Consider the following 114,219-nt stretch of genomic DNA (forward strand, 5'->3'; position numbering starts at 1 on the left):
GATTATCCCCGCAGCCGATACAGATCGTTTGTTCTCATTCGGGCCTGCTTGATCCCCGGATGAAATTTTTTCAGCAGCCTTTTCCTCGCTGGTTAATCACGGCAGCGGAAAAAGTGGTGGCATGGGAAAATCGGGGTTTATTTGAGCTTGTCTTAGTCTGCGGCGATTGGAAGGCTATTTTTAGTCAATTTACCGCCCTAGGTATCAAAAAACTGGCGATTCTGGGAGGAGGTGAATTAATTGCCTCTCTTTTAGCTGAAGATTTAATCGATGAAATCTATCTAACCATTTGTCCTTTGCTGTTAGGAGGCAATAAAGCGGCAACTCCCCTGGGAGGAACTGGATTTCTGGCAGATTCTGCCAGAAAATTACGACTTTTGAGCGTGGAAACCGTGGAAGCAGAAATTTTCCTACATTATTCCCTTGAACGAGATTGCCACAAATCTCAAAACTAGATTACCTTAAATAGGGTCTGCTGAAAAAGTTTGTTGGTGGCGGCAGGGTGTGGGGTGTAGGGTGTAGGGTGTAGGGTTTTACCGATTTTGAGGTAGTCAGTTACCTAATTTTCAGGGAAAAAGTCCCGGAATTTTACCCCTAATCACTCCCAGTCCGGTACTTTTTGATTGACAAAAAGTCTAAAAGTCTTACCCAACAAGGGTTTTAGATTTATTCAGCAAACCTTAAATAAAAAGGTTGACTTATCTTGTCCCATGGTAGAACAGCTTAAACCTCAATATTCTGTCGCTTGGATTGATAAAATGAGTGAGATTTCCCAACAAAAATGGGATGCTCTCGCTCAACCCCTAACTACTCCCTTTCTAGAGTGGCAATGGTTACATAATATCGAAACTTCTGGCAGCGCCACGGGACGCACTGGGTGGCAACCTGCTCATCTCACAGTTTGGCGCGGTACTGAGTTAATTGCCGCCGCTCCTTTGTATATTAAAAGTCATAGTTACGGTGAATTTGTCTTTGACCACCAATGGGCAGATCTTTCCCATCGTTTGGGGATTAGGTACTATCCGAAACTATTAGGAATGACCCCTTTTACTCCGGCGGTAGGTTATCGTTTTTTAATTGCTCCGGGGGAAAATGAACTGGAAATTACTGCTTTAATGATAGCGGCTATTGATCATTTTTGTGATCAAAATAATCTGTCGGGTTGTCATTTTCTTTTTGTGGATCCCCAATGGCGAATTTTAATGGAAAATTTGGGCTTTACTCCCTGGTTACACCATAGTTATATCTGGAATAACAAGGGTTTTCAAAGTTTTGAAGATTATCTGACGGTTTTTAATGCTAATCAACGCCGCAATATTAAACGGGAACGGAAAGCGGTGACTAATGCGGGGTTAATTATTAAAACTCTGGCTGCCGAAGAAATTCCCCATCATTTATTCCCGTTAATTTATCGGTTTTATAGCAGTACCTGTGATAAATTTTACTGGGGAAGTAAATATCTGACACAGAAATTTTTTGAACAATTATATCCGAATTATCGTCAGCGAGTGGTTTTGATTACTGCCTACCAAAATGAAAAGGATACTAAACCGGTGGGTTTATCTTTTTGTATTCGCAAAGATACTAATCTTTATGGTCGTTACTGGGGCAGTTTTCAAGAGTATGACTGTTTACATTTTGAAGCTTGTTACTATCAACCGATCGATTGGGCAATTAGTCAAGGTATTACCATGTTTGACCCGGGTGCGGGAGGACAACATAAAAAAAGACGGGGTTTTCCTGCCACTGCTAATCATAGTTTACACCGTTTTTATCATGGCAAAATGACTCAAATTCTCCGCAACTATATCCAGGAAATCAATCAAATGGAACAGGAAGAAATTGATGCAATCAATCAAGATTTACCCTTTTCTAAGAGAGAAATTGAGTTGAACGAGTAATTTAGATAGGGTTTGTCCCTATTAGTGCAATCAACTATGAATACGAGGTTCCGGGTGCAGAGTAGTGAGAATTTCACTTTCGATCGCCGCTAGGGTTTCTAAACGTTGCTCGATCACTGTCCGTTCAAAATAATCCGCTGCTAATAGCCAATAAATACCATAATGACGCGCTTCGGAAGCCATTAAACCGCGATAAAATTTGCCTAAATCGGGATCGGGACAATATTCTGCCAATAAACCTAATCTTTCGTGGGAACGCGCCTCAATTAAAGCTGATATTAACAGAGAATCCAAAAGGCGATCGGGTTCTTGGTGACGAATCTGGGCCTTCAATTTAGCACCATAGGGGGGAGAATTTAAGGGAGCGAGGGGAATTCCCCATTTATCTAACCATTGATTGACCTGTTCAAAATGTTCTAATTCCTCTTGTGCGATCGCCGTTAATTTCCGCACGAGGGAAGCGTAGGAAGGATAACGAAACATGAGATTTAATGCCACTCCTGCCGCTTTTCGCTCACAATGGGAATGATCGAGCAGAATAATCCCTAAATTATTAATTGCCTGTTCTATCCAATCCTCAGAGGTGGCACTGACTAATAAATTAATCTTTCCCATCGTCGCTGATTCCAATTTGCTGCATCTTTCACCCTAACCCAAAAAGTCGAACAACACCAGTCAAAAACTAAGGACACGGCTTCTGTGATAGCCTAGATGATTGGTGAAGCATAAACACGGCCAATCAATCAGATGGATTTTTTACTTGAAGTCGGTACAGAAGAACTACCCGCAGATTTTGTCGATAGCGCGATCGCACAATTGCAGGAAAGAGTTAGCAAGAGTTTAGAGACGGAATCTCTGGACGCTACTGCTATTCAAGTTTACGGAACCCCGCGCCGTTTGGCCGTGTTAATCACAGGATTACCGAGGGAGCAAGAAGCTCGCAGCGAGGAGATCAAAGGACCGCCAGTTAGTGCAGCCTACAAAAATGGCCAAATTACCCCCGCTGGTGAGGGTTTTGCTCGAAAACAGGGAGTTAGCACCGACGCTTTCTCCATTCGTGCCACAGACAAAGGAGAATTTGTCTATATTGAAAAAACGATTCCGGGTCGTCAAACAGCCGAGATTTTAACTGAATTAATTCCCCAATGGATTACCCGTTTGGAAGGAAGACGTTTTATGCGTTGGGGAGATGGAGACTTAAGATTTCCCCGGCCAATTCGTTGGTTATTAACTTTAGTGGATGGGGAAGTTTTGCCCCTAGAATTAATTAATGGCTCTACCACTTTAACCAGCGATCGCTTAACTTTTGGTCATCGCATTCTACACCCGCAATCCTTAGCCATTAGTCATCCCCAAGCATATTTAACCAGTTTGCGCTCGATTTTTGTGGAAGCGGATCCGCAAGTGCGTCAACAGATAATTACCGATCAGATTACCACCCTAGCCAAAAAGCTGGAGGGAGTGGCAGAAATTCCCGCAGATTTATTAGCAGAAGTGACTAACTTAGTCGAATATCCCACGGCAATTGTCGGCAAATTTGACGATGAATTTCTGGAATTACCCCCAGAAGTAATTATTACTGTGATGGTGACACATCAGCGTTATTTCCCGGTGAAAACTCCCCAGGGTTTGTCACCCTATTTCATCACTATTTCTAATGGCGATCCCCAGAAATCTGAGATTATCTCCGCAGGAAATGAAAGGGTTATCCGCGCACGGTTAGCCGATGCCAGATTTTTCTATACTGCCGATTGTGATGAACCCTTAGATAGTTTTCTTCCCCAACTGGAAACCGTCACTTTCCAAGAAGAATTGGGAACCATGCGCGATAAAGTCGATCGGATTATGGAAATTGCCCAGATGATCGTCGAACAGTTAAATCTCGATGAACAAAGTCGCAGTGATATAGAGTCCACTGCCATGCTTTGTAAAGCGGATTTAGTTACCCAAATGGTTTATGAATTCCCCGAATTACAGGGAATAATGGCCGAAAAATATGCTTTAATTAGTGGTGAATCGGCTGTAGTTGCCCGGGGCATTTTTGAACATTATCTGCCTCGCAATTCTGGGGATATACTCCCGGAAACAATCACCGGTCAAGTGGTGGGAATTGCCGATCGATTAGATACTTTAGTCGGTATTTTTGGACTGGGAATGCTACCCACTGGTTCCTCAGATCCCTTCGCTCTCCGTCGGGCTGCCAATGCAATAATTAGTATTATCTGGTCAGCCGATTTTAATATCAATCTTTTGGCATTAATTGAGCAGATAGCTCAGGATTTTGTCACCAGTCATCCCGATAAACCCAACCCAGTCAATCTGATTAAAGATTTCTTTTTACAACGTCTGCAAACTCTCTTAATTGATGATTTGAGGATAGATTATGATCTCGTTAATGCAGTTTTAGGGGAAAACGATCCAGAGTATAAGTCTCGCGCTTTAGAAAATTTATTAGATACCCGTGAACGCGCTCGCTTTTTATCCCAAATTCGTCAGGATGGTCAGTTAGCCAACATCTATGAAACCGTCAATCGCTCGACCCGTTTAGCACAAAAAGGAGATTTAGATACAACTACCCTAGAAACCAAAGGAATCATCGATAGGGAGTTATTTGAACAATCCTCCGAACCAGCATTTTGTGACGCTTTAATTGCCCTAATTCCCGAAACTATCAGCGCAAGAGAGCAAAGAGATTATCAGCGTCTCGTCACTGCTTTAACAGCAATTTCTCCCCTGGTGGCTGACTTTTTTGATGGCGAAAATAGTGTGTTAGTCATGGCCGAAAAAGAATCTGTCCGTCGCAATCGTTTAAATCTGTTGGGTTTACTGCGAAATCACGCCCGAGTTCTAGCAGATTTTGGCGCAATTGTCAAGGGATAATTCAGTTATCAGTGATCAGTTATCAGTTATCAGTTATCAGATTTGAGTTTTCAGTTCACTGATTACTGTTCACTCAAAACACTTCATAATTCATAATTCATAATTCATAATTCATAATTCATAATTCATAATTCATAATTCCCCACTGATAACTGAAATGGCCGATTTTGAACTACAGCAACAGGTCAAAAGATTACATCGACTGACGGTATGGGGTCGTTGGTTATTTGTGTTGGGTTGTTGGTTAGTGATTGGTTCGGCGAGTTTATGGGTTTTATGGGATGATATAGCCTTAATGCGGCAATATTTTACTTGGACAGCCCTTAGATACGCTTTAGCTTTCAATTACTGGCCTTCTATCGGTCTAGCCTTTTGTCTTGCCATTACAGGAGCCGTGTTAGTCTGGCAAAGTCGCAACATTATTTTAGGACTTTCCCCGAGAGAAAAACTGCGCTTAGAGCAACGGGTGCAGAAAATTCAGGCCAAAGGGCCGGGTCATCCCCTCTGGCGCTGGATCTTAAAAAGCAGGGAAAAAGACTTACAATGATAAGGCTTTGCTGAAAGCTGACGGCTAGAACCCACACTAGATATAATTCTTTACGCAACAACTCTTGACTTTTGAATCCACTTATGACCGTGACTCCCCAAGCTCCTCCGAAAACTCGCCGCGTGGTTTTTCCCTTCACCGCTATTGTCGGCCAGGAAGAAATGAAATTATCCCTAATGCTCAACGTCATCGACCCCAAAATTGGCGGGGTGATGATTATGGGAGATCGAGGTACGGGAAAATCGACCACAATTAGGGCTTTAGCCGACCTTTTACCAGAAATTGACGTAGTTGCTAACGATCCCTTTAATTCTGACCCCAATGATCCCGATTTAATGAGCGATGAGGTGCGGCAAAGGGTGGACGAGGCCATTCCCTTGACCATTGCCAAGAAAAAAGTCACTATGGTAGATTTGCCCCTCGGTGCGACGGAGGATCGGGTCTGTGGCACGATTGACATCGAAAAGGCTTTATCAGAAGGGGTAAAAGCTTTTGAACCCGGTTTGCTGGCCAAAGCTAACCGCGGCATTCTCTATGTGGATGAAGTCAATTTACTTGACGATCACCTCGTCGATGTGCTATTAGATTCGGCCGCTAGTGGTTGGAATACGGTGGAACGGGAAGGAATTTCCATCCGTCACCCGGCCCGGTTTGTTTTGGTGGGATCGGGCAACCCAGAAGAGGGAGAATTGCGCCCACAACTGCTCGATCGCTTCGGAATGCACGCCGAGATTCACACCGTCAAAGAACCACCTCTACGGGTCAAAATCGTGGAACAGCGTGCGGAATTTGATGGCAATCCTCTCTCGTTTTTAGAGAAATATAACTTAGAACAGGAAGAACTGCAAAGAAAGCTCGTGGAGGCCCAAAATCTTTTGCCTTCCGTGGAGCTTGATTATGAGCTGCGGGTGAAAATTTCCGAGGTTTGTTCCGAGTTGGACGTAGATGGATTGCGCGGCGATATCGTTACCAATCGCGCCGCTAAAGCTCTGGCCGCTTTGGAAGGACGGACCACTGTGACGGTAGATGATATCCGTCGGGTAATTGTTCTCTGTTTACGTCACCGTTTGCGGAAAGATCCGCTAGAATCGATCGATTCTGGTTATAAAGTCTTGAAAGCTTTTAATCGCGTCTTTGGATTAGAGGAAAATTCCTAAATCTAATTCACCCTCTCTGCGAAGAGAGGGTTTTTTAATAGTCAAAAGTGATGAAAGCATTATTTTGACCTCTGACTGGGAGAATTTTAATCGCTTTTTTCCTTTTACTTAGATATTACAGCGTTTGTGTTAAAGATCAAGTATGATCTGACAGGGCATCGTCTCGGAGTATCCCGACTCCCCAAAAGGAAAACTTCGTATCTGACCATTAAGATAACTGCTAAGTACCTAAGCAAAATTAATTACACATATCTAACCACCTCTTGCCTCTTGCCTTTTGCCTTTTGCCTTTTGCCTATCTTCCCTAGGAAATTTATTTTACACGACTACTTATATGTCTCGTCCTGTTGTTTATTTTGCCGTTACTAATCATGGTTTTGGCCATGCCGTCCGCAGTGCTTCAGTAGTAGCTAATATTATTGAACTTAATCCCGAAATTTTGCCGATATTAGTCACCACGGCCCCGCGCTGGTTATTAGATTCCTATATATCCGGAGAATATATTCAAAGACCCCGAGGGTTTGATGTGGGGGTAATCCAATCGGATAGTTTAACGATGGATAAATTAGCTACTAAAGAAAAATTAGAACAAATAATTGCTCAATCAAGGGCAATTATTGCCAGTGAAGTTAATTTTATTAAAACTAATCGTGTGGGTTTAGTTGTGGCCGATTTACCGCCTTTAGCGGCACTAATTGCCAAAAGTGCGGGGCTTCCTTGTTGGATGATTGGTAACTTTGGCTGGGATTTTATCTATCGTGATTGGGGTGAAGAATTTGCCAGTATTAGTGATTGGATCAGTCGTTGTTATAATCAATGTGATCGCTTATTTAAACTGCCTTTAGCAGAAGCGATGACAGCATTTCCTCACATTACAGAAGCAAATTTAACCGGGGGTACACCCCGCTACAGTGAAGAACAATTGCGACAGGAGTTTAAGCTAAATGCCCCTAAAGAAAAAACTATTTTATTGAGTTTTGGGGGGTTAGGATTAGAAGCAATTCCATATAATAACCTCGCCAGTTTTCCCGATTGGCAATTTATCACTTTTGAAAAAAACGCGCCCGAATTGCCCAATTTAGTCCGCTTACAGGATAAACTAGATCGGAGCTATCGTCCCGTGGATTTTATGCCCCTGTGCGATCGAATTATTTCCAAACCGGGATATAGTACCTTTGCCGAGGCTTTAAAATTAGAGGTGCCGATTGTTTCCCTAATTCGAGAAGGTTTCGCCGAATCAGCGATTTTATTGGCTGGAATCCAAGATTATAGTTATCATCAAATCATTAGCAGTGAAGAATTTTTTCAAGGTAATTGGGACTTTTTACGCCAAGCCCCCCAACCGCCACGATTAAAGGTTAAACTGCCTAAAGATGGTGCAGAATCGATAGCGAGAGCTATCGTAGAATACTTTGAGAGGTAATAGTAATGATTAACTTAGCCAATTTAACCTCTGATTATTAAGTAGGTAGGCATTAAAAATTATCAGACACCCCCCTTATCAAGGGGGGATTAAGGGTAGGGGCAGGGTAGCTCAGAGGCAAAATCCATCTTCAATTTAATTATAACTACTTAGGGTCTGCTGAAAAAGTTTTTCCTGGGGGTAGGAGTCAGGAGTCTCCGAGTCAGTAGCCGGTCGTTTCAGGCTTTGTTGCCCTTGTTTTTTGTATCAAGCAATGTACTACAAGAAGGATAATGCAAGGTTTGTGAAAGTCCCAATCCTATTTTCGCAGCATGAACATCGGACTTTAACAGGTCAAAAGCTTTATTTTAAAAGGGTTTTACCATTATTCAGCAGACCCTACTTACTGAAGTTAATTTCCTCCAAATTTTTGCGGCTCTCTTGTCTTTTTTGTGATAGGTTTTAGCGCTCGAATTTGTCTTCCTCTCTCTGTCCTTTGTACCTTTGTGGTTTATCCCCAAGAGAGCCTTTTTCCAGTCTATCCCTTCGGTGAGAAAAATAAGAGCGGAAACCACAGTTGATGAAGAATATCTTCATTAATCCGACGCACGGCTAACCATTCCAACATATTAGAACGATGGCAGGTGGCCACTGCGATCGCACTGATATCATTTTCTTCTGCTGCCGTCAAAACTTCTAATACAGGTGTTCCTGATCGCACTTGGCTCTTTACTTGCAAACCGAGTTTTTCTAGTCGCGCTTGCACCGCTTCTAATTCCCGACGAGCATCATTAAAACGGTATTCGGTGACACCGGGATCGCGACTGATATTTTCTACTACCCGGAGGAGAAGACATTGCTCAAAAGAGCCGGGGGCGCGGATTTGAGCGTATTTTTCTATCTGTTCAATTAGATAAATTGCGTCGGGACTGCCATCGTAGGGAATTAATAAATGTTTCCAGAGATGCTGACAGCGCAGGGCCAATTCATCGCGAGTATAAACTGATAATAATTGCGGTCGGAAAATCAGCAGCGGAATATCGGTCATACCTGCGATCGCTAAACTGGTACTACCGAATAATTTTTCTTGGACAGCACCGCGCATGGGATTTCCCATCAAAATCACGTCAATAGAGTGATTAGCGAGGATTTCCCGCACGGCATCCACGGGACGACGGTTAGAGATTTCGACAATAACTGTCATACCGTCGGGAATATTTGCTAAAGCTGGAGATAATTTTTCTTTGGCCGCGTCAATTTTTGCTTGATCTACGGCAGCTAGGGTGGGTTGTTCCCAAACCGGAATACTGTGGAGGAAGATAACTTGTTTTAAGCCGCTCAGGGCTAAGTGTGGCACACAATGGACAAGACGATGGAGACCATCGAAAAGATCTGTACAGATCAAAGCGCGCTCGAACATAAATTAACCCCCAGCAGTTCGGTTATTCTTCCCTAAGAATAGCTAAAAAGGTGAAGAAATGCGCCCCGCATCCCTAGCTCGTTTCCGGAGAAACCCAGCCGGAGAAAGAGGTCGCCCGAAGGGGTGAAATGAGTTACTGGGGGGCCCAGGGATTAGAATCTAGACCCCACTGGTGTTTGAGAAAAGCTTTGTACATATTTTCTCTGACCATCATTTGTTCGTAGAGCTTGATCAGGAAGTCCTGCGCTTGCTCCTGACTCATTTTTTCTACCTGAGTCTGAAAAGAACGAATGTTGAACTGTTGTTCTAAGGAAAGTTCGATCGGTTGAGACATGGTGTTCCTCCTCAATGAAGACAGTGGTTGATCACAAGCGAGATGGGTGATTGGTATCACCTCTTTTCTTTAACTAATGTAACAAATACTTGACAAAGTGTCAATGTATCTGTAGAGAGGGTTTTGCTTTCTCCCTCCTGTTAGCTAGGATACCCCGCCGCCAAAAGCAAAGAAGCATATAATGATACATTTAGCAAGAGTTTTCATAAAATTTTGCTTACTGTGAACAAATACTTAAGTAGTTATACTTAGGCAGCTCAGAGCGAGAGAAAATATTTGACAAATTGTGGAAACATTCTGTAATAATCGAAAAGAGCGACATAAATCGGGTAAGTTGAATGGTTAGGCCTGTTAAAAGCTAAAAACGTAACCCCTAGATTCCGTCCCTCTCGTTGAAATCGTTAAGGATAGTCAAAATTGACGGCCACAGCCGCTATCGTGCAGAAACTACAAGCTTATCGCTGGGAAATATCTTCCTTAGCTCTGTTTGCCTTAAAAAAATCAGCATACAGGCACGGAATGTCGCACAAGTTTTTACATCACCCTATACTTGGAGGAATCCATCATGTCCGTTCGTCTATACGTTGGTAATTTGCCCAAAGAATCCGTCGAGCGCGAAAAATTACAGGCGCTTTTTGCCGATGAAGGGGATACGATCACCACTAAAGTCATCAAAGATCGCAAAACCGGCAAATGTCGCGGTTTTGCCTTCGTTACCGTCCCTAGCGATGAACTAGCTGACCAGTTTATCGAAAAATACAACGGTCAATCCTTCATGGAAAACCCGATCAAAATCGAGAAAGCTCTCCCCCGCAGCAAGGGAGGTAAAGAAGAAGGAGAAGAAGCAGACGGACCGGAGGCCAGCGTAGAAACCCCGGAAAAAGTCGAAAGACCGACTCCGAAACCGACGACGGCGGCACCGCGCAAATCCAGTGGTGGTGGTGGCGGCGGCGGCAAAAAACGCAAGGCTGAACGGGGTGGCAATAATGCCCCGAAAGTTACCAGCGATGGTGACGCTTTACAGCCAGATCCCCGTTGGGCCAATGAATTGGCTAAACTCAAGGAAATGTTAGCAGCTCAGGCCACTAATCCCTAATTCCATTGACAAGAGGGCAAGGGATAGCCGATAACTAAGAGGTTCAAAACATCGCTTTTAGGAGTGTGCATCATGACAGCAATCGATCCGGTCATTCTTATGAAACAGGAGGTCGGTAAGGCCGCCGCTAATCTAGTTCAATCTAATTCGGTCGTGGGATTGGGAACTGGTTCAACGACGGCCTACGCGATCGAATATCTCGGTGCTAGACTGCAAAGCGGGGAAATCAGCAATATTGTCGGGGTTCCTACTTCTTTTCAAGCGCAGGTTTTGGCCCGGAAGTACGGAATTCCCCTCACTACCCTCGATGTCATCGTGAAGATGGATATCGCCATCGATGGGGCCGATGAGGTGGATCCCCAGAAAAATCTGATTAAAGGCGGCGGTGCTGCCCATACTCAGGAGAAAATTGTCGATAGTCTCGCCGATATTTTTGTCGTGGTGGTGGATGGCAATAAGCTGGTGGATAAGTTGGGATCGACTTTTCTTTTGCCGGTGGAAGTGTTACCCATGGCCATGACTCCGGTAATGCGGAAATTAGAGGCCCTCGGTGGTAAACCTTCCCTGCGCATGGGGGTGAAAAAAGCCGGCCCCGTGGTCACAGATCAAGGCAATTTAGTTATCGATGTTAAATTTGATAGTATCGATGATCCGGCTGATTTGGAAAGAACTATTAATAATATGCCGGGGGTTTTAGAAAATGGTTTATTCGTCGGGGTTGCTGATCTGATTCTCGTCGGTGAAATTATCGACGGTAAGCCGGTAGTGCGCGAAATTAAGTAGGCTTAATTATTCTGAAGCTAATAGTGAAACAGGCCTGCCGCCTGTTTTATTAAGTAGTTAGGTGTTAAAAACTATCAGATACCCCCCTTAATAAGGGTAGGGCTATTTCATTCTCAAGAAAAAAGGAGAAATACGGCGAGAAACGAAATTTTAGCGACCTAAAGACAATAATTGGGAGATGCTGATTAAGCTTTTCACCATCGACAATGTACCTCGTGCGAACAGGAAACGCTATAGTCAAGCTAGTTTTTGGAAAATGACGATCAAATATAGTCTGAAAAAATTAACTTTTGATTCAGCTTTTCGAGAATTTATTGAGTCACAAATTCAGAGCAATGATTAGCAAATTCTACCCCTTAATTTACTACATTTTTAACGAGTAGCGCAATTGCCTTTTCAGCATTTTAGTAGATATGTAGGGGGTAAGTTCGGTTATATTGCCGGCTCTTCTGGTTTCTGTAACGCCGCTAGAACCACTGAGAACAGAGGACATCACTTTTGTGCAATTCCTGTGAAAGGTTGAATAAAACTATCCACACCGACAAAGGAGGTGAGGGGCGACCAGTTTAAAATATCCTCTAAAATTGATTGATAGCCCTGGACATTGGGATGAAGTCCATCTTCCATTAATCTTTCTTGGCACCACAGATCACCCCGGTCCATCCAGAGATCAAATAAATCGAGATAGGGAATATTTTGCTCTAGACAAGCTTGTTTAGTGGTTTCCTTAAAACTATACTGATCGCCATGGTTGAAGTAAAAGCAATCTAAAAAGGGCATTTTCCGCTCATCCACGGGAATCATACCTATAAACAAAACCGGGCAAAGAGAACGGGCCCGGCCGAGTAAATGTTCGATTTGAGTTTGAAAAAGATCGTGATCGGTATAAGTACGACCATCGGGCCGGCCTAAACGGGCTGTATCATTAACACCGACGGAGAGAAGAATCAGGTCGGGGAGACGATTGCGAATTTCCCCCCTGAGACGAAATTCCTGTTCTAAACGTTCGGACACTTGTACCACTCGATCGCCGCGAATCCCCAAATTATACAGGGCATGACCGGCACTTTCCATCCACAAACGACGTAGGCGCTCGGCCCAACCGCCACCCACGGGGTCGCCATAGCCATACACAAGGCTATCACCTAAAGCGACGATTTTGAGGGGATGGGTCATGATTAGGGCTTTGTCTTTAGTAGGTAAACGAGAAAGAGTTTGCATGATCGCTCGATCGAATCGGTTGTCCTTTACACTTATAAACGAATTTGGTTAAACTGTCCGTGTATTATACTACATTAAAAATTTTTTCCTGCCAGTTAACTTATCTGATATCAGCCAGGTGCTGACACCGACCAGTATAAAACAGCCCGATGATCATTCCTTCCCTCCGAGTGATTTTCGGGCTAAATCTACTATAAAATTTATGGTTAAAACCTAGATAACTTGATGACTACTCGTTTACGACGTGCGGTTCAAGACCGAGAATTTTTGATTACAGCCGAGATTACTCCCCCGAAAGGGGGGAATGCCAGTCATATGCTAGAAATGGCCCTCTGGCTAAAAAATCGCGTTCATGCAGCTAATATTACCGATGGCAGTCGCGCCGTAGTGCGAATGTCCTCTCTGGCGGCCTCCGCTATTCTCTATCAACACGACATCGAACCCATCTGTCAAATGGCCTGTCGCGATCGCAATGTGATCGGATTACAAGCAGATCTAATGGGCGCTCATGCCTTGGGATTGAGAAATATACTAGCTTTAACCGGAGATCCCGTCAAAGCAGGAGATCACCCCCAGGCTAGAGCAGTTTTTGACCTAGAATCGGTACGTTTGTTAAAATTAATCGATAAATTAAATAAAGGTTTTGACTTTAACGATAAATCTTTACCCGATGGACCCCTAGAACTTTTTGCCGGGGCTGCCGTCGATGTGCAGTCAAAAAGTAAGTCTGGTCTTCAACGCCGTTTTGAGCGTAAAATCGAAGCGGGAGCGCAGTTTTTTCAAAGTCAATTAGTTACAGATTTCGAGTGTCTTGATAAGTTCATGCAGCAGGTGGCCTCGCTGGCCGATAAACCGATTCTAGCGGGGATTTTTCTGTTAAAATCAGCTAAAAACGCCGTATTTTTAAATAAAAATGTGCCGGGGGTACAAATTCCCGACCATATCATTCAAAGACTCGCCGATGCAGCCCATCCCCTCGAAGAAGGCATCAAAATCGCCGCCGAACAAATAAAATTAGCCCAGCAGTTATGTCAAGGTGTCCACATCATGGCGATTAAACGGGAGGATTTAGTCCCAAAAATTCTCGACGTGGCCGGTATCCCGCCAGTACATAACTGAGATGAAAAGTCAATAGTTTTTAGAAAAAATTAACTTTCATTTTGACTAGCGGTCTTTTGACAAGAATTCTACCCCTAACCTAGGATGGTAAGGCTCAAAGCATCTTCGGGGTTAAACATGGATTCCAATCTAGGTCAAGAAAAAGAGAATAGTTGTGGTAATTCCGGACGAAAATGGTTGTCGATCGGTATTGCCCCCACTGGTATAATTTCTATTGGCATTGTTCCCATGGGCGTTATTTCCATCGGTATTGTTCCTATGGGAATAGTTTCCATTGGAACCGTGGCCATGGGGACAATTGCGGCCGGTTTTGTTTCCATGGGACTTTTCAGTATTGGTAGCGTTGGGATGGGATTAAATAACGGCCATTTTTCCAATCTTAATTCTCCCCCTGCTGAATCTCCCCATAAACATCATCAGCATTAAAATCAAGATTTGACTAGCAATCATGAATTATTCCATCCGTGCTGCCGTTGCTACCGATGTCAAGGCTATTTTTGACTTAATTGTTGCCTTAGCAGCCTATCAAGAACTCAGCCATTTAATGACAGGAAATAGTCAAGCTTTAGGGGATCATTTATTTGGAGAAAAACCCTACATCGAAGCATTGGTCGCGGAAGTAGAGGGTAGAATAGTCGGTTTTGCCCTATTTTTTGCTAACTATTCCACCTTTATAACTAAACCGGGGATTTACCTGGAAGATATCTTCGTTTTACCCGATTATCGTAGTCAAGGTATCGGGAAAGCTTTACTAATGGCTGTGGCTAAAATTGCCGTCGCTAGGGATGCAGGACTTTTAGAATGGACTGTCTTAGAGTGGAATCAACTGGCGATCGATTTTTATGGAAAAATGGGGGCTAAGGTCTTCAAAGAGTGGCAAATTTGTCGTCTCACCGGGACTGCTTTAACCGAATTGGGTAATAGCGATCAATAAGTCAGACCCGATGAAAAAATTTTCACCCCCACAGATGAAAGAGGTTTCTTTCCCTACACCCCACACCCTACACCCCACACCCTACACCCCACACCCCACACCCTCTTTCAAGTCAGACCCTTTGTCGAGCCTGGAACTTTGTGATCGATCGAGACTCCTTGCTATACTATACCTCTGACACTGGCTTTCCTCATTGGTGCAGAATGCAACCCACAGACTCGAATAAATTTACCGAACAAGCTTGGGATTCGATCGTTAAATCGCAAGAAATTGCGCGACGCTTTAAAAATCAGACCTTAGAGGTGGAACACGTTATTATTGCCCTCCTAGAGCAGAATAACGGTCTAGCCACCCGGATTTTACAAAAAGCTAATATAGAAATTCCGCGACTGCAACAACAGCTAGAAGTCTTCACCAACCGACAGCCGAAAGTGGCCATCGTCGATCAATTATATCTAGGTCGTGGTCTCGATCTGCTGCTCGATCGAGCGGAAGCATCCCGGGAAAGTTGGCAAGATAAATTTATCTCCGTCGAACATCTTCTCGTCGGTTTTGCCGAAGATGAAAGGGTTGGCCGGAAATGTTTACGCACTTTCAATCTTGACCCCCAAGATTTAGAATTAGCCATCAAAGCTATTCGCGGTACTCAAAAGGTTACTGAACCCAATCAAGAGGAAAAATACGAAGCTTTAGATAAATATGGCCGGGATTTAACAGCAGCGGCCAAAGAAGGCAAATTAGACCCGGTTATCGGTCGTGATGAAGAAATTCGACGGGTGGTACAAGTCCTCTCGCGACGGTCGAAAAATAACCCGGTTTTAATCGGTGAACCGGGGGTAGGAAAAACCGCTATCGCTGAAGGATTGGCCCAAAGGATTGTTAACGGAGATGTTCCCGAATCTTTGAAAAATCGTCAGTTAATTTCCCTCGATATGGGAAGTTTAATCGCTGGGGCAAAATATCGAGGAGAATTCGAGGAAAGATTGCGGTCAGTCATGAAAGAAGTTACCCAATCAGAAGGGCGAATTATTCTCTTTATCGATGAACTACATACCGTCGTCGGTGCGGGTTCTAGGGAAGGGGGATCCATGGATGCAGGCAACCTATTAAAACCTATGTTAGCTCGGGGAGAATTGCGCTGTATTGGGGCGACAACTTTGGATGAATATCGCAATCATATTGAAAAAGATCCCCCTTTAGAAAGACGTTTTCAACAGGTTTATATTAAGGAACCTTCCGTGGAGGATACTATCTCGATTCTCCGGGGTTTAAAAGAACGTTATGAGGTGCATCATGGGGTGACAATTACCGATTCGGCCCTAGTGGCAGCAGCTACCTTATCCCATCGTTATATTAGCGATCGTTTTTTACCGGATAAAGCGATCGATTTAGTTGATGAAGCGGCGGCAAAATTAGAGGTAGAAAGTACCACTAAACCTGCCGATTTGGAAATGATAGATCGTCGCTTAATGCAGTTACGGATGGAAAAATTCTCCTTAGAAAAAGAGGAGAAAAAAGATCGAGCTTTTCAAGAGCGTTTAGAAAGAATTATCGAAGAAATTGAGGAATTAGAAAGTAAACAAAAGCCTCTTGCTGACCAATGGCAAACGGAAAAACATATCGCCGAGGAAATTAAATTATTGCGAGAGGAAGAAGAACAATTGCGCCTACAGGTGGAACAGGCGGAACGTGCTTATGATCTCAATAAAGCAGCCCAATTAAAGTATGGCAAACTAGAAATTTTACAAGGGGAATTAGAAGTAAAAGAAAAAGAGCTAGAAACTATTCAAGCGGCAGGTTCGACCCTGTTAAGACAACAGGTAACTGATGCCGATATCGCCGAAATAGTTGCCCGGTGGACAGGAATTCCCGTCAATCGTTTAATGGAATCGGAACGACAAAAATTATTAGAATTAGAGTCTCATTTACAGAAAAAAGTGGTCGGACAAAATGAAGCGGTCACGGCAGTAGCAGCGGCGATTCGACGCGCACGCGCAGGAATGAAAGATCCCTCCCGTCCGATTGGTTCATTTCTATTTATGGGACCCACAGGAGTGGGTAAAACCGAGTTAGCGCGGGCCTTGGCGGGGTTACTGTTCGACTCCGAGGAAGCCATGGTTCGCATCGATATGTCGGAATACATGGAAAAACACGCGGTTTCGCGGTTAATCGGCGCTCCTCCGGGTTATGTGGGTTACGAGGAAGGGGGACAACTATCGGAAGCGGTGCGTCGTCGTCCCTATTCTGTGGTTTTATTGGATGAAGTGGAGAAGGCCCATCGGGATGTTTTTAACATTTTATTACAAGTGCTTGACGATGGGCGCATTACCGACTCTCAGGGGCGAGTGGTGGATTTTCGGAATACGATTATCGTCATGACCAGTAATATTGGCAGTGACCATATTTTAAATGTTTCCGAAGATGCCGATTATGAGGAGATGCGGAAACGGGTTTTAACAGCTTTGCGGAGTCATTTTCGTCCCGAATTTTTGAATCGTATCGACGATTTAATTATTTTCCATACCCTGAAAAAAGAAGAATTGCGTTATATTGTTCGTCTGCAATTACAGCGTCTGGAAAGATTATTAGGAGAACAAAAAATCAATCTAGAATTAACTACGGCTGCAGAAAATCATATCGTTACTGTTGGTTACGATCCCACCTACGGTGCGCGACCTTTAAAACGTGCTATCCAACGGGAGTTAGAGAATCCTTTAGCCACAAAAATTCTCGAACAAGCTTTTATGGAAGGGGATACGGTGGTAATTGATTGTCTAGATGAGGTGTTAAGTTTTAGCAAAAAGGAGCTAGAAAAGGAAGGGCAAACATTAGAATTAGCTGTGGTTAACCTCAGTTCAGATTAAAACCAGATAGGGGATATATTCCCCCTCTGAGTTTACCGTAACCCCCGCCTATCGGCACCCCCCTTATCAAGGGGGGCAGGGGGGATCGAACCTAAAATCCATTTTTAATTTAATTATAACCAGCTATTTATAACTATGAGTTAGGGATAGGTGTAGCAGCTTATTAAAAGTTGCCAAACATTAATCCAGTGAAGGAGAATTATAATTAGTCAGGAGAATTTATTCTCAATTATAAAAATTGAGAGAGTTTGTGCTGCTTAAATAAAGAGGTTTTGACAACCAAATTCAAGCATATCTAAAGAGTTTTGAGTTAAAAGTTAAACTTCTGGTTTTCATTCAGAACAAATATATTAATTAACTATTTTTTTTGGGAAAATTAGTTAACCGAATCTTATAACATATAATTAATTTGCAAGAATTCTAATGTGCTGCACTGGATGGCAATTCTGCTGCGCTCCATTGCAGCTGTTAAGCTTTGTTGTTAGATCGACAGCTTAACACGGGTTACTTGTACTCTATGCTAAAATCTGAACGCTACGATCTAACTTATTTATCTTCTGTCAGAGGAGGAGAGTTAGAATAGAGAGAAAATTCCTCAAAACGAGACTTGGTATATGGTTAAGCCAATTAAAGGTTCGCTGCTATGAAATTCCGTCAATTGATGCGGGCAACAGAAAATAAATACAATCGGCTGCTGGCAAATCTGCTCTCGCTCTACATTATTTACCCGTTTTTAGTATATCTACCCCTGGGAGATTGGCTGATTTTCTTTTTCTTCTCCCTCTCCCTGATCATCGCTGTTTATCAGATCGATCGCAGTAAATTGGCTTTAAGATTTAATATCGGTCTGTTTTTGATTGCCCTCCTCCTGCGAGCATTCAGCACGATTATCCCTATTTATAGCGATTTCAACCGTTGGTTCGAGCTATCTAGTACATTAATTTCTCTAGCTTTTGTTAGTTTATGTGTGTACTCGATTTTACTAGAATTAATTCTCGCCGAACAGGTCACATCTGATATCATCAAAGGGGGAATTTGTGTCTATTTTCTCTTGGGATTTTTCTGGGCATCCGCTTATAATATCGTCCAGATTTTCGAACCCGATTCCTTTAGCTCCGCCGCTAAAACCGTCAACCAGGCGGATCTACTTCATTTCAGCTTTACTACCCTGGCTACGGTTGGCTACGGTGATATAGTTCCTACCAGTAAAATCGCTAGAGTTTTAGCCAATTTAGAAGGAATGACTGGAGTTCTCTATCCCGCCGTTTTTATCGCTCGTTTAGTCAGTTTACACAATGGTCGTTAACCAAAACAATCGATCACCTTGGGGGAATATTAGATGATTATGCGTCGCTTTATCCCGATTCTTTCTTTGCTTTTGCCTTGGGTCACTGCTGCGGCAGTCTTGGCGGAAATCCCCACTCTGGCCCAGGAAATCCGCCCAAAAACGGCGGAACAAGTGATCGAGCAACTCTGTGCTAATTTAACCAAACAGCGATCGTTCACCGTCAAGATGGATGTCACCTATGACGATATACTCGACTCAGGGGCGAAAGTTCAGTACAGTGCCTATCAAAACATCTGGGTAGAGAAACCCAATCGCCTGCGCTCGGACTACACTGGGGATGAACGAGTTACCCGCTTTTTTTACGATGGTAAAACCTTCACCCTTGCGGATCTGGAACGGGATCTATACGTCACGAAACCAGCACCGAATACTCTAGATGAAGCCTTAGACCAAGTAGAACAAAGGTACGGGATCAGCATTCCCATGTCAAATCTGGCAGCGAACGATCCCTGTGCAGAGCTAATGGCCGATGTCAAGCAAATTATTTTTATCGGCAACGACATGGTCAACCGCGAACCGATGTATCACCTGCTGCTGATCGGTAGCGATCGCGATTATCAAATCTGGGTCACGCAGGATGCCACCCCCCTAATGAGAAAAGCGATTATCACCTATAAAACTCTACCCGGTTCACCCCAGTACACGGCAATATTATCCGATTGGAATTTTAATCCCAGTACCTCCGCCGATACTTTCACTTTCCAACCGGGATCAGAGTCGATCCCTATCGAACTTCTACCCCCTAGGGATAATCAATCCCAGCAGTAAACCCTGTTCATAAAATGCGATCGCTTGTCGGTATTCCCCTAAATCAGCGTTTTGATATACTTTGAATATCTAACGAATTCGAGGTGGGATCATGAAGTCGCAGATTCGACGCTGGGGTAATTCTTTAGCGATTCGGATTCCCAAGTACGCGGTGGAGGCACTAAACCTCAATCCCAATGACGTTGTTGAATGTTCTGTGGAAAACGGAAAGCTAGTAATTGAGCTAATTCAAGCCTTGCCTGAGTTAAGCCTAGAAGAACTACTGGCTGGGGTTGTTGAATCACCGGAGCCGGAAGTGGATTGGGGACGACCGATGGGAGAGGAGGTTTGGTGACATACATTCCAGAACGTGGAGATTTCCTGCGGTTGAGCTTCGACCCACAGATTGGGCATGAGCAAATGGGTAATCGTCCAGCACTGGTGGTAAGCCATATTGATTTTAATCGCAAGATTGGTTTTGCCTTTGTCTGTCCGGTCAGCAATACGCAACGCCAGAACCCTTTCTACGTCAAGATTCCAGATGGAGAGGCAGTGACAGGAGTTATCATGGTAGATCAACTGCGATCGTTGGACTTCCGAGGGAGAAAAGCGAGCTTTATCGGCAAGTGTCCAGAACGGTTGCTCCAGGATGTTCTCAGAAGAATTAAGCCGATTCTTTTCTAATCGGGACATTAGGGACTTGCGTGGGAATAATATCCCAGCCAGAAAATCGCTCTGTAGAAGAGTCAGACCAGCCAGATGGCATATTATCAAAGCGCAAGTCCCTTAGCTGCGGAGGCTGTCGAAGGCTCTCCCCCTACTTAGAGTGATCAGCAAACCTGATCGATCGGAGGGCGCAAGCTTTGCGCCCCTACAGTAACGGATTTTATGCACAATGTAGGGGCGAACTGCGTTCGCCCAAAAGGTAGATTATCAAAGCGCAAGTCTCTTATCAAAAGCCTTACTCTATCCGAACGCAACCCAGATTTATCATAGAAAATGTTCCCGCCAGAGTTTGTGTAGAAACAGGAGAGCGTTTTTTTGCACCAGAAACCGTCGAACGCTTGCAGAAAATAATCTGGGAAGATAAGCAGCCAAGGCGAATAAAAAAATCAAGGAGTCCGGGCCATGAAAAGATCTTTATGTCAAAACTTATGTGTTCTTGCCGCCCTCCTTTTGGGTACAAGTTTACTGATCACGGATTATGTGGACGCTCGCGGTGGCGGTGGCGGTGGTCGTAGCGGTGGCGGTGGTGGAGCTTCCCCACGGGTTAACCGCAGTAGTGATCTGCAAAACCGAGGGAATTTTAGTAATCGTTCCCAACCCTCTAGAGATTTTTCTGGAAGACAGGGGGAACGGCAAACCAGTCAACAAAACCGCCAAGGGGAACGCACGGAAAGACAGGGGGAAAGACAAACCAGTCAACAAAACCGTCAAGGGGAACGCACGGAAAGACAGGGGGAACGGCAAACCAGTCAACAAAACCGTCAAGGGGAACGTAGCGAAAGACAGGGGGAACGGCAGAACGAACGCACCGAAAGAACCGATACCCGTCAAGGGGAACGCACCGAAAGACAGGGGGAACGGCAGCAGCAGGTTAGCGATCGCCAACAGAACCGTCAGAACTTTATTGACGATAATCGCAACGGTTACTGGCGTGGTGGCGGTTGGTACGGTGGCGGTTATTACGTCCCCCCGGGTTGGGGTTGGGTGGGTTTGACCACCGGCTTAGTCATCGGTTCAGCGATCGCTACTCTCCCCCCCTACTACAATACCGTCTATGTGGGTTCTACTTCCTACATTTACTCGGACGGCATCTATCTTCAACCTAGCGGCAGTTCCTACACGGTGGTGGCCCCGCCAATCGGCGCAATTGTCACCTATATCCCAGACGGCTGCACCACAATTACGGCTGACAATACGCTTTATTACAATTGCAGCGGTATTTACTATCGGCCTCTGTTTGAGAATGGTTCCACGGTTTATCAGGTGGTTCGCTTCTAATCAATTTCTTCTTCATCAATAATTGCCGATCGATCTAATAATAATAAATCTCGCAGGCGATCGGTATCTAATTCTGTTAACCAATTTTCCCCAGCATCTACGGTTTGTTCCGCTAATTGTTTCTTGCTTTCGATCATCTCATTAATGCGTTCCTCTAGGGTTCCCGTACAGATGAATTTATGTACCTGAACATTGCGTTTTTGTCCGATGCGGAAAGCGCGATCGGTGGCCTGATTTTCTACGGCTGGATTCCACCAACGATCGATATGAAAAACGTGATTAGCGCGGGTTAAATTTAATCCTGTTCCCCCCGCTTTCAGGGAGAGAATAAAAATCTTTGGTCCTTGGGGATCATTTTGAAAGCGCTCGATCATTTCTACCCGATCTTTTGTTTTGGTAGAACCGGAGAGAAATAATATTTCCTCGGCTAATTTTTTCTGGAGATGGGTTTGTAGGAGTTTTCCCCACTCGGCAAATTGTGTAAAAATTAAAGCTCGATCGCCTTCTGCTATCACTTCCTCTACCATGGCTTCTAAGCGTAATAATTTTCCCGATCTTTGACTGGTTTCTAAACTATTTTCTTTCAAAAAATGACCAGGATGATTACAAATTTGTTTTAGTTGCATTAGCAAGGTTAAAATTAATCCATGTTTCTGAATTCCTTGAGTTTCTTCAATTTTCTGGAGGGTTTTCTCGACTAATTGTTGATAAAGTTGTCCCTGTTCTTTCGATAAACCACAAAAAATATTCATTTCCTGTTTTTCTGGTAAATCTTCAATAATAGTTTTATCGGTTTTTAATCTCCGTAAAATAAAAGGACGGACAAGGGAACGTAAATTATGCAGGGATTCTTGATCGCCGTATTTTTCAATGGGAAGGGCAAAACGACGCTGAAAAAAGGCTTGAGTTCCTAAAAAATTGGGATTGAGAAAATCCAAAATTGACCATAATTCCGTCAGGCGATTTTCTACGGGAGTTCCCGTTAAGGCAATCCGAAATCCTGCGGGTATTTTTCGCACTGCTTGGGATTGTTTAGCCGTAGAATTTTTGATATTTTGAGCCTCATCTAAAACTAAACCTTGCCATTGTACTGCTTCCAAAGTGGACAGATCGCGATAGATTAAAGGATAACTGGTAATAACAACCGATTTATTTTTTACCTCTTGAGCAAAAGCTTGACCTTTTAATCTTTTTTCGCCATGATGCACAAAAACCCCCAGGGTGGGAGCGAATTTTCTTAACTCATGTTCCCAGTTATTAACCACAGAAGTGGGAGCCACCACTAACACGGGATTAACTAACATATCCTCTTCTTTTAATGCTAGTAAAAAAGCGATTAATTGCGGGGTTTTTCCTAAACCCATATCATCGGCTAAACAAGCACCTAAACCCCACTTTTCTAGGAAAGCTAACCAACTAACTCCCTTGATTTGATAGGGACGTAATTCCCCCCGAAATTCCCGCGGTGGGTTGATTAATTGAATCCCTTGATTGTTATTTAAATTATCAATTAATTCCTTTAATGCTCCCTCCGCTTGAAAATTAACTACCGGCAGTTTAGCAATTAGATTATTATCTCCTGAACTCAAGCGCAGGGCATCCTCTACCGAGAGATTAAGGGGAGTAATGGTATTATTTAAAATTGCCTGAGCTGCTTTAACATCCGTAGGTTGTAGGATTAACCATTTGCCCCCCACTTCCACCACTGGCGATTTTTTCTCTAATAACTTATCAAAATCTTTTTTCGATATTTCCTGTTCCCCTACCACTAATTTAAGCTGAAAGTTTAATAAACTGGTTAAACTTAATCTTTCTCCTTTTTTGGGAGTTACACTGGCAGCAATCTTAATTCCTAATCTTTGTTCATTACTACCAGCAGTTAAACCCGTTGGCAAAATTACCCCTAATCCCTGATCTTGCAATTGCCAAGCGATCGAGCGAATAAACTGATAAACTTCGATCGAATCAAGAGAACATTCCTCCGGGTGTCTTTGCTCTAAACTAATTCTAATCGGTTCGTACAATCGCGATGCTAATCCTAATCCTTTTAAGAGAATTTCCTGGGGATTATTGACAACTCTTTGATAACTATGATAACTTTCTTTCCCCTCTAACCAAATCAACTTGGCACTAATGAGAAATTCGGGATCATCTAACGCTTGTAAATAATAGGTTAGTTTCCACGCTGTCCCTAATCTGGGAGGTTGTAAAGATAAACAGACACGGTATTGATTCTCGATTAATTGGCGATTATTGCCATTAACTAAACTTTCTTGGATAGGAAACACCCAGTTATTATAAGCATTTTCTAGACGCTGTAAATTCTTGGCTTCTAAAGCAATGTCATGATGATCACCGCTTAAAGATTGTAGCCAGGGTTTTACCATCAATGAGGGGGAAATATTAACACTACTATCTATCTTTTGTCGCAAACGAGCATCGACAATATTTTTTAAGCAATCGAGAATAATTGTTTGTGGTTCGCTATTTTCTTGATAGGCAAGACAAACCGGGGGGATGGTTTGGATAAACTTAGCTAAACGAGTGCGATCGATGGTACTATCTAGCAGGGGATACCAGCAACTTTCACCCTGATTTATTCCCGCTAAAAATTTCCCCCTTGCTAATAAATCTAAACTCCAACGGTGCAAATACAGCCAAAATCGTAGATCATTGCCGATAAATTCGGCCTTAGCTAGGGGTAATTTCTCCCATAACTGTATTATCATCCCCGCAGAAAAAGTTAATCCCGATACCTGCCATGGTTGCCAAGACAAGGATTTAGCTGTGGGTTCGAGAATTTGCCCCGACAGCAGCGGTAAAAAATATTTTTTCCTTGGGGGGGAATAACTAGGCAAACTGAGCTTGATTGATTCTGGAGAATAGCGGTCAAGCTGAGGAGAAAATTTCTGGATAAATTGGGCTAATGCCCCAGATTCTAGACAAAAAGGATGATTTTCCTTTGTTTCACTTAATTCCTTCCCTTGCCACTGTTCACCCCAAAGAAAAAAAACACTATCCTGCGAACCAATCAGCCAATTACCGTGTAGAGTAGTCATTATAAAATAGGGAAATTCCTCTAAAAAACCTGCTGTTGAAAAGGTAACAAATCTCGATTTTGTCGCTTCTTCTGACCTTAAGAGCCTCTAATCTCCTATTTTAGTGGACAAGGGCTGATTTCTCAAGCAGAATCTAGTTCAGCGATTAGCCCCGATCGCATGGTTATTATCAATAATAATAACTAGAGTTATTTTTAAACTATGTACAAATCGATCGCCCTAACCCTCCTCCTCAGTCTTCCCCTGAACTTGTCCCTAGTTGGTTATGGGGAAGATTTAAACCATCTACAGCAATTATTATCCACCCGACAATGTCCCCAATGTGATCTGAGCGGTTCGGGGTTAGTGCAATCGAATCTAACTGGGGCAAAATTAAATGGGGCCAATCTCGTCGGTGCTAATCTTAGTCAAGCTAATTTAAGTGGAGCGGATCTGAGTGGTGCTAATTTAACTGGAGCCTCTCTTTTTGGTGCTAATCTGACTGGAGCGAACTTGAGCGGGGCAATCTTGACGGGTGCGGATTTAAGAGGCGCTTATCTCAACAATGCTAACCTTGACAACACCAAACTAGACACTGCATACGTGCAGGGTGCGGTGGGAATTCCCAGTAGTGCCGGTACTCCTGAACTATTCTACGGTCTAGGGATGGTGGAAGGAAAACAGGGACGCACCAGCGCCGCTATAGAAAATTTTAATAAGGCCTTGACAATCAACTCGGAATATGCTCCAGCTTATCTGGCCCGGGCCATGGCTCACTATCGTCTGGGACAAAATGCTCTAGCGGCCCAGGACGCTCAAATGGCTTCGACTCTCTTTGAACGACAAGGCAATACCCCCGGTTACGAAGCGGCAGAGAATTTTATTAAAGGCATGGAAATCGCCCTAAAACCGCGAGAACAAGGTGGTGGCAACGCTCAATTAGACCAAATGGTGCAGGGGATTGGTTCTCTGCTCCTACAGTTTGTTTTACCCGCTTTGGGACTGTTTTAGTCCTCGTCCGCTGGCTCTTCTAAATGTTCCGAGACCGCGTAATAAAGGTCAAGAACATGATGATCGGCAAGACGATAAAAGACTCTCCGTCCCTGTTTTTGGTATTTAACTAATCTTAAGGCTCTTAGGGTTCTTAACTGGTGGGATACGGCCGATTCACTCATCCCTAAGTCGTCGGCTAAGTCACAAACACATAATTCTTGTTTGGCTAAAAGCGACAGAATTCTTAGGCGGTTGGCATCCCCCAAAAGGCTGAAAAATTCGGCCATTTTTTGGGCTTTTTCGATTTCTAATCCCTGCAAGTGCTGGAATTTCGCCTCTTGGTGATGGGATTCCCCACAAACCGGTGCTATTTTCTCTAGGGCCATATTTTTTCCTGATCGGTTATTAAGGGAAAGTTGAGAAAGGGAGGTATCGATCAAATCTTCCATGCCGATACTTGTCCCCTTCTCCCCAATAACTAAATTTAAACGCAACCACAGCCCTGGTGTCCACAGCCTTTCTCGTTCTCGTTAACGTGACCATTGGCACAAGCTTGGGAACAGTAGTATTGATCGTTTTCTTTGATAGCATCGGCGATCGATACTACACACAAACAGGGTTTACAAGCACATTTCATCATGGTGACAGCGATCATGGTTACTACCTCTGAACTTCTTTACTGACTTTAGTATAACATCTGAACAGATGTTCATGGATTGAATAAAGTTAAATTTTTCTAAAACTCAGACGGGTGGGAAGTTCTCCTTGATCAGTGATCAGATGGGAGTTTTCAGTTTGCATATAGAGCTTTTCAGGTTACTGAGGTATCGACAAGTTTTGCCAACCAAGAGTTTAAGCCCCTTGCCCATGCCTCATTCTGATGAAAACTGCTATATATAGTCTAAGGTAGAAAAAAGTTAAATACTGACTAAACCGCCCAATCATAACAACTGAGCCGACAAATTCTGATGTTATTAGCATTAAAACAACTAACTGTTACCCCAGGCGATCGCCTGTTGTTAACTTCACTCACTTGGCAAGATTATGAAACAATTCTTGACGAATTGGGAGATCGACGGTCAATTCGTCTATCTTATAGTCAGGGAACTTTAGAAGCAATGACTCCTCTTTTTATTCATGAAAACACCAAAGTTTTAATCGGGGATTTGGTTAAAGTTCTTCTGGATGAATTAGAGTTAGACTATGAACCCGCTGGATCGACAACCTTTAAAAATCATAAAATGGATCAAGGAATAGAACCAGATGAGTCTTTTTATATCGAAAATTGTCATGCTATTCGGGGAAAAACGCGCCTTGATTTGGCGATTGATCCCCCTCCCGATTTAGCAATTGAGATTGATATTACTAAGCGAACCCGATTTAATAATTATGAGCGATTGGGTGTTCCTGAATTGTGGCGATATAATGGAGAGAGACTAGAAATCAATGTTTTGCAAGGATCAGAATACGTTGAATCTTGCCAAAGCCGACTATTTCCTCAATTTAATCTAATAGAAAAAATTCCAGGAACGCTACAAAATAGTCAAAAAATCGGTAGTGCCATGGCATTAAAACAATTCCGAATTTGGGTCAAGCAAACGCTTAATCCCTGAACTCAAATGAACAACGAAGTCAGGGAACTGAGGTTTCCTACTGTCTTTTTACTGCTCACTGATTACTGTTTTTAGACGCAGAACGGCCTACCAACGATCGCCAGCATCGTAAATTGTTAAACGTCCGACTCCTAGAGCTAATCCGGGAGAATTGTCTCCGGGGGGATAAGCAGTAATTCCAAACTGATAGACACCACCATAATCGGGATTTCGTACTGGTTTCAGACCGATGGAAACGGTATTACCGGGGGGGACAGGAGGATCAAAAATGACCGTAATCGTCTGAGTATTGGGGTCAAAAGTAGTGGATTTTAGGGTTAATTTTTCGCCTCGCTGATTGCGATCGCCAAGAAAAGCAAAAGTTTGATCGAGAAGAAAAGCAATAGTTTGAATATTAGGCTGCTGTTGTATAGTTACTTTGCCCAAGGGCGCCCCGAGAGACGGCGGCAGAGCGATGGTAAGATAGTATTTTGCACCCCAAGCACGCACGGATTGGAAAGTAGCGAAGAAATTAACCAGAGTGGGAGAACTCTCAAAAAATACTCTGCCATCGGGAAATTGTCCTGCGAGAGACACAGAAGCATCAAAAGCGAGTATAGCAATCAAAGCGAGTTTAGATAGACTTTCAGTCTGTTTTAAAGGCAAAAAGGGAATCTTCAAGGTAAAAGCTACTATAAAATATTGATTGTCAAGGAGAATTATAGCAAATTCACTTAACCCTCAGCCGCTGCCATTATCAGTGATCAGTGATCAGTGATCAGTTATCAGTTATCAGTTGTTTTCTCCCCACTCTCCCACCCCCAATACTTAACCCCCAACTTGCAATGTATCTCGAACACCTGCACCTTCACAGTTTTAGAAATTATGCCGAACAGTTGCTAAAATTCGAGTCCAAAAAAACAATATTATTGGGCAATAATGCTCAGGGAAAATCCAATTTACTAGAAGCGATCGAACTTTTGGCCACTCTCAAGAGCCATCGAGTCAGCAAGGATCGGGATCTAGTGCTAGAATCGGACTCGGAGGCGAGAATTTTTGCTAGGGTTAATCGTCTTTATGGAGCATCAGAATTAAGTTTAATTCTCCGTTCTTCCGGTCGTCGCACCGTGATCCGTGACCGTCAACCCCTGCGCCGTCATCTCGATTTTTTGGGCGTGATTAATGCGGTACAATTTTCTAGTCTCGATCTGGATTTAGTGCGCGGTGGTCCGGAAGCTCGCCGAGATTGGTTAGATACTTTATTAATTCAATTAGAACCCCTATACGTTCATATTTTACAGCAATATAATCAGGTTTTACGACAAAGGAACGCTCTTTTAAAAGAGATTCGTAAACAGGAATTAGAGGGAAAAGTTTATGCGGATTTATCCCAACTAAAACTCTGGGATTTACAATTAGCAGAAACTGGTTCAAGAGTTACGAGAAGAAGGGCGCGAGTCCTGCAAAGATTAATTCCTTTAGCTCAAAAATGGCACGAAAGTATTAGCGGAAAAACTGAATATCTAGAATTACAATATATTCCCAATGTGCCTTGGGTAGAAGATGATGTCAATGGGGTACAAACGGCTTTTTTAGATAAAATTGAAACCCGTCGTTTGGCCGAGAAACAGCTAGGGACATCGGTAGTCGGTCCGCACCGGGATGAAGTGGATTTTTTAATTAACCAAAACCCCGCTAAATCCTACGGTTCCCAAGGACAACAAAGAACCTTAGTTTTAGCCTTGAAATTAGCGGAATTACAGTTACTAGAGCAGATTATCGGGGAACCTCCCCTACTACTCCTCGATGATGTTTTAGCGGAATTAGATATCGAACGACAAAATCAATTATTAGATGCGATCGAAGACCGTTTTCAAACCTTAATTACCACCACTCATCTCAGTTCTTTTGAGTCTCGCTGGTTGCAATCTTCCCAGATATTTTCTGTCAAAAAGGGACATATTTTTTATTAGTCTATAGCCTCTCTTTGTTTGTCTCTTTGCTAACGATATACACCCATAATTTTATCCCCCCTTAATAAGGGTAGGGCTATTTCATTCTCAAGAAAAAAGGAGAAATAAGGCGAGAAACGAAATTTTAGCGACCTAAAGACAATAATTGGGAGATGCTGTGCTGATTGTGGTCAATTCCCTTTGTTAAAGAATCATAACCCTCTAACCTGTACAAGGTTAAAACCGGGAGCATCTCACCTTTGTAACCCCTAAATCAGGTTTTATGTCAAGCTATTTTGAAAGCCTTGCTAGAAACCAGTTTTAGGGACAAGTATAATTACTCACTTGCATAAATGAGATGCTCCCAAGAAATAAGAAATCGGCGCTCGGCAAGGGTTAGTATGAAAATGGGATCACTTATTTAGATTTCAGATGGTATATGGTAAAATTTGCATAATTCAGTAAGATTAGTATTATCCTATATTATTTCAACTCAACTTCCTATGAGTAACAAATCTACGATTAAATTGCTGATCGCTTTTAACGATCCTAACCTGGAGCCTGAAGAACGCGACGAACAGGCCCAAGTATTATTAACAGAACTAGAACAGGCAGATGAAGTTGAATCGGTTAAACGTATTCTTGATCCCAATCCCCCTGAAGGTAATAAGTCGTTGGGCGGTTTTTTGGGTGGAATGTTAATGACCGAAGTTAACCCCGCTAATGGGAAAAAGTTGTTAGGGTTTCTGGGCGATCGCCTGGGAGGTAAACCGATAGAATTGTCGGTAGAGGCCAATGGTCGCAAGTTGACGGTTAAAGCTCACAGTCGAGAAGAATTGGAAATGGCTATTAAAGCGGCTCAAGACTTTATCTCAGGTTAAAGAAGGTATTATGGCAAAATTTGCTTTGTTAATTGGTGTGAGCGAGTATTCCGCAGGATTGCGTTCAATTTCTAGCGCGACTCAAGACATTGAAGCAATGCGCCGAGTATTAGAGCATCCAGACATGGGAGCCTTTGATCAGGTTACAGTTTTGCCTAACCCAGACAAAGGGAGCATGGAAAAAGCAGTTGAGGATTTATTTGCTAATCGACAGAAAGATGATTTGGTGCTTTTATATTTTTCTGGACATGGTCTTAAAGATCAAAAGGCTAGATTTTTTCTAAGTACAAGAGACACTGGGCGTGATCAGAAGGGAAATTTTTCTCTTGCAACAGCTTTAGCGGCAACTAAACTTCAAGAGTACATCACAGATAGTCATTCCCAAAGGCAGATAATTATTCTCGACTGCTGTTTTAGCGGAGCATTGGTTCAGGGAATGCCAATCAAAGGGGAATTTAACATTCAAGAGGAATTAGGAGGTAAAGGAAGGGCGATTTTGACCTCTTCTAGTCCAATTGAATATTCTTTTGAGTCGGAAGATAAAGATTTGTCCATCTATACAAAATATCTAGTTGAAGGAATTGAAACTGGTGCAGCAGATCAGGATGGTGATCAATTAATTTCTGTTAATGAATTGCATGAGTATGCCAGCGAACGAGTAAAGGAAGCTGCCCCGGCAATGACTCCCAAATTTTATCTTTCTCTTGAAGGAGAGGATACTATTTATTTAGCCAAATCTCCTCTTGCTGCTAATGATCCTAAATTTAAGTATCGTAAAATAGTTGAGGATATTATTAAAAAGTGGAATGATGAGGATATTAAAGATTATTGTTTTAAGGAGGAAGACTTTTCTGCTGCAGATAGGGCAGTTTTGGATGCAACAATAGATCAATTAAATCTCTCACCAGATGAAGCCAGAACGATTGAAACAGAAGTTCTTAACCCACTGCTACTGCGACGAGACAATATTAAGAAATATAGGAATGCGTTTCGGAAAATAATAGCTGCTGCTAATCATACTCCATTGAAAAACAAAGATAAAGAGAGTTTAAAGAAACTGCAAATTATCTATCGACTCAGGGATGAGGATATTCAGGTGATTGAAGAAGAAGTGCAAAATGAGGTTTATCCCATTACTCCGACGATTCCACCAATCACTTCGCCTTCTGCAAAAATCGCCCAAATTTTGCATTCTATAAAAACTTTAAAGCCCCAAAATTTCAAATTAAATCTGCCAGTTAGCATAGGAATAGCATCAATAGCAGTTGTAAGTTTATTTGCCATTTATCGCCCTGATAATTGTCCAAAACAAACGGGAGACTTTATTAGTGAAGGAGAAGAAGTTCTTAATTACTCTCAATCGTTTAACAAGAAGAAAGGTACAGAATATTTTGCACAGTGTGATTATCAAAAAGCCCTGTTAAGATTTAAGGACGCATGGCAACAGGATAGGCTAGATGCAGAAACATTAATTTACTTAAATAATGCTTTACTAGAAGCCAATAAAATGCAATATTACACGATTGCTGTTGCTGTTAGTATTCCCAAAAATCAAAATGACTTTAATGATGATGATGGTGATAGTCGAGCAAAAGAAATGTTACGAGGAGTAGCGCAATTACAAACAAAAATTAATCTGGGACTTTTAAATGACAATGATCCATTCCTCAAGTATTTTCCAGATCAAAATTTTATCAATAAAAAAGCGATTAATGGTAAGGGATTAAAAGTTGTCATTACTAATGATGAAAATGACGAATTATTAGCCAAAAAGACAGCATCATCTCTTTCCCAGCGTCCTGAAATTTTAGGGGTTGTTGGTCACTATCCCAGTGAAATGACTGTGGCAACGGTGGATATTTATAATCAAAATAATTTAGTTTTGATTTCTCCCGGATCAACGACTAGCGAGCTTACTAAATACCCCAGAAAAAATTTTCTGCGAACTGTTTTTTCCGTCGAGCAACAATCTCCTGTCATTGCAAAATTTTTACAAGAAAAGTCTATTAAAAAAGTGGTGGGATTTTATAGTGAAGGAAGTCCATTTAGTGAATCTTTTTTAAATAGTTTTAAAACTATTTTTACACGCCCTCCATTCTCTGGAACTGTAGTAAAATTAGATGAATTTGATCTGGGAAATAATTTTAAGGCAGAAGAAGCCATCCAAGAGTTACGACAAACAGAAGCAAAAATAACAGAAACAATAGGGCTTGTACTATTCCCAAAAGCAATTGGCGATGCTGAAGGCGATGCAATTAGACTTATAAAACTTAATAATAGTCAAAATTGGGTTATCGGATCATGGGGGCTTCGTAGTTCTCGTACCTTAGAACAAATTAACAACCTACAACCTTTTCAAAAGTTTGTTATTGCGGTTCCTTGGGATTCTTTAACCAGTCCTAACCAGGATTTTCTTAAGGATGCCAAAATTTTATGGACTACAACTTCTGTTAATGCAATAACGGCCCTATCCTATGATGCAACTCTTGCTCTAACAAAAGCTCTAGAAAAGGCAAATACTCCCACACGAATTAATATCCGTGAACAATTAAAGTCTCTTGATTTTCTTGTCACTAAAGGTGCAACTGGGACAATTCAATTCGATGAAAATGGCGATCGCAAGAAACTTGATGGGAAGGGCGATCCCCAAAATCCCTCCGTAGAATTTGTTCACATTGTGGAGTGTCGGACACTAAGTTCAGATTTTGCTTTTGTCCCAATCAAGTATCCTACTGCTAAAGATGCCGGTTTATCCTGTTTAAACTCACCCAAAAAACCTAGTCCCTAGCTAATCAGGGTTGGCTGAAAAAGTCTGGGTGGTGATTCGGTAGTAGTGATGGCGGCTTAATCCTTTGCTTTGCTGTGCATTGTAGTCATGGATAAGATACCAAAGGGTTCCCCAAGGTGATTCTCCATTTTTTTAGAGAAAGATAGACTCTCTCTCACCAGCCGAGAAATCCTTTGTCGAAAGGTATTATTTAATCTTTCAATAGGATTAGTTTGACCAGTTTCTTTACCTACTGCCCGATGACGTTTACTAGGAATTACTGTCTTATAGGACTCCCAAAAGTCTGTGTAAGCAACAGTGCATTGTCGGTAAACACCTGGTAAACTGGCCCCAAAGTTTTTTGGCTGATTGACGACTCCTATCTCCGCGCATAGCAACCAATAATTTCTCTTGTCTTTCTATCAATTAACCGCCAAATATAAACCTTTATCGTCTTAGAAAAAACAAAAGACCACATCTCATCACATTCTATAACTAATTTACCTTTTGGTTTGTCCGAAACCTTTATTTGACGTGGGACAGATGCCAATTTATTGTTGACATAGTTTTGTAACCATGACCAACTTACCCCTGTTACTCTAGCAATTCCTCGCAAGGAAATTCGTTCGAGCAAGAGTTTATCAATTAATTGTTTGGTTTCCTCAGAGACGGTTTTATTAGTGGGATTGATCACAAACTGACGACCACAATCTTTACATTGACGTTTGGGTTTTCCATTATGAATAGAACCATTCTTAATCCTATGGTGAGAACCACAATTAGGACAGGGGAATAGAGGTGAAGGGGGGATTTTGTTCGGTGCTAGACTGATATTTCAGTAAGACAGACAGGAGCCAGAAAAAGATATTTATCAGAAAAGTCATGACCAAGCTAGAGGTTTAAAGACTGATCGGGTTCCAATTATTTTTATTAATAAATATTTTACACAATTCATACCAGGTAAGCAAGAGGGCTACGCCACTACTACCAAATCATTACCAAGTGATTAAGTAGGTAGGTGTTAAAAGTTCTCAGGCACCCCCCTTATCAAGGGGGACAGGGGGGATCCCCCCGCCCATCAGCACCCCCCTTATCAAGGGGGGCAGGGGGGATCAGACGCAAAATCTATCTTCAATTTAATTATAACTACTTACTTATAAACTGTAATGATTAAACAATAGAGCGAGAAATTGAAATCCCTAAAGGGATCAAGTGACTATATCTCGTCGCTGCGAATACTATCCACCAAATTCTGTCGCATCTCTAGGAATTCTCGGGATAGCCGCAAAGAAGCCGGGGTTACCTCGTGGTCACGGTGGGCAAAAGGATTGACGATATCCTTAACCACGCGACCGGGACGAGCGTGGAGGACAACGATGCGGGTGGCGAGCAAGAGAGTCTCTTCCACGTCATGGGTGATGAAAAAGATCGTTTTCCCTGTTCTCTGCCAAATGCCTCTGAGATGGGTTTGGATCGATTCGCGGGTGAGCGCATCGAGTGCGCCAAAAGGTTCGTCCATGAGAATAATCGCTGGTTCGGCGGCTAGGGTACGGGCGATCGCTGATCGTTGTTGCATCCCTCCGGAAAGCTGATAGGGGAAGAAATTCGCCGCTTCCGAGAGTCCCACCATCTCCAAAGTGGCGGATACCCTTTGTTTTCGTTCCCGATCGCTCACTCCTTTCATTTTTGGCCCAAACTCGACATTTTTGGCGATCGTTAACCAAGGGAACAGGTTAGGACGAGAGAACCACTGAAACCACCGCCGATAATGGCGATCGCCAGTTGAGAAACAGTCACATCGGTCATGTCCTTGTCCTGTATTATAATTCATCCAAGATTGTATTATGCTTCATTTAGAATACAAAGACAAGGCTGCGATGCTACGGGGCGGCTACATCTAAAATGAGAGTGCCTGGTGAACTATCCCTAAATTGACGAAGGTAGTAGCTTCCTTTACTGTATCCTTCGATTCTGTGGCAAAATCGGGCATAATTTGGTAGAATTCCTTCAAATAAAAATGAAACAACAGATTGATTTTATTCTCGATACAACCAAGAAATATTAAAGTAATCTTAAGGTTAAGATAGTTTTAAAATGTAGCAAATGTACTTGGTATTCACAATTTTAAAAGCACAACCCCAAGGATAGAATCGAGTAAAGCCAGTTTCGGCTTTGTTTGGCATTCAAATTTGTTTAAGTCCCATTAGAGTAGAATTGCAGTAGGAATAGGAACTGGCAGAAAGTCGGTTACAAGGTTGGTGACTATGAATTTCCGGGGAATTTTTCTTAGATATCTCATGCTGGTTCTGGTGTTGACCCCAACGCCGGTTTTAGCCCAGCAGACAGATGTTATGATCGCACCCACTCAAATTGATATCGTGGGGATGAAAGGAGCGATCGCAACTCGACGTTTATTTGTGAAGACTCCCCAGCCTATTGAAGGAATGCAGCTGATTCCTCCCGATCTCAATAGCTCTGATGGAACTCAAATATTACCGCCAGCAGCAGTCCAGATTCCAGAAATGTCGCCCAAACAGCCACAAAACCGATGTCAAGCTTCAGGTATTGAAAGAATTACTGCTAGTCTAGAAAAGTCTAATGAAGCAATTCTCCCTGTCTGTTTTGACTTAAAAGAAGCCCCTAGCGGAGAATTTTCCAGTCAGCTACAACTCAGCTATCAAGGGGGACAGCAGCTTGTTCCGATTATTAAACCTCTTGCATAATTAATTTTTGAGGGTTCAAAAACGGTAAAAATAAGGATTCAATTGCATAAAATTCTTAAATAGACCATTTAATTGATTAATGCTCATTCTTAATTCTCCTGACTACTGGCTCCTGACTCCTGACTCCTAACCCTAACAACAATTTTTGATTTTTACAAGAGGTCTATTTACCCTCGACCAACTCAAAAAAACCCCGGCTGACTTTCCCGATCGCTGCCGTCTGTGAGACAATCGATCGAGTGTTATCCTAAACTCTGCCAATTTTCATGTCCGACGACGCTACTATTCGCACTGCTGTACAACGTCTCTACAATACCTATCCTTTCCCCCCCGAACCGCTCCTAGATGAACCTCCTCCCGGTTACAATTGGCGCTGGAATTGGATTGCTGCCTATAACTTTTGTTGTCATCGTAAACCTGAACGAGAGGATATCCGCATTCTCGATGCGGGTTGTGGTACTGGTGCGGGAACCGAATATCTGCTCGCGCTCAACCCTTTTGCTAATATAGTCGCTATAGATATCAGTGAAAAAGCCCTAGAAATTGCCAAAGAACGCTGTAATCGTTCGGGAGTCGCACCAAAACACCGAGGTTCTCTGGCTTTTCACCATTTACCCCTTGAATCCGCCACTAATCTCCCCGGAGAATTTGATTTAATTAACTGCGTCGGGGTGCTGCACCATCTCCCGGACCCGATTAAAGGTATTCAATCCCTCGCGCAAAAACTGGCCCCCGGTGGTCTGCTGCACATTTTCGTCTATGCACAATTGGGACGCTGGGAAATCCAGTTAATGCAATCTGCGATCGCACTTTTGCAAGGAGACCGACGCGGGGATTATAAAGATGGGGTCGCTGTCGGCCGAGAGATTTTTGCCTCTCTACCAGAAAATAATCGCATTTTGAAACGGGAAAAAGAGCGTTGGTCAATGGAAAATCATCGCGATGAGTCCTTCGCTGATATGTACGTTCACCCCCGGGAAGTGGACTACAATATCGATACCCTCTTTCAACTGATTGATGCGTCAGGATTAGCCTTTATTGGCTTTTCTAACCCTTCCTACTGGCAATTAGAGCGTTTATTGGGTAAATCCCCCGAATTGATGGCTAGAGCGCAAAATTTAGGGGAAAGGGAACGTTATCGCTTGACGGAATTATTAGACCCCGAAATCACCCACTATGAATTTTTCCTCGCTAAACCACCGATTCTGACTGCCGATTGGTCCCGGGATCAAGTCCTAGAGAATGCAGTGGCCGAAGTTCATCCCTGTCTTTATGGTTGGCCTAGTGCAAGTGTTCTAGATTACGATTATCGGCCAGTTAATCTCTCGGAGAGAGAATTTGATTTTCTACAAGCTTGCGATGGTCGTTTAACCGTGGGAGCAATCGATGCTCAAGTTGGTTTAGGATTAACTGGTGTGCGTTCTTTACAACAGCGCCAACTACTGATTTTAAGTTAGGGAAAACTTGGGGATGTTAGAGATAGCGTCCCTTGGCAATCGGCAACTTTTAAACTAACTTGGCTAAATCTTGCCAAAAATTCTTGTTTCTTAACAATTATCCCCCTCTCTCCCCATAGTTTCAGCCCCAGAAATGACTAGGGCTGAATTATAATAGTTATATAGAGTGGACAAGGCTGATAAATTTCTGATTGGTCCGATTTTTACCCAGATCGGCAAACGGGGGTTTAGTCATTATCCCAAGATTCCGAGGCGATTAAGTCACCAATTTGATCCCTGAGAAGGTAGTCACACCGTTCTAGTTCACATTCAACACAAACCCACTCCCGAGGGGGAATGAACTGACAGAGGGTGTAGATCGGTTGGTGTCTGCTCACTACCCCCTGTTCTACCATCTGACGGACTTCGTCCTTAATCATCCTGATAGAGTAAGCGGTGGGAGCGGTGGAGAAAGTTATGGCACTCATGGGAGATTTCCTGCAAGATCTACAAAAAAGTCTTATCAATAACTATACTCTAACCTATAAGGGGACAAAAGAGATTTTTTGCTGTATCGAGGATGACAATTTTTTATATATAGCGAAACCCTCTCCCCTCGCCAGTTTAGGCTTAGGTTAAGAAAAGTTAAATTCATCGGCTAAAAGCTGTCGAGTCCCCTTATGTCAAATCAGTGATCAGTGATCAGTGATCAGTTATCAGTGATCACTGATCAGTGATCAGTTAAGCTGTTGACTATCTAGAGTTTGCTGAATAAATGTGAAATGTAGGCAAGGTAAGGGTTTTGGGGCTTTTCTTGCGAAACAGGTGCAAGATTTTGAGAGAATCGTGGTTCAAAACCTTGCATCTTCATCGGCCCGTGTCCTGTAGGGGCGAAGCATTCGGGCAATAACCTATCGCTGAAACCGGAGATTTTCTATCCGAATGCTTCGCCCGTACTTTTTGCCGCAAATCCTATCTAAAGACTGCACCGGAGTGCTGGAGTTGGCAGCAGGGAGAGGAATTCAGAGCATTTGTACTTAATTTTTCCCTAAGCGTTTTAAAATCAGTACAGATGATCAGTGATCAGATTTGAGTTTTCAGTTTACCGTTTACTGGACGGCTACGCCGTGCCTTTGGCAACACTGAAAAAAGCTTCCAGCTTAAACTAATAAATGGGGAATAAAAATAAAAGCCGCTACGAGTAAAGCGGCGATCGAGGCGATTAAAACGGCACCAGCGGCACAATCTTTCGCTATTTTGGCTAAATCATGGTAGGATTGCCCCACCGTCAGATCTACCACTGATTCTAGGGCAGTGTTAATTAATTCTAAGACCATCACCAGAGCGCAGGTAAGGGTGACAATCGCCATTTCCATGGCATTAACCCGCAAAAATAAGCCCCAACTAATCGCTACTAGGGTCATCAGGGTGTGAATGCGAAAATTTCTTTGACTAACAAAAGCATAACGGACTCCGGCCCAAGCGTAGCGAAAACTGACTAACAGATTCGAGGCGACTTGCCAAGCGTATTCTCTTTGACTGGGATTGTTACCCTCACTCACCTGTCCCGATCGAGGGATAAAATTATTGTTGAGATAGGGATTAGATAGGCTGGTAGATTGGTTGGCTTGATGATAGTTTGTCTTCATATTCCTCAATAATGCTTGACAAAAATAACTAACTATGTATCGGCATTTCGACGGTTTTTAACAAAGTTTCCTGTAAAGATAGCATTTCTAACAGACTTGTTTCATCGGGATGGTCCCAACCCAAAAGATGTAAACAAGCGTGGGCAGTTAACCAGGCCAATTCTCGCACCAAAGAATGATTTTGTGTTAAAGCCTGTTGTTGTGCTGTCTGGACAGAGATGATAATATCCCCCAAATATAAAGGTTCTGTCTCTAAAATGCCCTCATCCACTGGTAAATCCACTTCCAGAGCGGCAAAAGCGAGAACATCCGTCGGTTGATCTTTGTGGCGATATTGGGAATTATAGGCCTGAATTTCTCGATCGTCTGTTAAGCGCAAACTTAGTTCATAACCGGCGGCAACGGGGAGATAATCCGATAGATAGCCTAACCATGTCTCCAACCAATAGTGCCAAGTTTCCCCATCCACAGGACTATTTCCGGGATTAAAATAATTATCCTGTAGGCACAAATCCACCCCTAGGGGCAAAGTCTCACTCACCAGATTTCACCCTAGGGACGCGTCAGATAGGAAATACCGACAAAAAAGCCTAATAGGGCTGCTGTAGTCAAAAAAAAGTGTTTTAACGAGACGCCTTTTTTCTTGACCATATTCCGCATCGCCAGCTTGACGTAACTGGGTTGCGCTTCGGTGGCGGTTTCTACTGCGGGGTCAGTGGTGCTAACAGGTTCAGTCATCAGTAATTCCCCAGACAAAGATTGATCGCTATAAGTGTAACAGATTATTAAAGAAGTGCCAAAAAAATTCAATTATGGGAAAAATTGTTACCCGTCCGGGATAGTCAAAACCACTCAAACTGTTTAACCCAGAGGTTTCTAACCAGTTGCGCCTTTAAACCAGCCCCTGAATTTTGATACAAATGCTCTCCTCTCCCCCGCTCCCTTCTCCCCTCTCCCCAATTCATAATTCATAATTCCCACACCCCACTTCCCCAATTCATAATTCATAATTCCCACACCCCACACCCCACACCCCACTTCCCCAATTCATAATTCATAATTCATAATTCCCAGCAGTTAACCCATGTCTTCCCAAGATACCGAAAGCATCCGGACTATTTTTCAGAAAATTTGGGGCTATGATAGCTTTCGCTTTCCCCAACAGGAGATTATCGAGACGATTTTAGCGGCAAAAGATGCCCTGATTGTCATGCCCACGGGATTCGGTAAATCTATCTGTTTTCAATTGCCCGCTTTATTAAAAACCGGCTTAACCCTAGTGATTTCCCCCTTAGTTGCCCTGATGGAAAATCAGGTGGAGGAATTATTAGCCAAAAAACTACCCGTTGCCCTGATTCATAATGAAATCCCCCGACAACAGAGAAAGAAAACCTTAGCAGCGATCGCAGATCAAACCCTGCGACTTCTCTATCTTTCCCCAGAAACCCTCTTAAGTCCGCCCCTCTGGTCAAAATTAACCCTTCCCCACGTTAAAATTAACGCTCTCATCCTCGACGAGGCCCATTGTTTAACCCAGTGGGGCGATAATTTTCGTCCTGCTTACCGTCGTCTTGGGGCCGTCCGTCCCGCTCTGCTGCAATCAAAACCGGCCGGCAGCCAAATAGCGATCGCTGCTTTTACCGCCACCGCTAACCCCGCTACCCGTGAGACTCTCACCCGCATCTTACAACTAGAAAAACCACAACTTTTCTTAATAAATCCTTACCGTCAAAACCTTGACTTAAGCACCAAAATATGTATTAGCCCCAGTTGTCGTCGTCATCAACTATTAAACTTCCTCACCAGTCAACCTCGACAATCCGGCCTGATCTATACTCGTTCCCGTCGCCATAGTGAAAATTTAGCGGCATGGTTGCAATCTCTCCACTATCGCACCAGTGCCTATCATGCCGGTTTATCCCCCTTTCAGCGTCGGGAAATAGAACAAAATTGGCTGCGGGGGGATTTAACTTTTGTTGTCTGTACCTCAGCTTTTGGCATGGGTATCAATAAACCCGATGTGCGTTGGGTTGTCCACTACCAACCCCCAGCTTTACTATCGGAATACCTACAGGAAATCGGCCGCGGTGGTCGCGATGGGGGTAAAATGCAGGCTCTCACCTTAATTAGTGAACCGACGGGATGGTTAGATAATAGCGATAAAAACCAGCAAAAATTCTTTAACTCCCAACAGGAGCGCCAATACCGACAAGCTTGGCAAATTTTAGCCCAAATTCCCCTAGAGGGCAAAGTAGAGGCGATTAGTGCCGAATTTCCCGATGGTGCGCTCATTCTCTCTCTTTTACACAGTCTTGATCGCCTAGAATGGCTCGATCCTTTTCATTATCGGCTTATTTATCGTCATAATTCCGCCAAGATGACTTTTAAACCCAAAAATGAGATATTTCCCTACCTCTATACCCGTCGCTGTCGTTGGCACTTTCTCTTAAATGCCTTTGGGTTTCAGGAAAATGCCGATAATTTTCGCTGTGGTCATTGCGATAATTGTCGTCGCAATCGACCTCTGGTAAGCTAGGGAGCGCCAGAGCAGGGAGAACAGAGCATTCGTACTAAATTTTTTATGTCTTTTTTCTCCTCCTGTCTCGGATTCTCCTAACCTAAGGTCAGGTTTTTGATTTTTGCAGGAGAGCTATAGCGGGTTTCCCAGAAGTTAGTCCCGATTGAATCTATCAAGAGATTTACCATACCTTACCCGAAATAATAGTGAAATTCTGTGACAAAGTGCAGCCAGATACAAGAATCTTTGCTAGATTCCTAGAAAGCTTCTGTGATCAGTCTCCTTAAAGGAGGCTGTTTGCGGTAAGCTAATCTGGCTAACAGGCTTTTGGGCGTGATATAGGGAAAAGTTCTGGCGATCGCGCCTAAATGGGGTGATGTGCCGAAAGTTGACCCATATTGTTACTCTGGAGAGTGTTATACAGAGAGTTTATGTATAATTAATAGTTATGCATATTCATAAACCAAAATCCTAAGCGTGTCGCAAGTTGAGACTTGCTATTTTTTGTCCATTAAGACGACATATTTGAATTAAAATGAAGGATTTCGTACCATTATTTCAGACAATTCTTTGGATTAGTTTAATATTTGGTTTGGTTGTCTATCTCAGACCTGAACTTAAGTTGCTACGGAAGGTGTTAACAAAAAGATTAGAGTCTGGTAGTTCTATTAAAGTTGGGCCCTTAGAGATTGGAGAATTAAGAGATGAGGTTAGAGATGTACGTAAGGAGTTGAGTGATGTTAATGAGAAAGTTTCGGATCTATTTTTAACAACAATGTCTCCAAATATGTACTTCAATCTAAAGAAGCTTAAGTCTGGAAGATTTGGAAATTACGAAATAAACAAAGGTTTAAAGAGAGAACTTTACCATCTTCGAGATATTGGATACATCGAAGTTGAGTCCATCACAGGTATTCCATCTGAAGGAAGGAATCTGTCAGATCATGTACAAATAACGCCTACCGGAAAACAGTTTGTAGAACTGAGGGAGAACATAGAATCAGAAAAGAAAATTCATAACAATTCTGGTGCAGCGGATTGATTGAAGCCGTTTGTAGAGTCGCAAAGTTTTCGGTAACCGCTGACCAGTACGATCGCCGATCTTGTAGGGTGCGTTCCCTAATGTGGCTCCTACTGCTCCACCGATCGATTTTTGGGGAACGCACCATGCACATTGATTGCAGCTGTGGGTTTAAATGCGATGTCGAAGGCACTGGGTAGCAGATCGCTGATCTTGTAGAGACGTAGTGCGATCGCTATCGCTGTAGGGTGCGTTCCCTAATGTGACTCCTACTGGTCCAGCGATCGATTTTTGGGGAACGCACCATGCACATTGATTGCAGCTGTGGGTTTAAATGCGATGTCGAAGGCACTGCGTAGCAGATCGCTGATCTTGTAGCTTGGGTTGACGAAAAGAAATCCAACACCTTCGGAACTAAACTGTGAACGCTAATCTTGTATTGTTCTTAACCTTAAATAGCCTTTGGCCTACATGAGCATATTCACAGATTGACAGTCAGCGAGGCATTCAGCTATGTTTGAGATATTTAGAGCAAAACTTTTGAATGCCCACGCTGTTGACCGTTGGCCCATATCGATTCTTTTGCTACGCAGGCGATCGCCATGAGCCACCTCACATCCATGTTGAACGAGATCGAGAGATCGCTAAATTCTGGCTTCAGCCGGTTCGTCTTCAGAGTAACCAAGGATTTAACCGCACCGAAATTAACCGCATTCAAAAACTTGTTCAAGAAAACCAAGAACAATTACTAGCAGGCTGGAATGACTTTTTTAACGAATGAAGTATTTGAAACATTGGCAATTCAGCAATTGGCCATCACAGATGACACACTCAGTGTAGATTTGTCTGATGGGCGCACTATATCTGTTCCCTTGGCATGGTATCCTCGGCTCCTGCATGGCTCAATTGAGGAGCGCAATGATTATCGCTTGCTCGCTGGTGGCAGTGGAATCCATTGGAATCAACTAGATGAAGACATTAGCACTAAAAACTTGATTCTTGGCCAACCATCAGGGGAAAGTCAAAAATCATTGAAGCGTTGGTTAAATAATCGAGTACGATCGCCGATCTTGTAGGGTGCGTTCCCTAAGGCGACTCCTACTGCTCCAGCGATCAATTTTTGGGGAACGCACCATGCACATTGATTGCAGCTGTGGGTTAAAGTGCGATGTCGAAGGCACTGGGTAGCAGATCGCTGATCTTGTAGAGACGTAGTAGGATGGGCATTAGCTCATCCTACAGACCTGTGAGATATTATAGAGGGGTCTCCAGAAGTCAAATCGTAATCAGGAGTTAGTATATGCAAGCAATCCTTTTAAGCCGTGAAGAAGTTGCTCAACGTGCAGAGAAACTGTACGAAAGCAGAATCCGCCAAGAGGTGGAAGTTGAAGAAAACATTGGCAAGATGGTTATCATTGACATTGAAACAGGTGACTACAAAGTTGATGAAAATGGCTTACACGCTGCTGACTTATTGAGCGAGAAACACCCCCATGCTCGGCTCTTTGGGATCAAAATTGGCTACAACGTTGCTGCCGCTTTTGGTGGGGGTGTTATGGAGCGTGTAGTTAAGTGATTTCAGGTATTGTGGCTAATGGACACCCGATCATCACTATCCCATTTCGGATTCCAAATCGCGCTGACTTTCCGATTGAGTTTGTAGTAGATACAGGATTTACAGATGAGCTTTGTTTACCACCCGAAGCAGTAGCATTACTGAATCTTCCTTTCAGGTACGATATGCGTGCGAATTTAGCAGACAACAGCCAAGTAATGCTGCCTCTTCACAAAGCAATTATTATCTGGAATGGTGAGGAGCGAGAAACTCGTGTATTTGCCACAGGGCGGCGACCCCTGGTTGGAACTGCTTTATTAGATAGCCATGAACTTGTGATTCAGTTTACGGAAGGTGGGTTGGTAACGATTGATGATTTATAGTGCGATGCCGAAGGCACTGCGTAGCAGCACGCCGATTTTGTAGGGTGCGTTCCCTAAGGCGACTCCTACTGCTCCAGCGATCGATTTTTGGGGAACGCACCATGCACCTTGATTGAAGCGCCGATTCAAATTTGAAGTGCACCACTGGGGGGCTTGCGATGAGGCGGCTCATCAGTAGTAGAGCGGGAGCACCTCGTTAGAATAAATCAGAGTATCATTAAGGCAAAATACTGAGTTGAGGTCAACCCTATGGCAGTTCGTCAACGGCGTTATCCCAAAGATGAGTTAGCCGAGCGAGGGCAAAAACTCTACGAATCTGGCATTCGGCAGCAAGTCGAAGCCGGTAATGAAGGTAAGATTGTAGCGATCGACATTGAAACTGGAGAGTTTGAAGTCGATGAAAACGTTGTGCCTGCAACTAATCGGCTCTTTGAACGTCACCCCGATGCCCAACCTTGGATCATTCGTATCGGACATCGCGCTGTTTATCATTTCGGGGCACGGAGTTTGAAGAAAAATCCATGATGGAAGGTGTTGTAAATTTGCGGCGTGAAGCCACGCTAAGGATTGTAGTCGGAAACTCAAATCGGCAACTGCAAGCGGTTGACGCGGTGATTGATACTGGGTTCAATGGATTTTTATCTTTGCCCTCTACAATCATCGCTACATTAAATTTACCTTGGAGTGGTTCTGATTTTGTCACGCTGGGTGATGGCAGTGAAACTTATTTTGATCTGTACACTGGGACTGTGATATGGGATGGGCAGTACCAAGAGATTGATATTGCAGAATCAGAAACAGAGCCTCTACTAGGAATGGCGCTGCTTTACAGATATCGGTTGCAGGTCCATAACATTGAGGGCGGTAAGGTCAAGATTGAAGCCTTATGAGCCAGTGCTAGAAGAGATTCGGTGAGGCGCGGTCTAACAACGCAGCCGTAGGGTGCGTTCCCTAATGTGGCTCCTACTGCTCCACCGATCGATTTTGGGGGAACGTACCATGCACATTTATTGCAGCTGTGATACCAAATCCTGTTATAATAAAACGAGTAAAGACGAGGTTTTAGACCCGATTTTTTTGATACCATTTAGTGGATAATCGACCTCTGGTAAGCTAGGGAGCGCCAGAGCAGGGAGAACACAGCACTTGTACTAAATTTTTTATGTCTTTTTTCTCCTCCTGTCTCGGATTCTCCTCACTTAAGGTCAGATTTTTGATTTTTGCAGGAGATCTATAGCCGTTTTCACAGAAGTTAGTCCCGATTGAATCTATCAAGGGATTTACCATACCTTACCCGAAATAATAGTGAAATTCTGTGACAAAGTGCAGCCATATCTAAGAATCTTTGCTACAATCCTGAGAAGCTTCTGTGATAAGTCTCCTTAAAAGGAGGCTGTTTGCAGTAAGCTAATCTGGCTAACACGCTTGTGGGCGTGGTATGGGGGAGGATACAACCATGACTCATGAGATTTTAGGTGAATTTTTATCTTTGCCTGCTGAAGCACAGAGCCAAGTAGTCAGCCTGATCGCTTTTTTGAAACAAAAGTACATATATTCTGAACCTCTGTCTGCATCGTCAAATGTTGATTTAGTTAATGATCCCTTTGTTGGAATGTGGCGCGATCGTCAAGATTTAGATAGTACTACTTGGGTGCGAAATTTACGAGAAAGCGAGTGGTCAAAGACAAATGGCTAGTTCAACTATCGTAGATACCGACATAATCATTGATGTTGGTCGTGGTATTCCTGAAGCAGTCAATTGTCTGCAAAGGCTACAATCAAGTTCCAGATTAGCAATTAGCGTAGTTACACAAATGGAACTAATTGTTGGCTGCACTAACAAGTCAGAGTTACGGACGCTGGAAAAATTTCTTCAACAGTTTGATGTAATCAGAATTGACCAACCTATTTCAGACAAAGCGGTTGACTTACTTCGCTTGTATCGGCTAAGTCACGGTTTGCTGATTGCCGATGGCTTGATTGCAGGTACAGCAATAATATGGAATTACCCTTTTATCACCAAGAATCAACGAGACTACCGATTTATTCAAAATTTAAATGTATTACCCTACCCTTAGCGAAAAGCCTAACTAGACCTTTATGCCGCAAGTCCTTGGTGGAGGGTGTAAACAGGGCTAGTTCATCGGTATCTGAAGTTAAAAGAGGAGAATTGGTTCTTGAGCGAGGATAAAGAGTATCAATGGCTTCAGTTTGAAAAACTGATAGATTTGCATAAATTTTATTTTGAAAATTTATGCAAATCCGCCTCTTTTTCCTTTGGAATTATTGGGGCGATTTTGACCTATGTAATCAGCGCTAAACTTAGCGAAAACTTAATCCGGCTTGCTCTTCAACTACCATTTCTACTCAGCATCGGGACGTTCATTATATTTCGTTTCGGCACATGGAAGACTTGGGATTTGTCAAATTGGGTGAAGCATCATCAGGCAGAACTTGGAATTGATTGGCGACCTCATGCCGAAACTTTAACCTATATGTCAATCGCATTTGCTCTATTGTTCTTAATAGTAGCCATTGGTCTTGGAGGACTTATTGCAAATCCCTCAATGCTACAGCCGTAGGGTGCGTTCCCTAATGTGACTCCTACTGCTCCACCGATCAATTTTTGGGGAACGCACCATGCACATTTATTGAAGTTGTGATACCAAATCCTGTTATAATAAAACGAGATATAGGGTGCGTCCCACGCAGCCTTTACCTTTTTGAAAACACTTTCAATGATGTAGCTATGGACTGGGAAACTCGAATTACACTAAATCCCGATATTTTGGTGGGAAAACCTATCATTAAAGGAACAAGGATTGCGGTTGAATTTATCATCGATCTTCTCGCCCAAGGTTGGAGTATTGATGAAATTCTGCGAAACTACCCAGGTATTACAGTAGAAGATATTCAAGCTTGTCTTAGCTATGCTAGTGTAATGCTCAAATCTGAGAAAGTCTATGCTATTCCTGCTTAACTGATGCGTTTTCTAGCGAACGAAAATTTCCCCCTTGATGCGGTTGAAGCCCTAGGACAAAATGGCCATGATGTCCTGTGGATTAGGGTGGAATCCCCCGGAATCTCAGACCGGGAAGTTTTAAGTCGCGCCCAAGCAGAAAATCCTATTCTCTTGACATTTGATCAAGATTTTGGAGAACTCGCCTTTCGTTCAAGGTTGCCGGCCAGTGTTGGTATTATTTTGTTTAGAATAAGAGTACCTTCTGCATCTGTAGTCGCTGAGAAAGTTGCCAAGGTTATCTCATTGCGGGATGACTGGTATGGACACTTTACAGTTATTGAAGAAGACAAAATTAGAATGAGAGACTTAACGGTGAGATCGCCGATCTTGTAGGGTACGTTCCCTCATGTGACTCCTACTGCTCCACTGATCGATTTTGGGGGAACGCACCATGCACATTGATTGCAGCTGTATTCCTTGATGGGAGAGGTAGATTTAGGAAGATGCTATGATCCAAATTAGATAGCAACACCAGATGTTTAATATGTCCCTTATCGAACTCCTGCCAACTGTCAGTCAACTAACGCATCAAGACAAGCTCAGGCTTATTCACTATCTTTTGCTTGCAGTAGCCAAAGAGGAAGGATGTAGCCTAGACACTGCAAGTAATGGGCATAATGAAAATATGCTGATCAAGCAACTAGCGGTTACTAACGCGGTTGTCTGGTCGCCTCAAGCAGATCATCAAGCTGTTCACGCTTTGTCTGAGCTTTTGGTGTCGGCAAAGGGAGTATCAAATGCTTGACGGTCATCGCTTTTCTTTTACAGAACGGACTGACAGTTCTGGTCGGTCTAGCATTGCCATACTTGCCGCTAACCTTAACTGATGGACAACAGTCAATAGAGGTTATGGCTTTATTGGATACGGGTGCTAGTGTTAATGTCTTACCCTACGAAATCGGATTACAGTTAGGGGCGGTCTGGGAAAATCAAACTGTTCAAATTCCCTTAAGTGGAAACCTTGTCCATAGTGAGTCACGAGGGCTGGTTGTGACTGGGACAGTTGCACATTTTGCTCCTGTTTTACTTGCCTTTGCGTGGACTCAATCAACAGATGTACCAGTAATTTTAGGTCACATGAACTTTTTTGCAGAATTTAATGTGTGCTTTTATCGAAACGAATTAGCTTTTGAGATTTGTCCGATCCAGAAATAAACTGTTGCCAACCAATCCGCTGAACTTGTCATTTGCCGAACTGTTTTTACTTCGTAGCCAGTGCGATGCCGAAGGCACTGCGTAGCAGTACGCCATCGCTGTAGGGTGCGTTCCCTAATGTGGCTCCCACTGCTCCACTGATCGATTTTTGGGGAACGCACCATGCACATTGATTGCAGCTGTGGGTTTAAATGCGATGCCGCTCCTCCCGCTCAAACCCCGGAACCCTCTGCCCTCGTCGGTCTGGGGGCTGTCGTCGGTCTGGGGGCTGGCTTCAAGCGCCGCCACACCCAAGCAGACAAAAACTAAGCGTTAGTTGAAGGGATTACAACAGGAGAGCCGCAATGGTCTCTTTTTTTGCTATTTAAAAGAGGATTATTTGATATTTGCTTCTTTTTAATGGAGATTGGAGAAATCATCAACCTTCCTCAAGGCACTAGACACAAGCGAGCTATCATAAAACCATCGCTGATTTGACAATCGCCAACCCCTAAAAATTATGAGCGTAGTTATTCCTAATGACATACTGACCGCATCAGGACTCTCCGAAGACGAGCTAAAACTAGAAATCGCCATCATGCTCTTTAAACAAGACAAAATCAGCATTGGCAAAGCCCGTCATCTTGCAGGCATGAACCTCCTCCAATTTCAACACGAACTTAATCTAAGAGAGATTTGTGTCCATTATGACCTTGAAGAATTAGAAGAAGATATCCAAACCTTACAAAAACTGGGCAGACTATGATCGTCGTGAGTGACACCTCACCCATTACCAACCTAGCCGCCGTTAACCAGTTAACCCTTTTGCATCAACTCTATGGAACAATTATCATTCCTCAAGCCGTTTATGAGGAAATGGCGAGTTTAGGTTACGCCGTACCCGGCACGATTGAAATCATGACCTTATCTTGGATAGAAACACGGCCTGTCACCCAGCAAAACCAAGTTAATCAACTACTCAATAAATTAGACCGAGGAGAATCAGAAGGGATTATTTTAGCGCTAGAATTAGGCGCAGATATATTAATTTTGGATGAAAGAAAAGGACGCAAAGTTGCACAATCTCTTGGGCTAAATATTACTGGAATATTGGGACTTTTACTCGAAGCCAAGCAAAAGGAATTGATTATGAATATTAAACCGATTGTTGATCAGCTAATCTTAAAGGCAGAATTCCGAATTAGCGAAACACTCTACAGAAAAGTTTTGACCATTGCGGGAGAATGATTCTATTGCAATATTTCAACCCATTTTACAAAGTGCGATGCCGAAGGCACTGCGTAGCAGTACGCTAATCTTGTAGGGTGCGTTCCCTAATCTGACTCCTACTGCTCCAGCGATCGATTTTTGGGGGAACGCACCATGCACATTGATTGCAGCTGTGGGTTTAAATGCGATACCGAAGGCATTGGGTAACACCCCTAGATGGGGTTGGAGGAGTTGATTTAGGGTACTATACTGGTTTATAGGGTTTTCGAGATTAGTGCTTTTTCTCATAAAGCCTTACTCCTGATCTGGATAGGGGATCTGCTAAACTGAAATTTAGGAGAGTCAAAAGCTTGCCCCAAGGGGAAAGTTAAAAATCATTTAAGCGTTACAGGGTTTGATTCACGAGCATCTAGAAGGCAGGTGAAATTCTGTGTTTATGACTAAGAACTAGCTGCCCAAAGCAAAGACACTTCATACTGATTAAATGTTGAATCCGCACTCACAAGTGTCATATCTTCTACCTGAGCTTGTGCAATCAGCATTCGGTCAAAAGGATCACGATGATGTAAAGGCAATGCAGCCGCCCGCAAAGCATGAGAAGCATTGATCTCTAACGACCTAGCTCCCAGTCGGGTCATTCGAGTGGAGACATAATCATCTATTTGCTCTGGCAGTGGTAATTTACCGATTGAAACTTTAATTCCCATCTCCCAAACACTGGCAACAGAAAACCACACTTCATTGCTTTCGTTTGCAATTTGTTCAATTACATTCTCACTTAACTTGTCTGGTTGGACAAACCACCACAGCCAGCATTGTGTATCCAGTAAAAGTCTCACTCCGCACCACCCTCAAATGCTCCCAAAATATCTTCTGGTAAAGGAGCATTAAAATCATCTGGTATGGTCAACATCCCTCGATCTTGTCCTAAACTAGACCGTCGATCTAAAGATGTCCGAAATGGAACAAGCTTAGCAATTGGGATACCTCGGTTTGAAATAACGATTACTTCTCCGAGTTCCACACGAGACAATAGCCGAGAAAGGTTTGTTTTAGCCTGATGAATGTTTACTGTTTCCATAGTCTAAAAGAACTAAGTCTATAAACTAAGTTTAATCTAGTCACGGCAATTCTGCAAGGGCAAGTTAATTTAGAGTTGTGGGTAACTGACAAGCAACACGACATAACAACACGCTGGAGCAGCGGACAATTGAGAGATCTTAGCGGTGATTCAGAGGTTGTCTATCGCCGCTCAGCTAAGCCGTTAGCTCTCTGGAAGTGGCATAGCACATTAATTGAAGCTGTGGGTTTAAATACGATGCCGAAGGCACTGCGTAGCAGATCGCTGATCTTGTAGGTAGGAAACCCAACTCCCTCAAAACCAAGATTAAATGCAGTGGGATAGACGTGGGATAGATTTTCTCTTATTGCCGTGAGCGAAACCGTCTATATTGAAACCAGTATTTTGGGTCATCTAACCGCAAGACCAACAGAAAACCTGATTCTTGCCGCCAACATTAAGATTACACAAGACTGGTGGGATGAGTATAGTAGTTTATTAGTTCTGTATGTTTCGGAAATTGTTGAAGATGAAGCATCGAGAGAAGATTCAACAATTGCTACTCAAAGACAGAACTTGTTACAGTCCTTGATTTTTCTCGATCTAACCGAAGAAGCGATCGCTCTAGCACAAGAATTCCTGCAACAAAGCAACCTACCCCCCAAAGCCTCTAATGATGCCTTACACATGGCACTAGCAACCGTTTATGGCTTAGACTATCTACTAACATGGAATTGTAAGCAGATGGCAAACGCTCAAATCCAAAGAAAGCTATCCCAAATTAGTATTGAGTTTGGATACAGGCTACCATTTGTTTGTACCCCTTACGAGTTCATAGGATTTAAGCTTCGGGGAGAATAACTATGTATAAAGATGAAATTGTCGAAGAAATTCATAAATATAGAGAAGAATACGCAAAATCTTTTAATTATGATCTCAAAGCAATATTTGACGATCTTAGAGAAAAGCAAATTGCCAGTGGACGTAAAGTTATTAAGCTCCCGATCAAGCGACAGTATAACAAATCACTGCACCCGACCGAGAGTGCGATCGTCTTCACGCACTGAAAGTTATTAGCGGCGGGTGAGCGCGACCGTTATGCTTCAAACCATAGATATCTCAACCCAATACAAAAACTAAGCTAAGAAAAAGTGGGATTGCATCAGTTCGCCCCTAAACTAGAATGCACATAGTTTAATCTCATAGAAAGTAATGCCGACTGAAACCCCCAAAACCTACCTAGAACAAGCGATCGCTGATGGACAGGCGGAAATTAAAGGCGAAGGCAAAAAAGAACGCATTCACTATCTTGCTGCTGATCATTCTGAGCGTTGGTCTGATCCTGAAGAAAAAGTTAGGGCTGAGTTTTGGGCTGAGTTAATTTACAAATATGACTATGATCCTAAATTGATCAAGTTTGAGGTGAAAGTACCTCGACGGACTCCTAATGATTTAGCGGATATAGTTATTTACAAAGATGAGGAGCATAAAGATCCTTATTTTGTTTTTGAGATTAAGCGATCGGATATTACTGATGCCGAATTTTCTCAATCTATTGAACAAGCTTGTGGAAATCGTGCCAGTTTAGCTGCGCCTTTTTGTGGCTCGATCGCAGGTTTAACCCGTCGTTTACTGCGCTTTGATGATAAACAAAAATATCCACCGATGGAGCGCGATCGCAACCATTTAACGGATATTCCGAAGCGGTTTGGTAAACCTCCTGAATGGCGATTTTATAAGAATAAGGAGGGACAAGATTTAAAGGCTGTTCCCCGGGAAGAATTACGTTCAGCGATTCGCAAATGTCATCAGACGCTTTGGGAAGGTGGCCGTCGTAGTCCTATCGCCGCATTTGGTGAATTTTGTAAGTTGATCTTTGTCAAATATCGTGATGAGAAAAATCCTGATATTGAAGATGGACAACCCTATGCGTTTCAGCGTCGTGATGGTGAAAGTAGTGAAGATTTATCGAAACGAATTTTGAGACTCTATACAAATGAGCAGGAAAAAGAACCGGGGGTTTTTACTGACAAAGTTAATATTGATCCGCCTGTTATTGCTCAAGTAGTGGAACATTTAGAAGCTTTATCACTCGATCGGACGGAACTGGACACAAAGGGAGTTGCTTTTGAAGAATTTATGGGAGGATTCTTTAAAGGAGATTTTGGTCAATATTTTACACCTCGTGAATTGATTGCTTTTTCCATTGAGTTATTGAATCCAGAGCGAAAGCATCTAGTTCTTGATCCTGCCTGTGGTTCGGGTGGTTTCTTGCTTTATGCACTTGATCACGTTCGTCGTGCAGCCAATCGGCGTTATGAAAACTATAAAAGTGATCCCCGTCAAAGTGTTGATCATTTTAACTATTGGCATAGTTTCGCTCAAAACAATCTTTTCGGGATTGAAATTAATGAGGAGTTAGCCCGTGTTGCCAAGATGAATATGATCATTCATGATGATGGTCATACGAATATTGTTGGTCATGATGCTCTTGATTTTTTGGAGCATTTAACCGCTCTTAAACCCGAACTTGTTCCTAATAAGTTTGATGTGATTTTAACTAATCCGCCTTTTGGATCGGTGGTAAAGTCAACAGAAAAGGATAAGGGTTATCTCGATCAGTTTGATTTACGCCACTATTTGAGTAAGGGGACAACGGATACAGAACCAGATGAATCTACTCAAGGTGAACGCAATGCAAAACGGGGGGCTAAGGCAGTAAAGGAAAGAACTAGCATTAAAACAGAAATTCTCTTTATTGAGCGAGTTTATTCCTATCTAAAACCAAAGGAAGGACGAGCGGCGATCATTCTGCCGGATGGGATTTTAACTAATTCTTCTTTGCAAGGGGTAAGGGATTGGATGCTTTCCCATTTCCAAATTTTGGCGGTGGTGAGTTTGCCTCAATTTGCCTTTGCTTATTATGATGCGGGGGTAAAAGCAAGTATTGTTTTTTTGAGAAAGTTGGGTGATGGTGAGGTTGTGTCTGATGATCAGCCGATTTTTATGGCGTTGGCGGAAAATATTGGCTATGATGCAACGGGACGGAAGACTTTTAATGTAACAGTTGAGCGTGAAACACAAGAAAAGGACAAGATTGAACGTCATAGTTGCGATTTGTTTGATTATCGGGTTTGTTTTGAGTGGAATCAGTCTAATCCGAAGGAAGCGGGATGGAGTGAGCGTTATCGAGAGATTATTCCTGATACGGGTTTAATCGCTCAGTGGCGAGAGTTTCAACGAGATCCTTCCTCTTTTTTCGTCTAAGCCCTGCTGAAGAACAACAGCACAAATGTTATTTACTCAGACAGGGCGAAATAAGAAAAAGAATTGATGCTTATTCAAATCAGAGTAAGTTTAAGCAATTGATAAATAAGATATATAGTGTAAGTTATCCAGTTCAGATAATTCAAAATATCGCAAGTGATATTTTTTCTGGATCAACACCTGTTGCAAAAGGAAATGCCTATATAGAACCGCCAAATGGTGTTCGTTTTTTGCGTAGTGGAGAGATTACAGAAGATGGGGAAGTTACTTCAATGGGTGAAGTTCACATTACCGAAGAAGTGCATAATGGTTTGCTACGCAGATCACAACTAAATTCAGGAGATGTATTAATTGCTATTGTTGGAGCAACAATAGGTAGTGTAGGGGTTTATGAACGGAATAAACCTAGTAACATAAACCAAGCAATAGCAGTCGTTAGGTTGAGAGACAAAGAAATACTTCCTAAATACCTTTGCTATTATCTTAAATCTAATATTGGGCAGGGCTTACTAGATTTTTTTAAGCGTCCTGTTGCCCGTGCCAATATAAATCTTGAGGAAATAAGCGAAATTCCTGTACTAATTCCACCTCGTGAAATTCAATTAAGTTTAGTTGCTGCTATGGATGAGGCGCGATCGCATCGTAAACAAAAATTAGCAGAAGCCGATGCTCTTCTCTCTAGCCTTGATCAATTTATTTTAGATACACTTAACTTTAGATTACCCCCTTCTGATGATCGAAAAGTATATGCGACCACCTTATCTCAAATGATAGGAGATCGCATAGATCCTTATTCAAATAAGCCATATTTTCAAAAGTTATTTAATGCCATACAAAACTCACAACACAATGTTTTAACTCTTAGTGAGTTATCAATTCGTATTTTTTCTGGTACAACACCTCTAGCAAAAGGTGATGCTTATGTTGAGCCACCTAATGGAGTTCGTTTTATTAGAAGTGGAGAAATTACAACAGAAGGAACCGTTACCCTAACAAGTGAAGTACACATTAGCGATGAAATTCATACAGGCAAAATGAAAAGCTCTCAACTGCAAAAGGGAGATTTATTAATTGCTATTGTCGGTGCTACTATTGGCTCAGTGGGAATTTATAATCTTGATCAATCCGCTAATATTAACCAAGCAATAGCCTCTGTTCGACTTGATAATAAAGAGGTTTTAGGTGAATATATTTGTTGGTATTTGAAATCCAGTATAGGTGGTTCTTCGTTACTTGGTATGGTTCGATCAGGGGGCAGAAATCGGCTAAATCCTTATCTGGCAAGGGACTTAATTGATTAGCTCGTTCTAGATTGAAAACAATTGGCAAAAATCGCAGCCATGTCTTTCTATATAAGGGTTTCACCCCTTATAACTCCCGTCCATTGCATAACACAAACCGAAGAACCGTATAGGTCAAAGACTCTTAGATTATTTTAAGCGTCCAGTTGCAAGAGCAAATATTAACTTAACCGAAGTTGGCGAAATACCAATCATTATTCCTAATTTACAAACTCAAGAAACAATTATTACAGAAGTTTATAATCGTCGCTCTGAAGCCCAACGCCTACGCTCTGAAGCAGAAACAGGCTGGCAAATTGCTAAACAATGGTTTGAAGATCAACTGCTAGGAGGTAGCTGATTGTGATTTTTGAGTTTGTGATGGTTTATCAGCAAGATCCTGACACGGATATTAGACAAATTCTAATAGACACATTAACCACCTCCCTACAAGATAACTATGACGAATTTGAGCCTGATACAGTGGAGCAGATGATCATTTTTCAAACTCAAAGGATCGCAAATCAATCAACGAATCAAGACGGCAACACAACCCAAACAATCATTTTAGGATTTACCCTAGATCTACCAGAAGAGGTTAACGAAGCCCAAACAGTCGTTGAAGAATTTGCCAAAGCCTTAACCGAAAAAACCACCCCAATCTCTCATATAGTTAAATTTGAAGACTCACTACTGCAAGCTGATTTAGCCCGATGGTCAGCAGAAATATTTGCCATTGAACCGATGCTCCAGCCGTGTTTGATGGGGATATTGTAACGGTTGAGGAGGATCGTTACGGTTATGGAGAGCAGCGTTTTGTCACATTCGGTTTGTTGCCAGGGCGAGTGATACTAAATCCGTTGAGTAACGCACAGAAAACGGGTTTCTCGGAGAAACCCGTTTTCTACTCATGCACTCATGCAAAACGGAGAATAAATAATCAGTTTTTAATAACTGGATTTAGTATGATTGCCGTTGTCCATAGAGAACGTGAGGATTGCACCCGGATTATTTCTGCAAGAAGAGCGACGAAATATGAACAACGAACCTACTTCGAGCAACTCTCAAACTGATTGGCAACGATTGGATGCGATGAGCGATGAAGATATTGATTTATCAGATTGTCCAGAGATTACGCCAGAAATGTTTGCTAAGGCGGTAGTGCGGCGGGGTTTACCTGCTACAAAAGCCAAGGCTCAAGTTATACTCCCCATTGATAGCGATGTATTGTAAAGTTTCAATAGAAATATAGTCAGATATAGTCAGGCATGGCAATATATGGACATGAAACTATCAGACTATTGTTCGTCACGGGATTTGCTTGGTGTAGGCTAGACTGTAAGCAGCTAACTAAATCACCCCTAATTCTTGTGATAGAGATTTCTCCATGCCCCAAGCCTTGAAAGCAATTTATCATAGTGGTACGTTCATCCTTCAAACAGCTTACGATTTACCTGAAGGCACTGAGGTGGAGCTTTTTGTCAAATCACCTCAAATTATTCCCCCAAAGATTACCGATATTGCGGCTAGGCAGAATTTTTTAAGGCTGCTTGTTGAGCGAATGCAACAAAACCCCATTCCCTCTAATGCTCCCCAGTTTACTAGAGATATGTTGCATGAACGCTGTTGACACAAATGTTTTAATTTACGTCAATGATTCGCGTTATCCTAGTAAGCAGGCAATCGCAGCTTCTCTAGTAGCTAATCTGACAGAGGGAGTTTTAATTTGGCAGGTTGCCTGCGAATATTTAGCGGAAAGCCGCAAACTTGAGCCATTTGGGTATTGCCTATCCTTTGCACACCCAACGAACTGATGGGAGATTAAGTCATGTGGACAGATGAAATTGTCGAGGAGATCCACCGAATCCGTGAAGAGTATGCCAAGTCCTTCAACTATGACTTGGATGCAATCTTTGCAGACCTACGCAAAAAGGAAGCAGCAAGCGGCAGAGAAGTCGTAAACTTATTGCGAAAGCCCAGTCTAACAAGTCGTTGGAGCGGCCAGGCTAGAGAGCTTGATGATGGGATCAAGGATGCTAACCGCCGCTCAACTTAGTTGTTCCCCACTTCCCACGAAAAACTTTTTCTCTATGTGGAGAAAGATTCGCCAATAGACTGGACAAGAATCTCTAGATGAGCGAGGCTATGGGTGGCCATAGCAGTAAATCGCAGACGACTGGTGGGAACGGTAGGAGGACGAATGGCGGGGGCAAAAATCCCTTTTTCTAGCAGTTTTTGCGATAATTCTAGGGCTTGACCTGGATTGGCTACCGGTAAACATAAAATCGCCGCTTCTGAAGGCAATATATTAAGATTATTTAATTTACTCTTGACAAAATTAATATTTTGGTGTAGGCGTTGGCGACGTTCCGGTTCCAGACGAATAATCTCTAAAGCCATTCTAGCAGCGGCGGTGTCGGCGGGGGATAAACCGGTAGTATAAATCCAGGTGGCGGCGCGATTGCGGATAAAATCGATAATTTTGGCGTTTCCGGTCACATATCCCCCTAAACTGCCTAAAGCTTTACTCAGGGTCCCCATCTGAATTAATTCCCGTCCTTGACAACCACAATATTCCACGCAACCTGTGCCATTTTCCCCCATAACCCCAGTAGCGTGGGCCTCATCCACCAAAACCATGCAATTATAAATCTCGGCTAGAGCGAGAATTCCCGCTAGGGGACAGATATCCCCATCCATACTAAACACTGTATCGGTGAGCAGTAAACAATGACGATAGTGATGACGGTGGGCTAATAACTGATTTTCTAAGTCTTCGAGACTATTGTGCCGGTATTCTTTCACCGTGGCACCGCTTAACTTGGCTCCATTTTTGAGGCTAGAGTGATTGTATTGATCGCCTAAAATCAGGTCTTTCTGCCCCACTAAACAGGTAATTGTCCCCAAATTGGCTAAATATCCCGAACTAAAAACGATCGCGTCTTCGCTATTTTTAAAGGATGCGATCGCTAATTCTAAGTCTCGATGAATATCTCGGTGTCCACTTAATAGACGCGAGCCGGTGCTTCCAGTTCCATAGCGTTGTGTTGCTGCTATGGCTGCCGCGATCATTCTTTCATCGGCTGCTAATCCCAGATAATCATTACTGGCAAAATTAATCAGCGATCGACCCTCTAATTCTATAACGGCTCCGCCCCGGCCTTGAATGGTTTTAACCCTTCGATACCAATTGGCCCGATGGAGGGTTTTTAAGCTATCCTCGATCCAAGAATAAGGATGATTCATAGGCGATTTGTCAATATAGTGGTTAGCTAGGGGAAAATAGTCAGATTATTGCCGAAAAAGGCTCTTTTAAGGGTTAATAGTTTCGTAAAAACGACAATCTTGACAGGGACCGGAGGGGTTAATCGCACAGCGCAACAGTTCGGATCTGGCGTTAAAACGACAACTAGCATCCCCCATCACCCAACGTCCTTCAATCAAACTTTTTTCGTTAGGAGTGGGAGCAGTTTGTACATAAAGGGAAATTTTGCGTAAACAATAGCCACCAATCTTGTATTGATACTGGTGGTGACGTTCCAAAACCGCATAGGTTTGTCCTTTTAAGGCCAAATAATTACCCGGTTGTGGCATCCAATCCAACTGTATCTCTCCCAAACTTTGCCGCGGATGGGTTAGAATAACCTCCGTTGTTAATGAATCTTGCTCCATGATTATCCCTGTATTCTGGGCTACCTTTGCTCAATGGTAGCCTAAATCTCTGGCTCTCTTATTCTTTGTGTGATAAGTTTAACTTATATAATAGCGATCAATCTTTGTGTCCTTTGTGTCTCTGTGGTTCGTTCCACTCACTCTAGAATTGCCAATTTCCCGATTAGAGTAGAAGATAAACAGCAGGATTTTTCCGAGAATTTAGTTTATGGTTTACCCCATCCCACCTGAAGATAATCTACCGCAAAAATTTCCGAAAATTCCCTTAGATCGTCGTGCCTATGCTTTCCTGATCGACTTTGCCTCGATCTGGTTTTTAAGCTCCTTTGCTAACAGTTCGCCTGTACTACAATTTTTCCTTTTTCTCCTGATTTGGTGGTGTTTGCGGGTGTTATTAGTCGCGCAGAATCAGGGTCAGAGTTTAGGAAGTTGGGCCCTGGATATGAAGATCATCGATCTACAACTTCAGCGTTTACCCGGAATTTTGGAGTTAAGCAAACGAGAGGCGATCGCTGGTGGCGGGGCAGCTTTAATGATGGTAGGGTTAAATACTTTTTTTGGCAATCCTTTAAGTTTGATTTTACTATCTTCGCCTCTTTTCGCCGATTGTGGTATGGCGATCGGTGATGAGCAATTGAACCGCGCTTTCCACGATCGCATCGGTGGCACGATTGTTATTCCCACCCGTCGGGGTTTTTCTCTCGATCTACGTTTAAGAAGGCTTTGGTATCAAGTTAAGGGCAGAATGAGAAGATAAATAGCAGTTATCAGTGATCAGTGATCAGTTTTAAGTTTTGAGTGATACTAAATCCGGTTATTAAAAACTGGTTATTTATTCCCCCTTTTGCCTTTTGCCGTTCGGCTGTCCTGATATATAGCCTATACTCAACGGATTTAATATTATTCCGCCATCCGAGGGGCATCGGTGGGGGACAAGAAATTAGTCTATTAGGAGTTTACCAAAATGTCAGAAGACAGATTAGAGCGGATCGAGAAAATAGTGGAATCGAACGCTCGCGCTATTCAATCCCTAGCTGATGCCGTCGCTAGTGACCGCGAAGAACGGAAACAGGAGAAAAAAGGGCTTTACGATTACCTAGCTCGAATAGCAAGCGCACAATCAGATTTTTATGAGACTCAAGCCGATTTTTACCGGCATCTAGAGAGAATGGATGATCGACACGCTCAAATGATTGAAATCATCCGACAGATTAACGAGAACAGAAGCGATCAAGCCTAACCTCTAGAAGTTGCCCGTAGCCGTGCCTACGGGCTTAATTAAGCCCGTAGATATTTTGATAATGAACGCTATAGCAGTTTTCATCAGAATGAGGCATGGGCAAGGAGCTTAAGTCCTTTGTTGGCAAAACTTGTCGATACCTCAATAACGTGAAAAGCGCTATAAATAGCAGTTTCCCGGTCTCTTTTCACTGTTTACTGTTCACTGAAAAAGGCGGGATCGGCCGGGGTCGAACCGGCGGCCTAGTGCTTAGGAGGCACTCGCTCTATCCAACTGAGCTACGACCCCTTTTTTCCCTAACCATGATAAGCCATTCATGGCTAAACTGTTGATTGCCATCGATACCCAGCTACTTTCTGTTTTATGGCCGCAACCTTGGCAATATGTTAATTTTATTTGCCCTTGAGGGCTTTTTGAAAATTCTTGCGATAGGCGGGATTAACAGCCAACAGAAGCGGCCAGAACATTGTTAAAGCTAAACGATTGGGTAAACTGGAACTAAAATTAGTGCTTCTGTACCCGTTCCAGAATTTCCAACCACCGACACCATAAAAAATTATTAAGATAAAAATAACGAGTCTCATGCCATCTCATCCTTAGATTTAGACAATTCACATCTCCCATTGTAAGCTTGGGTTTTGCCGGCTTGGGAAAAGAAAATATTGTCCTGAATCCGGGAGACGGTGTTAGAATGCCGGTTAGGAACTAGCTCGATCGAGATAGGAAAACTAAAGCCATAATTTGCAAAAACTATTTAAAAACGGCGAAAAGATAGCCTTGGGAGGAAGTTATGCGAGCGGTACTAATGGCAGGTGGTTCAGGGACAAGATTACGTCCGCTTACTTGTGATCTTCCCAAACCGATGGTTCCGATTCTCAACCGTCCGATCGCCGAACATATTATTAATTTACTGCGAAAGCATGACATTACCGAAATTATCACCACCCTGCACTATCTCCCCGATGTCATGCGCGACTACTTTCAAGACGGCAGCGACTTTGGGGTAAAAATCACCTACGCTGTCGAGGAGGATCAACCCCTAGGCACCGCAGGATGTGTAAAAAATATTGCCGAATGGTTAGATGATACCTTTCTGGTGATTAGTGGCGATAGTATCACCGATTTTGACCTGCAAAAAGCGATCGCATTCCATAAAAGCAAAAACTCGAAAGCAACCCTCGTCCTGACGCGGGTTCCCAATCCGATCGAGTTTGGGGTAGTGATTACCGACAAAGAAGGCAGAATTCGCCGTTTTATCGAAAAACCATCCACCAGCGAGATTTTTTCCGATACTGTCAACACCGGAACCTATATTCTTGAACCAGAAGTCCTCGATTATCTCCCTTACAAAGAAGAAGCCGACTTTTCTAAAGATTTGTTTCCGCTGCTGCTGCAAAGGGGCGAACCTATGTATGGTTATGTGGCCGATGGTTATTGGTGCGATGTCGGTCATCTGGAGGCCTACCGAGAAGCGCAATACGACGCTTTATCCGGCAAAGTTAACCTGGAATTTCCCTATCGAGAAAAATCCCCCGGAGTGTGGGTCGGCACTAATACCTATATCGATCCTAGCGCCCAGATTGAGGCCCCAGCCATGATCGGCAATCATTGCCGCGTTGGTGCAAATGTTCTGATCGAGAGGGGTTCGGTTATCGGCGATAATGTCACCATCGGTGCCGGTTCCGATCTGAAACGTCCCATCCTCTGGAATGGTGTGGTGATCGGGGATGAGGTCAATTTAGCCGCTTGTACGATCGCTAGGGGAACCAGAATCGATCGACGGGCCCAGGTACACGAAGGTGCGGTGATTGGACAATTATCGATCGTGGGGGAAGAAGCGCAGATCAATTCTGGGGTAAGAGTCTGGCCGAGTAAACAGATCGAATCGGGAGCCATCCTCAATATTAACCTGATTTGGGGAAATACTGCCCATAAAAACCTCTTTGGTCAACGAGGAGTATCGGGCCTGGCTAACATCGATATCACGCCCGAATTCGCCGTTAAACTGGGGGCATCCTACGGTTCCATTCTAAAACCGGGGTCAACGGTAATCGTCTCCCGGGATCAACGTAGTGTCTCGCGCATGGTCAGTCGATCGCTGATTGCCGGTTTAATGTCCGTGGGGGTGAATATCCAAAACCTACAAGCGAATGCTTTACCGATTTCGCGGACTTTAGTGGCTAAATTAAACGTAGTCGGTGGCATTCACGTTCGTATTCATCCCGATCGCCCAGATTTTCTCTTAATCGAGTTTTTAGACGAAAAAGGGATTAATGTTTCCAAAGCGAGGGAAAAGAAAATCGAAGGGGCCTATTTCAAAGAAGATCTGCGACGGGTGGGAATGCAGGAAATCGGCAGTATGTCCTATCCGGCTGATATTCTCGATAATTACCGCAAAACCTTTGAAACTCAGCTAAATGTGGAGGTCATTCGCAACAGTAGCTCCAAAATCGTCATTGATTACGCCTACGGAGTCTCAGGGGCAATTTTACCGGAATTACTGGCCAAATTTGGCTGTGATGCCGTGGTTCTCAATGCCAGTTTACGTCAGAATGCCCTTTCCATGCAGGAAAGAGAGTTACTAATCCATCAATTGGGCCATGTGGTGGAGGCCCTGAAAGCGAACTTAGGGGTACAGGTTTCGGCCAATGGGGAACAGTTAGTCCTCGTCGATGAGAGTGGTTTATCGATTCGCGGGGAACAATTAACTGCTCTAATGGTGAATACAATTCTGACCGCCCATCCTCGCGGTACAGTGGTAGTGCCGGTTCATGCTTCTAGTGCCGTGGAACAGATCGCACGTCGTCACGATGGCCGGGTGGTGCGGACAAAAGCCAGTCCTAGCGCTTTAATGGAAGGATGTCAAACCAATCCTAATGTGGTTTTAGGAGGATCTGGGCAAACTGGCTTTATTTTTCCGCAATTACATCCCGGTTTCGATGCCATGTTCAGCGTGGCGAAACTTTTGGAGATGTTAACCATTCAGGAACGTTCTCTAGCTCAGGTGCGGGCCGAGTTACCGCGCATTTACAATAAGAATACGGCGGTGCGTTGTCCTTGGAAAGTCAAGGGATCCTTGATGCGCTATCTGGTGGAAACTCACGCTACCGATAATCTAGAGTTAATCGATGGGGTGAAGGTGATTAATCCCCTCAATGATGACTGGGTATTGATTTTACCCGATGCTGGAGAACCTTTAGTGCATATCTATGCTAACAGTGAGCAGCGGGAATGGGTCGATCGGACAATTAAAGAATATCGTCATCGTGTCCAGCATTTCGTCGAACATTACCAGGGCGAAATAGTGATGATTTAGGATTTTTTTGCCCTATTAGCCCCCGAAACTTGACTATGAGGATTTTTTTGACCTAAAAGGTGTCCTAGCCCTGTAAATGCTCATTTTTCCCGCAAAAGGAAGGCGATTCGATCAGCCGCTGCCTCACCGGTGCGGATCGCTCCCTCAAAAAATCCTGGCCAGCGATCAGCCATTTCTGTGCCGGCCCAGTGAATCGGTCCGACGGGAGTAAAAAGAGCCTCGCCGAAACTTGTCCAGACTCCGGGGGGCATAAAAGCGGCATAGGCGCCACCAGTCCAGGGATCCCCGGGCCAATCCACTTCATCGTAACTGATCGGGAAAAGAGCCTCTTGACCGAAATAAATAGCTAAATCCGAGAGGACGGCGGCACGACGCGCTGGGCCACTCATTGAGCGCCAACGAATATAGCGATCGCCAACCACAAAGGTGGCGATTACCCCGACACCGGTTTCGGGATCGGAACTATCAGCACAGAGTTCCAACCATTGACAATTCCCCTGAGCAACTCCCGCTAGTCCCTGTTTTCGCCAGAAAGGTTGCTCATAGGAAATCAGGATTTTAGCGCAGCATCCCATCGGTACTCGTTGGGTTAGTTGTTCTCGCTGGGGTGGCAGCGGGGGATGATAAATAATGCGGCCGGCAAGATGGGGCGGCATGGCAATGATGGCAAATTTGGCGGTAAAAGTGTTCTGGGTGGTTTCTATGGTGACACCGGCCGAGTCATAATTAAGGCGAACAACTGGTTCCCCCAGTCGAATTCGCTCTCCTAATTCCGCCGCGATCTTGTCGGGAATTTGTCCGGCTCCGCCATGGATCAGTTCGGCTTCTGGATGTTCGGCCTGAGGGGCGCAATTTTGTCCCCAAAGAACGTGCAGCAGTGAGACTTGCTGGGGTTCGGCCGGCCCGAGAAAACCCACTGCACGCACCATATAAGCAAAATACCATTGACCAAAATCTGTGCTGGTGTTTTCTTCAATCCACTGGGCAAAAGTTTTACTGTCTAGTTTTTTGGTGTGATCGTTGCTTTGGGGATAACCGGAAGGTAGGGTTTTAGCTAGTTCTTGAAAACGCGCCCATGCTGACATCGCATCTTGCCATTCTGCCGGGCCGATATCGGGTACTTCTCCCTCGTGGAAACCTTGAAAAAAACCGTTGAATTCATAGCGTTTGTTGTTGAACACTAGGACGGTTTTTCCCTGATTGGGAGAGGGAAAACGACGTATTTTGTACTCATCGAGGAGGGACAAAAAACGCTCTTGGGTTGGACCCACCCACTGACCACCTCGATCGATCCACTGTCCGGAGGGGAGATATTGACCAGACATCCTACCACCGTAACGATTTCGCGCTTCGATCACCAGAACTTGATGACCTTGCCTCTGGAGATTCCGCGCGGCGATTAATCCTGCTAATCCTGCCCCAACCACGATACACTCATAGCTAGTCCACTGGAGATTTGTCATGATTTTAGCTCCACAGAATATTTTATAATTAACAATTATTATTTTCCCCGATTTTTCCCTCAGTTGCTCTATCCATTGGCTCTTTTGATTAAATTATCTGCTGCTATCAATGTTTGATCTTCTTAGCGATCGCTTAAGCCAACACCTAGAACAAATTGTCCGAGAAAGAAACCCTTTTTTCTCTAGTCAAGGACATTTTTATGTGCGAGAATACCTGCGGCAAGAGTTAGGACAGTGGGGAAAGGTTGAATCACATTGTTTCCCTTTTCAGGGAAAAGTTTACGAAAATTTAATCTTGGATTTGCCTAACAATAGTCAAAAACCTCCGATTTTAATTGGCGCTCATTATGACACGGTGCCGGGGTCGCCGGGGGCCGACGATAACGCCACGGGATTAGCGGTATTATTAGAATTAGCGAGGTTTTTTGGGGAGAATCAGGCTAATTATCCAATTCGTTTAATTGCCTTCGATCTAGAAGAATACGGATTACTGGGGAGCATTGCCTACGCAGAAAAATTAAAACAAACTAAGCAGGATTTAAGGTTAATGTTATCCTTAGAAATGCTCGGTTACTGTGATAAAAATCCCCATTCTCAAAAATATCCAGCTTTTCTAGAACATTTTTACCCCAACACCGGGGATTTTATCGCTTTGATTGGCAATCTCAAAACCCGCGAGGATTTAAATTTTCTTAGTCGAGTCATGAGAGAAAATCAGACTCCCTGCGAATGGTTGCCGGTAATTTTTGGAGGTTATATCGTCCCCGATACTCGACGCAGCGATCATTCTCCCTTTTGGGATTGCGGTTATTCGGCAATTATGGTGACAGATACTGCTAATATGCGTAATCCCTATTATCATAGTTCTCAGGATACAATCGCTACTTTGGATTTAAATTTTCTAACAAGAGTCTGTCAAGGTCTCTGTTTTGGATTGCAATCTTTACCGATGAGATAAAAGTTAGCGTGTAGGGTGAGTTAGCGTTAGCGTAATGCACTAATACCAGTTAGAAACTCAACATTATTGACGACATTGGTGTGGTTGGGTTTCGCTCAAGCGTCACTAATATTTGACAGACAAAAGTTATTATTGCTCAACCCAACCGACAAAATCGGCGATCGCTTATGACAAAAATTGCTATCATAGAAACTATTGATATTCAATGATTTAGGGGTAATCATAATGACACAGTTAACTGAAGAACGAAAACAAGAGATTATTGCTGAAGTTTTAGCAGCGAGAGCAAACCGTGAACAATTTCTATTAGAGATGAAACAACGGCAACAAGCAGGGTTAAAAATTGCTCAAAAATGTGCTAGTCTCCTTAAAGAGAAGTATGGAGTCACAAAAGTTGTTTTATTTGGTTCATTGTTAAATTATGAAGAAATAACTCCCCATTCTGATCCTGATTTAGCGGTTTGGGATTTACCAGAGAAAGATTATTTTAAGGCGATAGCAGAGTTAGATAATGGACAGGATTTTGAGGTGGATTTAGTAGAAGTTCAAAAGGCTCATCCTTATATTTTAGCAGCAATTGCTCAGGGGGTCGAATTATGACTAATTTATCAATTCAAGATAGAATTAATCAAGAACTCAATAAAATTTTTCAAGCCCTACAACAGTTAGAGATATTTTTAAGAGAATTATCTCATCAATCGAATGTCATGTATCAAAACGCATTAATTAATTCTATTGCGCTTAATTTGCATGGAGTTTATACTGGAATTGAGCGTATATTTGAAGCGATTGCTAAAAAAATTGATCAAAGATTCCCAACGGGGGATAAATGGCATCGAGATTTATTAGAGCAAATGTCTGTTGATATACCTAGGGTGAGAAAAGCAGTTATTACAGAAGAAACAAGGCTCATTTTGGATGAGTTACGGCAGTTTCGTCATCTGGTGAGAAGTGCTTATTCTTGCCAATTAGATGAGGAAAAGGTTTTAATCATCCCCCATGAAATTGTTAATTCTTATCAAACCATAATCAATGACATTCAATTGTTTTGTAATAATTTAAGTAAGGGAGAAACTTAATTAAAGATAACTGGTGATCGCACTGAATCTAAGTAAAGTGTATCAGGGCAAACATCTTGTTCATGAGGCCATAAGCAAAGTTATTCTGGACTTAAACGTACCTGTAGGGGCAAACCCCCTGTGGTTGACCCCGTGTTGCCCCTGTAGCGCACTAAGCAATACAAGCGCGTAAATCATTAAGAGTAATCATCAACGTCATCGGTTCAAGAGGAGACACATCAAAACCTAAAGCCAAATAAAAATTCTTAGCTTCTTCTGAAATAGCATGAACAATAATTCCCCGAATACCAATGGTATCAGCCGCTTTAACAACCCGTAGCGCACCATCACGAAATAAACCGCATCCTAAACCTTGACCTTGGTAAGAAGTATCTACTGCCAATCGTGCCAAAATTACCACTGGAATTGGGTTAGGCATATTCCGCCGAAATTTACCATTAGCTGATTGTATACTAATCGCCCCGGAAGCAAGGGCGTAATACCCAACTACCCTATTGTCAACGCAGGTAACAAAAGTTCTAGTTGCACCACTGGCTTGATTAGCATAAGCTCGACGCTTCAAGCAATCATCAAGAGAAGTAATTCCGCAGGAAAAATCAGTGATTGAGTGATAACTAGCCAGAGGTTCAGGTGGTGTCAAATTCATTCCTTCTCCCAAGGTGCGAGCGTCTGCATGGTTTTGCGTAAACGTTCATTAGGTTGAGGTGGTGCATCTAGAAGTGCGATAAATTCTGCATAAGCCTCTGGACTAGCCCAAAAAATAGTACGTTCGAGCAAAGTTTCCTCCGCAGCATTCCGCGCGGCTTCCAAAATAAAATCAGTTCTATTCTTACCTTGCACTTTGGCTGCCATATCGATCAAATTGCGTTCTTCTGGCTTAATTCGCAAATTTAGGGTATTACGCGGAGTCCTACTTTTTGTTTTACTACTCATAAGATGGGTGTGTAATTCCAAACTTAATTATTTTAACATAATGTAGTGACAACGACATTACACTATGTACGATACGATACCAGGATTTTTCAGAGAGATGAGCATCATTTGATGAAAGTCTAGGCTTCAAACCTTTCCATTATAACTGATAGGTAAAAGCTGCATCACCGCAGTAACACACCTTAAATAGTCTTGGGTTTCGTTGTTTTAATCCAATCGAGAAGAAGGGGCGTGCTGCTATGCAGTGCCGTAGGCATCGCACTATTATTGAGGAATTAATTTAATTAAACTTCTTAAAGTAGCATTAACGGATTCCGAATTAGGAAAATATTTTTTAACATCAGGATCAAGAATAATTACATCATTTTGCGCTGGAAAATGTTCAACCGTTTTTGTTCCATCTTCATGATGAATAGTAACGCTATGACCTTCCCGATACTGTTGGTAATATTTTCCGCGAACAGGATTTTTAAGTTGACTTAAATCATATTCTTCTCGCAAGTCATCTTCTAATTCATCTTGGATTTTCTCGTTCATAATATCTCCTTTCTTTGGGTGTAACTAATCTTGCACTAATTAAACGAATTTTGTGATCACGATCCGTATAAGAAATAAATAGAAATTTACCTTGATCTGATCAACCTATTATAAGATAGGGATTCTCTCCTGTAGAATGGTCAGGATCATCGAAATTTACAGCTAAGGGATCATCAAATACGGTGGATGCTTCTTCAAAAGAAATGTTATGTTTTCTTTGATTTATTTTTGCTTTCTGTTTATCCTATTCAAATGCTAGTTCCAAATCATTGCCACTTTGCCAACTGAAATATCCCCCATTTATAGCATATCCTGATGGCGGAATAACAATTTTTCCTCTGCGATCGCGTCTTGCCAAAGTTTGACCAATAGAGAGATCTATAAGCGATCGCCGCTGATAGTAAAAGGTGTGTCACCGCAGTAACACACCTTTATTAGTGTTGGGTTTTGTTGTTTCAACCTAATCTAGAAGAAGGGGCGATCGCACTTAAATAAAACTCCCTGTTGATGAATCATATTGAAGTTGCTTAATAGGATTATCTTGAAATGTAACTTCTGTAAATTTTTCAGGTAGCTTTGAAATAACAGTTCCAGAGCTTAGAGGAGTTTGTAACCAAACATAGACAATATTAGATGGAGCAAAAGTTATAGGATAAGTAGAGGGAACAACTGAGGCATTTAGTGGAGACTGTGGAATATTTTGACCATTAATAGATGCTTTCTGCTGTAACCCAAAAGTTAAGGCTGGATACTGAGTATTTGGCATATTGTTATTAACTTTATAAGCTCCAGAAGGAGGAGAGTTAGAATCAGTAAAGGGTCCGTCAAATAACCCATTGGATGTGAATGAATAATAACTAGCATCAATAGCAGGATAATCAGTCTGACTAATTTTTGAGATAACAGTTCCTTTGGTTAATTCAAACTGAGATGAGCAATAAATTGAATACTCTTCATTCCAGGTAATACTATTATATGGAAATGGCTCAAAAACTAGCCAAATCAAGGAGGGAGTAAAACTTGATATTGCCATAGATTCTCCAACATTAATCTCAAAATTAACGAGTTTTGCTAACGTAATTCTTAACGTTGCCGCTTTAATAATTTTTAGATCATCAGAATTAATTGAGAGCGTTAAAGAAAAATCGACCATTAGTTAAAGAAAAATCGACCATTAACTTTTCGCTTTTTAGAAATCGTAGATAACAGGATAGTGATCTGACACAATAAAATTGTCAAGTACCGTACCAATAACTCCTGGTCCCGGATTTTTAAAAGCATAGTCTAAGTTTGTTCCGCTACCAGGATGAGTAGGAACTGGATTATGAGGACAATAAGCTGTTCCAGGAGGAACAATTTTAGGAGAGCCACTTCCAGGCAGACCCCATTGGGTTGGATCACAATTATAATCTCCAGCCGCAAACCAAGAGCCACCTGTAAGATTTATATTAGCAAGTAGTCCAGGTCCATCATTGCCATTACCTGAAAAGGCGTGAAGACTAAAAATGTCTGCGTTTCCTGCTGGACCATACAAAAGGCGCATCCCAATGGCTGGTCTACCTCCCAGTGGATTGGGAATATAGATTAAATTCAAAGGGGGCAATACAGAGGCAACAGCTACATTATTTCGATGTCCTGTAGCATCTGTTTCAATCCAGATAATATAGACATTAAAAGGTCGGCTAGAAGTGCCAAGATTCCACAAAAGATAAGCTCCGTTCAAACCGACTGGGGGCGCAAAACCGGGCAACCAACCTGGTGCTGCTGCTGGTACAGCCGATGGTGGAGGATTGCCAGACTCTTGTAAGCAAGCTACGTTAACTCCTGCTTGCAGAAAGAGTCGTTTAACATCTGCATTCCATTTACTTTCACCGCCTCCCGTTGCTCCTTGCATATTCCAAGTGACGACACGCATAATTACTCCTAATTTACAGTTCAAAATGATTGATAGTCTATGGTCTTAGCTTTTAGATTCGGCTTCTTGCTTTTTAACTTCTATTGAGAAGCTAGAATGTATGGTTCAAGAAACTGGGTAAATTGGGACAGTAAACCAAACCTAGAAGAGAAAGAGTAGAAGTATTTATAACTTCATAGGTTTGGCAATAATTTATTACACGGCTTTTATCCCTTTTCTGGCATTAGTAAACGCCTGCTTGTTTTAATATTTTGACATCGGGATCATCAAAACTAGCTAAAGCCGCAAAACTATCTAAAGCCGTCACATTTCCCGCAGAGGATGGAATAAAAGTTCCTGTGGCTGGATTATACACGAGGGATTTTTCAGTGACAGAGCCTCCAAACGTCACGATTGTTGCATTTCCATTTACTCGTGTAATAACAGTTCCAGATGTATAGGAGGCTTGTAGCCAAACATAAACAGTCGTTAGGGGTGTAAAAGTAACAGGGAACATCGCAGGAACAACTGCCGCATTAAGCGGTGATGGGTTAATCCCTTTGCTATTAATAGATGCTTTTTGTTGTAAGCCAAAAGTTAAGGCTGGATACTGAGTGTTTGGCATATTGTTGATCGCTTTATATGACCCACGAGGAGGTGCATCTGAATCTATAAATGGTCCTTGAAATGTTGCAGTAGAGTCAAAAGAATAATAAGCGGCATCATTAGCAGGAAAATCTGTTTCACTTAACCGCGTAATCACTGCACCATTTTGTATTACTTGGTTGGGGGAGGCATAAATGCTATATTGCTCTTCCCATTGAACTTTATTTCCTTGAAAGGGATCGAAGACTAGCCAAGTTACATTAGGACTTGATGCACCCACAGGTTTGGCTATCGTGATTTTTAGTTGTGCGGCTTTCATAATTTGTAAGTTCGCAGCATCAATTGAAAGATCAAGTGTATATTGAGGCATGGTTTTCTCCTTATTTTTGATTTGAGTTAATTTGATTTTTTAGAAACAATTTTAGACTTCTAAGTTGAATTAATGATCAATCAACTTCCGTCTTTTGTCTCTACACCGCTAAAACACTCTCAAAAATCCATTTCTGAATTTTTTAGATTAGCCATAGTGCCTTAAGCAAAATGCCTTGTCTTTTGGGTCAAAAGTGATTTGTTTAATCACCTTTGATACCAGAATAAGTTTTATTTTGAGTAATGGCAATCTCTAAAGTTAATACTTTTCTAATAGGTTTTTTTGAGCAGAATATTAGATTTATATTAGATTTATATTAGATTTATATTAGATTCAAAGGGTCACTTTATGGTATGACTTCCTCATCCCTGAAAGTAGAACAAATGAATTAATCTGTCGGCTAAAATTCTCAAAACCCTTTTACCCTCTGACTTGTAGCGGTTTCAGGGGATGAAAAGAAAGCAGCAAAAAAGCGATCGCTTATCCCTCAAGGAAAACACCTGCCCTAAGTAAGGAGATGCTACCACCGAATGATGAGTATAACCTTCCAATTAGTTCTGGCTTTACTTTCCCGTGGGCAAGTGATTTTACAAGGAGAAAACCATGACAAAAAAGCCTCACATTAAACTCATCCACATTGGAGAGTACATGGCTGAAGTGGAAGTAGAACTGATTGAGACTCCCGAAGGATGGTCGCCCTATTTATCATTAGAAGACGCTCAAAAATTAGATGATGTCCGAGAAGCCCTTCGTCAAGGTGATCTACAAAAAGCTTCCAATTTAGCACATCTTTACAAAATTACCCCTCTTACCGTTTAACTAAACTTTGACAAGAAAAAATTAAAAAGCGATCGCAATCCTTGAAAACAGACAGCGATCGCCTAACTTTTAACTATCACAAGCAACATTATTGGAGGGCTGATAATTCTTCTCGAAGAATACGGCGTAAATCGGACTGAGTGAGCGATCGCTCAGAAGGAGATTGGATATATTGTTTTAAAGCCTCATTAATTAGGGTTTGATAACCCATTCCTGCGGTTTCAGCCTGTTCTCGAAAATAAGCTAGAATCTCATCATCTAGATAAATGGTAATGCGTGTTTTTCCCTGAGAGGAAATGAGCGTCCCTCGTTTTCCTTGAGAAAAATCATATTCCTTTCTCATAAGTTTTTCTCTCTTGTTTTGTAGCACGACGAGCGGAAATCAAGGGAATGACTTCACCCCGCAAAGTATAAATAACCACTAATAGTGATCCCATGTTTCCCATCCCCACTGCAATAAAACGTTCTTCTGTTATACAACCGGGATCAAGATCATGAATAGCGAGGGGATCAAAAAACACCATTTCAGCTTCTGCAAAGGAAACACCGTGCTTTTGCCAGTTGGTTTTTGCTTTTCTGGGATCATATTCAAATGTCATACATACATTATATGTATCTTAGAGGGTTGAGTCAAGCTCAAAACCCCTTCAGAGTATCACACGGATCGCCTTACCTTACCACTTAGAGGGGTATTCAGGGGGAATGACAACTGTGCCATGTTGACATCCTCGCCGCCGTAAAACGGACGGCGATTCCCAAACCTCACGATTTGGGTTTCTGCTTCTTTCCCGAAGGATTTTTCGCACCTGCCTTAACAGATTTACTCTGTTCTGGTCTTATGGTCGCTCTACAGACTGACACCGCAAGCCCTGCGGCCAAAATATTTTTACTGGCGTTAATATCTCGGTCATGGTGCGTCCCACAGTCTGGACAGTCCCACTCTCGAACATTTAACGGCATTTTTTCAGCAATGTACCCGCAATTACTACACCTTTTAGAGCTAGGAAACCATCTATCTATTTCGATGTAATTTCTTCCGTACCAACGGCATTTGTAGGCTAATTGTCGGGTGATTTCTCCCCAGCTTACATCAGATATTGCCTGAGATAATTTCGGGTTTTTGACCATATTCTTGATGGCTAAATTCTCAACCACAATCGTTTGATTTTCACGAACTAATTGAGTGGTTAGCTTATGTAAATGGTCTTTTCTGCTATCGGTGATTTGAGCGTGAATCTTGGCTACTTTGATTCTTGCTTTTTCCCGATTTTTTGACCCTTTCTGTTTTCTAGAAAGATTTTTTTGCGCTTTTCGCAGTCTCCGATAATGCTTTTTAAAGTGCTTAGGATTAGATACTTTGTCACCATCGCTGGTAATCACAAGGCTACTAATTCCTAAGTCAATTCCAATGGCTTTATCTGTTACTGGTAAAGGCTTAATCGTTGGGTCATCAAATCTAATTGAAATATGCCAACGTCCAGAAGGATGTAATCTGACTGTTACTGTGCTTGGTTCACAGCTTTCTGGGATTTGTCTTGACCATCGAATAGGTAAAGGTTCTGTGCATTTAGCTAAATAGATTTATTTGTCTTTGAACTTAAAAGCAGATTTGGTAAATTCGGCACTTCCTCCTTGATGTTTTTTCTTAAAGCTAGGATACTTAGTACGACCAGCAAAGAAATTAGTGAAAGCTGTTTGTAGGTGTCTTAACCCTTGTTGTAAAGGTACACAGCTAACTTCATTGAGAAAGTGTAATTCTTCTTGTTTTTTCCACTCGGTCAACATTGAAGAAGTTTCAGTATATCCTACTCTTTCTTGTCTTTCATACCAAGCTTGTGTTCTGACATGGAGAGCTTTATTGTAAACCAATCTTACACAGCCCAGAGTGCGCCGCAATAGCGACTCTTGTTCGGGTGTGGGGTAAAATCGAAACGAATAGGCTTTTTCCATACCTCACATTTTAGCATATATTTTGTAAACGATGCTTATATTTAACAGTAAAGCCGTCGTAGAACGACGGGGTTTCAGACCCAAATTTTCGATGAAGAATCATTTTAAATTCAATCGCTTCCATTCGTTAAGTTTAATAAAGTGCTGTATCAAGTTTAACCCAATCAATCCAGGCAGTTTTAGGGGATGAAAAGAAAGCCGCAAAAAAGCGATCGCTTTTTCCCAATCAAATATAATTTAGGTAGAAAATTCCCAAAAAACCTCTATGCTCAACGGGTACAAAATTATTGATGCTGATTCCCATGTCATTGAACCCCCCGCAATGTGGGGACAATACCTAGAACCTAAATTTAGGGAATTTGCTCCTTCTGCTGACATGAAAATCAAAGGAGAACCGATTAGTCAAAAAATCTCCCCACAAGTACAAGCAGAAGGGAATAAGCAGATGAGGCAAGCTCATCCCCATGCTTATCTCAATCGCTATAATCCGGAATCCCATGTTCAAGCAATGACACAAATGGGGGTAGATAGGGCTTTTATTTATCCTACCTATGGACTGTGGTTATTTGCCATTGATAGCCTACCCGCCGAAGTGATGGGGGCTTTTGTCCGTGCCTATAATAGATGGTTATTAGAAGAATATTGTAGCTATGACCCGGCCAGACTCAAAGGAGTCGCTGCAGTCAATCAACATGATCCCGAAGACATGGTAAAAGAGCTACACCGCATGGCAAACTTGGGCTGGAAGGCGGTTTTTTTTGCGCCCTAATCCCGTTAAAGGTAGAATTTTGAGCGATCGAGCCTATGAACCCTTTTGGACGGCCTGCGAGGATTTGGACATGGCTGTAGGAATTCATGAAGGCACTCATAGCCGCTTACCCACCACTGGTGCAGAGCGGTTTAATAGTCGGTTTGCGCTTCATGCTTGTTCTCACCCGATGGAACAAATGATGGCACTGTTAGCCTTAATTGAAGGGGGGGTTTTAGAATGTCATCCTCAGCTAAGAATCGGATTTTTAGAGTCGGGCTGCGGTTGGTTTCCCTATTGGTTATGAAAGCTTGACGAAGAATACAAAAATTTATAGTATGATATAAAGAATAAGATTAGGTTGAACTTAATCCAAGTATTTTCCCTATCAATCTCAGATTATTAAGATATTATGACTGAAAACCCCAATAATTATAGTTCTAACTTACCTTCTGGTTGTCCCTTGATCCCAGAATCAATCATGACTGCGAATAGATGTGAACACACGGAGCTTAACTTAGAGATTGAAGGGCAATTACCAGAAGACTTGCAGGGTCATTTTTTTATGGTCGCACCAGTAGGAACGGTTGATTCTGGGGGTACCCCTTTTCCCGATGGCGACTCATTGTTGAATGGCGACGGTATGATTTACCGACTCGATTTTGATTGCCCCGGTGAAGCAAAGATAACAACACGATTAGCTAAGCCCCCTGATTATTATGCAGACAAGGCAACCTTCTTGAAAAGCCAATACCAAAAGTATAGATTTCGCAATCATGGAATTGTCCGCTTTTCTTGCGCACTTGGCTTTCGTAATGAGCTAAATACAGCTTTTCTAGTTATGCCATCAGGAAAGGAAGATGTCCTAGATCGTTTATTAGTGACCTATGATGGAGGCCGTCCCTACGAATTAGATACAGAAACCCTTGAAGTTGTTACACCTGTTGGCTGGAATCAAGAGTGGCGGGCCGAAATGAACAAACCACAATTTCCTTTCAAGACGATTTTGAGTACCGCCCATCCTGCTTTTGATAGTAATACGGGTGAAATGTTTACTGTAAATTATGGCAGAGCTATTATGAATCTGCTAAAGAGGCTCCCTTTTGCCATTGAATTAGATGAACTCCCCAAAGACATTTACCAATTAATGAGGACAGTCATTGGTTTTTATAATGCTAATATGTTGCGAAATATTTTTCAGTTGAATATTATGTGGGCTCAAGGTATTTTGCAACAGGCCATAAATGTAATTAAATATTTGCTTGGGGAAGATATTGAGAATTTTGTCTATCTGCTTCGCTGGGATGGGACAGGAAACTTAGAGCGTTGGAAGTTAAGACTTCCCGATGGTTCACCAGTAAAAATTGAACAAACCATCCATCAAATTGGAGTCAGCAAAGATTATGTGATTTTAATGGACACAGCTTTTATTGTCGGTTTAGAGCAGTTAATAAACAATCCAATACCAGAGAATAAACAACTCGAAGAATTAATCAGAAACTTACTCGAAAGCCCGAATCGACCGGATTCATATATTTATATTGTACGTCGTGGGGATCTCATCTCAGGACAGTACCCGATTGATTCTGACAAGGAAGTGACTGTCATCGCTAAAAAACTCATCATTCCTTTACCAGCTGCTCACTTTTTAGTTGATTACGAAAATCCTGATGGAAAGATTACGCTTCATGTTGCTCACATTGCTTCTTGGGATGTGGCTGAGTGGATTCGTAAATATGACTTATCGGCTTACCCACCCTATCATCCAATCGCCAAGCGGGTTTATTCTATGGAACCCAGTGAGATGGATATTAGCCGTTTGGGACGCTATGTAATTGATGGAAACCGAGGAGAAGTCATTCAATCAAATGTTATCTACTCATCTCCCTATACTTGGGGAACGGGTTTATACGCTTACCGAGATCGATTATCATCAGGAAGGCAACCCAAACGACTTGATGATATTTATTGGATTTCCTTTGGACTTTGGCAGGAAACGATGACAAAGTTTCTCTATGATTTATATAAAGATGCCCCCTACCGAGCAGTGCCTTTGGAGGATTTACTAAATTTAGCAAAACAAGGCGTTCCATCTTCCCTGTTTCGATTACATACCCCAGATGATTCCCTGAAGATTGCCGATTCTTATCAGTTTCCTAGGGGATATATTGGTGGTTCTCCTCAGTTCATTCCTCGCCATACAAGCGAAGAAAATTCTACAGAGGGTTACATCATTTGTAGCGTTTTTACCCCTCGTAGTAGCGAATTTTGGATTTTTGATGGGGGGGATCTGGCCAAAGGTCCTTTGACTAAGCTAAGACATCAGGATCTAAATTTTGGTTATAGTTTGCACACGGCTTGGCTTCCTACAATTGGTCGCCGTCAAGTGAGTTACAATATCCCTGTCAAATAGGATTTTCAGCAGTTGGTAAAGGACAGTTCCCCCGATATTCAAAAACTTTTTGAAGATGAAATATATCCCTTCTTTCCATCAGATAATGGACATTTAGTGTAGGAGATAAAGATTCGATGCTCGCTCTTCCTAACTATGAGATTAATCATAAGATTTACGAAGGGGTTAAAAGCGTCGTTTATCGCGGTAAATCTTGTCAGAAAGAACAGCCCGTAATCATCAAAGTTCTCAAAGCTGAATATCCCTCCATAGAAGAGATCGTTTCTTGGAGACAGGGGCATGAAATTATTCAAAATTTAAACTATGACGGGGTAGTTAAATCCTATGGTTTGGTTAACTATCGTCATGGTTTTGCCCTAATTCTCGAAGATTTTGGTGGTCAATCTTTAGCTGAATTTTTAACAACCCAACACCTTTCTATTTTTCAGTTTTTAACCATTGCTATCTCTTTGGCAGACATCTTAATTAAGATTCACCAAGTTCCCATTATTCATAAAGATATTAAACCCAGTAATATCCTCATCAACCGAGAAACAAAACAGGTTAAATTGACTGATTTTAGCATTGCTTCTAACCTAACATTTGAGCGGCAAACTATTACCAATCCTCGCTTTTTACAAGGAACACTGGCTTATATGTCCCCAGAACAAACGGGACGAATGAATCGCCGGATTGACTATCGCAGTGATTTTTATTCTTTGGGAGTGACCTTTTATGAAATGCTCACAGGAATGTTGCCCTTTAGATCTCAGGATTTGATGGAGTTAGTTCATTGTCATATTGCGAAACAACCTCCTCCTTTAGAACAATTCTCAGTTCCGCCGATGATTTCTAACATTGTTAGAAAACTAATGGCAAAAAATGCAGAAGAGCGTTATCAAAGTGCTGCTGGACTCAAATTTGATTTGGAAACTTGTTTATGTCAACTAGAAAAGCAGAGCCGGCTTAAGATTTTTGCTTTGGGAGAACGGGATTATCCCAATCAATTGCTGATTCCTCAAAAACTCTATGGAAGAAGTCAAGAAATAGTGAGATTACTAGAAGCATTCAAACGAGTAGCAAACCCAAAAGTAGCAGCAGTAGAAAAAGTTGAATCTGCAATCGAAATAATGTTAGTCTCTGGTTATTCAGGAATTGGTAAGACATCCATTGTTAATGAAGTTCAAAAAGCAATTGTTGAAGCGAGAGGATATTTTATTAGGGGAAAATTTGAGCAGTTAAAACGCAATATTCCTTATCTAGCTCTGATTCAAGCATTTCAAGAATTAATTCGCCAGTTATTAACTGAAAATCAGGAGGAAATTGAATCGTGGAAAGACGATATTATCAGGGTTATTACGCCAAATGCTCAAATTATTATCGATGTCATTCCTGAAGTTGAATTAATCATTGGTAAACAGCCAGAAGTTCCTCAATTAAACTCTCTAGAAGCTGAAAATCGTTTTAATCAAGTTTTTAAAGAGTTCATCAAGGTTTTTTGTACTCCTAATCATCCTTTGGTAATTTTTCTTGATGATTTACAATGGATAGATTCGGCATCCCTAAAATTATTGCAACTTATAGTGACCGATAAAAGAGGCAAATATTTGTTTTTTATTGGTGCTTATCGAGATAACGAGGTTAGTTCAACTCATCCCTTAACCTTGATGCTAGAGAAACTAAAAACTACCCATTTAGTGATCAATCATCTTGAAATTCAACCCTTATCTTATGACAATGTTCGACAATTAATTGAGGAAACTTTTAACGGTAAGGTTAATAGGGATGAGCTTAAAGATTTAGCCGAGTTAATTTTTTATAAAACCCAAGGCAATCCTTTCTTTATCTCTCAGTTTCTTAAAACTTTATACAGTGAAAATTTAATAACCTATCAAGTCAATATAGATCGTTGGATTTGGTCTAGTGAGGCTATACAATCTGTCGGTATTACTGATTATAATGTTGTGGAATTAATTGTTAGAAATATTGGTAAACTTCCTGAAAAAACGCAACAACTAATCAAATTAGCTGCTTGTATTGGCAACTCTTTTAGTTTAGATTTATTGGCATTTGTTCAACAAAAATCTATCTCCGCTACAGCGAAAGAATTAGCGATAGCTCTTCAACAAGGATTTATTTTACCTCAGTCAGAAGACTATAAACTTCCTTTATTGTTTGATCAGATAGAATACCAACAGTTAAATTTAGAAAATGTAGAGATTAAATACAAATTTTTACACGATAGAGTACAGCAAGCAGCCTATTCACTTATTCCCGAATCAGAACGAAAAGCAACTCACTTGCAAATTGGTCAATTTCTTCTCAAAAAGACAACTCCTCAAGCTCAAGAAAACAAATTATTTGACATAGTTAATCAACTCAATTTTGGGATTGATTTGTTAAAAGATACCTCAGATAAAGAACAGTTGTGTCAATTAAATTTAAGGGCGGGAAAGAAAGCTAAATCGGCTAATGCTTACCAAGCTTCAGTCAATTATTTACATTTTGCTTGTCAGCTTTTATTATTAGATAGTTGGCAAAAGCAATATGAGCTTACCTTTAATATTTATCTTGAATTAGTAGAAGCTCACTATCTGAATACTAATCTAGAAACGGCTGATAATCTCTGTGATTTTGCTTTACTGCACGTCCGAGGTCCTTTAGAACAAGTTAAATTTTACGAAATAAAGATTAAAATAAACTTGGCTAGAGGCGCAATAGATTTAGCTCTAAATAACGGACAAAAAGCTTTAGAAATTTTAGGCATATCTTTAGTGGAATCACCACCACAAGCGTTAAACATTGAAAAATTAGCCAGATTAGGAGTGATGAAAGAACCTAATAAGTTGATGGCAATGAAGATTTTTAGTCTTATTTATGCTCCTGCTTGTTTTGCCGAAAGTTCTATAGCATTACCAATTCTCTATACTGAGATTACCCTATCCCAGCAGTATGGCAATTCACCCCCAGTCGTTTATGCTTATGCTGTTTATGGAATTATTGTCTCTTGGCTCATGTTAGATATTGATTTAGCTTATCAACTTGGACAATTATCTTTACGGGTTTTAGAGAAATTAAATGCCAAGGATTTTTGGTCGAAAGCTTATGTCTCAATTTCTATTAATATAACCTATAAAAAACATCATATTAAACAAACGCTTGAACCCCTTAAGAAATCTATACAAAAGGCTCTGGAAGTTGGCGATCTTGAATTTGCTTGCCATGGGGCTAATTTCTACTGCGATCATTTATTATTTGTAGGGAATAACTTAGAATTCGTTCATAATCAGCAAAAACAATATATTGATTTTATTGCTCAATATCAGCAAGAACATCCCTTAAATTTAATAAAAATATGCGCCCAATTTGTCGAAATTTTAGTAAATGAATCCGTCGTCAAAAACTTGACGGGTACTATCCTCGACGAGGAAAAGTCTTTAAGGCAGTTACTCCAAGTTAACAATCGAATTTCTGTCTTTAATATTTATTTTTATAAAGCTTGGCTTTGTTACTTGTTTAAAGATTATCCTCAAGCAATAGAAAACAGTAAGATCGCCCTTGAATATTCAGGTTTTGTGAAAGCGGAAATTATTTTTACAGAACATAATTTTTATTATTCTTTGGCATTACTAACTCAATAGAACTCTTGCAAATTAATTATATGTTATAATGATGGGTTAACTAATTTTCCCCAAAAAATTAGTTAATCAGTACATTCGTCCTGAATGAAAACTTGAAGTTTAACTTTTAACTCAAAACTCTTTAGAGCTGCTTTAATTTGGTTATCAAAACCTCTTTATTTAAGCGGCACAAACTATCTCAATTATAAAAATTGAGAATAAATTCTCCTTGACTTGATTAATCTTTAGGCAACTTTTAAGAAGCTGCTATACCTATCCCTAACTCACAGTTATAAATAGCCGCCAACAAGTTAACTCTTAAACTATATCTTCGACGACGATTCCGATATTTACAGGATAAGATTTTAAAGATTTTGAGTTTCCTATTTATATGTTCAATGATAATCCTTTCTTTGGCTAAAGCCTTGTTATACTCTTTTTCTAACTCTGTTAATTTTCTATTTTTCGATTTCTTTTTCGGTGTATAACTATTACTATGGTATGCAGCTATTCCCTGATAACCACTGTCTTCTATGCTGGTAGTTAAAGGATGAAAACGAACTCGACTTTTTTTAAATAAACTAAAATCATGACCTCTACCTTTCCCACAGAAGACACAGATAATTTCCTCTGTATTTTGATCAGCTACTAATTGGGATTTTAAAGTATGATAACCTCTTTTACCCGAAAAAAAATCTTTCTGTTTCTTTTGGGGGCGTTCAATGGGAGTTTCCGTTACATCCATTACCGTTATGACCGGTATCTCTGCTTGATTGAGTAAAGCTTTTTTTCCTTTTAAACGGAAGTTTCCCGATTGTAAAAGCATTTTTTCCGTCTTATTTACAATCCGACATATAGTTGATTCTGATAGTTCCCAGCTTGTACCAATGTGAAAATATGTTCTATATTCTCGCCAATATTCTAACGTTACTAAAACTTGTTCTTCTATAGATAGTTTAGGTTTCGGTCCCCTTTTAGATGGTGAATTAGAGTCGGCTTCAACACTTTTTACTGATTCTACCATCTTTCTATATGTTTGTTTGTACACACCGAAACGGCGTTTGAATTGTTCATCTGATAAGTTTTGATAATCCATAATTTTGCTAATAAACATAGCAAAATTATAGATGATTTCCTGACCTAAGATCACATTTTATTCTTTTTTCCACTTCAATCTAAGAATTGAGAAAAAAGCAAAACCTTATATTATACCATAAAAAAATTATGCAAGAGGTCTAATATCCATCCCTCGATCAAAAAAATAAAAAACAATATCTTAAGCAAGTCAAAGAAAATCAGAAACTGATGAAATGTTGGCAAGATCATGCCCCGATGAATTTTCAGCATAAATACAATTTAATACAGGCAGAAATGGCTCGTGTTTTGAGAAAACCTTTGACAGCAATGAAATATTATGATAGTGCTATAGCAGGAGCAAAGAAATATGAATTTATTCATGAAGAGGCTTTAGCTTATGAACGTGCCTCTGAATTTTATTTTACTTTAGGTAGAGAAGAAATCGGTAAATTATATCTCAGAAATGCTTATCATTGTTACATTCGTTGGGGTGCAAAGGCCAAAGTTAAACAATTAGAAGAAGAATACCCTCAATATTTATTAGGCATCAGCAATCAAAACAAATCTAAAGGACTGAGTACCACCATTTCAACCACTGGTAATGATGGAGCAGTTCTTGATTTAACCACTATTCTTAAAGCCTGGCAAGCGATTTCTGGAGAAATTAAACTAGAAAATCTCCTAACAAATTTAATGAAAATTGTCATTGAAAATGCAGGAGCGCAGAAAAGTTGTCTGATTTTAGAACAGGAAGGAAATTGGGTCATTGAAGCTCAAGGAACAATTGATCAAGAAACGCTTAATATCTTACAGCCGATTCCCATAGAATCTATCGACCATGATCATTCAATTCCTATCTTACCCACCAGTATTATTTACTATGTGGCTCGGACAAAAGAAACTATCGTTTTAAATGATGCCACTTCATCAGGTCAATTTACCAACGATTCTTACATTATTGCTAAAAAAACTAAATCCATTCTTTGTACTCCTTTACTCAATCAAGGTCAATTAAAAGGAATTGTTTATTTAGAAAATAATTTAACAACAGGCGCATTTACCTCAGAAAGGGTTGAACTATTAAATATTCTAGCAGCTCAAGCTGCTATCTCTATTGATAACTCCAGACTCTATCAAACCTTAGAACAAAGAGTAGAAGAACGGACAAAAGAACTCACAAACACTTTAGAGGTACTGAAAGCAACCCAAGCAGAACTTATCTTTGAAAATGACCTACTTAAAAGTGCTGAACAACCTCCCAAATTTGTCTATCAAGTGGGGGGCAGTTTACCGATGGATGCACCGAATTATGTGGTTCGACAAGCTGATCGCAATCTTTATAAAGCTCTCAAACAAGGTCTATTTTGCTATGTTTTAAATGCACGTCAAATGGGAAAATCTAGCTTAATGGTGCGGATGATGAGCCAATTACAAAAGGAGGGAATTAGATGTGCAGTAATTGACTTAACTCGGCTAGGAACAGACAATATTACCCCCGAACAATGGTATAAAGGATTAGCCGTTGATCTGCTCCGCAGTTTTGGATTAATCAAAGAATTGAAAACTTTTAAAGCTTGGTGGAGTGAACAATTAGACCTGCCTCCTGTACAACGATTAGGACAATTTATAGAAAATTTTCTTCTAGTTAATGACGATTTTGATCAGCGGCAATCTGGAAAATCGACTGTTATATTTATTGATGAAATTGATAGCATTTTAGGGTTAAAATTTGATGTCTCTGACTTTTTTGCTTTAATTCGTTCTTTTTATAACCAGAGAGCGATTCAACCTCAATTTCAAGAGCTAACTTTTGCCTTTTTTGGTGCTACCACACCTTCAGCTTTAATTACTGACCCCCAGAAAACACCTTTTAATATTGGTAACGCTATTGAATTAGCAAGTTTTAAAGAACACGAAGCCCAACCTTTATTATATGGGTTAACAGAAAAAGTCAGTAATCTTCAGACAATGCTCAAACAAGTCTTAAGCTGGACGGGAGGGCAACCTTTCTTAACCCAAAAACTCTGTCAACTGATGCGGGATAGTGAGCAACCAATCCCCTCTAATCAAGAAGAACAATGGTTGGCCAACTTAGTAGCAGAAAAAATTATTCAAGATTGGGAGATGCAGGATCAACCCGAACATTTAAAAACCATTCAAGATCGCCTTCTTCAAAGTCCAAACCGACCCCAGTTATTAACCTTGTATCGACAAATCCTGCATCAAGAACCAATACAGATTGATAACAATCCCTATTTACCTGAGTTATTTTTATCTGGATTAGTGGTAAAACGCCATGGAAAAATGGACGTTCATAATCGGATTTATCAGACGATATTTAATAATGATTGGCTTGAGCGATCACTGTCTTAATACCATGGTTCAAAAATTTATTTATACCGAACCAGTATATTGACTTATAAAGTACTTTTGATACAACTGACAACTGACAATTGCTTTATTTTCTCTGAGTTTAATTAAACCCATACTATTAAGTTTATAAGCAATAATTGGATCGACTATCATTGGTTGATTCCCTTGACAAATCTGTTGAAAAATACCGGCAAGTTCGGGTTGTTTTTGTAAAGTGACCCAGTGAAGCTGTAAATGAGAGGAATAAATTCCCGTTGATGTAGTTGCTGATTTGATTAAATCTGGCATCGTGATTTGCTCTTGGCTAAGATGATAAATCGCTAAATGAATCAAGGCAGGATGTCCCCCCACTAAGTCGATCAATTGTTGAATTTCGTTGGTTGCTAATTCATTTAATTGATATTTTTTTGCCAATTCTGCCACTTGTTCTTGACCAAAACCCTGTAACTCTATGGGTAATCCCACATTAAAAGGAGACTGTTCTAATCGCAGAGAAACATAAGATTCTGTGGATTGAACAATAATTAAACGTAATTTCTGCCACAGGGGAGATCGCTTAGATTCTTCATAACAAGCTCTGATTAAAGGTAAAAAATCTTCTGCTACTTTCGGATGTTCAAAGACTCGATGCACTCCATCTAAAGCCAATACCAGTGGCTGTTTTATCTCTCGTAAAATATACTCTTCAAAATAAATTGTCCAACTCATTTTAATTCCTATATCTTCATCCCAATAATCATCTAATTTGGCTTCTAAATTCAACTGCCGAGCGCAATTACGGCAGATCCAGCGTAAGAACTTGTTAAAATTTGCTATGATGTCTTGGTCTGCTTTTTGTAAATCTAAACTAACAATTTGATAACCGAATTGCTGTTGACAAGCCTCTAAAATTGTTAATAATAAAGACGTTTTCCCCCATTTGTTGGGAGCTTTAATGCGTACTAACGCCCCAGATTGTCCGATTTCCTCGATAATTTTTGCTTCAAGTTTTGTTCGTTTTAGATAATAATAAGAATTATAGGGAATAGGAGCATCGGGGTATTCTGGACGCTCATTTTGGAGATATTCCTGATCGCAATACTGAAGCGATGTGGAGTTGGTAAAATGAGATTGTAGTCTAGATAAAAAATTTTTCTTATTGATCGTTTGTCCGATCAGTTGCGAGACTCTATTATAGAGTCCTGGGGCAACTACATTGGCAAGATAGCCGCTACTATAACCATTTTCTTGGGCAATTTCTTGATAGTTCTTTTTCTGCCAAAGTCCTCGCAATAATAATTGTTCTGTGTCATTGAGACAGCGATTCTCAAGCTTGAGCAGTTGCCCATTAAGAATCTCTTGGATTTCCTCGAATTTCATTATTTTTGTCCAAGGTAAGAAGATTTGAAGAAATAGATTGTTTTATTTTCCAGTTCCGTTGCAGCCAGAAAGCCTGAATCTTGACATAACAGCACCGATTCAAACTAGAATTGGTATATTTGACAAACAAGCTGACGAGAACCAGCAACCGACAAAATTGTGCGATGGCAACCCTGAGAGGGATTCAATTCCCCTCTTGCTAGGAAATTATAGCATTTCTTGTCAAGGTCAATTACACGGGAGCAATTATCTCTTGATCATTTCTATCAAAACCCCTAAGTCTTCAGCGTCTAACTTCTCGATAATCCTATTAAGAATTAATTCGGAAAAATCCTCACAGGAGTTGACTAGACAGGGTTTTAGCAATCAGATGTACTGCATTTAAACTGCTTATTCGCAATTTAAATGCAGTGGCTGCTCCCAATCTTGCCAACAACTCTGAACAGTTACTGTTCATCCCTCAATATACTTGCTCCCAGAGCTTCTAGGGTTTCTTGCAGCATTTCAGCGCGAGAGATATTACCCTGATCTTTCAATAATTGTAGGCCTTTTTGCCAAATCTCGATCGCCTCATTATAACTACCGAAAACTATATAAGCCACCCCTAGATTTTGGTAAATAGTGGGATTATCGGGGTTTAACTTGAGAGCTTTTTTATAAGCTTTAATCGATTCTGGTAGCCGGTGCAGTTGTTTGAGAACCAGTCCTAAATTATAGTAACCATCGGCATAGCTAGGATCAATTTCTACGGTTTTCTCAAAGACAGATAAGGCAGTTTCGTATTTTTCTGCTTCGTATAATAACCCACCTAAATTATTATAAGCACCCAGTTTTAATTTATCTAAAATTGGCTGCTTAATCGCTTTAACAAAATGATCGCCTGATTGCTTAAATTCCTCCACTGAATAATAATAATTAGCGAGATGATAATATAACTCGTATAAAATATGTGGATTAGAGCCATGGCATTTTAAACCATGTTTGAGCAGCTTAAAACCCTCTTTATCCCTGCCAATCTTCAGATATAACCCTCCCAATTTACTACACACATAGGGATCGTGGGGATGTTGTTGATAAAAGCCCTCCATCGCTTTTCTTGCCCGTTCAAACTTATCTAGGCTGGCTATTTTATCGACGGTGTAACCGTAGTGAAAGATAGCAATTTCTGGCAGTTCAACTATTTTCCAACCCGGTTCTTTTTTTAATAAAATAGCCACATTATCATCAATAATTGAGTGATAGGGACGGGTAAAAGTGACTTGAGGATGTCGGCGAAATAGCCGCGAAATTAGAGAATAGGGTGATTGTATGGCTCCGATTTCATGGCGGATTAAATTAATAACTAAATTTTCCTCTTTTTCCATAGCCCGACGCATTTTCGGTACGATAGCAGGATTTAATTCCTCATCGGCATCAAGAACTAAAATCCAATCGCCAGTAACATATTTTAAAGCCTCATTTCTGGCCTCGGAAAAATTCCCCCGCCAATCGTAGCTAGGAACTATAGCACCGTAACTTTTAGCAATAGCAATCGTATCATCGGTCGAACCCGTATCCATAACGATCATCTCATCCACCACCTCTTTAACGCTATCCAAACAGCGCCGGAGATTTTCGGCTTCATTTTTGACAATCATGCAGAGACTAAGTTTAGGCATAACTTTATCAACTCTAGCGGTTAATCTTGAGCGATAGCAGCTGATCAATAACCCACTGATTACCACTCATCGATTATTAATTATCTTCCGAGTCTATCTTAAACCGTTCTACCGAAGAAAGCAGCTCCCGGGAGATACTCACCAATTTTTGCAAAGAACCCGCCACCTGTTGAGATTCTTGGGAAGTTTCCTGAGCGGTTAACTCCACCGACTGCATAACTTGGGCGACATTGAGGGAATTTTCCCGTTGTTTGACCGTATCGGCGGTAATCGATCGCACCAGCGTATCGATGCGGTTAGAAACTTGGATAATATCTTCTAGGGACTTCTTGGCCTGTTCCGAGCGCTCGGTGACATCGATAACCTGTTGAATCCCTTCCTCCATTGCCATCATTACCGAACCCGTTTCCGATTGAATCTGTAAAACGATCTGTTCAATTTCCTTAAGAGATTTAGCCGATCTATAGGCTAACTGACGTACCTCATCGGCCACCACCGCAAAACCGCGGCCTGCATCTCCTGCTCGCGCCGCTTGAATCGAGGCATTAAGAGCCAATAAATTGGTTCGCGAGGCAATCTGAGAGACTACTGCGACAATTTTCGAGATTTCCTGGGAAGCTTCTGCCAAACGCTTGACTTTTCGCGCCGTTTCTGATACCGTGTCGCGGATTTGCAGAATTCCCGCCACGGTTCTTTCCACGGAATCGCCCCCCTTGAGAGCGGTGATCGAGGAAGTGCGGGCGACTTCTTCGGCTTCTCTGGCGTTTTCTGCCACCCTTTGAATTGAGTCGGTCATCATCTGTACCGAATTAAGGGTGACGGCCAACTCCTCCGCCATCCGCAGGGCATCGCTAGACTGATTGCGGGCGAAAGATTCACTATTGGTACTGGCTTGATTCACCTGTTTTGCCGCTTTTTTCACCTGTCGGACAATTTCGCGCAGGTTTTGGATCGTCAAATTAAAAGCATCGGCCACCGCCCCTAAAACATCGGCACTTACCTCCGCTTCCACTGTCAGATCCCCCCGAGCCGCTCCTTCCACATCATCGAGAAGTCGAATTACTTGCCTTTGTAGATTTTTCCGTTCCCGTTCCGTTTCGGCGGCGCGGCCTTGGGCCAAGGTGGTGATAGTTGCCACCACCTGGGCCATCTGATTGAAACGATTGGCCAGTTGACCAAATTCATCTTCCGAGTAGATCGTCGCTTTAGCGTTAAAATTGCCTTCCGAAAGATGATCGAATTGGCTTTGCAAATCGTCGAGACTGCGCTTAATTTGACTAATTAGCAACTGTAAACCTAGCCAAGTTAGGGCAAAGGTTCCCAATCCAGTTAATAACATCATTGCTGGTTTCGGTTGACTCCAAGGAGAAAGGCTGGCTGGTGCTGGTGGTATTGGGGCTGGTTTGGGGGCAACTTTTGCAGAAAGCCAAGAGGTGGTGCTAACGGCAAAAATTAACACCACTGGGGTAATACCCGCTAAAGCCGCTAAAATTAGTTGCTTTTTGCCCAAAGAAGCATTGACAAAAAAGGCTAATTTGCCCGGATTGACTTCCACCACTGGCCCGAGCAGGCGCTCGGAAACAGGGCCAAGATGACTATCTCTTTTGTCATCGGGGATTTCTAGACGAGAAGGATGAAAACTAGGCTCTCCCACAGCAGAACTGGCATTAAGGCTCGCCCTGGGTTCGGGGACAAAACCAGCAGTTAAAGCTTCCTCTCCCGAACCGGTAAATAGCTCCGATTCCCCCAGTTCTTCGCCTATATCCGTCAGACGTAGTTGGGAAAAACCGTCTAAATCCTCATCATTGAGTTTTAGTTCTCTAAAATCTCTGGCTTCGTCTTCCTCGTATCTTTTTTGAGTGACTCTGCCCTGATTAAGGTCAGTTTTCGCCGCTTGTCGGCGGGGCAGTTCCGGGTCAATGGCAAAAGTGCTTGTTTCTGGGGCATCGGCATAGGATAACTCCTGATCTCGACCGGTGACGGGATTTTCCCGCCAGTCAGCCGTAAAAGTGGCTTCTCCCGTTGATCCTAACCCACCGCCCCACCCTTCCTGCAGCGGGTCAATCTCCGCTGCTTCCAAAAAGGGGAAAGGGGGTTCTCCATCCGCAGAATCCCCGGACCACTGGGAACCGTGAGAGCCTGAACCAGCCAGGATAAGGGAACTAAAGGCGGTTTCCTCGGATTCCCCAAAATCATCGCCATAGGAATCAACTGTACCCGCCGTAGGCTCTCCGAAATCCTCGTCATTGAAAAGACCACTATCCCAGTCCATTACCTCCTGTTGTCGCTCGATAGCAGCCGCTTGCGACCCCCCGGACAAAGAATTGCTGAAACCTTGACTGGGATCGAAAGCTGCCTCGCTGTAGGCAATGCTTTCCGCAGCGGCGATCATAAAATCTCCATTCTCGGCTTCAAAACGCGATTGCTGAATCTGATCGAGACCCCGTCGAGCATAATCTACCAGCTCAAAGAAATTGGCAGAATTTTTGGCCAATTCCAGCACTTTTTCGTAACGTCCCTCGGCCAAGCTGTATTGTTGTAGTCCGACATAAATGTGTCCCTGTAAAAGGATGACGTTGGCATCATCGGGATACTTGCTGATCATTTCTTTGACAATGACGGCGGCATCCTCAAGGTTGCCCTGGCAATAGGCGGTGTTCGCCTTGCCATAGAGTTTCGCATATTCTTTCCCTGACGGCATTTGTCCCTCCCCTAGTAAAGATAAAGTGGTGAAGTAGTTAGTAGTTTCAAGAAATAATTACTATAAATGCTATTCTGCTATTTTTTTGAGGTTTTAAGCCGCCCAACGGCTAGAACGGAGTATGCCCAGATGATCGAGTAGTCTTAAGGTTTTTTTTGATTCTTGGCCCAGAATCCACTCTCCCCGCACATAGGGGGCGATCTGATCGGGAATACTGACGACACTACCTAGTTTATCTGGGTCGAGCCATTTCATATCTCCCAAACGTTGCACCGCTAAACCGAGGATCGTTTCCTGTTCTTCAATCACAATTACAGGGATTTCGGCTCGATCGGTGTTTAAGGGGCTGCTATCTCCCAAAAATTGCCCGATATCCGCCACCCAGATCACTTGACCCCGAAGATTGATCGTGCCGAGAAGCAAGGGTGAAGCATTGGGAATGGGGGTAATGCGATCGACTGGTTGCTGCATCACCTCGCGAATACCCACGGAACTAAGGGCAAACTCGTCCTGAGAGGGTAGATAAAATCGCAAGTACAGTTCACCGAAGGGAGTTTCTAATTCCTGAGTGTCGGGGGCGGTATTTTGAGCGTCACCAGTAAAAAAATCGGTATCGTTAAGCATTTGTTTTGTTCTCCTGTAAGTAGGGTTTGCTGAAAAAGTTTGTTGGTGGGGTTAGTAGCCGGTCGTCAGTAGCCGGTCGTTTCAGGCTTTGTTGCCCTCTTTTTTTTGTACCAGCTTATGTACTATAAAAAGGATAATGCAAGGTTTTTGAATGTCCCAATCCTATATTCTTGTACTAACATCGGATTTTAACAGGTCAAAAGCCTTATTTTAAAAGGGTTTTACCATTATTCAGCAAGCCTTAAGTAATATTTGGGGCGGCGTTTTTAGCTATCTCGACCTATACCATGACTAGACTGTCCCTGGTGAAGGCGATTTTATCGGCGCAGCAGTTGTTTAACGATGCAAATGAACTCAATAGGTTCAAAGGGTTTGACAATGTAGGCATCGGCTCCGATTTTCGGTTCTTCCGAACTTACACTGTAGAAAATTCCTCAAGCTCCCTCTCTGCACAGCAAGGCTCTAAAGTTGATAAATATCAATTTAACAAAAACTCAAAGCCTTAGTGTACAAACTTTACAAGCATGAGTTGTTGATAGTTTTACATGACAGGTTCGGTAGAACCCGATTTTCATGCCCTCTCAACCAGCAGTCATAACTCATTTTCGCTCAAAGGTTTGCTTAAATAATCGGTTGCCTCCACCATTTTGGCTTTTACCCTTGCCAGTGGCCTCCCCCTTGACTGGTTAAACCGTCGAGTTTTGGTAGGGCGATATCCCAGAGAATGAGAGCAGCTTCGATCACTATAGCCTGAGCGAGAGCTTCTTAGGGAAAAGATCCCAGGAATAGTTGGAATTTTCTAAAATACTCTCGACTTTTTCACCAATACTGAGATCGCCATCAATAGTTCTCTTGTTCTTTGTCCTAGTTCAATCAATTGTAAAATACTGGGAATGTCAATCTCATTGAAGCTTCCTGGCTCTTCTGGTTTCTGTGTGGAAACGAGGTCTATACTGATAGTTTCTTCGACAAAATAGTCCTAAAAGTGTTACCCGATAAGCATTTCACGATTCCATAAGCAAAAATTATCACACAAAGTCGAGAAGAGCCGCTTCCTTGCCTAATTTCTCGGAATCTCCCCCACTAGACGCTATTTCTTTTGGTCTAGAATAACCTAGAGCAGTTATCTTAATGGTGAGGTACGAAGTCTCTAGTCTTGGGCAATACTGGAAGAGGAGGTGTTAGTCTGGAGATGATACCAAGTCTCGTCATACTTCATCTTGAGATTGAGAAGAAACGCTGTCTTCCTTGCTCTTGTCACTAATAATAAATCTGATAAGCTAATTATGTAAGATATTTTTCAGTAAGCTTTGCTGCATTTAAACTAGCTTTGGCAATTTTCAGTACAAAAGGTCTAGCTTTCTATCCTTGCCTCTCGCTCTCACGCCGTCTTAAACGATAATTTAGATGTGTGGTCAGCTTATTCAAACTGCAGCCAGAGGTAAAAGGGGTCAGAAAACATCAGCCGATTTATGAGATTGACTGCCAAATTTTTTGAGACTAGGTCAGTAAATTGGTGCTTAAAAATCTTCAAAAATTTAAAATTTTCCAGTGGGTAAGAGGAAAAATTGAGGACAAATGTATGTCTCAAAAAGAAAAACTTGAATAATAGAAATTTAAAATTTTTTGGCAGCTGATGGGTACACTGAAACTATAGACAGGCCGTTCCTAGCCTCGATCACCAACTCTCTCTAAAACCAATTACAAAAACTTTCATCACACAGGAAGACTACTCGTGCTATACCTTGCAGAAGTAAAAAAACAGACTAGAGGTTTTATCAGCGGTTACAAAACCGAATTGAAACTATTGGCCTGTCAGCATAAAGATCAGACGTGGAGTGCCATAGCGGGAAACGATATTTTAACCTGCGACGAAACTAACTCCATAGGAGAAGGTGCGCTTCTCTTGGTGAATTTGAGCGATAATCGTCAACTGCAAGGAAAACCGGAATTAGCGGGAGCGGAGATCGTGCGACAACTGCAAAAGATTTCCCGTTTGATCGAACGCAATAAGGAAGATCAAGAGAAAATCGCTCAGTGGAAACAATCCCTCACCTATCAAAGCGAGATTCTCAACCGCCAGAAAATGGAAATGGAGGAAAGAATTGAGCAAATTGAGCGCATAGAAGTAGAATTCGATTATTTAGAGGGCAAAAAACAAGAACTGGAAAACCTAAAACAACAATTGATAGAGCAACAGCGACACCTGGAAGAAGAACAAATAAATTTCAACTCCTTCCCCAATCTTTCCCCAGAACAACAACAATTTATTCGCTCTCTAGCGGAGAGTTTAGCCAATAATCACGATCTGGGTAATTCTCCCTCACAAATTCTCTATTCAACTCTTGAATCTGTGCAGGGACAACAGACAATTTTAAATAGTTGTTGGCAAAGTTTAGAGGAGCAGAAAAAAGCTGTAGAAAATCGCCAGGTCGTCAACGAACAAATGCTCAATCATCTCAAACAAAGAGCCAGGGAATTAAAGACAAGTCGCAGTGTTTTGGAAACAGCGAAAATACAACTACAAATACAAGAAACTGTTCTGAGTCAAAAACAGGAATTATTCGATCACCTTAACCTCACCCTACAAACCACTGATTCTACTCGACAAATGCTCCTTCGTCTCGCCCAAGCAGCAGACCTAGATTTTGATGGTAAAATCGATCTAGAAGCTCTTGAAAAAATGCCTTTAGAAAAATTGGAGAGCTTAGTTAACAATTTACAAACAGACCTCGATCGCTTGGAAATTTTTGTCAACGACCAAGAGGAAGAATTAACTCTCCAATCTCAAACCGTGGAAGAATTAGAGGCAAGAATGGCCACAATAGATGAATCCCAGCGAGCTAATTTAGAGGCGGAATTAGCCGAGGAACAGGAGAGAAAAGGAATGCTGGCAGAAACTTTGTTCGGACAAAGACGGAATCTTCGGGAAAGGCAAGCTATTTGCTCTCAACATCTGAAAATTCTGCAACGCAGACAGGGAATTTTATCCCCAGAAGATGCCCAAAAATGTAGCTTTGAACCAGTGTTAATTCTCCTGGAGGATAGTTATCAAAATAATCTCCAAGAAAGTCAACGTTTAGCCGCAGAAATCAAGGAGCTACAAGAGGATTTACAAAAAAACAGAGATACTATTGATGAGCAATGCTCGGATTTAGAGCAAAAAACTCGTGAATTTGAAGAACAGGAGCGACAATGGCGCGATGCTAATCTGGCATTAGTGCGTTTAAAAACTCAGATGCAACAGTACGAAACTTTTCTGCAACCCGTGCAGGATCATCTCGATCAAATCCATCAAAAACTAGAAAATATCTCCCATTGGTTTATACCTATGGAATCTAATGTTATTGCATATCATTAAGCTATTAACAGTTAGGCTTATATTAGGGCTTACTGAACAAATAATACAGGGTAATTCAGAAAAAGATTTCTCCCTTCTTGCCGATAACTTTTATAGCTTTTTATCTATGGATAAAATAATTTAGATCAATTTAACTCTAGGTTAGATGTGGTATAGACTAGGATTAGTAATTTATACTCAGATAGCTATGAGACAATCCGATCGAGAAATAATAATTCTAGCGGCTGTGGCCTCCCTCTTAGCGGTGGTGGCGGAAGTAGCGATCGCTTTTTAGATAAAAAAAACTGATTTATGGGGTTAAATTCTGCCAAAATTGACAATCAATGCCGAGCAAAGATATCGATAGAATGCTCGTAACAGGGGCGGCAATTGCGATCGCCTCGATCGGGGAAATCAAAGCATGAGTGTTAGTGTAACGGGTCAGGTAAAAAGAATCGAAATAGGCACGGGAACTTGGGCATTAATTGCCGATAACGGTCAAACCTACGAATTAATGGAACCGACCGCCGAATTAATTCAAACAAGGGCAAAAGTGACAGTTATAGGTCAAATTCGCTCGGATGTGATGACTCTGGCCATGATCGGGCCAATTTTACAAGTGACCTCCTTTCAATCCCTGCCATGAAGCCGCAAAATACCGTTTAAAAACGGGCAAAAACCGCTTTTTAAGCCTGTAATCTCGAAAAATTGCCGTAATTGTCCCTCAGCTATACGAGAAAGAAAAATTGTCAAGAAGACCCTAATGGTTGATTTTTTCGAGAATAATCGGGAAATTTTGAATAATCATACTACAATAGACAGCAACTTTGTCTTAGGAACATCGGAATCACCTAAACCGATCTATCTGATTGGTTTAACTCGTAGTTACCTAAGTTGGCGTGAGGAGTGGACTGAATGAATTTGCGCGATAATGCTTTAACGATTCTGCAAGAAACGAGTCGAACTTTTTATATTCCCATAAGTCGTTTACCGGATCGTCTGCTCGAGGCAGTAGCCTCAGCTTATCTCTGTATGAGGGCGATCGATGAAGTAGAAGACCATCCAGACCTAGATAACTTCAGTAAAGCCCAGATATTAAGACAAATTAGCCTGAATTTACAAGCAGGTACCCAAAATTCTACCAAAGAGGATTTTACTTTTGGCTTAGTCCATCGGGAGATTTTGCCGGAAGTCACCCTGAGAATTGGCGAATGGGCAATGTTAGCACCGGATTCGATCGCCCCCCGGGTTTGAGATGCCACGGCGGCCATGGCCGATCGCATGGCCTACTGGGCCGGGAATAACTGGGATATTCGCACAGAAGTGCAATTAGATCAATATACCTTTAGTGTGGCCGGTGCCGTGGGTTTATTGCTGTCTGACCTCTGGAATTGGTACGACGGCACCGAAACTAATCGCAGTTATGCCCTCGGTTTTGGTCGGGGTTTACAAGCGGTTAATATTGCCCGCAACCATGGCGAGGATCTGCGCCGGGGGGTAAGTTTTCTGCCCCAAGGTTGGACAATTAGTGATATTCATAATTATGCCCGTCGTAATCTGAAATTAGCCGATTATTACACTCAATCGCTGCCCCAAGGGCCAGCACTCGATTTTTGTAAGATTCCCCTCGCTTTAGCCCATGGCACTCTCGAAGTCCTAGCTTTAGGTAAGGAAAAACTCAGCCGCAGCGATGTCATCGCTTTGGTACAACAAATTACCCGTTAGAGGAAATCACAATTAAAATTGCCCACGATCGCTCTTCCAAAGTCAGGAATCACAAGCGTGGGCAAAAAACTGCCGGAGTTCAGTAACTTAGAACAAACCGAGAGTTAAAGATATATCGATGGGGAAAGTGGCACCAATACCTAACCAGATCGTGACCACAGTACCAAATAGGAAGATAGCGGTAGCGACGGGACGACGGAAAGGATTTTGGAATTTATTGACGCTTTCAATAAAAGGAACTAACATCAAGCCTAGGGGAACGCCAGCCATGCAAGCGATACCTAAGAGTTTGTTAGGAAGAATACGGAGAATTTGGAAAACGGGATAAAGATACCACTCTGGCAGAATTTCTAGGGGAGTAGCGAAAGGATCGGCAGGTTCACCGATCATGGTGGGATCCATAATCGCTAAACCGGTGCAGAGTCCGATCGTACCAAAGATAACCACCGGGAAGACATAGAGCAGATCGTTAGGCCAAGCGGGTTCACCGTAGTAGTTGTGACCCATCCCTTTAGCCAACTTAGCGCGCAGAGCGGGATCGCTGAGATCGGGCTTTTTTAATGTGGACATGGATAATGTCTCCTAAAAATGATTTCGGATCGACAGAGATATTTTTCTGAATTATAGAGGCCCAGAAATGCCTTGTTTACGGATCATCAAGAAATGTAGCAACATGAAGACCGCGATCGACCAGGGTAGTACAAAAGTATGTAAGCTGTAGAAACGGGTTAAAGTTGCTTGACCGACGCTTTCGCTACCGCGCATCAGGGTGACGAGTTGATCACCGACGACGGGAATAGCAGCAGGTACACCGGAAACAATTTTAACCGCCCAGTAACCCACCTGATCCCAGGGTAAGGAGTAACCGGTGACACCGAAGCTAACGGTGATTACGGCCAGGACAACCCCAGTTACCCAGGTTAATTCGCGAGGTTTTTTGAATCCACCGGTCAGGTAAACGCGGAAAACGTGCAGGATCATCATTAAGACCATCATACTGGCGGACCAGCGATGGATAGAACGAATTAACCAGCCAAAGTTAACTTCGTTCATGATGTACTGTACGGAGGAGAGGGCCTCTGCTACAGTGGGTTTGTAGTAGAAGGTCATGGCGAAACCAGTGGCAAACTGGATCACGAAGCACACAAGGGTGATGCCACCCAGACAGTAGAAGATATTGACGTGAGGGGGAACGTATTTGGTGCTGATATCATCAGCGATCCCTTGAATTTCTAAGCGTTCCTCAAACCATTGATAGGCTTTAGAATCCGTTACTTGTTTGGTAAACATCGCGTAACCAGTAAGAAAAATGAAAGATTTAATGTGTGACCTTTAAAAAATGTAACACAGTTTTCAGGTCTAATTCTCGCTCCGGTCAGGTTTCTCCACCGGTGGGGATCGATTGGCGATCGCTAGGGACGAAAAACGGCTAACTTCCTAAAATTTCCCTTAAAATGTCTCCTAGACTACAAAAAATCAGGCCAATTGTCCGACACTGGGAATAGGTAAGGTATGAAATGAGGTCAGCGTGCTATTAAATACCTACGATCCCGAAGGCTTCTACGACGAACTATTCTTAGATGATGGTCAACCTCGTCCCCACTCGTCCCCTTTAATCAAATGGTTGCAGAATCTGCCGCCCCGAGAACTTCAACAACACCGGGAAACGGCTCAGTCGGCCCTGTTTGAATTGGGGGTGACTTTCAATGTCTATAGCGACAATCAAGGGGTGGAAAAAATCTTTCCTTTTGATATTATTCCCCGAATTGTCTCGGCTGAGGACTGGGATTATTTAGAAAGAGGACTGAAACAACGCATCAAAGCTCTCAATCTTTTTCTCTCCGATATCTACAATGACCAGTTAATCATTAAAGATGGTATTATTCCCCCCGAATTAATCGCCTCGGCGACGGGATTTCTGAAACCCTGTGTGGGACTGAAACCCGCCGGAGGTATCTGGTGTCACATCACGGGAACCGATTTAGTCCGCGATAAAGATGGTCAATGGTACGTTTTAGAGGATAATTTGCGGGTTCCTTCCGGTATTTCCTATGTCCTCGAAAATCGTCGGGTAATGAAAAGCACTTTCCCCGATATTTTCCAGACAATGAATGTTAAACCGGTGGATGATTATCCTTCCCATCTGTTGGAAACTCTCCTCAATTTAGCCCCAGCCCAATTACCTAATCCCACCGTGGTGGTTTTAACCCCCGGAACCTATAATTCTGCCTACTTTGAACATTCTTTTATTGCCCAACAAATGGGGGTAGAATTAGTGGAAGGGCGTGATTTAGTTGTCTTTGATGGTTATCTACAAATGAAAACCACCAAGGGATTAAGACGGGTAGATGTGGTCTATCGTCGCCTCGATGATGACTTTTTAGATCCGGCGGTTTTTCGTCCCGATTCGATGTTAGGTGTACCCGGATTATTAAAAGTTTTCCAGGAAGGTCGCGTCGCTTTAGCTAATGCTCCGGGTACGGGAGTCGCCGATGATAAGGTTATTTATGCTTTTGTCCCCGATATGATTCGTTATTATCTGGGAGAAGAAGCGATTTTAAATAACGTTCCTACCTATCTTTGTTGGCGAGAAAAGGACTTAGATTATGTCTTAAATAATCTCGATAAGTTAGTTGTGAAAGCCGCTAATGAGTCGGGAGGTTATGGGATGTTAGTCGGTTCTCAAGCTACCCCCGAACAAAGGGCAGAATTTGCCCCACGCATTGCTGCTAATCCCCGCAATTATATCGCTCAACCGGTGTTAAGTCTTTCTAGGGTTCCCACTTTAATTGACACGGAAGTTGAAGGTCGTCATGTGGATTTACGTCCCTATATTCTCCATCGTGGCGATGAAATTTATGTGCATCCAGGGGGGTTAACTCGCGTGGCTTTGAAAAAGGGTTCTTTAGTGGTTAATTCCTCTCAAGGTGGTGGCAGTAAAGACACTTGGGTTTTAACCAAGTAATCAGGACAATAATCAAAATTTTGGTGGGTTACTAACCCACCCTACCCTTTTCTTTTTCCTTTTCACTTTTTCCCAGTTAATTATGCTTAGTAGAGTTGCTGATTCAATTTATTGGTTAAATCGCTATATTGAACGGGCAGAAAATGTCGCCCGGTTTATGGATGTTAATCTTAATTTAATGTTAGATGTACCTACCAGCGTTTTGCAACAGTGGGAACCTTTGGTTTTAACCACGGGAGATTTAGAACAATTCAAGAAACGTTACGGCACAGCCACCGCAGAAAATGTGATCAATTTCTTGACATTTGACACGGAATATAGTAACTCAATTATCTCTTGTTTGCGCTGGGCTAGAGAAAATGCTCGGTCAGTTCGCGAGATTATTTCTTCGGAAATGTGGGAACAGGTTAATGGTTTTTTCTTGATGGTAAAAGATGCTTCCTCTTACCATCCTCAAACTACTTTACCGAACTTTTTTACCCAAGTTAAATTGGCTAGTCACCGTTTTGCGGGGGTAATGGATGCAACGATGACTCATAATGAAGGTTGGCATTTTGGCGTTATGGGAAGATTACAGGAACGCGCCGATAAAACCGCCAGAATTCTTGATGTTAAATACTATTATCTCTTACCTTCCGCTCAATGGGTAGGAACTTCTCTAGACCAAATTCAATGGATTGCTTTACTGCGGTCGGTGAGTGCCTACGAAATGTATCGTAAATGTCAACGACGGATTACTCCTAGTGACGTGGCCGAATTTTTAATTCTTAATCGAGAATTTCCTCGTTCAATTCACTTTTGTCTGCGGGAATTAGACCACTGTTTGCATCAAGTTACCGGTACTCCTGTAGGAACTTGGGGCAATTCGGTAGAAAGAAGTTTAGGGCGACTTTGTGCCGAAATGAGTTATCTAACTATCGAGGATGTTATTGAAATGGGATTGCATGAATTCCTCGACCATATTCAAAAAAGAGTTAATGATGTGGGAATAAAAATGACAGAAACTTTCTTTGTTTTTAATCCCGAACTTGCCTCACCTCTGCCAGTAAATAACTTTCAATATCAATCCCAATTAACAACTTAATGCGTTATCACATTCGGCATCAAACCAACTATTTCTATAATCAACCCGTGATTTTATCGCCTCATCTGCTGCGCTTGCGGCCAAAATCCGATGGTGGGCAAACTTTGCGAGAGTTCACGCTCAAAATTAACCCAGAACCTTTAACAATAACTAATATTATCGACCTCGATGGTAATTCTTGTTTACAAATTTGGTTTAATCAACCGACGGAAGAATTATTGATTGATGTGGTCAGTGAAGTGGAAACCCATGGGGTTAATCCTTTTCAGTATTTGTTGGAACCTTGGGCGACCTGTTTACCCTTTGATTATCCTATTTCTCTCCACAGTCAATTACAACCCTACAGACAATTCTATGGGTTAAATAATGACCCTGATATGGCAGCATTAGCCCAAGAAATTATGCAGGAAACTGAGGGACAGGTGCTATCTTTCCTGTTTAATCTTAATGACAAAATTTACCGCAATTGTCAGCAAATTATTCGTCTTACTGGAGAACCCTATCTACCCGGAAACACTTGGAAAAATAAGCAGGGTTCCTGTCGCGATTTTGTGGTTTTATTTATGGATGTGTGTCGCTGTGTGGGATTAGCTTCCCGTTTTGTCAGTGGCTATCAAGAAGGAGATTTAGACCAAGAAGAAAGACATTTACACGCTTGGGTAGAGGTGTATTTGCCGGGGGGCGGCTGGAAAGGCTATGATCCTAGCCATGGATTAGCGGTGAGTGACCGTCATATTAGCCTCGTTTCTAGTCCAATTCCCCGTTATTGCGCGCCGGTAGAGGGAAATGCTCGACCTGTTAGTCTCGGTCATCAAGTGATAGAATCTCAGCTATCATCGACAATTGCGCTCGATTTGTTATCTTGAGGGTGATTGTTTATTGGAGTTACTAATATGTTAGAAATGGCGCAAGTTTGGACTAAAAAAAAGTGCGGCAAGTCGATGCTATAGCCCTAACTAGAACTGCGCTAAAGCGCAACTACAAACCTATCAGAAGCCTAATGTTTTCAAAATTATCGGTAAGGCTTTTTGACAGGCTTGGGCAAGTTTGCTGGCAGGTTCCAAAGCTTTAGCAATTGTTTCGAGAAAATTAACCGCTCGTTGGGCTTTCTTTTGCAGTCCGGCATCATCAGGATTTTGACTAGCTTGGGCAATCTTTTTCACTTGGTTGGCGGCTTCGGCTTTTTCTTCTTCATCTAAATGGCTGTCAATTTTAATCGCCTGGGTTAGTTCTTGCAGTAAGGCTTTGAGTTGGGCATTTTCTGGGGAAGCATCGGCCGCAATTTGGTTAATGGTATTGGTTACATCGCCGATGATTTCGCCGAAATTGACGGCGGAATTATTAATATCGCGGATGGTGATATTTGGAGAACTGTCGTTACTGTGGCTCATGGCTTTTGCTTCTACATGGATGGGACGGTTGGCGAGGGTTTTGGTAATTTCCATCATATCAACACTTTGTTGGCGATAGATGGCAATTTCTGTCTCTTTGGCGGTGAGTTGTGCCTTATATTGGGCTTCGATGGCTGCGAGTTGTAGTTGATAATTTTGGTTAAATTCTTGATGAATTTTCTCTTTATCAGTATCGGGCGGTAAATGGACTTTTACCACTATCACCCCATCCCCTTTATTGGCAATGCTCTGCACCTGAAGCGGCGTATCTTCATTCTGCACTTGTACTATTTTTAAGGCGGCAATGAAAGCTTTCCAATCTACCCCATTGCGGAAAATGAGGTCAACGGTGTCGAACATTTCGGCAAATAATTTAGTAAATTCGCCCGGTTGAAATTCGCCACTGCTGGGGCGGCGCTCTTTTTGCCCATTAAGCAGATAAATGTACTGGCAGTCCACCTCATCCAGTTGGGTGGTGGCATCAATATTCCAATTTTCCACGCAAGCACCCGTCAGAGTAGCATGGCGCAAATCGGTATTGACGGCGTTGACTTCGGTGAGGTTTGCCCCCGCAAGGTTGGCGTATTGCAAGCTGGCTTCACTGATATTCGCTAGGCGCAAGTTGGCAGCTTGCAGGTTTGCCCCCTCCAGGTATGCCCCCCGTAAATTGGCTTGGGCAAAGTCTTTTCCGCTTCCGGTGCGGGAATCAATCAAAAATTCTCTAATTTGGGGATTGGCTAATAAGGTATTGCCGGGGCGGGCTAATTCCAATTTAATTGCTTGTTTAAAAATTGTTTTATTCAAGATTGCCTGATTAAAATTGGTACTTTTTAAGGTGGCTCCTGTAAAATCCGCCTCGGTTAAATTGGCTTGAAAAAAGGATGTGCCACCAATGGCAGCAAAGGCTATCACAATTTTACGCAACCAAGGATCGCGGTGTTCTTGTTTAAGGGTCAGCCAACCGAGCCAACAGAAAAATAATGTCAAGGCTACGGCTACGACTACGGCTTCGGCTAGGGCTCCGGCTACGGCTCCGGCTAGGGCTAGGGCTCCGGCTAGGGCTCCGGCTAGGGCTCCGGCTCCGGCTAGGGCTAGGGCTAGGGCTCCGGCTCCGGCTACGGCTCCGGCTACGGCTAGGGCTCCGGCTCCGGCTCCGGCTCCGGCGAAGGCGAAGGCTACGGCTAGGGCTACGACTACGGCTAGGGCTCCGGTTTCGGCTCCGACTCCGGCTAAGCCTACGGCTACAATTCCGACTTTGACTCCGAGGAAGACTCCGACTGAGGCGAAGACTCCGACTGAGGCGAAGGCTCCTGCTACGGTCAAAATATTTTTGCGCCAAGCAATGTGGAAAGTGGAGATGAGAAAAATTAAGGTGAACCAACCAGTAACTTGGTGTTCTGGATTGGAATAAAAAATTAAGCTCACCATATAACCGACGAAGGCGGAGAAAAAACTCGAAATCACAATTAACACCAAAGCCAACCCCAGCAAAATCAGCAGCGACCGCTTCGGTAATCCCGCCTTCGCCCAGGTAAACTTCGTCCCCGTCAAATTCGCCCGACTAAAATTTGCCCCGCGTATATCACAACCACTGAAATCCGCCCCCGCTAAGTCCGCACTGCGAAAGTTACCACCCCGCAAGGATTCCCCCCGGAAATCCCGCCGCCCGTTTTTGTACTGTTCAATAACTGCCGCTGCCTTCATCGCCTACGAAATTGCCATACTATGCCCTCAATCTTACTGCAAGTCAGAAAGCGGGTTTCCTGAGAGAATCCGATTGATAATCGCATCCCACTAAGCGCTTCGGGATTCTTGGTTCAACGAGTCCACGTTCAAAAACCTGGCATTTTTATGGGCAATCGTGTCAGGTTCCACACCTCACGTTCTAGAATATATCTGGATTTCCCCCATAGATATCTACTACAATAGCCGAAAACTGGCTCTTCTGGTGTTTATGTGGAAGGAAGAAGAATAGGGATAATTTCGGTGCATCTCAATTTGGTGGAAATATCTAGAGGACGTTTTGGGCGCACGCAACTACGTTTACCCTTCTGAGTATGAATTTTATCTGCAATCACCCCTCGATCGAGCATTGTTTAAAACAACAATTAATTAATCTTTTTCCAGAAAACAACCATAAATTAACTTTCTATCGTTGCCAAAAAACTGATAGTATCCTCTATCGTTCACCTCTGTTTTATTATTTTACACCCGCTCAATGTCAAACCATATTTAACCATTTAATCGCCCTTTTTCCACAAATTCAGCTTAGGGAAGGATGGCTAGAATTATTATTAGATCAGCAATTTTTGTCCTTTTGGTTACTGAAACTAAACGATTTAATTGATAAATTTTTCTCTGATCAGCTTCCTCTCCATCCCGAAGGAGAATTTTTCTTTTTATTTCAATATACCCACGCTCGCTATTCTAGTTTGTTACAACTGCTCAATCGGGAAAAAATTAGATTAACCGAGTCAGAACTATTATCATGGCATCATCCCGCCGAAATAGCCTTAATCCTGCAAATTTTAACCGTTTGCGATTGTTGGGAAGGCCAGAAACTCTATCCCCTAACTGCGAATTTTTGCGAAGCGATGCTCAATTTTGAGCGTAACTGTCGCATTATCGGAGAATCGGCCCCAATTCAGCAATCGAGATTAATCCTGATTAGCGTCAGTCAAAAACTACTTAACCGTCTTCTCCGTCAAAAATGGCAACTGCTGCCGATGACGGAACTATAAAAATATTAACTTTTGTGAATTTAGTGGACAAAACCATCAGCTTATGATAGATTTTAATTAGTGTGAGGAGCGAACCAGAATAGAGAGCCGAGACGAAACATGGACAGTCGCCGGCTCTCTTTCTGTTGTTCAGGAATTATCTTTTTCTTGGCGATATTTAATAAAAGTGGGCAAATCAACCCGAAAAGAGGAATATTTCGGGGAAGGAGAGATGATAGGTGCGGGCCAATCCCTGTCTTTCTTATTTAAGGATTCTACTGGCTCAATAGTCTCTAATTCCGCTACAAAATCATCGATGGGAGCCACTTCATCGTTTTCTTGATTCTCTGTCTGAGACCAAGGCTCAATCGCAGCTGCCTTGTCAACAATGGCTAAATCTGGGGAAAAATTGCGATCGCTACCGCGCTGGAAATACTGGGCCAAGGCCGCTTTATACTGGAGGGTGTAGCGTTGCTGACGTTGGAGACGGGTGCGTAATTCCTGCAATTGCTGGTCATAGTTGCACAGTTTTTGGCTTTTTTCCTGATAACTTTCCTGAATTAAGGCACATTCTCGCTCTAAACGGGCTAATTGTTGGCGCGTGCGGGTCAATTCTGCGGTCAAATTGGCAATAATCATCGGTTGCCGTTGTTCTGCTTGACGATACTGTTCGATTTCTCCTAAAGCTCGCTGTAATTGTTGCTTTTCGTATTGCAGTTCCTCGTTTTGCTGCTGGATTAGGGTATCGCAACTTTGCCAGCGACGATGTTGCTCGGCTAACCGCGATCGCAGTTCCGCCAGAGCTTGCTCCCGTCGCCAGATCTCCGCTTGTAATTCTTGATTTTGTTGACGTAAATGAGAGGATAGAGCTGCCCAATCTGTCTCATCTGTTGATTGACTCTCATGCTCGACAATTTCAGCAGTGATGACAGTATCCGCATGGGTGAGATGATCGAGGTACAGGTCGGAATTATCGTTCATAAAAGCCAAAGGATGAGGAAACCTAGAAGTTTAGAGACGTTAAAAGCCTTCTATCGTTCCAAAAAAAAATGGGAACCGCATTGTTAGAGACTGCCGCGCGGTTCCACTGCCGATCCTTAAGAGGAGAACACTATAAATAACTATAAGCTTATTAGGAATTTTTGTCAATACTTAATGAGAAGTTTTTTCAATAAGTTGGAGAGGAGAGGGGAATCGACTAATTCCTAGATAGCTATAGTGCGGGGTATCTGGCCCGGATCCAGGGAAGAATTAGCCACAGCAAAATTGACACAAGCACTGGTCGAGCGGGTTAGCGGCTCGATATGCTTCAATAATCCTATAGTTTTTATTTTCCTTGTCGTATCATGCCACGTCCCCCGAAGAAAACCCCTAGCACCCCTGAACCTCCCGAAGAGCCAATTAAAACCACTCCTCCCCTACAACCTCTACAAATTATTAAAAAGGGTTCTAGGGCTGCAGTACCCCCCAAACCTCCAGAAACCCCTCCAGAAATAATTGAGGAAAAACCAGCCGAGGAAACGGTAAAATCAGCCAGTAGTGAGATAAAATCTCCTCTCCGTCCCCGTTTCGATTCGGCTCCTCCATTCCGAAAACCGATTCCCAAAGCAGAAATTCCCGTCATCGAAAAAGCGACGGGAGCTAATGGCGAAGTATTTAATCTGACCGATTCTGTCCTGATTACTGAACCTTTTGGTACTCGTATTCCTGCTATTATCGATAGTTTTTATGCCGATGATCAAGGCGAAATCTGGGCGCGACTCAAACCAGTGGAAGTTAATCCCGATTGTCGCTGGGAACAGGCCTGTATTCGCTCTCAGGGTTTGGTAAAAGCCGAGTAAGACAGTTATCAGTTATCAGTTATCAGTTATCAGTTATCAGTTATCAGATTTGAGTTTTAAGTGTGCAGTAAGCTGTTCGTAATTTAAATTGCGTTAACAGAATTACCCTTGTTTTTCAACTTGCGATCCCACTTAATAATTAGACCTCCTTCATTTATAAAGTTGATGTAAAAGAGATTCTAATTCTTCAACTGATTTAAAAAGTCGATGAGCGATAAATTCTTTTGTCGAGTGCCAGAGCAATTCAATGATATTTAAATCTGGGCTATATGCGGGTAAACACTCTAAAATTAAGTTGGGCATATTTTCAGCAATTTTACCAACAACATCCGTTTTTTTGTGAACACTAGCATTATCGAGAATCAGGACAATCTTTCGACCCTTTTCTCGAAAATCCTCCTCTTTATTCCCCGCTTCCACCCATTCTTTAATGATTTTTGTATAAAAAACTTTTACCACTTCATAAAAAGTTTCTCAATTTCCTTTTTTGATGAATTCTACGAATCTTTTTTTATCGGAATATCTCACTCCTCCCATCCCATTTACTCGACCACCTCTTCTTTGTCCGCTAACTTTTTTTTTGCTTTTTTTCCCCATGTTTTTCTTCTCATGACTCTTAAACTATAGCTTTTTTCAGTCTGCTGAGGTACAAAAGTTATGGGCTTTAGACGAAAGGAAAGAAGAATAGGTGTACCTCACTAGCTTAAGAAACGCTATATCTGGACTTCCCCGTTGACAAAAGGCCATAACCTATGCTGTAGGAGGGATTAAGAGAATTTCCGCCGCCCCGTTACTGGGTACAAATCAGGGAAACTCCCAATAAATCTAACGCTTTTTGTTGCAGTTGGGTCGGTCGAGTTATCTTAGAAAAACGATAACTTCCCTCCCTAATCGTACATTCCACTGTATTCAAGCAAATTGTCCCCAGGTCTTCCAACAAAGTCCGAAAGCTATGCACAGGGAGGTTCTCTTGATTCCGTTTTTTTCTCTCTTTAGACTGAGCGGATTCACTGCGACTCGCTTTAATCACATTCAGAGAACCATCATCAATTTCTTCATCCTCAAATAACAAAGGAGCCAAGCACTGTTTTAAATGCCATTCCACATAATAAGCCAACATACATAAAAAGATATGAGCTTTGACTCTATCACCCTTATAATGATATATAGGACGTACCTTTAAATCAATTGACTTATAACAGCGAAATGCCTCCTCCACTTGAGACAAACTTTTATAAGCTTTAACCGTCGTCGCTGCATCCATCAAAGTTGACTCCAGAGAAGTTCTTAACACATACACACCATCCAAAGCCGTTTCTTGAGCGATTAATTCCAGCTTACGCTGATAAGAAAAGCCTTCTTCTGTTATCTCTAAGTTATAGTATTTATTGACCTTAAACTGATTAAGAACCTTGCCCACTCTCAAAGCTATCTTATCTTGACCCTTTAAAGCTCTTTTCTCCCTTTGAGTCGCCTGAACAATCAAATCTAGTTCCTTCTCTACCGCTTCTAATAATGCCTCTCTTTGTAGTTGATTTTTCTGGGCGATTAAGGGATTCCGACAAGCAATTAATCTTTCATCGGGATAATCTTCACTCTCAAATTCCACCAAGTTTACCTGATCAAATAATCCTAATTGAATCACTTCTACCTCAGCCAGTTTCCGAATTTGAGGCTTAGTTAAACCAGTAATATAGTCTAATCCTTCTATGGGTTTTACTAATTCGTTGATTTTCGAGTTGGTTAAAATTCCTCTATCGCTTACCCAGACAACATTCTCAATCCCCCAACCCTTTCTGACTTTCTCAATTTGTCCGCTTAAAGTAGCACCGTCTGAAGTGTTTCCTTCAAATACTTCTACCGCTATCGGACAACCCTTGGCTGAACAGAGCAGACCAAAAACTATCTGAGTTTTCCCTTTCTTTTTATCTCGGTTATAACCATATTTTCCCAGTTCACAACCATTTCCTTCTAGGTAGGTAGAAGTGACATCATACAAGACTAATGTTCCTGATTCTAAGTGTTTAATTGCTAGGTGCTTCTCAATTTTCTCTTGTTTTTCTAATAACCAATCTAAGGCGTTATATAATTCGTCTTCATCGGCTTTCTCTAAGTCTAACAATTGTCCTAAACTCTGACTACAAGTCTCGCTATTAAACCCTCTCGCTGTGGCTAGTTTCGATTTAGGATTGATGATTCTTGCCACAATCATCGCCACCACTAAGTTTCTGATTCGTGAGGATTTTTCACTGATTATTTTATCTAAACCTAATTTTTTAATCGTCTCTAAAATAGCCATTACATGACCATGAGGAAGACTTCTAATCACTTCAAAATGATTGGGAATGCCTTCAGTCATGGACAGTGTTGCGCCTTTAAGAGCCAGTTTCAGATTGTCGATAATATCATCGGGTAATTTTGAGAGATTGGCCAGGGTTCTTTTTTTGACTTGATCTCCTTCTCGGTAGGACTCCCGAAGAAGAACGGCGGGGGGGGAATTACGGTTAGGAACTTTTTCTATATACATGGCTATCATTCTAGCAAATAGAGAGAATTCTTGTCCATTAAGAAATGTTACAAATTACATGGGTACATTAAGAAAAGTTAAGGGGCGTATCCATTGATGGATAAGGGTTTTCGGCTATTATAGTATATATGTATGGGGGAAGTTCAGCTATATTCTGAATGAAAACTTGAAGTTTTACTCTTAACTCAAAACTCTTTAGATATGCTTTAATTTAGTTATCAAAATCTCTTTATTTAAGCGGCACAAACTGTCTCAATTTTGATAATTGAGAATAAATTCTCCTTGATTTGATTAATGTTTGGCAACTTTTAAGAAGCGGCTATACCTATCCCTAACTCAAAGTTATATAAAGGTTTTGAGATTTATTCAGCCAACCCTATTTAATGATCGCTGCCCTTTTCCTGTACCGATCCTAACTGTTGACGCACATCATCGATCGCTAGATTTAACTGGGCAATTTTATCTTCTAAACTGCGGCGGGCCATTTCCATGCCTTCCTCGGGAGTCAAGCGCCCATGGCGGATACCCTCCACAAAGGACTGATTATCACCAGCTGCTAAACCGCGGCGGCTGCGATTAGCCAACACTGTCCCCAAAACACCGCCCACTAAACCACCGACAATCGCACCGGCTAAAAAACCGCCCGCAAACCCATCTCGCTGACTCATAATCCGTTTTTCTCCTAATAGGTTCCAAAAGCTCGATCGCCGGCATCGCCCAACCCCGGCACGATGTAACCACGGCTATTTAGTCCTTCATCGATAATAGCCGTATAGATGTTCAAGCTGGGATAATTTTGACTCAATTTCTGTAAAGCCGGCGGGGCAGCCACCACGGAAATCAGGCGAATTAGGGCAGGATCAACGCCTCTGCTGGTAATTTCTGCCATTGCCGTTGAAATTGATCCCCCCGTGGCTAACATCGGTTCGAGAATTAACACTCTCGTGGCCGGATCAAAACTAGCCGGTAATTTATTTAAATAACAACTCGCCTCTAGGGTTTCCTCATTTCTGGCTAAACCGAGATGATAGGTACTAGCTAGGGGTAAAAGACTTTGCGCCCCTTCCAACAGGGCTAATCCTGCGCGTAAAATCGGGACTACGGCGATCGGTACGCTAGGATCGATAAAAGTAGCGGGACATTCCGCTAGAGGGGTTTTAACGCTAGTTTCCAGGGTCGGCAGCCATTGCCGCGCCGCTTCGTAGGTTAACCAGCGCCCTAGTTCCGTCATCGCTGTTTTAAACAGTACCGGGGGGGTATTTTGATCGCGGGCGATCGCCAGCCAATGCTTAACCAGAGGGTGTTCGGGAACGTAGACGCGCAGTTGTAAAACCATGAAAACACGAGAACTCGATCGAGGGCTAAACTTTATCTTAAGCCAAAAAGCCATCAGCCCGGAATCAGTTATTAGTTTCTGAAGGCAAGGGGCGACAGGCACTCATGCAAAAGAAAGAATCTGGCAATTCTCCCACCTAAAAACAAGGGTAAAAACTAAGTAGGTAGGTATTGAAAACTTTCAGATGCCCCCCTTATTAAGGGGGGACTAAGGGGGGATCGGCACCCTCCTTAATAAGGGGGGGGATCGAACCTAAAATCCATTTTTAATTTAATTATAACCAGCCACCTAAGTACATCAAAGCTTTTAGCTTAACCAATTAGGTTTTAGATTCGGCCTTTGGTATCGGTTATCAGTTCACTGATGACTGAAAAAGCCCTTGTCAGAGGTCTGCCCGAATATGTAACAATTTATGGGAGAAACCCCCAGCAAATTTAACGAGAAAAACATGGCAGCTACAATTAAGAAAGGAGCTTTAGTCCGCGTGGTGACGGGAAACCTAGAAAATAGCCTCGAAGCCCTAGCCAGCGATCGCCGTTTACCCAGTTATATGTTCAACTCGACAGCAGAAGTCTTGGATGTAAAAGATGATTACGCTTTGATTAAATTCTATGTTCCTACCCCCAGTGTGTGGCTAAAGCTCGAACAACTGGAACCCGTCTGATGAGGATATTGCCTCATCCATAAATCATGGTTGACTTCTACGATACACTCATCCCCTGCCAATCGCCCCGAGTCTCGGTTATTGGTGCCGGTAACGTCGGACGCACCCTGGCCCAACGCATCGCCGAAAAAAACCTCGCCGATGTGGTTCTCCTCGATATCGTCAATGGTTTGCCCCAGGGTATTGCCCTAGATTTGATGGAAGCTCAGGGCATAGAACTGCACGACAGCGAGATTATTGGCACTAATAACTACGAAGACACGGCAGGCTCGGATATTGTCGTGATTACGGCTGGATTAGCCAGAAAACCGGGCATGAGTCGCGATGATCTCATGAATGTCAATGCTAAAATTGTCGTCGAGGCCGCCACTAAATGCCTCAAGTATTCTCCGGAAGCCATTTTTATTGTCATCACTAATCCCCTGGATGTGATGACCTATCTAGTCTGGCAATCGACCGGTTTACCCCCCCAAAGAGTGATGGGAATGGCCGGAGTCCTCGATTCTTCCCGTTTACAAACCTTTATCGCCATGGAATTGGGGGTTAGTACCGCCGACGTTCATGCTATGGTTTTGGGTGGTCACGGTGATTTAATGTTGCCCCTACCCCGTTACTGTACCGTCAGTGGTGTGCCGATTACCGAATTAATGGACGAGATAACAATTAACCGTTTAGTGGAGAGAACTCGCAACGGTGGGGCTGAAATCGTCAAATTACTGCAAACTGGCGGCGCTTATTATGCCCCTGCTTCCTCTGCCTGTACCATGGTCGAGACGATATTGAGAAATCAATCCCGTTTACTGCCGGCGGCAGCCTATCTTAAGGGTGAATACGGTTTACAGGATGTCTATCTGGGGGTTCCCTGTCGCCTAGGATGTCGGGGTGTGGAAAGTATTCTGGAAGTGCGTTTGACCGATGCTGAACGTCTGGATCTACACACTTCGGCTGCCTCAGTTCGTCAAAATGTTCATTTAGCTCTTGACAGTCTCAAGGTTTTGATGTAGTTAATACAACTCATATTTTAAGAGGGTACAGGGCAAAGAACCGTTATACAAGGGAGTGCGACGGGAAGAACGCAGACCGATTTGTTTAGTCAGTTCTTTGTTTCCCGATAAAATATAGGCTGTCCAACCCTTAAACCTCTGTTTTAAGACATCACCGAAGGATTTATATAAGGCCCCTAATTCTTCGGTATTGCCCAATCTTTTGCCGTAAGGGGGATTACAGAGAATAATCCCTCGATCGCTCGTCGGTTCTAAGTCGGTGATGCTTTGCAAGCTAAAATTAATATAGTCCTGCACTTGACAAAAATAGGCGTTATCCTCGGCCTGACGCAAAACCTCATAATCGGCATCACTAGCATAAATTGGCGCATTTAGCTGAAATTTTTGTTTTTCTTTAGCTTCCTGAAGCAAAGATTGCCATAAATCCGGTTGATAGTCTGGCCATTTCTGGAATCCGAACTGGGAACGGGATAAACCGGGGGCAATATTTAAAGCTTTTAACGTCGCTTCGATGACAATGGTTCCCGAACCACAGAAAGGGTCCAAAAGCACCATATCATCCTGCCATGCTGATAATTCTACCAAAGCAGCGGCAAGACTTTCCTTCAGAGGTGCGACTCCCATGGCCCGATGATACCCACGACGATGTAAACTGTGGCCAGAACTATCTAAACTAAGCACACAGCGATTTTTCTCGATATGAGCGTTAATTTGCAGGTCGGGGTTTTCTGTATCCACAAAGGAACGGGGATTGCCCTGTTGACGCTGTTGGTCGATAATAGCGTTTTTGATGCTTAAAGCAGTGTAATGGGTGTGATTGAGGCGATCGTTCGTTCCCGTACATTGTACCGCTAAAGTTTCCTCACTGCTGAGATAATCTCGCCAATCAATGGCTTGAATACCATCATACAGTTCCTTCCCATCCCCACAGGGAATTTCGGCAATGGGAACCAAAACCCGAAAAATAATTCTTGACCAAAGATTGACTCGATAGAGTAGGGCCAGATCTCCCTGAAAATGGACTCCGGTGAATACGGGTTTCACTTCTTTGGCCCCTAGGAATTCTAATTCCCTAGCGGCAATTTCTTCTAGTCCCCTAGCGGTGGTAGCAAAATAGGATCGAGTCATTTCAGTTATCAGTTATCAGTTTTCAGTTTTCAGTTATCAGGTTTCAGTTTTCAGTTATCAGGTTTCAGTGACTAGCGCTGGTCGTTGGTAGCTTGAAATCAGAAAGATTTTAATTTTTGTCCCCTTGTAAATTCCTATCTCATTCGTTCTTTCTTTATCTTGCAGTTAGTTGGCGATCAAATCAAGTTTTTGTTAGGAAATATTAAGGGTTTCTCTCAATCAAGACTAGACAGCATTCTCTGAGAAAATAATGTAGGCGCTCATCATCATTCTTCTCTCGAGTTGCCTGAGCTATATTTGCTAGTTCTGTTTCTCCTATCTCTATATTATCCAGCCAACGCTCAAAATCTCCTCTGTCCATGTGTTCTTTAAATTTATTGGGATTATCTATAGATAATTCGAGTAATTCTGGGATATTGTTAACGACTTTTACTTCACCATTGTCTAAGTTAAAGAGGTCATTCTGTTATTCTTACTTCCCCTCCCGACGACCGGCTACTGACTCCTGACGACCGACTCCTAACCCCACCAATAAACTTTTTGCCGTAAACCCTACTTAAGTAAGCTAAAACGGATTTTAACCGCCTATCCTTAGATTAGCTGTCTCGGAGTCTCGGAGTCTCGACTAGGAAATTAATTTTGCACGACTACTTAACTAACACTCCATTCAGAAAAATTTCGGCAATACCTTCGGCCATTTCTTGTAAAGCTAAGGGGGAAGCATTACTATCTAAAATAGTTTCACTAGAAAAACCGGCAATTGCGAACATTCCTAGAAAAACCTGGGCTACAATTTTCGGATTCATGGGACGATAGATACCACGATCGATCGCTGTTTGAAAAAAAGCCTCAGCCACATCGGTCATTTTAGCAATTACCTCCGATTGAATCCGCTCTTTTAATTCGGGGTGAAATTGTGCCTCTATAAAACAAACTCGCAATAAATCGCTATTTTCTCGCATTCTCAACACCCTACGTCGCATCACCTGCGCTACCGCTTTATAACTGCCCATTTCGCTCAATTCCGTCAGCAAGTCGGTGAGAATGTCCACCCATCCCCTAGTGGCCACTTCGATTAAAATCGCCTTTTTGTTGGGAAAATAACGAAATAAAGTTCCTTCTGCCACATTTGCTTTTCCTGCTAGGTCTTTGGTCGTGGTTCCTTCATAACCCTTAGCGGCAAATAAACGTAAAGCGGCCTGTAGAATACGACTACGGGTATCTTCTTCCCCAGAATTGGTCTCAGTTAGGGAACGTTGAAAAAGACTTTGCATAATTATTGACAGCTAGAACGGGATAGAGCCATTGTCATCGATCAAGTTAGGTGTTTACTCAAATGCTTCATAAAATTTTGAGTAATTGGGATTAGAGATTGTTCGGTTATCGTTCCGCAGACTTCCCCAGAAATCAAGCTAGAAGCTTGTCCACCTAGCTAAAATCTTAATGAGTTTCATACGGTCGCTGTGCAAGCGGATAGTTAGACCGTAGCTCACCCCTTTTTATACAACCGTTCTGGGGCGAACTGCAAATTCAGACTGCGAACGGGAAAAACAAACATCAAACTCAAAAAGGAAATTAGCCTGCCCCAAAATTAAAGGTGTACTAGGAGCTTGAGTCCAGGCAAATGCTAGATTAACGGTGGGGAATGGGTTAACTTGGCCTTCAACAACGACGGCACGAGCTTGACAATGGGCTAAGTTCCCAGCCAAGATAACCGAAAGATTTTCATTCTCCCAGATAAAGCCTAGTTGTAGGCCCAACTCGTAGGGTAGAACGTTGACACTTGCTCCCGTATCAATCAAACCTTCGGTGTTTAAGGAGCGCCCATTCAGACCCAGCGTTATAGG

113 protein-coding genes, 1 tRNA gene and 9 pseudogenes (2 of these 123 cut by a window edge) are annotated in these 114,219 nt (G+C 42.3%); 74 read left to right on the forward strand and 49 right to left on the reverse strand.

Annotated features, from left to right (window positions below; genetic code table 11):
- Positions 1-455, forward strand: partial view of a RibD family protein gene (locus tag ACQY1Y_RS21275; protein WP_430013526.1) — the 3' portion only. 226 nt of this gene lie to the left of the window's left edge; 455 of the gene's 681 nt are visible here — the last part of the coding sequence; the start codon falls outside the window, past its left edge; the stop codon is at positions 453-455.
- Between the two features lie 255 nt (positions 456-710).
- Entirely contained in the window at positions 711-1,901 is a 1,191-nt protein-coding gene (locus ACQY1Y_RS21280; protein ID WP_123230734.1) for a GNAT family N-acetyltransferase, read from the forward strand.
- Between the two features lie 30 nt (positions 1,902-1,931).
- On the opposite strand, the gene ACQY1Y_RS21285 is transcribed toward ACQY1Y_RS21280, so the two are convergent.
- A complete protein-coding gene (locus ACQY1Y_RS21285) occupies positions 1,932-2,516 on the reverse strand; it encodes a tRNA-(ms[2]io[6]A)-hydroxylase (protein WP_287231733.1) in 585 nt (194 codons plus the stop codon).
- A gap of 132 nt (positions 2,517-2,648) precedes the next feature.
- Between ACQY1Y_RS21285 and glyS the strand changes: the two genes are divergently transcribed.
- The 4 genes from glyS (at position 2,649) to ACQY1Y_RS21305 (ending at position 7,908) form a co-directional block, all read left to right on the forward strand.
- Positions 2,649-4,781 carry a glycine--tRNA ligase subunit beta gene (gene glyS / locus ACQY1Y_RS21290; RefSeq protein ID WP_430013527.1) on the forward strand — a complete coding sequence of 711 codons (2,133 nt, stop codon included), beginning with the start codon at positions 2,649-2,651 and terminating at the stop codon, positions 4,779-4,781.
- Between the two features lie 157 nt (positions 4,782-4,938).
- Positions 4,939-5,328 carry a hypothetical protein gene (locus ACQY1Y_RS21295; RefSeq protein WP_024969902.1) on the forward strand — a complete coding sequence of 130 codons (390 nt, stop codon included), beginning with the start codon at positions 4,939-4,941 and terminating at the stop codon, positions 5,326-5,328.
- Between the two features lie 83 nt (positions 5,329-5,411).
- Positions 5,412-6,485: a magnesium chelatase ATPase subunit I gene (bchI, locus tag ACQY1Y_RS21300; protein WP_002791921.1), complete on the forward strand. Its 1,074-nt coding sequence runs from the start codon at positions 5,412-5,414 to the stop codon at positions 6,483-6,485.
- Between the two features lie 334 nt (positions 6,486-6,819).
- Positions 6,820-7,908 carry a glycosyl transferase gene (locus tag ACQY1Y_RS21305; protein WP_069474490.1) on the forward strand — a complete coding sequence of 363 codons (1,089 nt, stop codon included), beginning with the start codon at positions 6,820-6,822 and terminating at the stop codon, positions 7,906-7,908.
- 517 nt (positions 7,909-8,425) lie between these two features.
- Here ACQY1Y_RS21305 and ACQY1Y_RS21310 read toward each other — a convergent pair.
- Positions 8,426-9,307 (reverse strand): universal stress protein, encoded by an 882-nt coding sequence (locus ACQY1Y_RS21310; protein WP_430013528.1) that lies wholly within the window; start codon positions 9,305-9,307, stop codon positions 8,426-8,428.
- Between the two features lie 133 nt (positions 9,308-9,440).
- The gene (locus tag ACQY1Y_RS21315; RefSeq protein WP_002739006.1) at positions 9,441-9,641 is read right to left on the reverse strand and encodes an NblA/ycf18 family protein; all 201 of its coding nucleotides are present in this window, start codon (positions 9,639-9,641) and stop codon (positions 9,441-9,443) included.
- 565 nt (positions 9,642-10,206) lie between these two features.
- Here ACQY1Y_RS21315 and ACQY1Y_RS21320 point away from each other — a divergent pair.
- Positions 10,207-10,737: an RNA recognition motif domain-containing protein gene (locus ACQY1Y_RS21320; protein ID WP_002738382.1), complete on the forward strand. Its 531-nt coding sequence runs from the start codon at positions 10,207-10,209 to the stop codon at positions 10,735-10,737.
- A 72-nt stretch (positions 10,738-10,809) separates the two neighbouring features.
- The gene (gene rpiA, locus ACQY1Y_RS21325) at positions 10,810-11,520 is read left to right on the forward strand and encodes a ribose-5-phosphate isomerase RpiA (RefSeq protein WP_002738940.1); all 711 of its coding nucleotides are present in this window, start codon (positions 10,810-10,812) and stop codon (positions 11,518-11,520) included.
- A gap of 492 nt (positions 11,521-12,012) precedes the next feature.
- Here rpiA and ACQY1Y_RS21330 read toward each other — a convergent pair whose 3' ends face one another.
- The gene (locus tag ACQY1Y_RS21330) at positions 12,013-12,741 is read right to left on the reverse strand and encodes a GDSL-type esterase/lipase family protein (RefSeq protein ID WP_430013529.1); all 729 of its coding nucleotides are present in this window, start codon (positions 12,739-12,741) and stop codon (positions 12,013-12,015) included.
- Between the two features lie 225 nt (positions 12,742-12,966).
- Between ACQY1Y_RS21330 and ACQY1Y_RS21335 the strand changes: the two genes are divergently transcribed.
- The 9 genes from ACQY1Y_RS21335 (at position 12,967) to ACQY1Y_RS21375 (ending at position 21,757) form a co-directional block, all read left to right on the forward strand.
- Positions 12,967-13,860, forward strand: a complete 894-nt coding sequence (locus ACQY1Y_RS21335) for a methylenetetrahydrofolate reductase (RefSeq protein ID WP_012266671.1) — start codon at positions 12,967-12,969, stop codon at positions 13,858-13,860.
- A gap of 117 nt (positions 13,861-13,977) precedes the next feature.
- Positions 13,978-14,286: a hypothetical protein gene (locus ACQY1Y_RS21340; RefSeq protein ID WP_002759516.1), complete on the forward strand. Its 309-nt coding sequence runs from the start codon at positions 13,978-13,980 to the stop codon at positions 14,284-14,286.
- Positions 14,287-14,308: 22 nt separating this feature from the next.
- Positions 14,309-14,794 carry a GNAT family N-acetyltransferase gene (locus ACQY1Y_RS21345; RefSeq protein WP_002797118.1) on the forward strand — a complete coding sequence of 162 codons (486 nt, stop codon included), beginning with the start codon at positions 14,309-14,311 and terminating at the stop codon, positions 14,792-14,794.
- Positions 14,795-14,997: 203 nt separating this feature from the next.
- Complete coding sequence (gene clpB, locus ACQY1Y_RS21350; RefSeq protein WP_002739103.1) at positions 14,998-17,658, forward strand: ATP-dependent chaperone ClpB; 2,661 nt, start codon at positions 14,998-15,000, stop codon at positions 17,656-17,658.
- A 643-nt stretch (positions 17,659-18,301) separates the two neighbouring features.
- Positions 18,302-18,964, forward strand: a complete 663-nt coding sequence (locus tag ACQY1Y_RS21355; RefSeq protein ID WP_287233396.1) for a potassium channel family protein — start codon at positions 18,302-18,304, stop codon at positions 18,962-18,964.
- Positions 18,965-18,997: 33 nt separating this feature from the next.
- Positions 18,998-19,774, forward strand: a complete 777-nt coding sequence (locus ACQY1Y_RS21360) for a DUF2092 domain-containing protein (protein ID WP_430013530.1) — start codon at positions 18,998-19,000, stop codon at positions 19,772-19,774.
- Between the two features lie 91 nt (positions 19,775-19,865).
- Positions 19,866-20,108, forward strand: a complete 243-nt coding sequence (locus ACQY1Y_RS21365; RefSeq protein ID WP_002791939.1) for an AbrB/MazE/SpoVT family DNA-binding domain-containing protein — start codon at positions 19,866-19,868, stop codon at positions 20,106-20,108.
- The gene (locus ACQY1Y_RS21370) at positions 20,105-20,437 is read left to right on the forward strand and encodes a type II toxin-antitoxin system PemK/MazF family toxin (RefSeq protein ID WP_002778731.1); all 333 of its coding nucleotides are present in this window, start codon (positions 20,105-20,107) and stop codon (positions 20,435-20,437) included. The genes ACQY1Y_RS21365 and ACQY1Y_RS21370 overlap by 4 nt, the downstream gene beginning before the upstream one ends.
- A gap of 444 nt (positions 20,438-20,881) precedes the next feature.
- Positions 20,882-21,757, forward strand: a complete 876-nt coding sequence (locus tag ACQY1Y_RS21375) for a DUF6515 family protein (protein WP_430013531.1) — start codon at positions 20,882-20,884, stop codon at positions 21,755-21,757.
- Here the strand turns inward: ACQY1Y_RS21375 and ACQY1Y_RS21380 are convergent.
- The gene (locus ACQY1Y_RS21380; protein ID WP_430013532.1) at positions 21,754-24,816 is read right to left on the reverse strand and encodes a DEAD/DEAH box helicase; all 3,063 of its coding nucleotides are present in this window, start codon (positions 24,814-24,816) and stop codon (positions 21,754-21,756) included. The two genes, ACQY1Y_RS21375 and ACQY1Y_RS21380, sit on opposite strands and share 4 nt — an antisense overlap.
- A 201-nt stretch (positions 24,817-25,017) precedes the next feature.
- On the opposite strand from ACQY1Y_RS21380, the gene ACQY1Y_RS21385 reads away from it, so the two are divergent.
- Complete coding sequence (locus ACQY1Y_RS21385) at positions 25,018-25,806, forward strand: pentapeptide repeat-containing protein (RefSeq protein ID WP_149107358.1); 789 nt, start codon at positions 25,018-25,020, stop codon at positions 25,804-25,806.
- Here the strand turns inward: ACQY1Y_RS21385 and ACQY1Y_RS21390 are convergent.
- Both ACQY1Y_RS21390 and ACQY1Y_RS21395 read right to left on the reverse strand, forming a co-directional pair.
- Positions 25,803-26,237: an ArsR/SmtB family transcription factor gene (locus ACQY1Y_RS21390; RefSeq protein WP_002754959.1), complete on the reverse strand. Its 435-nt coding sequence runs from the start codon at positions 26,235-26,237 to the stop codon at positions 25,803-25,805. The genes ACQY1Y_RS21385 and ACQY1Y_RS21390 overlap by 4 nt on opposite strands.
- 35 nt (positions 26,238-26,272) lie before the next feature.
- A complete protein-coding gene (locus tag ACQY1Y_RS21395) occupies positions 26,273-26,443 on the reverse strand; it encodes a metallothionein (protein WP_123230743.1) in 171 nt (56 codons plus the stop codon).
- Between the two features lie 313 nt (positions 26,444-26,756).
- On the opposite strand from ACQY1Y_RS21395, the gene ACQY1Y_RS21400 reads away from it, so the two are divergent.
- Entirely contained in the window at positions 26,757-27,401 is a 645-nt protein-coding gene (locus tag ACQY1Y_RS21400; protein WP_016516541.1) for a Uma2 family endonuclease, read from the forward strand.
- 87 nt (positions 27,402-27,488) lie between these two features.
- Here ACQY1Y_RS21400 and ACQY1Y_RS21405 read toward each other — a convergent pair whose 3' ends face one another.
- Positions 27,489-28,061: a DUF2808 domain-containing protein gene (locus ACQY1Y_RS21405; RefSeq protein ID WP_430013533.1), complete on the reverse strand. Its 573-nt coding sequence runs from the start codon at positions 28,059-28,061 to the stop codon at positions 27,489-27,491.
- 164 nt (positions 28,062-28,225) lie between these two features.
- Here ACQY1Y_RS21405 and recF point away from each other — a divergent pair, with 164 nt between their 5' ends.
- The 3 genes from recF to ACQY1Y_RS21420 all read left to right on the forward strand — a co-directional run bounded on the left by recF (position 28,226) and on the right by ACQY1Y_RS21420 (position 33,001).
- The gene (gene recF / locus ACQY1Y_RS21410) at positions 28,226-29,353 is read left to right on the forward strand and encodes a DNA replication/repair protein RecF (protein WP_002747232.1); all 1,128 of its coding nucleotides are present in this window, start codon (positions 28,226-28,228) and stop codon (positions 29,351-29,353) included.
- Between the two features lie 482 nt (positions 29,354-29,835).
- The gene (locus ACQY1Y_RS21415) at positions 29,836-30,213 is read left to right on the forward strand and encodes a hypothetical protein (RefSeq protein ID WP_271987907.1); all 378 of its coding nucleotides are present in this window, start codon (positions 29,836-29,838) and stop codon (positions 30,211-30,213) included.
- A 10-nt stretch (positions 30,214-30,223) separates the two neighbouring features.
- Positions 30,224-33,001 (forward strand): caspase, EACC1-associated type, encoded by a 2,778-nt coding sequence (locus tag ACQY1Y_RS21420; protein ID WP_430013534.1) that lies wholly within the window; start codon positions 30,224-30,226, stop codon positions 32,999-33,001.
- On the opposite strand, the pseudogene ACQY1Y_RS21425 reads toward ACQY1Y_RS21420, so the two are convergent.
- Together ACQY1Y_RS21425 and ACQY1Y_RS21430 are read right to left on the reverse strand one after the other, a co-directional pair.
- Positions 33,002-33,791 (reverse strand): annotated as a pseudogene (locus ACQY1Y_RS21425) (IS1 family transposase).
- 405 nt (positions 33,792-34,196) lie between these two features.
- The gene (locus ACQY1Y_RS21430; RefSeq protein WP_238142421.1) at positions 34,197-34,811 is read right to left on the reverse strand and encodes an ABC transporter ATP-binding protein; all 615 of its coding nucleotides are present in this window, start codon (positions 34,809-34,811) and stop codon (positions 34,197-34,199) included.
- A gap of 520 nt (positions 34,812-35,331) precedes the next feature.
- Here ACQY1Y_RS21430 and ACQY1Y_RS21435 point away from each other — a divergent pair.
- A complete protein-coding gene (locus tag ACQY1Y_RS21435; RefSeq protein ID WP_002738860.1) occupies positions 35,332-35,703 on the forward strand; it encodes a hypothetical protein in 372 nt (123 codons plus the stop codon).
- A gap of 266 nt (positions 35,704-35,969) precedes the next feature.
- On the forward strand, positions 35,970-37,160 hold the full coding sequence (locus tag ACQY1Y_RS21440) for a class I SAM-dependent methyltransferase (protein WP_430013535.1): 1,191 nt from the start codon (positions 35,970-35,972) through the stop codon (positions 37,158-37,160).
- Between the two features lie 227 nt (positions 37,161-37,387).
- Here ACQY1Y_RS21440 and ACQY1Y_RS21445 read toward each other — a convergent pair whose 3' ends face one another.
- Positions 37,388-37,627, reverse strand: a complete 240-nt coding sequence (locus ACQY1Y_RS21445; protein ID WP_002738935.1) for a DUF4327 family protein — start codon at positions 37,625-37,627, stop codon at positions 37,388-37,390.
- Here ACQY1Y_RS21445 and ACQY1Y_RS21450 point away from each other — a divergent pair.
- Complete coding sequence (locus tag ACQY1Y_RS21450) at positions 37,617-37,778, forward strand: hypothetical protein (RefSeq protein WP_002752946.1); 162 nt, start codon at positions 37,617-37,619, stop codon at positions 37,776-37,778. The genes ACQY1Y_RS21445 and ACQY1Y_RS21450 overlap by 11 nt on opposite strands.
- Before the next feature lie 521 nt (positions 37,779-38,299).
- Here ACQY1Y_RS21450 and ACQY1Y_RS21455 read toward each other — a convergent pair.
- The 3 genes from ACQY1Y_RS21455 to ACQY1Y_RS21465 are packed head-to-tail and all read right to left on the reverse strand — an operon-like array spanning position 38,300 to position 39,526.
- Positions 38,300-38,788 carry a diacylglycerol kinase gene (locus ACQY1Y_RS21455; RefSeq protein ID WP_016515837.1) on the reverse strand — a complete coding sequence of 163 codons (489 nt, stop codon included), beginning with the start codon at positions 38,786-38,788 and terminating at the stop codon, positions 38,300-38,302.
- Between the two features lie 28 nt (positions 38,789-38,816).
- Entirely contained in the window at positions 38,817-39,329 is a 513-nt protein-coding gene (gene ybeY / locus ACQY1Y_RS21460; RefSeq protein WP_430013536.1) for an rRNA maturation RNase YbeY, read from the reverse strand.
- Between the two features lie 11 nt (positions 39,330-39,340).
- Positions 39,341-39,526, reverse strand: a complete 186-nt coding sequence (locus ACQY1Y_RS21465; RefSeq protein ID WP_002752941.1) for a DUF3285 domain-containing protein — start codon at positions 39,524-39,526, stop codon at positions 39,341-39,343.
- Positions 39,527-39,872: 346 nt separating this feature from the next.
- Here ACQY1Y_RS21465 and ACQY1Y_RS21470 point away from each other — a divergent pair, with 346 nt between their 5' ends.
- From ACQY1Y_RS21470 to ACQY1Y_RS21495, 6 genes are all read left to right on the forward strand, one after another.
- The gene (locus ACQY1Y_RS21470) at positions 39,873-41,324 is read left to right on the forward strand and encodes a RecQ family ATP-dependent DNA helicase (RefSeq protein WP_430013537.1); all 1,452 of its coding nucleotides are present in this window, start codon (positions 39,873-39,875) and stop codon (positions 41,322-41,324) included.
- A 517-nt stretch (positions 41,325-41,841) separates the two neighbouring features.
- A complete protein-coding gene (locus tag ACQY1Y_RS21475) occupies positions 41,842-42,348 on the forward strand; it encodes a hypothetical protein (RefSeq protein WP_002763441.1) in 507 nt (168 codons plus the stop codon).
- Positions 42,349-42,883: 535 nt separating this feature from the next.
- Entirely contained in the window at positions 42,884-43,108 is a 225-nt protein-coding gene (locus tag ACQY1Y_RS21480; RefSeq protein WP_256094027.1) for a DUF4160 domain-containing protein, read from the forward strand.
- Positions 43,089-43,403, forward strand: coding sequence for a DUF2442 domain-containing protein (locus ACQY1Y_RS21485; RefSeq protein WP_002752929.1), 315 nt, complete (start codon positions 43,089-43,091; stop codon positions 43,401-43,403). The genes ACQY1Y_RS21480 and ACQY1Y_RS21485 overlap by 20 nt, the downstream gene beginning before the upstream one ends.
- A 224-nt stretch (positions 43,404-43,627) precedes the next feature.
- A complete protein-coding gene (locus ACQY1Y_RS21490) occupies positions 43,628-43,903 on the forward strand; it encodes a hypothetical protein (protein WP_002739245.1) in 276 nt (91 codons plus the stop codon).
- Positions 43,900-44,265, forward strand: a complete 366-nt coding sequence (locus ACQY1Y_RS21495) for a clan AA aspartic protease (RefSeq protein WP_008205585.1) — start codon at positions 43,900-43,902, stop codon at positions 44,263-44,265. Before ACQY1Y_RS21490 ends, ACQY1Y_RS21495 begins: the two co-directional genes overlap by 4 nt.
- Here ACQY1Y_RS21495 and ACQY1Y_RS21500 read toward each other — a convergent pair.
- Positions 44,260-44,394: a hypothetical protein gene (locus tag ACQY1Y_RS21500; RefSeq protein WP_430013538.1), complete on the reverse strand. Its 135-nt coding sequence runs from the start codon at positions 44,392-44,394 to the stop codon at positions 44,260-44,262. The genes ACQY1Y_RS21495 and ACQY1Y_RS21500 overlap by 6 nt on opposite strands.
- 120 nt (positions 44,395-44,514) lie before the next feature.
- Here ACQY1Y_RS21500 and ACQY1Y_RS21505 point away from each other — a divergent pair, with 120 nt between their 5' ends.
- The 12 genes and pseudogenes from ACQY1Y_RS21505 (at position 44,515) to ACQY1Y_RS21560 (ending at position 49,669) form a co-directional block, all read left to right on the forward strand.
- Complete coding sequence (locus tag ACQY1Y_RS21505; RefSeq protein WP_002752924.1) at positions 44,515-44,790, forward strand: hypothetical protein; 276 nt, start codon at positions 44,515-44,517, stop codon at positions 44,788-44,790.
- A complete protein-coding gene (locus ACQY1Y_RS21510; protein ID WP_430013539.1) occupies positions 44,787-45,155 on the forward strand; it encodes a clan AA aspartic protease in 369 nt (122 codons plus the stop codon). Before ACQY1Y_RS21505 ends, ACQY1Y_RS21510 begins: the two co-directional genes overlap by 4 nt.
- 566 nt (positions 45,156-45,721) lie before the next feature.
- Complete coding sequence (locus ACQY1Y_RS21515; RefSeq protein ID WP_002739406.1) at positions 45,722-45,961, forward strand: hypothetical protein; 240 nt, start codon at positions 45,722-45,724, stop codon at positions 45,959-45,961.
- Entirely contained in the window at positions 45,954-46,343 is a 390-nt protein-coding gene (locus ACQY1Y_RS21520) for a type II toxin-antitoxin system VapC family toxin (protein ID WP_002763446.1), read from the forward strand. The genes ACQY1Y_RS21515 and ACQY1Y_RS21520 overlap by 8 nt, the downstream gene beginning before the upstream one ends.
- 99 nt (positions 46,344-46,442) lie before the next feature.
- Positions 46,443-46,847: a hypothetical protein gene (locus ACQY1Y_RS21525; RefSeq protein WP_430013540.1), complete on the forward strand. Its 405-nt coding sequence runs from the start codon at positions 46,443-46,445 to the stop codon at positions 46,845-46,847.
- A 167-nt stretch (positions 46,848-47,014) separates the two neighbouring features.
- A complete protein-coding gene (locus ACQY1Y_RS21530; RefSeq protein ID WP_002779924.1) occupies positions 47,015-47,245 on the forward strand; it encodes a DUF433 domain-containing protein in 231 nt (76 codons plus the stop codon).
- A 3-nt stretch (positions 47,246-47,248) separates the two neighbouring features.
- Entirely contained in the window at positions 47,249-47,620 is a 372-nt protein-coding gene (locus ACQY1Y_RS21535; RefSeq protein WP_430013541.1) for a DUF5615 family PIN-like protein, read from the forward strand.
- Between the two features lie 151 nt (positions 47,621-47,771).
- Positions 47,772-48,032, forward strand: coding sequence for a hypothetical protein (locus ACQY1Y_RS21540; RefSeq protein ID WP_069474500.1), 261 nt, complete (start codon positions 47,772-47,774; stop codon positions 48,030-48,032).
- A pseudogene (locus ACQY1Y_RS21545) lies at positions 48,025-48,442 on the forward strand (hypothetical protein). The gene ACQY1Y_RS21540 and the pseudogene ACQY1Y_RS21545 overlap by 8 nt, the downstream one beginning before the upstream one ends.
- 162 nt (positions 48,443-48,604) lie before the next feature.
- Entirely contained in the window at positions 48,605-48,751 is a 147-nt protein-coding gene (locus tag ACQY1Y_RS21550) for a PEP-CTERM sorting domain-containing protein (protein ID WP_002738886.1), read from the forward strand.
- Between the two features lie 190 nt (positions 48,752-48,941).
- On the forward strand, positions 48,942-49,187 hold the full coding sequence (locus ACQY1Y_RS21555) for a UPF0175 family protein (protein ID WP_002770883.1): 246 nt from the start codon (positions 48,942-48,944) through the stop codon (positions 49,185-49,187).
- Positions 49,184-49,669, forward strand: a complete 486-nt coding sequence (locus ACQY1Y_RS21560; protein WP_002778777.1) for a DUF3368 domain-containing protein — start codon at positions 49,184-49,186, stop codon at positions 49,667-49,669. The genes ACQY1Y_RS21555 and ACQY1Y_RS21560 overlap by 4 nt, the downstream gene beginning before the upstream one ends.
- Positions 49,670-49,684: 15 nt before the next feature.
- Here the strand turns inward: ACQY1Y_RS21560 and ACQY1Y_RS21565 are convergent, their stop codons facing one another.
- The 3 genes from ACQY1Y_RS21565 to ACQY1Y_RS21575 all read right to left on the reverse strand — a co-directional run bounded on the left by ACQY1Y_RS21565 (position 49,685) and on the right by ACQY1Y_RS21575 (position 50,732).
- A complete protein-coding gene (locus ACQY1Y_RS21565) occupies positions 49,685-49,939 on the reverse strand; it encodes a hypothetical protein (RefSeq protein ID WP_002739141.1) in 255 nt (84 codons plus the stop codon).
- Between the two features lie 152 nt (positions 49,940-50,091).
- The gene (locus ACQY1Y_RS21570; protein WP_002779922.1) at positions 50,092-50,490 is read right to left on the reverse strand and encodes a type II toxin-antitoxin system VapC family toxin; all 399 of its coding nucleotides are present in this window, start codon (positions 50,488-50,490) and stop codon (positions 50,092-50,094) included.
- On the reverse strand, positions 50,487-50,732 hold the full coding sequence (locus tag ACQY1Y_RS21575) for a type II toxin-antitoxin system Phd/YefM family antitoxin (RefSeq protein ID WP_016514827.1): 246 nt from the start codon (positions 50,730-50,732) through the stop codon (positions 50,487-50,489). Before ACQY1Y_RS21575 ends, ACQY1Y_RS21570 begins: the two co-directional genes overlap by 4 nt.
- A 351-nt stretch (positions 50,733-51,083) precedes the next feature.
- Here ACQY1Y_RS21575 and ACQY1Y_RS21580 point away from each other — a divergent pair, with 351 nt between their 5' ends.
- From ACQY1Y_RS21580 to ACQY1Y_RS21620, 9 genes and pseudogenes are all read left to right on the forward strand, one after another.
- Complete coding sequence (locus ACQY1Y_RS21580; protein WP_016514828.1) at positions 51,084-51,572, forward strand: type II toxin-antitoxin system VapC family toxin; 489 nt, start codon at positions 51,084-51,086, stop codon at positions 51,570-51,572.
- A gap of 2 nt (positions 51,573-51,574) precedes the next feature.
- Positions 51,575-51,778: a hypothetical protein gene (locus ACQY1Y_RS21585; protein WP_002747099.1), complete on the forward strand. Its 204-nt coding sequence runs from the start codon at positions 51,575-51,577 to the stop codon at positions 51,776-51,778.
- Positions 51,779-51,923: 145 nt separating this feature from the next.
- Positions 51,924-53,978 carry a restriction endonuclease subunit M gene (locus ACQY1Y_RS21590; protein WP_430013542.1) on the forward strand — a complete coding sequence of 685 codons (2,055 nt, stop codon included), beginning with the start codon at positions 51,924-51,926 and terminating at the stop codon, positions 53,976-53,978.
- Positions 53,936-55,279 carry a restriction endonuclease subunit S gene (locus ACQY1Y_RS21595; RefSeq protein ID WP_430013543.1) on the forward strand — a complete coding sequence of 448 codons (1,344 nt, stop codon included), beginning with the start codon at positions 53,936-53,938 and terminating at the stop codon, positions 55,277-55,279. The genes ACQY1Y_RS21590 and ACQY1Y_RS21595 overlap by 43 nt, the downstream gene beginning before the upstream one ends.
- Positions 55,280-55,621: 342 nt before the next feature.
- Entirely contained in the window at positions 55,622-56,035 is a 414-nt protein-coding gene (locus ACQY1Y_RS21600) for a hypothetical protein (RefSeq protein WP_430013544.1), read from the forward strand.
- Positions 56,036-56,226: 191 nt separating this feature from the next.
- Positions 56,227-56,331: pseudogene (locus ACQY1Y_RS21605) on the forward strand (BrnT family toxin); the annotation flags it as partial.
- Positions 56,294-56,491: a hypothetical protein gene (locus ACQY1Y_RS21610; protein WP_002795803.1), complete on the forward strand. Its 198-nt coding sequence runs from the start codon at positions 56,294-56,296 to the stop codon at positions 56,489-56,491. The pseudogene ACQY1Y_RS21605 and the gene ACQY1Y_RS21610, both read left to right, overlap by 38 nt.
- Positions 56,492-56,645: 154 nt before the next feature.
- A complete protein-coding gene (locus ACQY1Y_RS21615; protein ID WP_002755898.1) occupies positions 56,646-56,888 on the forward strand; it encodes an antitoxin family protein in 243 nt (80 codons plus the stop codon).
- A gap of 198 nt (positions 56,889-57,086) precedes the next feature.
- Positions 57,087-57,314, forward strand: a complete 228-nt coding sequence (locus ACQY1Y_RS21620) for a hypothetical protein (protein ID WP_016516502.1) — start codon at positions 57,087-57,089, stop codon at positions 57,312-57,314.
- A gap of 32 nt (positions 57,315-57,346) precedes the next feature.
- Here the strand turns inward: ACQY1Y_RS21620 and bioF are convergent, their stop codons facing one another.
- Both bioF and ACQY1Y_RS21630 read right to left on the reverse strand, forming a co-directional pair.
- Entirely contained in the window at positions 57,347-58,504 is a 1,158-nt protein-coding gene (bioF, locus tag ACQY1Y_RS21625; protein ID WP_430013545.1) for an 8-amino-7-oxononanoate synthase, read from the reverse strand.
- Positions 58,505-58,570: 66 nt separating this feature from the next.
- Positions 58,571-58,930: a DUF6464 family protein gene (locus ACQY1Y_RS21630; protein WP_002747143.1), complete on the reverse strand. Its 360-nt coding sequence runs from the start codon at positions 58,928-58,930 to the stop codon at positions 58,571-58,573.
- A gap of 208 nt (positions 58,931-59,138) precedes the next feature.
- Between ACQY1Y_RS21630 and ACQY1Y_RS21635 the strand changes: the two genes are divergently transcribed.
- Positions 59,139-59,687, forward strand: coding sequence for an RDD family protein (locus ACQY1Y_RS21635; RefSeq protein WP_002739343.1), 549 nt, complete (start codon positions 59,139-59,141; stop codon positions 59,685-59,687).
- A 207-nt stretch (positions 59,688-59,894) separates the two neighbouring features.
- Entirely contained in the window at positions 59,895-60,170 is a 276-nt protein-coding gene (locus ACQY1Y_RS21640) for a hypothetical protein (RefSeq protein ID WP_002738957.1), read from the forward strand.
- A 214-nt stretch (positions 60,171-60,384) separates the two neighbouring features.
- Here ACQY1Y_RS21640 and ACQY1Y_RS21645 read toward each other — a convergent pair.
- Together ACQY1Y_RS21645 and ACQY1Y_RS21650 are read right to left on the reverse strand one after the other, a co-directional pair.
- Positions 60,385-60,458: transfer RNA gene (locus tag ACQY1Y_RS21645), tRNA-Arg, on the reverse strand.
- 104 nt (positions 60,459-60,562) lie between these two features.
- A complete protein-coding gene (locus tag ACQY1Y_RS21650; RefSeq protein WP_430013546.1) occupies positions 60,563-60,754 on the reverse strand; it encodes a hypothetical protein in 192 nt (63 codons plus the stop codon).
- Between the two features lie 206 nt (positions 60,755-60,960).
- Here ACQY1Y_RS21650 and ACQY1Y_RS21655 point away from each other — a divergent pair, with 206 nt between their 5' ends.
- Entirely contained in the window at positions 60,961-63,486 is a 2,526-nt protein-coding gene (locus ACQY1Y_RS21655) for a sugar phosphate nucleotidyltransferase (protein WP_430013547.1), read from the forward strand.
- Between the two features lie 80 nt (positions 63,487-63,566).
- Here ACQY1Y_RS21655 and ACQY1Y_RS21660 read toward each other — a convergent pair whose 3' ends face one another.
- On the reverse strand, positions 63,567-64,949 hold the full coding sequence (locus ACQY1Y_RS21660) for a flavin monoamine oxidase family protein (protein WP_430013548.1): 1,383 nt from the start codon (positions 64,947-64,949) through the stop codon (positions 63,567-63,569).
- A 109-nt stretch (positions 64,950-65,058) separates the two neighbouring features.
- On the opposite strand from ACQY1Y_RS21660, the gene ACQY1Y_RS21665 reads away from it, so the two are divergent.
- From ACQY1Y_RS21665 to ACQY1Y_RS21675, 3 genes are all read left to right on the forward strand, one after another.
- Positions 65,059-65,907 carry a M28 family metallopeptidase gene (locus ACQY1Y_RS21665; RefSeq protein ID WP_430013549.1) on the forward strand — a complete coding sequence of 283 codons (849 nt, stop codon included), beginning with the start codon at positions 65,059-65,061 and terminating at the stop codon, positions 65,905-65,907.
- Positions 65,908-66,132: 225 nt separating this feature from the next.
- Entirely contained in the window at positions 66,133-66,507 is a 375-nt protein-coding gene (locus ACQY1Y_RS21670; RefSeq protein ID WP_130757700.1) for a nucleotidyltransferase family protein, read from the forward strand.
- The gene (locus tag ACQY1Y_RS21675; protein ID WP_002738740.1) at positions 66,504-66,986 is read left to right on the forward strand and encodes a hypothetical protein; all 483 of its coding nucleotides are present in this window, start codon (positions 66,504-66,506) and stop codon (positions 66,984-66,986) included. The genes ACQY1Y_RS21670 and ACQY1Y_RS21675 overlap by 4 nt, the downstream gene beginning before the upstream one ends.
- 151 nt (positions 66,987-67,137) lie before the next feature.
- On the opposite strand, the gene ACQY1Y_RS21680 is transcribed toward ACQY1Y_RS21675, so the two are convergent.
- From ACQY1Y_RS21680 to ACQY1Y_RS21710, 7 genes and pseudogenes are all read right to left on the reverse strand, one after another.
- Positions 67,138-67,632 (reverse strand): GNAT family N-acetyltransferase, encoded by a 495-nt coding sequence (locus ACQY1Y_RS21680; RefSeq protein ID WP_002778801.1) that lies wholly within the window; start codon positions 67,630-67,632, stop codon positions 67,138-67,140.
- Positions 67,629-67,919, reverse strand: a complete 291-nt coding sequence (locus ACQY1Y_RS21685; protein ID WP_287739371.1) for a DUF1778 domain-containing protein — start codon at positions 67,917-67,919, stop codon at positions 67,629-67,631. The genes ACQY1Y_RS21680 and ACQY1Y_RS21685 overlap by 4 nt, the downstream gene beginning before the upstream one ends.
- A 264-nt stretch (positions 67,920-68,183) precedes the next feature.
- Entirely contained in the window at positions 68,184-68,456 is a 273-nt protein-coding gene (locus ACQY1Y_RS21690; RefSeq protein ID WP_002799473.1) for a hypothetical protein, read from the reverse strand.
- A pseudogene (locus tag ACQY1Y_RS21695) lies at positions 68,434-68,682 on the reverse strand (BrnT family toxin). The gene ACQY1Y_RS21690 and the pseudogene ACQY1Y_RS21695 overlap by 23 nt, the downstream one beginning before the upstream one ends.
- A 261-nt stretch (positions 68,683-68,943) precedes the next feature.
- Positions 68,944-69,609 carry a hypothetical protein gene (locus ACQY1Y_RS21700; RefSeq protein ID WP_430013550.1) on the reverse strand — a complete coding sequence of 222 codons (666 nt, stop codon included), beginning with the start codon at positions 69,607-69,609 and terminating at the stop codon, positions 68,944-68,946.
- Between the two features lie 36 nt (positions 69,610-69,645).
- A complete protein-coding gene (locus ACQY1Y_RS21705; protein ID WP_149986003.1) occupies positions 69,646-70,371 on the reverse strand; it encodes an endonuclease/exonuclease/phosphatase family protein in 726 nt (241 codons plus the stop codon).
- A gap of 223 nt (positions 70,372-70,594) precedes the next feature.
- On the reverse strand, positions 70,595-71,326 hold the full coding sequence (locus ACQY1Y_RS21710; RefSeq protein WP_430013551.1) for a hypothetical protein: 732 nt from the start codon (positions 71,324-71,326) through the stop codon (positions 70,595-70,597).
- Positions 71,327-71,929: 603 nt separating this feature from the next.
- Here ACQY1Y_RS21710 and ACQY1Y_RS21715 point away from each other — a divergent pair.
- Complete coding sequence (locus ACQY1Y_RS21715; protein WP_002757627.1) at positions 71,930-72,145, forward strand: hypothetical protein; 216 nt, start codon at positions 71,930-71,932, stop codon at positions 72,143-72,145.
- An 88-nt stretch (positions 72,146-72,233) separates the two neighbouring features.
- Here ACQY1Y_RS21715 and ACQY1Y_RS21720 read toward each other — a convergent pair whose 3' ends face one another.
- The 3 genes and pseudogenes from ACQY1Y_RS21720 to ACQY1Y_RS21730 form a co-directional block, all read right to left on the reverse strand.
- Positions 72,234-72,488, reverse strand: coding sequence for a BrnA antitoxin family protein (locus tag ACQY1Y_RS21720; RefSeq protein WP_004267893.1), 255 nt, complete (start codon positions 72,486-72,488; stop codon positions 72,234-72,236).
- Entirely contained in the window at positions 72,472-72,744 is a 273-nt protein-coding gene (locus ACQY1Y_RS21725; protein ID WP_271930865.1) for a BrnT family toxin, read from the reverse strand. The genes ACQY1Y_RS21720 and ACQY1Y_RS21725 overlap by 17 nt, the downstream gene beginning before the upstream one ends.
- 163 nt (positions 72,745-72,907) lie before the next feature.
- A pseudogene (locus ACQY1Y_RS21730) lies at positions 72,908-74,095 on the reverse strand (RNA-guided endonuclease InsQ/TnpB family protein).
- 265 nt (positions 74,096-74,360) lie between these two features.
- Between ACQY1Y_RS21730 and ACQY1Y_RS21735 the strand changes: the two are divergent.
- The 3 genes and pseudogenes from ACQY1Y_RS21735 to ACQY1Y_RS21745 form a co-directional block, all read left to right on the forward strand.
- Positions 74,361-75,147 (forward strand): annotated as a pseudogene (locus ACQY1Y_RS21735) (amidohydrolase family protein); the annotation flags it as partial.
- Between the two features lie 108 nt (positions 75,148-75,255).
- Positions 75,256-77,256: a carotenoid oxygenase family protein gene (locus ACQY1Y_RS21740; protein ID WP_430013552.1), complete on the forward strand. Its 2,001-nt coding sequence runs from the start codon at positions 75,256-75,258 to the stop codon at positions 77,254-77,256.
- 116 nt (positions 77,257-77,372) lie between these two features.
- The gene (locus ACQY1Y_RS21745; RefSeq protein WP_430013553.1) at positions 77,373-80,876 is read left to right on the forward strand and encodes an ATP-binding protein; all 3,504 of its coding nucleotides are present in this window, start codon (positions 77,373-77,375) and stop codon (positions 80,874-80,876) included.
- Positions 80,877-81,111: 235 nt separating this feature from the next.
- Here the strand turns inward: ACQY1Y_RS21745 and ACQY1Y_RS21750 are convergent, their stop codons facing one another.
- Positions 81,112-81,969 (reverse strand): IS5-like element ISMae4 family transposase, encoded by an 858-nt coding sequence (locus tag ACQY1Y_RS21750; RefSeq protein ID WP_002732125.1) that lies wholly within the window; start codon positions 81,967-81,969, stop codon positions 81,112-81,114.
- Between the two features lie 161 nt (positions 81,970-82,130).
- On the opposite strand from ACQY1Y_RS21750, the pseudogene ACQY1Y_RS21755 reads away from it, so the two are divergent.
- Positions 82,131-84,305 (forward strand): annotated as a pseudogene (locus tag ACQY1Y_RS21755) (AAA-like domain-containing protein); the annotation flags it as partial.
- Positions 84,306-84,326: 21 nt separating this feature from the next.
- Here ACQY1Y_RS21755 and ACQY1Y_RS21760 read toward each other — a convergent pair.
- From ACQY1Y_RS21760 to ACQY1Y_RS21775, 4 genes are all read right to left on the reverse strand, one after another.
- Positions 84,327-85,664, reverse strand: a complete 1,338-nt coding sequence (locus ACQY1Y_RS21760; protein WP_430013554.1) for an AAA-like domain-containing protein — start codon at positions 85,662-85,664, stop codon at positions 84,327-84,329.
- Positions 85,665-86,110: 446 nt separating this feature from the next.
- A complete protein-coding gene (locus ACQY1Y_RS21765; protein WP_430013555.1) occupies positions 86,111-87,322 on the reverse strand; it encodes a glycosyltransferase in 1,212 nt (403 codons plus the stop codon).
- Between the two features lie 76 nt (positions 87,323-87,398).
- The gene (locus tag ACQY1Y_RS21770) at positions 87,399-90,023 is read right to left on the reverse strand and encodes a methyl-accepting chemotaxis protein (protein WP_430013556.1); all 2,625 of its coding nucleotides are present in this window, start codon (positions 90,021-90,023) and stop codon (positions 87,399-87,401) included.
- A 93-nt stretch (positions 90,024-90,116) separates the two neighbouring features.
- On the reverse strand, positions 90,117-90,647 hold the full coding sequence (locus ACQY1Y_RS21775; RefSeq protein WP_002739344.1) for a chemotaxis protein CheW: 531 nt from the start codon (positions 90,645-90,647) through the stop codon (positions 90,117-90,119).
- A gap of 1,735 nt (positions 90,648-92,382) precedes the next feature.
- On the opposite strand from ACQY1Y_RS21775, the gene hmpF reads away from it, so the two are divergent.
- From hmpF to ACQY1Y_RS21795, 4 genes and pseudogenes are all read left to right on the forward strand, one after another.
- Entirely contained in the window at positions 92,383-94,008 is a 1,626-nt protein-coding gene (hmpF, locus tag ACQY1Y_RS21780) for a pilus motility taxis protein HmpF (RefSeq protein WP_002751694.1), read from the forward strand.
- A 145-nt stretch (positions 94,009-94,153) separates the two neighbouring features.
- The gene (locus tag ACQY1Y_RS21785) at positions 94,154-94,282 is read left to right on the forward strand and encodes a hypothetical protein (protein ID WP_257792579.1); all 129 of its coding nucleotides are present in this window, start codon (positions 94,154-94,156) and stop codon (positions 94,280-94,282) included.
- Positions 94,283-94,408: 126 nt separating this feature from the next.
- Positions 94,409-94,633, forward strand: a complete 225-nt coding sequence (locus ACQY1Y_RS21790) for a hypothetical protein (protein ID WP_002738436.1) — start codon at positions 94,409-94,411, stop codon at positions 94,631-94,633.
- Positions 94,634-94,902: 269 nt separating this feature from the next.
- Positions 94,903-95,712: pseudogene (locus tag ACQY1Y_RS21795) on the forward strand (squalene/phytoene synthase family protein).
- Positions 95,713-95,799: 87 nt separating this feature from the next.
- Here ACQY1Y_RS21795 and petD read toward each other — a convergent pair.
- Both petD and petB read right to left on the reverse strand, forming a co-directional pair.
- On the reverse strand, positions 95,800-96,282 hold the full coding sequence (petD, locus tag ACQY1Y_RS21800) for a cytochrome b6-f complex subunit IV (RefSeq protein ID WP_002738373.1): 483 nt from the start codon (positions 96,280-96,282) through the stop codon (positions 95,800-95,802).
- Positions 96,283-96,333: 51 nt separating this feature from the next.
- A complete protein-coding gene (gene petB / locus ACQY1Y_RS21805; RefSeq protein WP_002738970.1) occupies positions 96,334-97,002 on the reverse strand; it encodes a cytochrome b6 in 669 nt (222 codons plus the stop codon).
- A gap of 238 nt (positions 97,003-97,240) precedes the next feature.
- On the opposite strand from petB, the gene ACQY1Y_RS21810 reads away from it, so the two are divergent.
- The 3 genes from ACQY1Y_RS21810 (at position 97,241) to ACQY1Y_RS21820 (ending at position 100,627) form a co-directional block, all read left to right on the forward strand.
- Complete coding sequence (locus ACQY1Y_RS21810) at positions 97,241-98,677, forward strand: circularly permuted type 2 ATP-grasp protein (protein WP_016516520.1); 1,437 nt, start codon at positions 97,241-97,243, stop codon at positions 98,675-98,677.
- An 82-nt stretch (positions 98,678-98,759) separates the two neighbouring features.
- Positions 98,760-99,761, forward strand: a complete 1,002-nt coding sequence (locus ACQY1Y_RS21815) for an alpha-E domain-containing protein (RefSeq protein WP_002751685.1) — start codon at positions 98,760-98,762, stop codon at positions 99,759-99,761.
- Positions 99,761-100,627, forward strand: coding sequence for a transglutaminase family protein (locus tag ACQY1Y_RS21820; protein ID WP_002794786.1), 867 nt, complete (start codon positions 99,761-99,763; stop codon positions 100,625-100,627). Before ACQY1Y_RS21815 ends, ACQY1Y_RS21820 begins: the two co-directional genes overlap by 1 nt.
- Before the next feature lie 123 nt (positions 100,628-100,750).
- On the opposite strand, the gene ACQY1Y_RS21825 is transcribed toward ACQY1Y_RS21820, so the two are convergent.
- A complete protein-coding gene (locus ACQY1Y_RS21825) occupies positions 100,751-102,856 on the reverse strand; it encodes a pentapeptide repeat-containing protein (RefSeq protein WP_430013557.1) in 2,106 nt (701 codons plus the stop codon).
- A 353-nt stretch (positions 102,857-103,209) separates the two neighbouring features.
- On the opposite strand from ACQY1Y_RS21825, the gene ACQY1Y_RS21830 reads away from it, so the two are divergent.
- On the forward strand, positions 103,210-103,893 hold the full coding sequence (locus ACQY1Y_RS21830; protein ID WP_190537567.1) for a DALR anticodon-binding domain-containing protein: 684 nt from the start codon (positions 103,210-103,212) through the stop codon (positions 103,891-103,893).
- Positions 103,894-104,022: 129 nt separating this feature from the next.
- Here the strand turns inward: ACQY1Y_RS21830 and ACQY1Y_RS21835 are convergent, their stop codons facing one another.
- Positions 104,023-104,853 (reverse strand): hypothetical protein, encoded by an 831-nt coding sequence (locus tag ACQY1Y_RS21835; protein ID WP_002751676.1) that lies wholly within the window; start codon positions 104,851-104,853, stop codon positions 104,023-104,025.
- Positions 104,854-105,218: 365 nt separating this feature from the next.
- Here ACQY1Y_RS21835 and ACQY1Y_RS21840 point away from each other — a divergent pair, with 365 nt between their 5' ends.
- Positions 105,219-105,713, forward strand: coding sequence for a hypothetical protein (locus tag ACQY1Y_RS21840; protein ID WP_002778834.1), 495 nt, complete (start codon positions 105,219-105,221; stop codon positions 105,711-105,713).
- Positions 105,714-105,796: 83 nt separating this feature from the next.
- On the opposite strand, the pseudogene ACQY1Y_RS21845 reads toward ACQY1Y_RS21840, so the two are convergent.
- The 4 genes and pseudogenes from ACQY1Y_RS21845 to upp form a co-directional block, all read right to left on the reverse strand.
- Positions 105,797-106,348: pseudogene (locus ACQY1Y_RS21845) on the reverse strand (IS630 family transposase); the annotation flags it as partial.
- Positions 106,349-106,503: 155 nt separating this feature from the next.
- A complete protein-coding gene (locus tag ACQY1Y_RS21850) occupies positions 106,504-108,240 on the reverse strand; it encodes an IS1634 family transposase (RefSeq protein WP_430014641.1) in 1,737 nt (578 codons plus the stop codon).
- 380 nt (positions 108,241-108,620) lie between these two features.
- On the reverse strand, positions 108,621-108,908 hold the full coding sequence (locus ACQY1Y_RS21855) for a hypothetical protein (protein ID WP_430013558.1): 288 nt from the start codon (positions 108,906-108,908) through the stop codon (positions 108,621-108,623).
- Between the two features lie 14 nt (positions 108,909-108,922).
- On the reverse strand, positions 108,923-109,576 hold the full coding sequence (gene upp / locus ACQY1Y_RS21860; protein WP_046663119.1) for a uracil phosphoribosyltransferase: 654 nt from the start codon (positions 109,574-109,576) through the stop codon (positions 108,923-108,925).
- Positions 109,577-110,024: 448 nt separating this feature from the next.
- On the opposite strand from upp, the gene ACQY1Y_RS21865 reads away from it, so the two are divergent.
- Together ACQY1Y_RS21865 and mdh are read left to right on the forward strand one after the other, a co-directional pair.
- The gene (locus ACQY1Y_RS21865) at positions 110,025-110,240 is read left to right on the forward strand and encodes an NAD(P)H-quinone oxidoreductase subunit O (protein ID WP_002758722.1); all 216 of its coding nucleotides are present in this window, start codon (positions 110,025-110,027) and stop codon (positions 110,238-110,240) included.
- A 26-nt stretch (positions 110,241-110,266) separates the two neighbouring features.
- Complete coding sequence (gene mdh, locus ACQY1Y_RS21870; RefSeq protein WP_002738829.1) at positions 110,267-111,244, forward strand: malate dehydrogenase; 978 nt, start codon at positions 110,267-110,269, stop codon at positions 111,242-111,244.
- Here mdh and ACQY1Y_RS21875 read toward each other — a convergent pair whose 3' ends face one another.
- The 3 genes from ACQY1Y_RS21875 to ACQY1Y_RS21885 form a co-directional block, all read right to left on the reverse strand.
- Positions 111,245-112,372, reverse strand: coding sequence for a THUMP domain-containing class I SAM-dependent RNA methyltransferase (locus ACQY1Y_RS21875; protein ID WP_103112702.1), 1,128 nt, complete (start codon positions 112,370-112,372; stop codon positions 111,245-111,247).
- A gap of 647 nt (positions 112,373-113,019) precedes the next feature.
- A complete protein-coding gene (locus ACQY1Y_RS21880) occupies positions 113,020-113,646 on the reverse strand; it encodes a TetR/AcrR family transcriptional regulator (protein WP_002747032.1) in 627 nt (208 codons plus the stop codon).
- A 225-nt stretch (positions 113,647-113,871) separates the two neighbouring features.
- Positions 113,872-114,219, reverse strand: partial view of a hypothetical protein gene (locus ACQY1Y_RS21885; protein ID WP_016516458.1) — the 3' portion only. Its footprint extends 75 nt past the window's final position; only the last 348 of its 423 coding nucleotides appear in the window; its start codon lies off the right edge, out of view; it ends in the stop codon at positions 113,872-113,874.

The sequence above is a fragment of the Microcystis ichthyoblabe FBCC-A1114 genome (assembly GCF_050500245.1).
GTDB classification, from domain to species: Bacteria; Cyanobacteriota; Cyanobacteriia; order Cyanobacteriales; family Microcystaceae; genus Microcystis; species Microcystis ichthyoblabe_A.

Coding starts and splice junctions, on each gene's coding strand:
- ACQY1Y_RS21770 (WP_430013556.1), bottom strand. CDS start 90,023: ATGCCGTCAGGGAAAGAATATGCGAAACTCTATGGCAAGGCGAACACC.
- ACQY1Y_RS21320 (WP_002738382.1), top strand. CDS start 10,207: ATGTCCGTTCGTCTATACGTTGGTAATTTGCCCAAAGAATCCGTCGAG.
- ACQY1Y_RS21400 (WP_016516541.1), top strand. CDS start 26,757: ATGTTATTAGCATTAAAACAACTAACTGTTACCCCAGGCGATCGCCTG.
- ACQY1Y_RS21335 (WP_012266671.1), top strand. CDS start 12,967: ATGACTACTCGTTTACGACGTGCGGTTCAAGACCGAGAATTTTTGATT.
- ACQY1Y_RS21360 (WP_430013530.1), top strand. CDS start 18,998: ATGATTATGCGTCGCTTTATCCCGATTCTTTCTTTGCTTTTGCCTTGG.
- ACQY1Y_RS21820 (WP_002794786.1), top strand. CDS start 99,761: ATGCGTTATCACATTCGGCATCAAACCAACTATTTCTATAATCAACCC.
- bioF (WP_430013545.1), bottom strand. CDS start 58,504: ATGAATCATCCTTATTCTTGGATCGAGGATAGCTTAAAAACCCTCCAT.
- ACQY1Y_RS21830 (WP_190537567.1), top strand. CDS start 103,210: ATGAATTTTATCTGCAATCACCCCTCGATCGAGCATTGTTTAAAACAA.
- ACQY1Y_RS21420 (WP_430013534.1), top strand. CDS start 30,224: ATGGCAAAATTTGCTTTGTTAATTGGTGTGAGCGAGTATTCCGCAGGA.
- ACQY1Y_RS21280 (WP_123230734.1), top strand. CDS start 711: ATGGTAGAACAGCTTAAACCTCAATATTCTGTCGCTTGGATTGATAAA.
- ACQY1Y_RS21760 (WP_430013554.1), bottom strand. CDS start 85,664: ATGAAATTCGAGGAAATCCAAGAGATTCTTAATGGGCAACTGCTCAAG.
- ACQY1Y_RS21455 (WP_016515837.1), bottom strand. CDS start 38,788: ATGAAGACAAACTATCATCAAGCCAACCAATCTACCAGCCTATCTAAT.
- ACQY1Y_RS21345 (WP_002797118.1), top strand. CDS start 14,309: ATGAATTATTCCATCCGTGCTGCCGTTGCTACCGATGTCAAGGCTATT.
- ACQY1Y_RS21685 (WP_287739371.1), bottom strand. CDS start 67,919: ATGAGTAGTAAAACAAAAAGTAGGACTCCGCGTAATACCCTAAATTTG.
- ACQY1Y_RS21750 (WP_002732125.1), bottom strand. CDS start 81,969: ATGTTTATTAGCAAAATTATGGATTATCAAAACTTATCAGATGAACAA.
- glyS (WP_430013527.1), top strand. CDS start 2,649: ATGGATTTTTTACTTGAAGTCGGTACAGAAGAACTACCCGCAGATTTT.
- ACQY1Y_RS21465 (WP_002752941.1), bottom strand. CDS start 39,526: ATGACTGAACCTGTTAGCACCACTGACCCCGCAGTAGAAACCGCCACC.
- ACQY1Y_RS21785 (WP_257792579.1), top strand. CDS start 94,154: ATGTGGTATAGACTAGGATTAGTAATTTATACTCAGATAGCTATGAGA.
- ACQY1Y_RS21430 (WP_238142421.1), bottom strand. CDS start 34,811: ATGAATTATAATACAGGACAAGGACATGACCGATGTGACTGTTTCTCA.
- petB (WP_002738970.1), bottom strand. CDS start 97,002: ATGTTTACCAAACAAGTAACGGATTCTAAAGCCTATCAATGGTTTGAG.
- ACQY1Y_RS21705 (WP_149986003.1), bottom strand. CDS start 70,371: ATGCGTGTCGTCACTTGGAATATGCAAGGAGCAACGGGAGGCGGTGAA.
- bchI (WP_002791921.1), top strand. CDS start 5,412: ATGACCGTGACTCCCCAAGCTCCTCCGAAAACTCGCCGCGTGGTTTTT.
- ACQY1Y_RS21560 (WP_002778777.1), top strand. CDS start 49,184: ATGATCGTCGTGAGTGACACCTCACCCATTACCAACCTAGCCGCCGTT.
- ACQY1Y_RS21740 (WP_430013552.1), top strand. CDS start 75,256: ATGACTGAAAACCCCAATAATTATAGTTCTAACTTACCTTCTGGTTGT.
- ACQY1Y_RS21720 (WP_004267893.1), bottom strand. CDS start 72,488: ATGAGAAAGGAATATGATTTTTCTCAAGGAAAACGAGGGACGCTCATT.
- ACQY1Y_RS21485 (WP_002752929.1), top strand. CDS start 43,089: ATGACTTTTTTAACGAATGAAGTATTTGAAACATTGGCAATTCAGCAA.
- ACQY1Y_RS21315 (WP_002739006.1), bottom strand. CDS start 9,641: ATGTCTCAACCGATCGAACTTTCCTTAGAACAACAGTTCAACATTCGT.
- ACQY1Y_RS21775 (WP_002739344.1), bottom strand. CDS start 90,647: ATGCTTAACGATACCGATTTTTTTACTGGTGACGCTCAAAATACCGCC.
- ACQY1Y_RS21815 (WP_002751685.1), top strand. CDS start 98,760: ATGCTTAGTAGAGTTGCTGATTCAATTTATTGGTTAAATCGCTATATT.
- ACQY1Y_RS21565 (WP_002739141.1), bottom strand. CDS start 49,939: ATGAGAAAAAGCACTAATCTCGAAAACCCTATAAACCAGTATAGTACC.
- ACQY1Y_RS21450 (WP_002752946.1), top strand. CDS start 37,617: ATGGCACTCATGGGAGATTTCCTGCAAGATCTACAAAAAAGTCTTATC.
- ACQY1Y_RS21850 (WP_430014641.1), bottom strand. CDS start 108,240: ATGTATATAGAAAAAGTTCCTAACCGTAATTCCCCCCCCGCCGTTCTT.
- ACQY1Y_RS21365 (WP_002791939.1), top strand. CDS start 19,866: ATGAAGTCGCAGATTCGACGCTGGGGTAATTCTTTAGCGATTCGGATT.
- ACQY1Y_RS21690 (WP_002799473.1), bottom strand. CDS start 68,456: ATGAACGAGAAAATCCAAGATGAATTAGAAGATGACTTGCGAGAAGAA.
- ACQY1Y_RS21675 (WP_002738740.1), top strand. CDS start 66,504: ATGACTAATTTATCAATTCAAGATAGAATTAATCAAGAACTCAATAAA.
- ACQY1Y_RS21540 (WP_069474500.1), top strand. CDS start 47,772: ATGTCCCTTATCGAACTCCTGCCAACTGTCAGTCAACTAACGCATCAA.
- ACQY1Y_RS21375 (WP_430013531.1), top strand. CDS start 20,882: ATGAAAAGATCTTTATGTCAAAACTTATGTGTTCTTGCCGCCCTCCTT.
- ACQY1Y_RS21880 (WP_002747032.1), bottom strand. CDS start 113,646: ATGCAAAGTCTTTTTCAACGTTCCCTAACTGAGACCAATTCTGGGGAA.
- ACQY1Y_RS21510 (WP_430013539.1), top strand. CDS start 44,787: ATGATGGAAGGTGTTGTAAATTTGCGGCGTGAAGCCACGCTAAGGATT.
- ACQY1Y_RS21590 (WP_430013542.1), top strand. CDS start 51,924: ATGCCGACTGAAACCCCCAAAACCTACCTAGAACAAGCGATCGCTGAT.
- ACQY1Y_RS21310 (WP_430013528.1), bottom strand. CDS start 9,307: ATGTTCGAGCGCGCTTTGATCTGTACAGATCTTTTCGATGGTCTCCAT.
- ACQY1Y_RS21585 (WP_002747099.1), top strand. CDS start 51,575: ATGTATAAAGATGAAATTGTCGAAGAAATTCATAAATATAGAGAAGAA.
- ACQY1Y_RS21865 (WP_002758722.1), top strand. CDS start 110,025: ATGGCAGCTACAATTAAGAAAGGAGCTTTAGTCCGCGTGGTGACGGGA.
- ACQY1Y_RS21445 (WP_002738935.1), bottom strand. CDS start 37,627: ATGAGTGCCATAACTTTCTCCACCGCTCCCACCGCTTACTCTATCAGG.
- ACQY1Y_RS21620 (WP_016516502.1), top strand. CDS start 57,087: ATGTGGACAGATGAAATTGTCGAGGAGATCCACCGAATCCGTGAAGAG.
- ACQY1Y_RS21790 (WP_002738436.1), top strand. CDS start 94,409: ATGAGTGTTAGTGTAACGGGTCAGGTAAAAAGAATCGAAATAGGCACG.
- rpiA (WP_002738940.1), top strand. CDS start 10,810: ATGACAGCAATCGATCCGGTCATTCTTATGAAACAGGAGGTCGGTAAG.
- clpB (WP_002739103.1), top strand. CDS start 14,998: ATGCAACCCACAGACTCGAATAAATTTACCGAACAAGCTTGGGATTCG.
- ACQY1Y_RS21840 (WP_002778834.1), top strand. CDS start 105,219: ATGCCACGTCCCCCGAAGAAAACCCCTAGCACCCCTGAACCTCCCGAA.
- ACQY1Y_RS21490 (WP_002739245.1), top strand. CDS start 43,628: ATGCAAGCAATCCTTTTAAGCCGTGAAGAAGTTGCTCAACGTGCAGAG.
- ACQY1Y_RS21670 (WP_130757700.1), top strand. CDS start 66,133: ATGACACAGTTAACTGAAGAACGAAAACAAGAGATTATTGCTGAAGTT.
- upp (WP_046663119.1), bottom strand. CDS start 109,576: ATGGTTTTACAACTGCGCGTCTACGTTCCCGAACACCCTCTGGTTAAG.
- ACQY1Y_RS21505 (WP_002752924.1), top strand. CDS start 44,515: ATGGCAGTTCGTCAACGGCGTTATCCCAAAGATGAGTTAGCCGAGCGA.
- ACQY1Y_RS21390 (WP_002754959.1), bottom strand. CDS start 26,237: ATGGAAGATTTGATCGATACCTCCCTTTCTCAACTTTCCCTTAATAAC.
- ACQY1Y_RS21520 (WP_002763446.1), top strand. CDS start 45,954: ATGGCTAGTTCAACTATCGTAGATACCGACATAATCATTGATGTTGGT.
- ACQY1Y_RS21415 (WP_271987907.1), top strand. CDS start 29,836: ATGAGTAACAAATCTACGATTAAATTGCTGATCGCTTTTAACGATCCT.
- ACQY1Y_RS21550 (WP_002738886.1), top strand. CDS start 48,605: ATGCACATTGATTGCAGCTGTGGGTTTAAATGCGATGCCGCTCCTCCC.
- recF (WP_002747232.1), top strand. CDS start 28,226: ATGTATCTCGAACACCTGCACCTTCACAGTTTTAGAAATTATGCCGAA.
- ACQY1Y_RS21680 (WP_002778801.1), bottom strand. CDS start 67,632: ATGAATTTGACACCACCTGAACCTCTGGCTAGTTATCACTCAATCACT.
- ACQY1Y_RS21440 (WP_430013535.1), top strand. CDS start 35,970: ATGTCCGACGACGCTACTATTCGCACTGCTGTACAACGTCTCTACAAT.
- ACQY1Y_RS21340 (WP_002759516.1), top strand. CDS start 13,978: ATGGATTCCAATCTAGGTCAAGAAAAAGAGAATAGTTGTGGTAATTCC.
- ACQY1Y_RS21655 (WP_430013547.1), top strand. CDS start 60,961: ATGCGAGCGGTACTAATGGCAGGTGGTTCAGGGACAAGATTACGTCCG.
- ACQY1Y_RS21515 (WP_002739406.1), top strand. CDS start 45,722: ATGACTCATGAGATTTTAGGTGAATTTTTATCTTTGCCTGCTGAAGCA.
- ACQY1Y_RS21435 (WP_002738860.1), top strand. CDS start 35,332: ATGATCGCACCCACTCAAATTGATATCGTGGGGATGAAAGGAGCGATC.
- ACQY1Y_RS21725 (WP_271930865.1), bottom strand. CDS start 72,744: ATGACATTTGAATATGATCCCAGAAAAGCAAAAACCAACTGGCAAAAG.
- ACQY1Y_RS21635 (WP_002739343.1), top strand. CDS start 59,139: ATGGTTTACCCCATCCCACCTGAAGATAATCTACCGCAAAAATTTCCG.
- ACQY1Y_RS21660 (WP_430013548.1), bottom strand. CDS start 64,949: ATGACAAATCTCCAGTGGACTAGCTATGAGTGTATCGTGGTTGGGGCA.
- ACQY1Y_RS21535 (WP_430013541.1), top strand. CDS start 47,249: ATGCGTTTTCTAGCGAACGAAAATTTCCCCCTTGATGCGGTTGAAGCC.
- ACQY1Y_RS21700 (WP_430013550.1), bottom strand. CDS start 69,609: ATGGTCGATTTTTCTTTAACGCTCTCAATTAATTCTGATGATCTAAAA.
- ACQY1Y_RS21385 (WP_149107358.1), top strand. CDS start 25,018: ATGTACAAATCGATCGCCCTAACCCTCCTCCTCAGTCTTCCCCTGAAC.
- ACQY1Y_RS21875 (WP_103112702.1), bottom strand. CDS start 112,372: ATGACTCGATCCTATTTTGCTACCACCGCTAGGGGACTAGAAGAAATT.
- ACQY1Y_RS21575 (WP_016514827.1), bottom strand. CDS start 50,732: ATGGAAACAGTAAACATTCATCAGGCTAAAACAAACCTTTCTCGGCTA.
- ACQY1Y_RS21330 (WP_430013529.1), bottom strand. CDS start 12,741: ATGCAAACTCTTTCTCGTTTACCTACTAAAGACAAAGCCCTAATCATG.
- ACQY1Y_RS21395 (WP_123230743.1), bottom strand. CDS start 26,443: ATGATCGCTGTCACCATGATGAAATGTGCTTGTAAACCCTGTTTGTGT.
- ACQY1Y_RS21285 (WP_287231733.1), bottom strand. CDS start 2,516: ATGGGAAAGATTAATTTATTAGTCAGTGCCACCTCTGAGGATTGGATA.
- ACQY1Y_RS21710 (WP_430013551.1), bottom strand. CDS start 71,326: ATGCCTCAATATACACTTGATCTTTCAATTGATGCTGCGAACTTACAA.
- ACQY1Y_RS21665 (WP_430013549.1), top strand. CDS start 65,059: ATGTTTGATCTTCTTAGCGATCGCTTAAGCCAACACCTAGAACAAATT.
- ACQY1Y_RS21295 (WP_024969902.1), top strand. CDS start 4,939: ATGGCCGATTTTGAACTACAGCAACAGGTCAAAAGATTACATCGACTG.
- ACQY1Y_RS21355 (WP_287233396.1), top strand. CDS start 18,302: ATGAAATTCCGTCAATTGATGCGGGCAACAGAAAATAAATACAATCGG.
- ACQY1Y_RS21745 (WP_430013553.1), top strand. CDS start 77,373: ATGCTCGCTCTTCCTAACTATGAGATTAATCATAAGATTTACGAAGGG.
- ACQY1Y_RS21630 (WP_002747143.1), bottom strand. CDS start 58,930: ATGGAGCAAGATTCATTAACAACGGAGGTTATTCTAACCCATCCGCGG.
- ACQY1Y_RS21825 (WP_430013557.1), bottom strand. CDS start 102,856: ATGAAGGCAGCGGCAGTTATTGAACAGTACAAAAACGGGCGGCGGGAT.
- ACQY1Y_RS21855 (WP_430013558.1), bottom strand. CDS start 108,908: ATGAGTCAGCGAGATGGGTTTGCGGGCGGTTTTTTAGCCGGTGCGATT.
- ACQY1Y_RS21555 (WP_002770883.1), top strand. CDS start 48,942: ATGAGCGTAGTTATTCCTAATGACATACTGACCGCATCAGGACTCTCC.
- ACQY1Y_RS21715 (WP_002757627.1), top strand. CDS start 71,930: ATGACAAAAAAGCCTCACATTAAACTCATCCACATTGGAGAGTACATG.
- ACQY1Y_RS21610 (WP_002795803.1), top strand. CDS start 56,294: ATGAACAACGAACCTACTTCGAGCAACTCTCAAACTGATTGGCAACGA.
- ACQY1Y_RS21615 (WP_002755898.1), top strand. CDS start 56,646: ATGCCCCAAGCCTTGAAAGCAATTTATCATAGTGGTACGTTCATCCTT.
- ACQY1Y_RS21380 (WP_430013532.1), bottom strand. CDS start 24,816: ATGACTACTCTACACGGTAATTGGCTGATTGGTTCGCAGGATAGTGTT.
- mdh (WP_002738829.1), top strand. CDS start 110,267: ATGGTTGACTTCTACGATACACTCATCCCCTGCCAATCGCCCCGAGTC.
- ACQY1Y_RS21835 (WP_002751676.1), bottom strand. CDS start 104,853: ATGAACGATAATTCCGACCTGTACCTCGATCATCTCACCCATGCGGAT.
- ACQY1Y_RS21470 (WP_430013537.1), top strand. CDS start 39,873: ATGTCTTCCCAAGATACCGAAAGCATCCGGACTATTTTTCAGAAAATT.
- ACQY1Y_RS21475 (WP_002763441.1), top strand. CDS start 41,842: ATGAAGGATTTCGTACCATTATTTCAGACAATTCTTTGGATTAGTTTA.
- ACQY1Y_RS21530 (WP_002779924.1), top strand. CDS start 47,015: ATGGACTGGGAAACTCGAATTACACTAAATCCCGATATTTTGGTGGGA.
- petD (WP_002738373.1), bottom strand. CDS start 96,282: ATGTCCACATTAAAAAAGCCCGATCTCAGCGATCCCGCTCTGCGCGCT.
- ACQY1Y_RS21765 (WP_430013555.1), bottom strand. CDS start 87,322: ATGCCTAAACTTAGTCTCTGCATGATTGTCAAAAATGAAGCCGAAAAT.
- ACQY1Y_RS21640 (WP_002738957.1), top strand. CDS start 59,895: ATGTCAGAAGACAGATTAGAGCGGATCGAGAAAATAGTGGAATCGAAC.
- ACQY1Y_RS21305 (WP_069474490.1), top strand. CDS start 6,820: ATGTCTCGTCCTGTTGTTTATTTTGCCGTTACTAATCATGGTTTTGGC.
- ACQY1Y_RS21650 (WP_430013546.1), bottom strand. CDS start 60,754: ATGAGACTCGTTATTTTTATCTTAATAATTTTTTATGGTGTCGGTGGT.